At 43.5% G+C, this 115,343-nt stretch carries 78 protein-coding genes; 53 read left to right on the forward strand and 25 right to left on the reverse strand.

Annotation, left to right across the window (positions count from 1 at the left end; all coding sequences use genetic code 11):
* The first annotated feature begins 274 nt into the window (after positions 1–274).
* From LZF95_RS00005 to LZF95_RS00040, 8 genes are all read left to right on the forward strand, one after another.
* The gene (locus tag LZF95_RS00005; RefSeq protein WP_233752854.1) at positions 275–1,300 is read left to right on the forward strand and encodes a S41 family peptidase; all 1,026 of its coding nucleotides are present in this window, start codon (positions 275–277) and stop codon (positions 1,298–1,300) included.
* A gap of 226 nt (positions 1,301–1,526) precedes the next feature.
* A complete protein-coding gene (locus tag LZF95_RS00010) occupies positions 1,527–1,886 on the forward strand; it encodes a cupin domain-containing protein (RefSeq protein ID WP_233752855.1) in 360 nt (119 codons plus the stop codon).
* Positions 1,887–2,911: 1,025 nt separating this feature from the next.
* Positions 2,912–4,483, forward strand: coding sequence for an SIR2 family protein (locus tag LZF95_RS00015; protein WP_233752856.1), 1,572 nt, complete (start codon positions 2,912–2,914; stop codon positions 4,481–4,483).
* Between the two features lie 45 nt (positions 4,484–4,528).
* Positions 4,529–6,403: an ATP-dependent endonuclease gene (locus LZF95_RS00020; RefSeq protein WP_233752857.1), complete on the forward strand. Its 1,875-nt coding sequence runs from the start codon at positions 4,529–4,531 to the stop codon at positions 6,401–6,403.
* A gap of 285 nt (positions 6,404–6,688) precedes the next feature.
* Positions 6,689–7,582 carry a hypothetical protein gene (locus LZF95_RS00025; protein WP_233752858.1) on the forward strand — a complete coding sequence of 298 codons (894 nt, stop codon included), beginning with the start codon at positions 6,689–6,691 and terminating at the stop codon, positions 7,580–7,582.
* Positions 7,583–8,017: 435 nt separating this feature from the next.
* The gene (locus LZF95_RS00030; RefSeq protein ID WP_233752862.1) at positions 8,018–10,021 is read left to right on the forward strand and encodes an ATP-binding protein; all 2,004 of its coding nucleotides are present in this window, start codon (positions 8,018–8,020) and stop codon (positions 10,019–10,021) included.
* Between the two features lie 161 nt (positions 10,022–10,182).
* Positions 10,183–11,493, forward strand: coding sequence for an SIR2 family protein (locus tag LZF95_RS00035; protein ID WP_233752864.1), 1,311 nt, complete (start codon positions 10,183–10,185; stop codon positions 11,491–11,493).
* Complete coding sequence (locus LZF95_RS00040) at positions 11,486–13,561, forward strand: ATP-binding protein (RefSeq protein WP_233752865.1); 2,076 nt, start codon at positions 11,486–11,488, stop codon at positions 13,559–13,561. The genes LZF95_RS00035 and LZF95_RS00040 overlap by 8 nt, the downstream gene beginning before the upstream one ends.
* Positions 13,562–13,665: 104 nt before the next feature.
* Here the strand turns inward: LZF95_RS00040 and LZF95_RS00045 are convergent, their stop codons facing one another.
* Positions 13,666–14,067 (reverse strand): hypothetical protein, encoded by a 402-nt coding sequence (locus LZF95_RS00045; RefSeq protein ID WP_233752866.1) that lies wholly within the window; start codon positions 14,065–14,067, stop codon positions 13,666–13,668.
* Between the two features lie 341 nt (positions 14,068–14,408).
* Between LZF95_RS00045 and LZF95_RS00050 the strand changes: the two genes are divergently transcribed.
* The 4 genes from LZF95_RS00050 to LZF95_RS00065 all read left to right on the forward strand — a co-directional run bounded on the left by LZF95_RS00050 (position 14,409) and on the right by LZF95_RS00065 (position 21,423).
* Positions 14,409–14,615 carry a hypothetical protein gene (locus LZF95_RS00050; protein WP_233752868.1) on the forward strand — a complete coding sequence of 69 codons (207 nt, stop codon included), beginning with the start codon at positions 14,409–14,411 and terminating at the stop codon, positions 14,613–14,615.
* A 447-nt stretch (positions 14,616–15,062) separates the two neighbouring features.
* Positions 15,063–16,793, forward strand: coding sequence for a hypothetical protein (locus tag LZF95_RS00055; RefSeq protein ID WP_233752869.1), 1,731 nt, complete (start codon positions 15,063–15,065; stop codon positions 16,791–16,793).
* Entirely contained in the window at positions 16,790–19,981 is a 3,192-nt protein-coding gene (locus LZF95_RS00060; RefSeq protein ID WP_233752870.1) for a SusC/RagA family TonB-linked outer membrane protein, read from the forward strand. The genes LZF95_RS00055 and LZF95_RS00060 overlap by 4 nt, the downstream gene beginning before the upstream one ends.
* Positions 19,982–20,100: 119 nt before the next feature.
* Entirely contained in the window at positions 20,101–21,423 is a 1,323-nt protein-coding gene (locus tag LZF95_RS00065) for a RagB/SusD family nutrient uptake outer membrane protein (protein WP_233752871.1), read from the forward strand.
* A gap of 51 nt (positions 21,424–21,474) precedes the next feature.
* On the opposite strand, the gene LZF95_RS00070 is transcribed toward LZF95_RS00065, so the two are convergent.
* Positions 21,475–21,747, reverse strand: a complete 273-nt coding sequence (locus LZF95_RS00070) for a hypothetical protein (protein WP_233752872.1) — start codon at positions 21,745–21,747, stop codon at positions 21,475–21,477.
* A 424-nt stretch (positions 21,748–22,171) separates the two neighbouring features.
* Here LZF95_RS00070 and LZF95_RS00075 point away from each other — a divergent pair, with 424 nt between their 5' ends.
* Entirely contained in the window at positions 22,172–22,771 is a 600-nt protein-coding gene (locus LZF95_RS00075) for a hypothetical protein (protein ID WP_233752873.1), read from the forward strand.
* Between the two features lie 113 nt (positions 22,772–22,884).
* Positions 22,885–23,013, forward strand: a complete 129-nt coding sequence (locus tag LZF95_RS27530) for a hypothetical protein (RefSeq protein ID WP_262912202.1) — start codon at positions 22,885–22,887, stop codon at positions 23,011–23,013.
* A gap of 1,079 nt (positions 23,014–24,092) precedes the next feature.
* Here LZF95_RS27530 and LZF95_RS00080 read toward each other — a convergent pair.
* Positions 24,093–24,320, reverse strand: a complete 228-nt coding sequence (locus LZF95_RS00080; protein WP_233752874.1) for a hypothetical protein — start codon at positions 24,318–24,320, stop codon at positions 24,093–24,095.
* Positions 24,321–24,542: 222 nt separating this feature from the next.
* Between LZF95_RS00080 and LZF95_RS00085 the strand changes: the two genes are divergently transcribed.
* The 6 genes from LZF95_RS00085 to LZF95_RS00110 all read left to right on the forward strand — a co-directional run bounded on the left by LZF95_RS00085 (position 24,543) and on the right by LZF95_RS00110 (position 35,162).
* The gene (locus LZF95_RS00085; RefSeq protein WP_233752875.1) at positions 24,543–24,779 is read left to right on the forward strand and encodes a hypothetical protein; all 237 of its coding nucleotides are present in this window, start codon (positions 24,543–24,545) and stop codon (positions 24,777–24,779) included.
* Between the two features lie 238 nt (positions 24,780–25,017).
* Complete coding sequence (locus LZF95_RS00090; RefSeq protein ID WP_233752876.1) at positions 25,018–25,368, forward strand: hypothetical protein; 351 nt, start codon at positions 25,018–25,020, stop codon at positions 25,366–25,368.
* Positions 25,369–26,106: 738 nt separating this feature from the next.
* On the forward strand, positions 26,107–29,736 hold the full coding sequence (locus LZF95_RS00095; RefSeq protein WP_233752877.1) for an amidohydrolase family protein: 3,630 nt from the start codon (positions 26,107–26,109) through the stop codon (positions 29,734–29,736).
* 210 nt (positions 29,737–29,946) lie between these two features.
* Positions 29,947–30,141, forward strand: a complete 195-nt coding sequence (locus LZF95_RS00100) for a hypothetical protein (protein WP_233752878.1) — start codon at positions 29,947–29,949, stop codon at positions 30,139–30,141.
* Between the two features lie 422 nt (positions 30,142–30,563).
* On the forward strand, positions 30,564–33,734 hold the full coding sequence (locus LZF95_RS00105; RefSeq protein WP_233752879.1) for a TonB-dependent receptor: 3,171 nt from the start codon (positions 30,564–30,566) through the stop codon (positions 33,732–33,734).
* A gap of 60 nt (positions 33,735–33,794) precedes the next feature.
* Complete coding sequence (locus LZF95_RS00110) at positions 33,795–35,162, forward strand: alkaline phosphatase family protein (RefSeq protein ID WP_233752880.1); 1,368 nt, start codon at positions 33,795–33,797, stop codon at positions 35,160–35,162.
* 114 nt (positions 35,163–35,276) lie between these two features.
* Here LZF95_RS00110 and LZF95_RS00115 read toward each other — a convergent pair whose 3' ends face one another.
* On the reverse strand, positions 35,277–35,900 hold the full coding sequence (locus tag LZF95_RS00115; RefSeq protein WP_233752881.1) for a Crp/Fnr family transcriptional regulator: 624 nt from the start codon (positions 35,898–35,900) through the stop codon (positions 35,277–35,279).
* A gap of 159 nt (positions 35,901–36,059) precedes the next feature.
* Between LZF95_RS00115 and LZF95_RS00120 the strand changes: the two genes are divergently transcribed.
* The 7 genes from LZF95_RS00120 (at position 36,060) to LZF95_RS00145 (ending at position 46,935) form a co-directional block, all read left to right on the forward strand.
* Entirely contained in the window at positions 36,060–36,407 is a 348-nt protein-coding gene (locus tag LZF95_RS00120) for a hypothetical protein (RefSeq protein ID WP_233752882.1), read from the forward strand.
* Between the two features lie 71 nt (positions 36,408–36,478).
* Complete coding sequence (locus LZF95_RS00125) at positions 36,479–38,842, forward strand: ABC transporter permease (RefSeq protein WP_233752883.1); 2,364 nt, start codon at positions 36,479–36,481, stop codon at positions 38,840–38,842.
* 315 nt (positions 38,843–39,157) lie between these two features.
* Positions 39,158–39,598 (forward strand): IS200/IS605 family transposase, encoded by a 441-nt coding sequence (tnpA, locus tag LZF95_RS00130; protein ID WP_233752884.1) that lies wholly within the window; start codon positions 39,158–39,160, stop codon positions 39,596–39,598.
* A 158-nt stretch (positions 39,599–39,756) separates the two neighbouring features.
* Complete coding sequence (locus LZF95_RS27535; protein ID WP_262912203.1) at positions 39,757–39,891, forward strand: hypothetical protein; 135 nt, start codon at positions 39,757–39,759, stop codon at positions 39,889–39,891.
* Between the two features lie 455 nt (positions 39,892–40,346).
* Positions 40,347–41,561 (forward strand): exo-beta-N-acetylmuramidase NamZ domain-containing protein, encoded by a 1,215-nt coding sequence (locus LZF95_RS00135; protein ID WP_233752885.1) that lies wholly within the window; start codon positions 40,347–40,349, stop codon positions 41,559–41,561.
* 291 nt (positions 41,562–41,852) lie between these two features.
* The gene (locus tag LZF95_RS00140; RefSeq protein ID WP_233752886.1) at positions 41,853–44,213 is read left to right on the forward strand and encodes an ABC transporter permease; all 2,361 of its coding nucleotides are present in this window, start codon (positions 41,853–41,855) and stop codon (positions 44,211–44,213) included.
* 295 nt (positions 44,214–44,508) lie between these two features.
* Positions 44,509–46,935 (forward strand): ABC transporter permease, encoded by a 2,427-nt coding sequence (locus LZF95_RS00145; protein WP_233752887.1) that lies wholly within the window; start codon positions 44,509–44,511, stop codon positions 46,933–46,935.
* A 535-nt stretch (positions 46,936–47,470) separates the two neighbouring features.
* On the opposite strand, the gene LZF95_RS27540 is transcribed toward LZF95_RS00145, so the two are convergent.
* The 5 genes from LZF95_RS27540 to LZF95_RS00170 all read right to left on the reverse strand — a co-directional run bounded on the left by LZF95_RS27540 (position 47,471) and on the right by LZF95_RS00170 (position 52,582).
* Positions 47,471–48,082: a collagen-like protein gene (locus LZF95_RS27540; protein WP_262912204.1), complete on the reverse strand. Its 612-nt coding sequence runs from the start codon at positions 48,080–48,082 to the stop codon at positions 47,471–47,473.
* A 131-nt stretch (positions 48,083–48,213) separates the two neighbouring features.
* Positions 48,214–49,146, reverse strand: a complete 933-nt coding sequence (locus tag LZF95_RS00155; RefSeq protein WP_233752888.1) for a helix-turn-helix domain-containing protein — start codon at positions 49,144–49,146, stop codon at positions 48,214–48,216.
* A 621-nt stretch (positions 49,147–49,767) separates the two neighbouring features.
* Positions 49,768–50,400, reverse strand: coding sequence for a DUF2911 domain-containing protein (locus LZF95_RS00160; protein ID WP_233752889.1), 633 nt, complete (start codon positions 50,398–50,400; stop codon positions 49,768–49,770).
* Positions 50,401–50,469: 69 nt separating this feature from the next.
* The gene (locus LZF95_RS00165; RefSeq protein WP_233752890.1) at positions 50,470–51,615 is read right to left on the reverse strand and encodes a geranylgeranyl reductase family protein; all 1,146 of its coding nucleotides are present in this window, start codon (positions 51,613–51,615) and stop codon (positions 50,470–50,472) included.
* 127 nt (positions 51,616–51,742) lie between these two features.
* Positions 51,743–52,582, reverse strand: coding sequence for a sugar phosphate isomerase/epimerase (locus tag LZF95_RS00170; protein ID WP_233752891.1), 840 nt, complete (start codon positions 52,580–52,582; stop codon positions 51,743–51,745).
* Positions 52,583–52,669: 87 nt separating this feature from the next.
* On the opposite strand from LZF95_RS00170, the gene LZF95_RS00175 reads away from it, so the two are divergent.
* From LZF95_RS00175 to LZF95_RS00185, 3 genes are all read left to right on the forward strand, one after another.
* Positions 52,670–53,713 (forward strand): 6-bladed beta-propeller, encoded by a 1,044-nt coding sequence (locus LZF95_RS00175; RefSeq protein ID WP_233752892.1) that lies wholly within the window; start codon positions 52,670–52,672, stop codon positions 53,711–53,713.
* 68 nt (positions 53,714–53,781) lie between these two features.
* Positions 53,782–54,147, forward strand: a complete 366-nt coding sequence (locus LZF95_RS00180; protein ID WP_233752893.1) for a VOC family protein — start codon at positions 53,782–53,784, stop codon at positions 54,145–54,147.
* A 99-nt stretch (positions 54,148–54,246) separates the two neighbouring features.
* Positions 54,247–55,563, forward strand: coding sequence for a sensor histidine kinase KdpD (locus LZF95_RS00185; protein WP_233752894.1), 1,317 nt, complete (start codon positions 54,247–54,249; stop codon positions 55,561–55,563).
* A 279-nt stretch (positions 55,564–55,842) separates the two neighbouring features.
* Here the strand turns inward: LZF95_RS00185 and LZF95_RS00190 are convergent, their stop codons facing one another.
* The 6 genes from LZF95_RS00190 to LZF95_RS00215 are packed head-to-tail and all read right to left on the reverse strand — an operon-like array spanning position 55,843 to position 63,084.
* Positions 55,843–56,403, reverse strand: a complete 561-nt coding sequence (locus LZF95_RS00190) for an LUD domain-containing protein (protein ID WP_233752895.1) — start codon at positions 56,401–56,403, stop codon at positions 55,843–55,845.
* Positions 56,400–57,758 (reverse strand): lactate utilization protein B, encoded by a 1,359-nt coding sequence (locus LZF95_RS00195; protein ID WP_233752896.1) that lies wholly within the window; start codon positions 57,756–57,758, stop codon positions 56,400–56,402. Before LZF95_RS00195 ends, LZF95_RS00190 begins: the two co-directional genes overlap by 4 nt.
* Positions 57,755–58,513, reverse strand: a complete 759-nt coding sequence (locus tag LZF95_RS00200; RefSeq protein WP_233752897.1) for a (Fe-S)-binding protein — start codon at positions 58,511–58,513, stop codon at positions 57,755–57,757. Before LZF95_RS00200 ends, LZF95_RS00195 begins: the two co-directional genes overlap by 4 nt.
* A gap of 21 nt (positions 58,514–58,534) precedes the next feature.
* On the reverse strand, positions 58,535–59,860 hold the full coding sequence (locus LZF95_RS00205; RefSeq protein ID WP_233752898.1) for an FGGY-family carbohydrate kinase: 1,326 nt from the start codon (positions 59,858–59,860) through the stop codon (positions 58,535–58,537).
* 10 nt (positions 59,861–59,870) lie between these two features.
* Positions 59,871–60,905 (reverse strand): GntR family transcriptional regulator, encoded by a 1,035-nt coding sequence (locus LZF95_RS00210; protein ID WP_233752899.1) that lies wholly within the window; start codon positions 60,903–60,905, stop codon positions 59,871–59,873.
* Positions 60,906–60,963: 58 nt separating this feature from the next.
* Complete coding sequence (locus LZF95_RS00215; RefSeq protein ID WP_233752900.1) at positions 60,964–63,084, reverse strand: bifunctional aldolase/short-chain dehydrogenase; 2,121 nt, start codon at positions 63,082–63,084, stop codon at positions 60,964–60,966.
* Between the two features lie 629 nt (positions 63,085–63,713).
* Between LZF95_RS00215 and LZF95_RS00220 the strand changes: the two genes are divergently transcribed.
* From LZF95_RS00220 to LZF95_RS00245, 6 genes are all read left to right on the forward strand, one after another.
* The gene (locus LZF95_RS00220; protein WP_233752901.1) at positions 63,714–64,988 is read left to right on the forward strand and encodes a TIM barrel protein; all 1,275 of its coding nucleotides are present in this window, start codon (positions 63,714–63,716) and stop codon (positions 64,986–64,988) included.
* A 27-nt stretch (positions 64,989–65,015) separates the two neighbouring features.
* Positions 65,016–66,494, forward strand: coding sequence for an arylsulfatase (locus LZF95_RS00225; protein ID WP_233752902.1), 1,479 nt, complete (start codon positions 65,016–65,018; stop codon positions 66,492–66,494).
* Positions 66,495–66,707: 213 nt separating this feature from the next.
* A complete protein-coding gene (locus LZF95_RS00230; RefSeq protein ID WP_233752903.1) occupies positions 66,708–67,730 on the forward strand; it encodes an SMP-30/gluconolactonase/LRE family protein in 1,023 nt (340 codons plus the stop codon).
* Positions 67,731–67,832: 102 nt separating this feature from the next.
* Entirely contained in the window at positions 67,833–68,195 is a 363-nt protein-coding gene (locus tag LZF95_RS00235; protein WP_233752904.1) for a transmembrane 220 family protein, read from the forward strand.
* 68 nt (positions 68,196–68,263) lie between these two features.
* A complete protein-coding gene (locus LZF95_RS00240; protein WP_233752905.1) occupies positions 68,264–69,013 on the forward strand; it encodes an NIPSNAP family protein in 750 nt (249 codons plus the stop codon).
* Between the two features lie 110 nt (positions 69,014–69,123).
* Positions 69,124–69,477, forward strand: a complete 354-nt coding sequence (locus LZF95_RS00245) for a hypothetical protein (RefSeq protein ID WP_233752906.1) — start codon at positions 69,124–69,126, stop codon at positions 69,475–69,477.
* A 497-nt stretch (positions 69,478–69,974) separates the two neighbouring features.
* On the opposite strand, the gene LZF95_RS00250 is transcribed toward LZF95_RS00245, so the two are convergent.
* The 7 genes from LZF95_RS00250 to LZF95_RS00280 all read right to left on the reverse strand — a co-directional run bounded on the left by LZF95_RS00250 (position 69,975) and on the right by LZF95_RS00280 (position 81,251).
* A complete protein-coding gene (locus LZF95_RS00250) occupies positions 69,975–73,415 on the reverse strand; it encodes a ThuA domain-containing protein (RefSeq protein ID WP_233752907.1) in 3,441 nt (1,146 codons plus the stop codon).
* Positions 73,416–73,541: 126 nt separating this feature from the next.
* Positions 73,542–74,687, reverse strand: a complete 1,146-nt coding sequence (gene galK / locus LZF95_RS00255) for a galactokinase (protein WP_233752908.1) — start codon at positions 74,685–74,687, stop codon at positions 73,542–73,544.
* 213 nt (positions 74,688–74,900) lie between these two features.
* Positions 74,901–75,923, reverse strand: a complete 1,023-nt coding sequence (locus LZF95_RS00260; RefSeq protein WP_233752909.1) for a LacI family DNA-binding transcriptional regulator — start codon at positions 75,921–75,923, stop codon at positions 74,901–74,903.
* A gap of 70 nt (positions 75,924–75,993) precedes the next feature.
* Positions 75,994–76,977: a M28 family peptidase gene (locus tag LZF95_RS00265; RefSeq protein WP_233752910.1), complete on the reverse strand. Its 984-nt coding sequence runs from the start codon at positions 76,975–76,977 to the stop codon at positions 75,994–75,996.
* Entirely contained in the window at positions 76,967–78,457 is a 1,491-nt protein-coding gene (gene cysS, locus LZF95_RS00270) for a cysteine--tRNA ligase (RefSeq protein ID WP_233752911.1), read from the reverse strand. Before cysS ends, LZF95_RS00265 begins: the two co-directional genes overlap by 11 nt.
* 615 nt (positions 78,458–79,072) lie before the next feature.
* Entirely contained in the window at positions 79,073–80,599 is a 1,527-nt protein-coding gene (gene purH / locus LZF95_RS00275; RefSeq protein WP_233752912.1) for a bifunctional phosphoribosylaminoimidazolecarboxamide formyltransferase/IMP cyclohydrolase, read from the reverse strand.
* 337 nt (positions 80,600–80,936) lie between these two features.
* Complete coding sequence (locus LZF95_RS00280) at positions 80,937–81,251, reverse strand: hypothetical protein (protein ID WP_233752913.1); 315 nt, start codon at positions 81,249–81,251, stop codon at positions 80,937–80,939.
* An 82-nt stretch (positions 81,252–81,333) separates the two neighbouring features.
* Between LZF95_RS00280 and LZF95_RS00285 the strand changes: the two genes are divergently transcribed.
* A complete protein-coding gene (locus LZF95_RS00285) occupies positions 81,334–81,876 on the forward strand; it encodes a hypothetical protein (RefSeq protein WP_233752914.1) in 543 nt (180 codons plus the stop codon).
* 198 nt (positions 81,877–82,074) lie between these two features.
* On the opposite strand, the gene LZF95_RS00290 is transcribed toward LZF95_RS00285, so the two are convergent.
* On the reverse strand, positions 82,075–83,286 hold the full coding sequence (locus tag LZF95_RS00290; RefSeq protein WP_233752915.1) for a glycoside hydrolase family 18 protein: 1,212 nt from the start codon (positions 83,284–83,286) through the stop codon (positions 82,075–82,077).
* Between the two features lie 826 nt (positions 83,287–84,112).
* On the opposite strand from LZF95_RS00290, the gene LZF95_RS00295 reads away from it, so the two are divergent.
* The 3 genes from LZF95_RS00295 to LZF95_RS00305 are packed head-to-tail and all read left to right on the forward strand — an operon-like array spanning position 84,113 to position 89,848.
* Entirely contained in the window at positions 84,113–87,298 is a 3,186-nt protein-coding gene (locus tag LZF95_RS00295; RefSeq protein ID WP_233752916.1) for a TonB-dependent receptor, read from the forward strand.
* Positions 87,299–87,310: 12 nt separating this feature from the next.
* Positions 87,311–89,158, forward strand: coding sequence for a RagB/SusD family nutrient uptake outer membrane protein (locus tag LZF95_RS00300; protein ID WP_233752917.1), 1,848 nt, complete (start codon positions 87,311–87,313; stop codon positions 89,156–89,158).
* A 12-nt stretch (positions 89,159–89,170) separates the two neighbouring features.
* Entirely contained in the window at positions 89,171–89,848 is a 678-nt protein-coding gene (locus LZF95_RS00305; RefSeq protein ID WP_233752918.1) for a DUF3823 domain-containing protein, read from the forward strand.
* 276 nt (positions 89,849–90,124) lie between these two features.
* On the opposite strand, the gene LZF95_RS00310 is transcribed toward LZF95_RS00305, so the two are convergent.
* Entirely contained in the window at positions 90,125–92,065 is a 1,941-nt protein-coding gene (locus tag LZF95_RS00310) for a tetratricopeptide repeat-containing sensor histidine kinase (RefSeq protein ID WP_233752919.1), read from the reverse strand.
* A gap of 334 nt (positions 92,066–92,399) precedes the next feature.
* Here LZF95_RS00310 and LZF95_RS00315 point away from each other — a divergent pair, with 334 nt between their 5' ends.
* The 3 genes from LZF95_RS00315 to LZF95_RS00325 all read left to right on the forward strand — a co-directional run bounded on the left by LZF95_RS00315 (position 92,400) and on the right by LZF95_RS00325 (position 97,356).
* Positions 92,400–93,089, forward strand: a complete 690-nt coding sequence (locus LZF95_RS00315; RefSeq protein ID WP_233752920.1) for a head GIN domain-containing protein — start codon at positions 92,400–92,402, stop codon at positions 93,087–93,089.
* A gap of 235 nt (positions 93,090–93,324) precedes the next feature.
* Complete coding sequence (locus tag LZF95_RS00320) at positions 93,325–95,751, forward strand: ABC transporter permease (protein WP_233752921.1); 2,427 nt, start codon at positions 93,325–93,327, stop codon at positions 95,749–95,751.
* 909 nt (positions 95,752–96,660) lie between these two features.
* Positions 96,661–97,356, forward strand: a complete 696-nt coding sequence (locus tag LZF95_RS00325) for a head GIN domain-containing protein (RefSeq protein WP_233752922.1) — start codon at positions 96,661–96,663, stop codon at positions 97,354–97,356.
* 339 nt (positions 97,357–97,695) lie between these two features.
* On the opposite strand, the gene LZF95_RS00330 is transcribed toward LZF95_RS00325, so the two are convergent.
* Positions 97,696–98,682, reverse strand: coding sequence for a bestrophin family protein (locus tag LZF95_RS00330; RefSeq protein WP_233752923.1), 987 nt, complete (start codon positions 98,680–98,682; stop codon positions 97,696–97,698).
* A gap of 260 nt (positions 98,683–98,942) precedes the next feature.
* On the opposite strand from LZF95_RS00330, the gene LZF95_RS00335 reads away from it, so the two are divergent.
* From LZF95_RS00335 to LZF95_RS00380, 10 genes are all read left to right on the forward strand, one after another.
* Positions 98,943–100,274: a cytochrome ubiquinol oxidase subunit I gene (locus tag LZF95_RS00335; RefSeq protein WP_233752924.1), complete on the forward strand. Its 1,332-nt coding sequence runs from the start codon at positions 98,943–98,945 to the stop codon at positions 100,272–100,274.
* A 9-nt stretch (positions 100,275–100,283) separates the two neighbouring features.
* Positions 100,284–101,294 carry a cytochrome d ubiquinol oxidase subunit II gene (locus LZF95_RS00340; protein WP_262912206.1) on the forward strand — a complete coding sequence of 337 codons (1,011 nt, stop codon included), beginning with the start codon at positions 100,284–100,286 and terminating at the stop codon, positions 101,292–101,294.
* A gap of 328 nt (positions 101,295–101,622) precedes the next feature.
* A complete protein-coding gene (locus LZF95_RS00345; protein WP_233752926.1) occupies positions 101,623–102,513 on the forward strand; it encodes a Spi family protease inhibitor in 891 nt (296 codons plus the stop codon).
* Entirely contained in the window at positions 102,510–102,881 is a 372-nt protein-coding gene (locus tag LZF95_RS00350) for a C10 family peptidase (RefSeq protein WP_233752927.1), read from the forward strand. Before LZF95_RS00345 ends, LZF95_RS00350 begins: the two co-directional genes overlap by 4 nt.
* The gene (locus LZF95_RS00355; RefSeq protein ID WP_233752928.1) at positions 102,878–103,876 is read left to right on the forward strand and encodes a membrane lipoprotein lipid attachment site-containing protein; all 999 of its coding nucleotides are present in this window, start codon (positions 102,878–102,880) and stop codon (positions 103,874–103,876) included. Before LZF95_RS00350 ends, LZF95_RS00355 begins: the two co-directional genes overlap by 4 nt.
* An 890-nt stretch (positions 103,877–104,766) precedes the next feature.
* Entirely contained in the window at positions 104,767–105,645 is an 879-nt protein-coding gene (locus tag LZF95_RS00360) for a BF3164 family lipoprotein (RefSeq protein WP_233752929.1), read from the forward strand.
* 230 nt (positions 105,646–105,875) lie between these two features.
* Positions 105,876–106,802 (forward strand): DUF4097 domain-containing protein, encoded by a 927-nt coding sequence (locus LZF95_RS00365; protein WP_233752930.1) that lies wholly within the window; start codon positions 105,876–105,878, stop codon positions 106,800–106,802.
* A 401-nt stretch (positions 106,803–107,203) separates the two neighbouring features.
* Positions 107,204–109,618: an ABC transporter permease gene (locus tag LZF95_RS00370; protein WP_233752931.1), complete on the forward strand. Its 2,415-nt coding sequence runs from the start codon at positions 107,204–107,206 to the stop codon at positions 109,616–109,618.
* A gap of 286 nt (positions 109,619–109,904) precedes the next feature.
* Positions 109,905–112,274 (forward strand): ABC transporter permease, encoded by a 2,370-nt coding sequence (locus LZF95_RS00375; RefSeq protein WP_233752932.1) that lies wholly within the window; start codon positions 109,905–109,907, stop codon positions 112,272–112,274.
* 330 nt (positions 112,275–112,604) lie between these two features.
* Entirely contained in the window at positions 112,605–115,016 is a 2,412-nt protein-coding gene (locus LZF95_RS00380; protein ID WP_233752933.1) for an ABC transporter permease, read from the forward strand.
* The last annotated feature ends 327 nt before the right edge of the window (positions 115,017–115,343 follow it).

Here is a 115,343-nt window from a genome sequence, read left to right on the forward strand (position 1 = left end):
TGCTACATTAGAACAGGCAGTCTGGATGAGGTTTTCCTTTTTTTTTCATGATTGATAAGAGTTAATAAATGATCTAAAAAGTTACCTCTTTCTGGCTGCTCTTGAAACTACCGCAGGTTTAGTGCAACACCGGCTATAGTTCACTGCTACGTATTTTTACTTTCGGAAAAACTACGCATCCGTGAATGGTTGGTGTTTATTTATTAACTTTATTGCTTAACCAACGCAGCAAACCATAGCCGAGGAACGTTATATGCAATAAAAACAAACAAATATGATCAATCTCAAACCTGCATTTTTAATTGTTTTCTCTTTTCTATGGGCTTTCCAAAATCTGGAATTAGTCGCACAAACGGAAGAACTGAAATTGAGCAAAGAAGAAATCTCGATTACGGTTGATTCTATCAATAGTAAACTTCGTAGCAATTATGTATTTCCAGAAGTTGCCGACAAAATGTTACAAATACTTAAAAAAAAATTGAAAGATGGCAAGTACAATTCCTTAACTGATCCCACTGAACTTACTCGTCAACTTACCAGTGATCTTCAGTCAATTAGTAAAGATAAACACTTGATTGTTGTTTTCAATCCTTCGGTAATCGCACGTGAACTGTCATTAACAGATGAAGACAGGGCAAATGAAGAAGCCGAATGGGTCAAAGAGTTGCAGGAACACTTAAAAGGCGACAATTATGGATTTAGGGAAATCAAAATTATGGAAGGCAATGTTGGATATATTAACCTAAGAGAATTTGTAGACCCAAAATATGGTGGCGAAACATTATCAACTGCAATGCATTTTTTAAGCAATACAAATGCAATTATTGTTGATCTCCGTGAAAATGATGGAGGTTCACCTTGGATGGTGCAGTTGCTTGCAAGCTACTTCTTTTCTTCCGAACCTGTACACCTATCTGATCACTACAATCGTCCAAAAAACGAACTAACCCAATCCTGGACATTACCCTACGTGCCAGGGATTCGTAGACCTGATGTGGATTTATACATCCTGACCAGCAACAAGACTTTTTCAGCAGCCGAGGCGTTCAGTTACCTACTAAAGTGCCTTAATCGTGCTACTATCATAGGAGAATCTACTGCTGGTGGAGCACATCTCACTGGATCAGTTATAGCAACTGACAAATTCTATGTCAGGATACCACAAGGCAGACCGACAAGTCCAGTGACAAATGGAAACTGGGAAGGAACTGGTGTAACCCCACACATTATAGTTAATGCTGAACAGGCATTGGAAATTGCTCATGCAAAGGCACGTGAAAAACTTGACGGTGATAAATAAAGCGTATAACATCAGCTAAGAAAGCATGGGGTGAACAGTGTTTTCCGCAAGGTTTGTTCTCCGTAGCAACTTTTCGTTTCGGTTGACAGGTAATCGCTCCGAAATACCCCACGCTTCTTAGCTGCGGCACGTTGAGCGTTATTTTCGAAAACCAAACAGTAACTGACATACAACCAAACGGATAAGAAAGTAAATACTCAATTTTGGCAAACTTAAAGACAACAAAATGGAAAAAGTAAACCTTGGACAGAAATTTCAACTTTTTACTGAACATTGGTCGCCCAAAATAGTAGGCGAACTCAATGGACAGCACGTAAAACTTGCCAAACTCAAAGGCGAGTTTGTTTGGCACAAACACGACCACGAAGACGAACTCTTTTTTGTCGTAAAGGGGCATTTCAAAATGGAGTATAGAGATAGAACAGTAATTGTAAATGAAAATGAATTTTTGATAGTGCCAAAAGGTGTAGAACACAAACCCGTAGCAGACAAAGAAGTATGGGTTATGCTTTTTGAACCTGCAACAACTTTGAACACAGGCGACACAGAAAACGAATTGACAAAACACATATTGGACAGAATATAAAAACAAACGTATAGTGAGTAGGTAAAGGGGAGTCTCACCCCTAAACCTCTCACAGAACTCCCGATAGCTATCGGGATGAACCTCTGGATTACGGCTCTTATTATGCAGTCGGTTAATAGTCCATTATGTTAAACTAATTTGTGCCGGAGTCCGCAGTGATAGAAAAGGTTTGGATAAGAGACATTAACTGTCTATGCCATTTTACTGTTTTAGCGGACATTTTCGACAATCGCTAACTATAATCCCACGGCTGAGATACCTAAACCTCTGAGTCCGATAAATCAACTGATAGTATTTGCCAGATAGGAAAAAGACCCAAACCAATCGACCACATTGCAGATCCAGAACAGGATCCAATGCTCCTCTTTCTGTTTTTATCTGCAAAATGGCACAGAAAGATGCAGGTAATTCTGCTGACCAACCAGAAAAGACCGCAATTTCTTCACATTTCCCGCAATTTCCCCAAAAAATACCCTGTATAGGGTATGTGCTGGTATCATTTTTTTCCTTTTCTTGCCATTGTTCTTTATCGCCTGAGGCTCTCAAGTACCGAGACCGACAGGGTCCGGGAACTACGCCAACTTTTATAGCACCTATCCGGGCTTAAATCCGGAGAATTTCCCAAGCCAGTGGAAGCACTAGCTTGAAAGATACAATCTCACAATCGCCTCCTCTTTAAGGAGGAGGTAGGGAGGAGGTAGAACACCCATCTGGGCTTAAATCCGGAAACCCACTTAATTCTGAAGCAGATAGTAAAATGATAGCAGAGTCGATCATCCCGATGCGAAGCGTATCGGGAAGGATAGGAGGAGGTAGAGAAACCAATTGCAAAGTGATAAGAATATCAAGGTGGAATTACAAATCCCACCCAGTTACTACGATAATCCGACTACGCCCAGGTGGGGTGTTGGCCTGTCAGACTTTGTGCTTAACCGAAAGTTTTGTGCTTCAAAATCAATTTTCCATTTACTAACCGTTAGCTGTAATTGCATAGAACCTCGGAAATCAAATTTTAGTTAGAATTTATGTTTATAGAAAATTTTACGAAACACATTTCGGCGTTTTCAACGTCACCTTTTCTTTTTATTGGCTCTGGTTTTTCTAGACGCTATTTAGGTTTACCTACTTGGGAACTGTTATTAATGGAGTTATGTGAAGATCTGAAATTGAACAAACCTTACAATTATTATAAATCTAATGCGGATTCAAAACTGCCTAAAATAGCAACTATTATTGGAGAAGAATTTAATGATGTCTGGTGGAGCAGCTCAGACTATGGAGAAAGCAGAGATGCATTTGAAGCATTGGCGACCACCAAGTTTTCACCCCTCAAATATGAAGTTGCAAAAAAGATAGATTCAAAAACAGACTTGATTAAAGACGAATTACTTGAACGAGAATTAAAACTCCTGAAGAAAACAAACATTGATGGAGTTATAACAACTAATTGGGATCAATTATTGGAGAGAACGTTTGCTGACTTCAACAAGTTTGTAGGCCAAGAAGAGCTAATTTTTTCCGAACTGTACTCAATTGGAGAAATCTACAAAATTCATGGATGCGCTTCAAAGCCAAACTCTTTAGTTATAACAGATGAAGATTATCATAACTATGAAGAAAGGAACGAATACTTAGCAGCTAAACTGTTGACAATATTTATTGAAAATCCAATAGTCTTTATCGGTTACAGCCTAGATGATAAAAATATTCAGTCTATTTTAAAATCTATTATTAAATGCTTAACCAAAGAGAAAATTGGTAAACTTAAAGATAGATTAATTTTCTGTCAATGGAGCTCTGAACCTGTGGAACCATCAATTATAGATAGTACATTGCTTATTTCTGAAACAGTAATACCAATTAAACTTGTCACTTTACATGACTTCATCGATCTTTTTACCATCCTAGCAAACAACAAGCGAAAACTGCCAATCAAAATCTTACGCCAAATGAAAGGTATGGTGTATGATTTTGTAAAATCAAATACATCAAAGTCAAAGATTTATGTTACTGACAATCTGGAAGATCTCGAAAATTTTCATGACGCTGAATTTGTATATGGGGTTGGATTAAAGGATAAATTTGCTGCAGTAGGTATTAAAGGAATAGAATTAAAAGACGTTCTTTCAGATGCAATCGTCAGTAGAAACTGGGATCCTGTCCAAATTTCGCAATTGTGTCTTCCATTTCTACTTGGGAAGTATATACCTTATTTTAAACATTTACGCAATGCAGGATTTCTAAATGAAAATGATCTCATAGACGAAAATATTGATGTTGTAGAGTTTTCACCTAATTTTATTAAAAAGGTTAATGAGGTTACTCGTGAGAGCTTTTTACCAGCTGCAAGCTATATTCGAAAGAGAGATGAGATTAATAAATTGTATTCTTCATTTAATGAGCTTAAAGAAGATGCAAATCCTTTGCATATACTAATGTATACCCCCCTCTTAAGTGAAGAAAAGATAAATACTGACGATTTGTGTACATATTTGGAAGAAAATATTGATTTGCTAGAAAACAGCTCTTTAGGAACTCATTTCAGAAAATTGATTTGCTTATACGATTTCCTGTTATATAAGAGCAACCACAGCTAATATTACGAACTGATGTTATAGGCAATACAAAAAGACCGACACAATATGAAAATAGAAGTAATAGATACATTTAAATCAGTAGGGCAATTTACTTGGGATAATATACCTTCCTTATCAATTATCACTGGACTTAATGGTGCAGGGAAATCACAATTGTTGGAATTAATTAGGACTAAGCCTGACATCGTTCAAACAGACGACAATATTATTTATAAACCTGAAGACATTACTTTTTGGAATTCAGATGGTGGGAGATTTCCCAATTCGAATAGTTTCCAGATCTATGATTTAGTTGCTTTTGCCGCAACATTAAGAGATTATGCTGATCCGTTAAAAAAAATATTACAAGAGAATGCTAGAAATAGTCTTCAATTTAAAGGTCAAGATCAACAAATGCAGCAAGCCTTTTCAAGGCTCAATATAAATGTGAAGGGAAGGGAAGACGAATTAATAAAAGCCATTGAAATACGCTCAGGAAAAGCTTTTGTTAATATGGGGTTTGAAGAAGTTATGTATCATTTTCCAGAGCATTTATTTCTTGATTCAGATAACATAAGCAATGACAGAATTGAAACTCTCTTTTATATGTATCATTTCAGAAAATCTATGGATATAAAGTTTGGAAATGATGTTGCTGACTATCAAACACCGCCATGGGAACTTTTAAATCAAGTTTTTGAAATATCAAATTTACCTTTCGAAATTGACAATCCTACGCATATTCCGATTGACTTTGATGTAAAGAACTTAAATACCTATATTAAGCCAGAGCCAAAATATGCGTATTCAATAAAATTAAAGCATAAATTACTAAATAAAACTATTGATTTTAAGGATATATCTAGCGGCGAAAAAACAATTATGTCGTTAGCATTCTTGCATTATTATGCACAAAATAAAAAATCATATAAAAAATTACTGCTCCTAGACGAACCTGACGCTCATTTACACCCATCACTTACAAAACAATTTCTTGAAGTGGTAAACAAGTTTTTAATCAAACAGTATGGAGCTAAGGTTATTATGACAACACATTCTCCCTCAACAATAGGATTATGCGATGAAGAATCTATTTTCATAATGAGTAAAGATCCGACAAAAATTGAAAAACAAACACGTTCAAATTCAATCAATTATCTAACGAGTGGCGTCCCTACATTAAGTTCAATCGTCGACAATAGGAGATATGTGTTAGTCGAGGATAAGGACGATGTTAGTTTTTATACAAGATTATATAACTTATTCAGTAAAGAAATTAGTAGCGAAATTTCATTAGTGTTTATTCCTGTAAGCGCTAAAAAACTTAACAAATCAGGCGGTTGCACTGTAGTTAGAGAATGGACTAGAAAATTGAGAGTAGAGGGTGAGATGAATTTAGCAAAAGGAATAATAGATAGAGATAAAAGCAATTCTCCGACAGACGGTATTTCTGTTTTAAAGCGATATAGCATTGAAAACTACTTTTTAGACCCATTAATTATTGCTGGTTATCTTATTCATAATGGAATGGTTTCAAAAATTGATTCTATTGAATTCCCAAATAAGAACTGTAATAGGATAGAAGCCCTTGACGATGCAGACCTACAAAAAGTAGCTGATCATGTTATTGACAAAGTTCAAACAAATTTCACTGCAACCGTTGATAGTTTAAATACTGGACGGGCCTCAGACAACGTCATTTCAGATAATGTATTATCAGCAAATGAATTAACCCGAGTTACAGTTGAACTGAAAAATGGGAAATGTTTAAATTATCCTAAGTGGTTAATTGACAGAAGAGGACACGATTTAGAGGATATATTTAGAACACTATTTTCAAATGGCAAGGCATTTGGGATTGTACCCTTACTTGATATAATAGAAAGACTACCAGATTATTTTGCAAAGGACTTTATAACAACACTAAATGACACACTATAAAAAATTCCATACTACTAAAAACAAGGTTTTCGTTGCGTTCGTACCTCGAAAAATGAAGTCTCTGCTGTAAGAAGCATTTGGGATGCTTTTTTTCATTCCTCTCACTCATCTTGTTTGAGCATTGGAGATTGCTTCAACCTAAAGTACTTTTAGTACTAAGCGATTTATAAACATGAAGAGCTCCCGCAGTGGCGGGACAGGCTGTGCGAGGTGAGAGTCTCACGCACGGTTCTGTGGGAAGGTGAGGATGCAATTCCCTTGCCTAATCTGATTAGCAGCCATTATATGACCTACCACAACGACATAACAGTCGAAGAAGATTTTGACGATATGGAAGACATAAATTTTTCAGAGTTAAGCACTCTTGACTTAACGACAATTGACGAAAATGTTTCTTACAACATATTTGAAGACAATTTTCCTCAATGTACTATAACTCGACTTGGCGACAAATTACTTATTAGAATAGAGGAACACATTTATACAAAATATTGGTTTCATAAATATCACGCTTCTGTTTTTGCGACTGCAATGATGAAAGCTATAAAAAGACTTCGACTTGAAGGCGTCCCATTCTCTGACGAAGAACTTGACGAGGACGATGAAGTGCATGTTTTTATTAGATGGACACTGACCGAACCTTCAATCATTAGCAGTAAGACTTTATCAGAGAACATAAATCTTGCGTTTGACAGCGTTTTTGAACGTGCTAACTCAATGCTTGAAAATTCAGACAGCGTTTTAATACTTGGTAAAGACACAGGCGAAGGACTTGACTTACTAAAGCATATTCAAACACACCTTGATAATTTAGGCTTCTACACATACATAATAAAAGAGCAACCAGACATCATCGGCGAAAGTGTGATGCAAAAGGTTTTACGTTTTGGACTTTCATCAAGGTTTGTAATAATTGAAAACAGCGAACCGACTGGACACCTGTATGAATTTCCACACATCACAAAATTTGCAGAGTTGACTTCAATCGTCTTACAAAGACAAGGCGAAGGTTCAACTTGGATGTTTGAAGACCTTTACCATAGACTGCGAAACATCAAAAAGTTTGAATACACTAATGATACATTGGAAGAACAAATAAATATCGGAATCGAGTGGGCAAACACTTATTTGGGGAGCTTTAGCAAATTCCAAAAAGATAGATTGCCGTGGTTTAAATGAATAAAAATAACTAACAGCTTCGCGTTCGTTGCGCATGTAACACGAATAATGAAAGCGAAGCTGCTTGTAACCTGAGAGGTTCTTATGGCGATTGAGTCAGGTTTTGAATCGCTATGAAATAAATGACCAATTGCTAATTGGATAGAATATTAGGGTCGAATTGCAAATTCCACCCAGTCATCATGACGATTTGTCTACTCCGAGGGGTAAAAGATCTTAAAGTGATAATTGACAGATGGATAGGTGTGGAATAATTGTATTAAAATATTCTTTGACAGATCATGACAATGATAAGCTATAAATTTGGTGACCTTACACGGCATACTGATCTTTACTATTATTTAAATGTAGACCTATTGAAATTAAATTGATAATTATGAATCACTGCTCTATCTTGTATTTATGAAAAGGAAGTTTACCGTCAATTCGAGATTATTGAAAGAGGTTATTCCTAACCAGATAACCACATTCTCCGCTTTTACAGAGCTGATTAACAATTCCCTTCAAGCAAAAGCAAAAAATATCTGGATTGATTTGGATTACACAAAAGAAGAAGAAGTTTATCCACACTTTGCAAAAACTATATCTATTAAGGATGACGGTATTGGAGTTCATAGTAAAGAGCTTGAATTTAAAACGTTAGATATTGCTACTGGGAACAAAAAAGGAGGCAAGGGAATTGGAAGGTTCTGTGCTTTCCAAATCGGTAAAAGGTTTTTGATTGAAACGGTTGGGTTTGACCAAGTGGATAAAAATTTTAGTTTCTCAAGAATACCCTTATCTGTTGATAGTATCACAAAATTTAGTAGGCTTGGGGAGATCGAATTTGATACTCATGAGGAAATTTTGAATGGGGATAATCATAAAACATCGTATAAAGTAGTTATAGATGATTTGTATGATCGGGAGCACTCTGAAAAAAATAAAAGGCTTACACAGCAATTCCTTCCTTCCAAGTTAGGAGAAGCAATTTTTGAAAGATATCCCCTGCATGTATTTAATTCGAAAGTAACTTTTATTTTGAATGGTAAAAGGCTCGAAAAAGAGGATTTTATCATTGGTTCTCCAGAAAAAATTCTTAAGACATACTTGAATGAAAAAGGGGAGTCAATTAAAGTTTTTTTTAATTTTTTGAGAGTAAAATCAGTGGAAGATATCAGAGTGTTTTTGACAGTTAAAAATGCAGGAATTGATACCGTAGCTAATAGTTTTAAATTTGATGCAACCTGGCTAAGCCCAAAAATAGGCGGCTGGTATATTTATGTAGATTCAAATGTTCTTACTTCTGATAATTACAGGAATGTTGATTTGGATGGATTAGACAGTGAGCTTTCTAATTTTAAATCATTTATAAAGGATTCTCTTAATGAATTTTTTAAGGAAAAGAATAAAGAATTCGACAACTTTACGGACAAACTTCAGAATGACGACTATTATCCTTATAAAATAAAAGAAGCATCATCTAAATCAAAGGAAATGCTTTTTAATAAGCTAGCTTACCTAGTTGAGGATAAATATCATATTCTTAACAATCAGGAAAAACTGCGCGAAATTATTTATCCTCTAATTGACAGGACGATTTCGAATGGAGAATTAGAAGATATCCTTAAAGAGGTTCTTCATCTTGATAGCAAGATGATTACAAAATTTAGTGCACTTCTTAAGAAAACTAACCTGGGTGATGTAATAGAGTTTTCCGAAAAAGTTGCTGCCAAACAGCAAGAGCTCGAGTTTTTGGAGAAAATAGTGTATTCTGAAATAAGTTCATGTATTAAAGAACGCAAACAATTGCATAAGTATTTGGAGAAGATGCTGTGGATTTTCGGAGAGCAATATTTAGAAGCCACTAGATTATTGTCTGATAAGGGTTTGGAAAATAACCTGAAAGAACTTCGTGATAGATTCATGAAATATAAAGCATCGGAAGATGAGGATAATGTATCGAGAGTTGATAATAAAAAAATTCGTTCAATAACTGACTTGTTTCTTTACAGTGAAAGAGTGCTTGATGAGTCTAAGAGAGAAGTTTTGATTGTAGAATTAAAAGCTCCTAAGGTTAAAATCAGTAATAAAGAACTAGATCAGGTTAAACGTTATGCCCAAGAAATTGAGGAATCAAGTGGAATCCCAAGTTCTATAAAATTTAAAATAATTCTTGTTAGTTCTGATATTAATAGAAGAGCATTAAGTGAAATTAAAGGCTTTCAAGCCAATTCCAAAAGTGAAGATCCATACTTGTATTGGAAAAACGAAGCTGGATATGTTGAGATTCATGTTCTAAAATGGTCGGACATTCTTGAAAAGACAAAGCGAAAGCTTAATTATTTGTCCAGTATATTAAAAACCAAAGATGTAGATGTTCAGCAAAAGTCAAAGGATGATTTTGCTGATATCGAAGTAATTAAGGTAAGATCTTCCTTAAAAAAAATAGCATCTTAATAAGTATGATCCATGCCCTTAAGTTAGTGGAAAACATGGTTTTATTTGGATTAAATTACAAACCTAGCCCAGAGCTACGAGAGATTTGATTACGCAGGTCGGTGGTTGATTAATGGTAGAACAAGAGTTAGTTTATAAGAGCAAACAAAAATAAAATTTACATGGAAGAGTCTACTTCTTGGATTGGAAAAAACATTGTAAAACTTAGAGAATACAAAGTTCCAACTGAAATTGAAGAACCAGATGAAATAAAATTTAGAGATCAAATTGAGCCTTGGTTAACCGCTCTTTGTCAAAGTGAACATTTATCCTTGCTCACAGGAGCAGGAATATCCTCAGCCGTCCACTTTTTGGCAAAAGGTTCGGCTGGCGCAGGTATGTCAGAGCTTAACCTCTCAGTTTACAAGGAAGAGATATCAAAAAAATCTAAAGAATCGTCAGAGAAAGCAGGAAGAGGAGCCGAGCCTAATATTGAAGATCAAATCCGTACTATCAATGATCTAATAAAAGGTCTTGATGTTTACCTTTGCAATGCATCAGAAGAAGAGAATGAAGATTTTTTTGCCAGTTTCAATACTCTCAAGAAAGAACTAGAAACTGGAATTAAAGAATTCGCTAATAACGTATTGTCTGCGGAATACAACATTGTAACATCCTCGAATGAGGAACCTGCAGAATATCTGATGAACTTCCTTTTAAGCTTTGCCAGCAGAATTGCTACCCGAGAGCGACTTAATCTTTTTACTATCAATTATGATAGAGTATTGGAGTTTGGAGCTGAATTGGCAGGACTTCACTTGGTAGATCGGTTTGTTGGTAGTATTTCTCCGATTTTCCGTTCCTCAAGACTTAATATAGATTTACACTATAACCCACCTGGTATTAGAGGTGAACCGAGATACCTCGAAGGGGTAGTAAATTTCACCAAACTTCATGGGTCATTGGATTGGTCTGAAAGAGAAGGTATCGTTAAGAGATTTGCTTTACCGTACGGTGCAAAGGATATAACCTTATATAACAATGACGGTGGTAGTTTAATGATTTACCCAAACTCTTCAAAAGATCGAGAAACATCAGAATACCCTTATGTTGAACTGTTTCGTGATTTTGCTGGCTCGGTAATAAGACCAAACTCAACCATCGTAACTTATGGCTACAGCTTTGGGGATGATCATATTAATCGTGTTTTAATGGATATGCTTACGATTCCATCAACACATTTGGTTATTATTGCTTATGATGATGCTGGAGACCGAGTTCAAAACTTTTACAAAAAGGCAAAACGACCTGTACAAATTACATTGCTTTTAGGAAATCACTTTGGTAATCTAAAAACTCTGGTAGATCATTACTTACCAAAACCGGCTATTGACAGAACCACATACAAAATGGCTGATTTACTAAAAGCCAGAGGGGCGGCTTCTAAACCTGCTGAAGCAAAACCCGAGGAAAAACCTGAAGACCATGAGTAGAACACCTGTAGAAAATCATGCTGACTTACGAATTGGAGTGGTAGAATTCATTGCACCAGATGAAATTAAGATTCAACTTGATATTGAGGCACCTGACGGAATTGCTGCAAATGCTGGAGTTCCGAGAGAGTTTCCTCGAATAAATAGTTATGTATTGATTCCCAATGAGGGTGGTCACATTGTTTGTCAAGTTGAGTGGATCAATATTGAACGTTCCCCATTTCCTAAGAGAAAAGGCTATCAAGACTATGGTTTAATTGATTTACCATTCCCTATACGTAAAATGAAGGTGGCTCCTTTGGGTATTTTGAAGATGACTTCGGGTGAGAAATTTAGATTTCAGCGAGGAGTTCATTCATTTCCAAGCATTGGTTCACCGGTGCTGATTCCAACAGATTTACAACTCATGTCAATTGTTGAATCTGGATCAAACAGGAGAGTGTATATTGGTAACAGCCCACTTACTGCGAACGCTCAGGTTAAAATTGATCCTGATCGGTTATTTGGAAGACATCTTGCAGTGTTAGGAAACACAGGAAGTGGTAAATCCTGCACTGTTGCAGGTTTGATGCAATGGTCTTTAGAAGCAACTGAGCAAGGAGAGAATGCAAATGCTAGATTTATTATTCTTGACCCAAACGGTGAATATACAAAAGTTTTTGGTGCTAACGCAAAAGTTCTAAAAGTAGGTGGGGAAGATGAGGATAGTTTAGAAGTACCTCTCTGGCTTTGGAATAGTGAAGAGTGGCGTGCATTTACACAAGCAAAGTCTGGTGCTCAACTACCACTCTTGAAACGCGCATTAAGGTCTATGAGAAATGGAGAGCTTGAGTTTCAATCTGACCAAAATTTGAAAGCAAAGAAGTTTGTCGGTATAATGCTTCAATCTACTGTGGCCAGTGAGAATAAAGGAGAGCCATTTCAGGGATTTCCACATAACAAGAATTTCACGGAAAGACTGATCATCTGGAAAAGGTCATTGGAATCTTTCAACTTAGAGACTGATCCTTTGGGATCTTTGATGGAGCGGATTGAAGTACTTATTGAAGGTCACAAAGCTGAACAAAGCAATGGCTGGGTTAACTATTCTGAATATACGGTAGAGGAAATTGAAATTCTAATAGAAGAAACAAGGGAAACCTATGTTGGCCTTGGTGGTGGTGATAGCGAGCTTTTTCCTAAAAATGAAGATCTCCCGATTCCCTTTAGTGGAGATGTTTTTCTAAGCTATTTAGAAGCACTGGCTCAAGAAACAGGTAATGAACAGTACTTGGAATTCCTAATCGCCAGAATTAGAACACTCATTGGTGATTCTCGGATGGATTCCATAATTGGAGACAAAACAGAAAAAGAACTTGATAAATGGTTAGAGAAATATTTAGGAAAAAGCGAAAAAACTTCTGTTACAATAATCGATCTTTCCTTAGTGCCGTCCGAAATAGTTCATATTACCACTTCAGTAATATCAAGAATAGTTTTTGAAGCACTTCAACGGTATAGAAAGTTAAATAATAAAGTGCTTCCGTCCGTGCTTGTAATGGAGGAGGCTCATTCTTTTATTACCCGTTACAATGATAATACTGAAGGAAACAGCTCAGCGATTTGTACAAAGGCATTTGAAAAAATTGCTCGTGAAGGAAGAAAATTTGGACTTGGTCTTGTTCTTTCTTCTCAACGACCTTCTGAATTATCTCCAACTGTTTTGTCTCAATGTAATTCCTATATCTTACATCGTATCAGTAATGATCGAGACCAGGAATTAGTTGGAAGATTATTGCCAGATACTTTTCGAGGTTTACTTAGAGAGCTTCCTTCATTACCTTCTCAAAAGGCAATACTTCTTGGATGGGCTTCAGAATTACCAATTTTAATGAAAGTTCGAGATTTACCATTTGAACAACGTCCTCAATCAGATGACCCTGATTTTTGGGATGTATGGATTCGGAAAAACAGTAAGGGTGAAGTTGTGGAACGTAAAGTTGATTGGAAAAGGATTGCAAATGATTGGCAAGAAAATGACGCCGAGCGAGAAATAGACGACGAATTAGAAGACTTTGACCTTTTATAATATGAAATTCACCGAATCCCAACTCGAACAGGCATTTATCTCTCTTCTGCAAGCAAGCGCACGGATATTTCCATGTGAGTGGTGAGGAGATTCTAAGAGGGGATTTAGGTCTTTTGTCGTTTTCGGTTGTATTCAAGAATCTCTTCTTCAGTAAGAGGTTCAGTTTTGGTAATTACTGGAATTTTTTTGTTAATGCCATCATTATCTTTTTCCCATATTTTTTCTACTGTGATACGGACTAAATCATCTTTAAAAAAACCTTTAGGGGGTAAAAAGTCTTTTACATTGCACTTCAAGGCTTCGGCCGCAAGGTTTATTTGCCTGATGTTGTATTTAGCAGGCAAAGATGGATTTTCTATATTTCCAACTAATTTATCCGAGAATCCCATATCAACTGAAAGGGCACTTTGACCAATTTTTAAAAGTTCCCTTCTTTCGCGGATTTTCTTTGTCACATACAAATCAAGGGCGGACACAACACGTATTATTTTCTCATTTTCTTTCATTTATCAATGAAAGTTTAAATTGAGTCTATATCCACCTACTTATAATTAGGTTAGTTCAAATATTTTTATTATTATTGACTTAAATATTATGAGTTCGGTGGCAAAAGCTACCATTTGATTAATTTTGCGAATCTTCAAATAGCATTCGCACTTGTTTGTCTGAAACTGAAACCTAGGAAATTTCAAGTACACGAGACAATAAGTGAGGGTTGCTCACGCCATTGGCGTGGGCTCACTTATTCGTGTACGAGGTCTTCCTAGGTACCTAGTTTCGATATGTTGAGTCCCACGCCTCTTTTTTGGCAGGGTCTCAACTTGGACATAGCTATAACCCAAGTATCATGGAGCAGACCTTGATTTTTTCTGGATTGAGTAGCTTCCCGGGAGTAATATTCTGGAAGATGGATCTGTCTGAGCTTTTTTACATTGGGTCACATTGTTCATTACCTATCCCGATAGCTATCGGAACCTATTACATCCTTCCAGAGGTACAGGGCATTATCGCTTCAGATCGCCTGTATCCCCTGAAGCCCAAGAATCCGATTTGAGGGATTCATTTTTAAGACCGTGAAAGGGGAGGTGCACATCCCTGAGCAGATCGGTTACTGCATACGCACGTCAGCAAGCTCAGAATAGCCAGTAGAGCTGACACATTTCTTAGTATTCATTATTGCTGGTTGCTCGGTTGGAGCAAGGTGGAAAAACTATGTCTTGTAGGAAGTATCAAGTAGCAAGAGGGTAGAGGTTAGAGGCAAGAAGCTAGAGCCAAGAGGCAAGAAGCTAGAGTCAAGAGTCATGAATCAAGCGTTCGTGATAGTGCTTTCAGCTTTGAGCTCTCGCACTTCCCTTCTGAACACTGAGACTGCCTACTGCGACTGAGATTTCTCCTCGTACCTCGTCGAAATGACCTGAAGACTGCGACTGCCTACTGACCACTTTCTTCCGTCTTCCGCCTGCCCGCCGTGGCGGGTCTTCCAGCTTAAAAATCTAAAAGCATGAAAAAAAACATACTCATCTGCTTAGTGGGACTGCTATGTCTTCCCACAAGCACACTACTGGCACAAGTTGCTGATTCACCCGGGGCGGATTTTCTTCATAGGTCACGCCCCACCGTCCCGCATGGATTGCGGGACACCCATCGGGGCGGGGAGACTCGCTCCGATACTCTCCCGGATGATGTTAGTTTGGTTGATCACTCCGGACAAGGGCAGGAGAGCGAAGGCTCTTCTGCCCAATCGGAGGGATTGCTCTACCTGGAAATAGCCTCCCCCAATCTACCGGATACGCTTTGGCTTACCTACTGGGAGCACATGCTCAGTGACGATCCCGAGGTTACTCCCGGAATAACTCTGCCACTGATCGGGCAGAAAGGAACTTTCTTCGAGGGAAGTGCGGTCACCAAGGTTTTCTTATGGGAGCTGTCACAGGATGTGGAACACGGCTATTTATCGATAGCCAATGGTAAGGAAGAATTGGCAAAACATTGGAGTTTCTCCGCCGGAGACCGGGTCAGGATTAGGGTTGACCTGAATCGTGGCAATATCCTGTTCGGAGGCCCATCCGCCGATTTCTACCGTACCCAATACCTGCTGGACCAGGCTTTCAGCGAAGAGCAATTCAATTCAGATCCCATCCTGATCGCAAGCCGGAGCGAAGGGCTCTTTGCCGATTCCGCCTCCAGTGCAGCTTACCGCAAAGCACACAGCCAGCCGGAAGATCTTCATGTACGGATAAAGGTGCTCGTGCCCAAAGAAAACGGCTGGGATCACCTGGCAGCTTATCTGAAAACCCCTGCACTCGAGCATCCCGCTTGGAAGGTGCTGAACTCCCAAAGACAATTACTATCAGCTGAGGAATACGCTGTATTGGAAGCCAGAATAACCGGTGAGGTCCTCACTACTGCGGACAAAAGGGCGGAAATGATCGCTGAGCTACTGAGCAAGGAGAGTGAAAAGGGAGACGACTTTCTTGCTTGGGCATCTGGGCTTGAGTTACATGATACCAGCACTTCCCATCCCCGCCTGATCCAAGGTCTGACACGACTGGAAGTGATAAGGGCTAAGCTCACAGGGGAAAACGTGATGGATAATTTCCTTTCCTATTCACCACACATCCGGGATGAGCTTATCGGGTATTATCTGCTCAGCAACCACAACAGGCTCAATGAACAACAGGCACAGCTCTTTCGGTGGGGGATCAGCCGGGTCGAAACTCCGTGGATCAGGGAAAAGCTGGAAAGCCTCAGGGAGATCAAGTCAGGTCTGTTTGTTTCAGACGGATTGGTGGACCCACAGGGTGTTGCTGTGGATTTGACGGACTTTGAAGGAAAGACAATTTTGATCCATTACTGGATATCCGGCTGCAAGTTCTGCATAGATGACTACAGGGCAATACTACGGCCTTTGGAAGACTTGTTGGAGAATAATCCCGACATCCTCCTGGTCACCATCAATGCGGACTCGGGAAGGGATTCCTGGGTGAAAAGCCTGTCCACCGGAGACTATACCTCAGACCGCTTTCTAAACCTGAAAGCTGAAAGAGGAGGCCCGGTACTCTCCAGGTATTCCATCCATTCCTTTCCCCAGAAAATGATCATCGGACCCGAATCCAATGTCCGGATGCAATCCCTTGACCGGATAGCGCCGGAAAAACTTGAGGTCATTCTCGACAGCATTCAGTCAGCATCCCCACTTTCCCATCTCTCCACCAAGACCTTACTACCATGAAATATATACTGATCACTTTGTTTGCCTGGGTTCTTTTGAGCGTACAGGCACATGCAATGCAGCAGGAAAATGCCAGTCTCACCGGTACCGTAGTTGGTCCCGATAGGCTTTCACTTCCCGGAGCTATGGTTTATTTGGTAGGTACAGACTACCGTACCATCACTGATGAAAATGGTGCGTTCACGCTGAATGCGCCTCAGGGGGACTACGAGCTCTCGGTGTCCTACATCGGTATGGAATCCATACGGGTGGAGATTAGCCTTCCCCGGGCTGAAGTATTGGAGCTACTATTAAAACACTCCGAGACCGAACTCAATACCGTGGAAATCGTGTCCACCGGCTATCAGGAACTTCCCAAGGAACGTTCGACAGGATCCTTCGCCCACCTGGACAGCCAGTTGGTACAGCGAAGGGTAAGTACTTCGGTACTGGACCGATTGGAAGACGTGACGCCCGGGCTGGTGTTTAACCGCGGCATTCATGCCACCAACGAGCCCATCACGATCCGGGGCAGGAGCACGATCAACGCGGATACCTCACCGCTGATCATCGTGGATAATTTCCCCTATGACGGACCGTTGGAAAACATCAACCCCAATGATGTAGCCTCCATCACCGTACTGAAGGACGCCGCTGCAGCCTCCATCTGGGGCGCAAGGGCCGGGAATGGGGTGATCGTAATCACTACGGTAAGGGGGCAGACCGATCAGCCCATGAAGGTCAGTCTCAACTCCAATGTGACGCTTACCGAGCACCGGGATCTGTACTATGCGCCCAATATGAACATTTCTGATTTTATAGGAATAGAGGAGCAGCTGTTTCACGCAAACTTCTACAGAACCCAGGAAAATAATGCAAACAAGCCCCAGCTTTCTCCGGTGGTGGAAACGCTGATTGCGCTGAGGGATGGGCAAATTACCCAACAGCAAGCTGATGAATCTATGGCCTTGTATAGGCAGTCGGATGTCAGAAGAGATATAAGAGACTATTACTTACAGCCTGGGATCAACCAGCAATATGCGCTTGCAGTTACCGGGGGAAGTGCAAAGCATGCGTATCAGGTATCGCTGGGCTATGACCAGATCCGTCCGGATGTGGTGGGTAACAGCAGTAACCGCTGGACGCTCGCCATGGGTGATCGCTGGAAGACAGCGGGAGATCGGTTGGAAGTCGGGCTCTCGGTAAACCTTGCCAATCAAAACACCCGTACAGGCACAGTGCTTCCGAATGCCTATGACTATGACCGGCTTGTGGATGAAAATGGAAACCCTCTTGCCATAGCCAGATCATACAGCACCAGGTACATTGCTTCAGTAGAAGATAGTGGGTTATTGGATTGGAGCTATGTGCCGCTAAAGGAAATCGGTAAACTTGACCATGGTAGCCAGTCCTATGATTTGAGAGTGAGTCCTTCGCTCCAATATTCAATCACCCCTGACCTGAAGGTGGGCATCTTCTATCAGTATTGGAAAAACGTAAGGAATTCCAGAAACAGGGATCCTTTGGAGCTCTTTGTGACCCGCGACCGCATCAATAAGGTAGTCCAGGTGGATGGGGATGAGTATATCTTTCCTGTTCCTATTGGGGATATCATGGATGTGTCGCAATCCGATACCTATTCCCATACCTTCCGCCCCCAACTGACTTATGCGAAAGAATGGCAGGGGAAGCATTTTCTAAACGGGATTGCAGGACTGGAGGTGAGGGATCTTCAGGGACTGGATTGGTCCAGCCGATACTATGGATACCGTGATGATATGGGACTGAGTGTTCCCGTGGATATGGTGAATAGATATCCCTATTTCTTTAATCCCGGCGTGCAGGGGAACATTCCTTCCGGGGATTCCCATGGGGGCAAAGTAGATCGCTTTGTGTCTTATTATGCCAATCTGGGCTATGATCTGAAGCATCGGTATTTTCTTACCCTGAGCGCCAGAAAGGATCAGGCCAATATTTTCGGTGTAGATGCCAATATGCGGGGAGTTCCGCTTTGGTCCATGGGAGCAGGATGGATTATTTCTGAGGAGAAATTTGCACAGCATCCCAAAATGCCCTTTATAAAACTCAGGGCAACGTATGGGTTCAGTGGAAATGTGGATAAACGACTGTCTTCTGAAGTCACCGCCTCTTACGTGAGCTTTGTTCCAGGAGGTGTTTTGCCACAGTTAACCATTGCTGCCATCGGCAACCCGCCGAATCCGGAACTGAGTTGGGAGAAAATCAGGACGACGAATCTGGCATTGGATGTAGAAACCCAAAATGGATTTTTGGCGGCGTCATTTGAATATTATTTCAAAGATTCTAAGGATCTATTAGGGGAGTATTCAGTTACTGCTGCTACCGGTTTGAGAAGTTATACGGGGAATTTTGCAGAAAGCCAGGTGCGTGGTGCAGACCTTACCTTGTCTTTCAGATGGTTCAGAAGGGATTTTTCCTGGACTTCCAACTTTATCTACAGTGGATTAAAAGAAAAAGTAACAGATTTTGAGAAGTTGCCGACCGTCAATAACCTGCTGAGCATTGCCAATACAGGGATGCCGTATCCAAAAGTGGGTCGTCCCTTGTACGGAATATATTCCTACGAGTGGGCCGGTTTGGATCCTGCTACCGGTGATCCCAGAGGCTTTGTGGACGGAGAGCCTAGCAGCGATTATTTGGCGATTACACGGGAAGCTACCATCGATAATCTGCAGTATCACGGTCCAGCGAGGCCTACTGGATTTGGTGCCATCAGAAATGATTTTTCATACAAAGGCTTCTCCTTATCCATCAACGTTTCCTATCGTTTTGGATATTATTACAGGAGAAACTCAATCAATTATTATACGCTTCTGCGGGGAACGATGGGGCATGGTGATTTCGATAGGAGATGGCAGCAACCGGGAGATGAGACCTGGACCCAGATTCCTTCCTTGCCGGAAACGGCGGATACGCGAAGGAACAACTTCTACAGTAACTCAGGGGCTTTGGTGGCAAAAGGAGACCATATCCGGCTAAATGATGTGCGTTTTTCCTACAGCATAAGCCAGGCTAAGTTCTCGGCCATGCCATTCAAGTCAGCGGAAATCTATGCCTACGCCAATAATCTGGGGATTATCTGGAAAGCTTCAAAGGATGACTTTGATCCCGACTTCAGGACTTCCAGGCCCCTGAGATCCATTGCCATGGGGATACGGTTGGACTTCTAAAATTTAAACGGGGAAAAGAAGATGACTCTTCTCCGCATGGGTAGCGGGTATATTCTGCCTTATCCAGAGAGGTAATGCCTGCTGCCCATTTTTCCTTCACTTTCTAAACACTAATCAAAATGAAAAAATACATCATAAGATTTCTCAATGGAGTTCTTCTCCTAAGCTTGGTTTCCTGTCAGGACTACCTCGAAGAGAAGCCTTTGAAAGATATCCTAGTACCATCTACGCCGGAAGATGTCCGCGCGCTACTGGATAATTACCCGAGATTAAATTTTAACTCTTTGGCAACGTTCCTGATTTCGGACGATTGGGAAATATCTTCTCAAAAATGGAATACCATGAACCCTTGGGAGCAAAATGCCTACTTATGGCAGAAAGAAGTATTCGAGCCTACTCAGCGATCTGTGGATTATAATGCTATCCATATGAAGATTTTCTATTCCCATATTTGTATGGATATTTTGGCTAAGCAAGAAAATCATTCGAGTCCAGAGTTTTCTTATCTGAAAGGAGAAGCGTTGGCATTAAGGGGAAGAGCGCTCTTTGAGTTGGCTGAGCTGTTTTTGCCTAGCCCCAAAAGTGACTTGAAAGATCAGATCAAGATACCTGTAAATTTGGAATCGGATATCAATGCGACTTTGGCAAGACTAGGGATTTTAGAGGTACTGGGCATGGTAAAGCAGGATTTGGAAATGGCATTTACACTTCTTCCAGAGAAACAGCTCTACAAAACAAGGCCTGACAAAGCCACCGTAAAAGCCTATCTTGCTAGGGTATATTTGTATGAGGAAAATTGGGAAGAGACATCTAGCGCAGCTGCTTATGTAGTAGAGCACAGCGAGGAATTGTTGGACTATAAAGCCTTGGATGCCTCATTGGCATATCCCTTTATGTTATTCAATAAGGAGACTGTATTTTACAGCGTAACGAGTAGTTATTCGGTGACGGCAAGTCCCGAATCCTTTATCAATCCAGAGCTCTATCAATTATACGAGGAAAATGATAGGCGAAAGAATTTGTTTTTTAGGCTGGATAACGGAGGGAATCCATTGTACAAAGGCTCGCTGACAGGAAATTTGGAGCTTTTTACCGGGATAAGCCTACCGGAAATGTATCTGACAGCTGCTGAAGGTACCATCAGAACAGGTAATGTGGAAAATGGGTTAGCCTATCTGAACCAATTATGCGCTAATAGGTATGAAGATTTTGTGGAGTGGGAAGACCTAGGTGCGGAAGAAGCTTTGGAAGTGGTATTACTTGAGCGAAGAAAAGAGCAGGTATTCAGGGGGACGCGATGGTTGGATATGAAGAGGTTTTGGTATTTAAGCCAGGAGTTGAAAAATGAACGTGAGATACATGGCGAGCTATATTCCCTGACATCCGAAGAACAGTTTATATGGCAGGTGCCACCATACGAAATCGAATTGGAGGGAAGATAAAAAAAGAACCCGGGCTCAGGAAACCCGGGTTCTTACCAATTTGCAATCAATTTATTCCTCAATAGGAGTAAGACTGATATTTACGAATTTTCGATCTTCCTGGTTAGGGAGAGGACTTCCTTCAATGGCGTCAAAAAGACAATTTTGCTCTTCTTGACTATCACACTGGTAACTGCCTGGAGGAGTGTCTTCATCCACTAGGTACCAGTAGGTGCCATCAGTTCCGTACATAGGATCTTCCTCTTTTGGAGAAGTAAAAGCAACTGCCGCAAAGGCAGCTACTATAAAGGTTAGTAGGGGCAATTTGCCCTCTAGATTCTTCATATAGTATCCTGTTTTTTAACACATCAAAAACAGGTGAAACCGTTTAGTGTCTCCGGCGCAAGGCCACTGGCTGCTTACCGGAAGTGGTTAAAGCGCCTACTCTGTTCAGGGTTTTCGGCATCGCCCTTTTTTATCCGTCCAGATGCGGCTGTATTCCCTTTCTGACAGCCTGGGGAATGACGGATGTACAGCCCCGGAATACTCCATGTAACTGATCAAAGTACTCCGGAGATGATGGATTGAACTTACTGTACTGATCTAAAAAATGCAAATCACTGAGCCTGATCCGGTTATCTAACTACCTGTTTTGTTAACGAGGGTTATGAAAATAAGGATTAGACGCTTATCTTATTGGTAGTTAAATAAATGTAGTACTGAGGATTTTGCAGGAGCTTCCGGCAGATTCCATTGATGCGGAGTAGATATGGTTTGTGACACGAAAATTAAATTAGGCATAATAAACTATGCCAAACCACATGGGATATATGAAGAAAAGCTGTTTGCCCCACTGTTTGAGCTGTGTACCACCGTCACGTTTAGAAGAGGGGAACAAGTGAAGTTTATCAAAGAGGATGTATTATGCCTGATTTATTCAGGAGCTGTCCTGGGCAGACTGGAGATGGGGGACGGACATGTGGAGCAACATCTGCTGCGGAATGATCAGATTTTTTATACCGGCAATAAACTGGAGGGCATGCGGGAGCGGGTAGAATCCTCCTGGCAAGCCATACTGCCCTGCGAAGTGATTTATATCCCCCTTGCCGTTATCCAGCGTATGGCCCGCTCCGAACCCGGGTACTGGCAAGGACTGATGCGGCACATTATAGCCAGCGATATGGCCCAGAGCCAGCTCTACCATGAGGTACACCGTCAGCCCACCCTGGTAGATAAGCTGGATGTGCTGCTCAGGCATGATGAAAGGCTGCTGGATATCAAGCAGGTGTATCTGGCATCCTATCTGCTCGTCACGGCTCCTTCCTTCAGCCGGGTCCTGAAAGAGTGGGACCGAAGAAACCTGCCTTAGGAAGAACGCCGGGATCTGTTTTTTTTGGCGCTGTGTCCCAGATGGTAGGAGCCGCAGTAAGGGCAGCGGTAGGTTTCCAGCAAGTATGAATCTGTGATGCTGTTCCTGATCTGATGGCGCTGGTTGTAGTCCAGGACATACCAGGCGATTTCCGGGGAGGGAAATCTTATCTTGCCCAGGCACATCGCGCGGATATGGAGAAGGGAAGGGGAGGATATGACCAGCGGCTTGTTCATGTGTAACGCATTGGGCATAAGTTACGGATAATGGGGCAGCCATGCTAGTTTGGTTATCAAAATGGGGATTAGATAACCATATCCTTTTTTTGTTAATTGTTAGACGTTAAGTTGTTAACTGTTTAGTCTACCTGCTGTTCGAGATTACTAGTTGGCGCAAGTCTCATGACTTGTGCCTACGTCAATGCAGTCTTCAGACTGCAGTGGTTAAATAACCTTACAATCACTGCAAGGCAGTCAGGAGACTGCAGTATTTTAAGTCCAAGTCTGAAGACTTGAACCAGACTAAGATGACGCAAGGTCTCTCCGCAAGCTTCAGTGCCAATGAGATTAGATAACTGATTAGGTTGACTGTTGAGGTTTAGGTCTAGAATTGGTATCCTCGGTCTGTGTCTCCACAGACCGAAATGTTAGTGGTCTGTGGAGACACGGACCAAGGTGAGGGGACTGGGACTGGTAAGTAGATGATTTCCGAAATAATGCCGTAGGCATGAACGATCTTTTAGCCAGCCATTTCAATGGCTGGAAATAAAGTGTTGAAGAATCTCCATAAATGCCGTAGGCATGACCGATATTTATTAATGTCAATCCTGTTATAGATTGGATTTTCCGCTATGAACATCATGTATGGTGCTGAATAGCTATCGTGCGTCCCTCTGGGACTCTTTGAATGTATATTTCCATCAAAAAGTCCAGCCATTGAAATGGCTGGCAATAATATGAATCGTCCTTACAGGACTTAGTTGGCGCAAGTCATACTGAACGAATGCAGGTTCCTCCGCAAACTTCAGTGCCAATGACGCAACCATACCTCATTAATTCCCTCCTGCTTTAGCTGGAGGTCAATACCCACCGGCAGATGTTTTCCGGCTTTAGCCACATCATACTGTGCTGTTCGAAATTTGCAATCCGCGACTCCTAGCCGTAGGATTTCTAATCCGACAATTCACAGACTCTAATGACCTCCTCGGGACAAGCCTTGGTCTTATCACTATACCTCATGTCCGAGGCAATGGCCTTTTGGTCTTTTTTGACCTAGGGTTACGCCCTTCGTCCCTCAGGTCTCCAGCCTAGGCTATTACAAGTCAACCTGTTGGGGTTCTCCTAATTTTCCAATTTATCAATCCGCCCCGGCGGACTAGTTCTTCAAATCTTCCAATCATAATCCTCATCTTTCTCAATTCATTTCTGCCTACTGTGACTGGATACTGTGACTCCCATCTCATTCCCCACACCGTCACTCCAATAAATCCTCTTTTCCATCCTCCTGCATTAGCTCCCGTTTCCAGATGATAATCCTGCGCAGGAGGCAATGGCCTTTTTGACTTTTTTTTACGCCGGGTTAAAACCCGCCGCTATAAAATCTGCCATGCCTACGGCATTGATCCGTTTCCACAGAATTTTGAAGCCCAGGGTAAGGAGGTACGACGCAACCCTGGGCTACCCACAAGGCCTACCTACGGCAGGCTTGCTAGCTACAAACCCTTACATATAGAAGTATACTAGGAATTTGTTTTAGAAGTCAAAGTAGTACTGTGAAGCAAGCCAAGATAATTAATCAATTAGCAGATTATTATGTTCTTAGGGCGGGGAGGGATGACGCAGCAGCGAGCCAGGCGGCAGGCTTGCGGGTAGAAGCTTTGCTGGCGTCTTGGCCTTTTGGTTCTTTTGGGCTAAGCCAAAAGAACGGGAGAGAAAGAACCTCAACACTATCGATACGGGCTAATAGTGAAATTGAAGCTAGGTTTGCCAGTTTCAATTTCTCCGTATAGACTTAGTGCTACTCCTCGGACCGCACCCTCTTTTCCAAAAAAAAAACTGCTCCGAGGACAATTGGATTGAACATTCTTTACCCCGGGTTTCGCCCGCTCACTTCGTATCGCTCGCTTACCCGGGGCTATTAAGAGTTTTACCCCTTCAGGGTAACTTTTTATTCAAAATATCCAGTGCAATCCGTCCGTGAGGACACGGACTTCGGCGGGAAATGTTTTTAAGATGCTGCTATGAGTAGTGGTAACCAGTAAAAACAGGATTATTAGTCAAATAGCAGATGGCTCTGTTTTTAGGGCGGGGAGGGATGACGCAGCAGCAGTCTTGTCCACCGCAGGAGGAAGCCAGGCGGCTGGCCTGCGGGGAGAAGCTTTGCTGGCGTCTTGGCCTTTTGCCTGCCCGACGTGGCGGGGTTCTTTTGGGCTAAGCCAAAAGAACAAGAAAAAATACTTGCCCTTGGCTATTCAGGCAAATAGTGAAATTGAAGCCAAACTCTCAATTTCTCCTTTTGGATCTTGGTGCTACTCCTCAGACCACACCTTCTTTTCCAAAAAATCCCCCTGCTCCGAGGACAATTGGATTGACCAATAGTCACCCCGGGTTTCGCCCGCTCACTTCGTATCGCTCGCTTACCCGGGGCTATTAAGAGTTTTACCCTTTCAGGGTAACTTTCCATTCAAACTCTAGTTGGCGCAAGTCTTACTACCGACCAGGCCTACCTACGGCAGGCTTTTCCCATGGAAAATGCAGTCTGCTTATTGCCCTGCCCACTGCGACTGGAAACTGTGACTGCCCACTACACCAGCTCCCTAGATCCCCGCATGATACTTGGGGTTTTGTTTACATTTTCACCTTCCACCTTCCACCATTCACCTTTGACCTACCAGCCTTACAGAAACAGCTTCGGTCCCCCCGCAGTGCCGCTTAACAATTAACAATTAACAATTAACCCTTAACAATTAACCCTTAACCCTTAACATTTAACATTTAACCCAACCACAGAGATTTCTCCCTCCGCAGGCTACGGTCGAAATGACCCCTTCGACCTTTCACCTTCCACCTTCCAGCCATGCTGAGCCTGCTTCGGTCCCCCCGCAGTGCCGCTTAACAATTAACAATTAACAATTAACCCTTAACCCTTAACCCTTAACCCAACCACAGAGATTTCTCCCTCCGCAGGCTACGGTCGAAATGACCTCTTCCACCATTCACCATTCACCATTCACAATTAACCTTCACTGGTCGAAACGGACTGCTTGATAAATAGAGGTCGGTTTATGATGGGATTTTGGAGAATTTGCCTTAGCTTAAATCACCAAAAATCACATTATGCGAAAACTTACCCAACCTGCAGTGTTGGTTGCTCTGGGTGCCATGGTCAGCTTTGCTGCAATGGTGCCGGACCGGCCAAAAGCGTCATTTCCCGGGAATCAAAACTACTTGATCCAGGCAGACAGCACCAAAAGAGATTCCATTGACACGCCAAAATTCAAGGAATTACCGCTAAAGGCGGAAAGAGAAATCAAGTTCAGCACCAAGCAGGGAACCTGGATGAGCGTGGATGTCAGTCCGGATGGGAAAACCTTGGCGTTTGATCTGCTTGGAGACATCTACACCATCCCCATAGAAGGAGGAAAAGCAACCCCGCTGACTATGGGCATGGCCTATGAAACACATCCCCGCTTTTCCCCGGATGGGGAGAAAATCCTCTTTACTTCTGACAGGGCAGGCAGTGATAACCTTTGGTACATCGATTTGATCAAAAAGGATACGGTACAGGTGACCAAAGACAAAAACGGGGATGTCCCGGGAGCGGACTGGACCCCTGATTCGGAATACCTGGTGGTCAGCAAAGGAAGAAGAATCACCAAGCTTTGGATGTATCACAAAAACGGTGGAGGCGGGATACAGCTCAATGAAAACCCGGCCAACATCAAAACCATCGATCCTTTTGTGAGTCCGGACGGTAAGAAGGTGTACTTTTCCCAGCGGAGTGGATCCTGGAATTACAATGCCCTCTTGCCCCAGTATCAGATCGGTACCTACGATTTTGACAAAGGGGAAATGAATACCATCACTTCCCGGTATGGATCAGCGTTCACTCCCACATTAAGTGATGATGGCAAATGGATGGTGTATGGCAGCCGATGGGAAGAGAAAACCGGGCTGGTGTTAAGAAATATGGAAAGCGGTGAGGAAAAATGGCTCGCTTATCCGGTGCAGCGGGATGAACAGGAATCCATTGCCCCCCAGGGTGTCTTGCCTGCTATGTCTTTTACTCCAGACAGCAAAAACGTCATTGCCTCCTATGGCGGGAAAATCTGGAAAATTGCGGTTGATGGAGGAGCTCCGGCTGAAATCCCTTTTGAAGTCGATGTCAAACTGGCGATGGGGCCCCGGTTGTATTTCAATTATGAAATCAAAGATACTGCTGCCGCACGGGCGACTCAGATCCGGGACCCCGTTCCTTCTCCGGATGGTAAGAAACTGGCATTTACAGCCCTGAATAGGCTATACGTGATGGACTATCCCGATGGAGAACCGACCCGTGTGACCGGCAATGAGTTCACCGAAGCCATGCCGGCCTGGAGCCCTGACGGCACGCAGTTGGTATTTGTAGCATGGAATGACACAGATGGCGGTCAGTTATTCAAAGCTTCGCTGGGAAATAGAATAGCTGTGTCCCAATTGAGCACAGAAAAAGCACTTTACATGCAGCCTGCCTGGGCTCCTAACGGCAGGATCGCCGTATTCAAAGCTTCCAATCAGGTCATGAAAGATGCGGAAGGTCCCGGGATCAATGGTTCCGAGGCGGAGTTGGTCTGGATCCCTGCCAGCGGTGGGGAATTCAGGAAAATTATGGAGGCCGGAAACCACGGAAATGTCCATTTTACCAACGATACTACACGGGTATTCCTGAATGGTGCCGGGGGAACGCTACTGAGTGTCCGTTGGGACGGAAAGGATAAAAAGGAATATGCCAAAATCACCGGAATCACCCCGTTTGGGTCGGTGGTCGAATCACACGATAACCATGACCACACTACAAACCCCGAAGAAGCTACCGATATTAGGTATGTCATGGGGCTTCCTGTTTCCAATGCGGATGCGGTAAATTATTGCATGCTTCCGGAAGGTGCCAATGCGCAGGAACCTGAAATGAAACCCAGTAGTGCCAGCACCATTTTGATGGCACCGGAGGGTAATCTTGCGCTGGCACAGGTGAATAATAACGTTTATGTAGTCACTATACCAACAGTCGGAAAAGCGCCCGTCATCAATGTGGGTGACCCGGGGTCCAGCAATTTCCCTTCCCGACAGCTCACGGAAATCGGGGGAGAGTGGCCAGCTTGGGAAGCCAATGGGCGAAAGGTGCACTGGTCTCTTGGAAATGGGCATTGGGTCTATGATATAGACCGGGCAGAATTTATGGAAGATTCAGTCAAAACTGCCAAAAGAGCCAAATCCTTAGCGGAAGCCGATTCCGTTGCGGCATTGAAAGCATTGGGGCCTGAAGCTGTCAAAGCAGCTGATTCGGTGGCCAAAGCGAAAAAAGAAGCACTGGCAGAACTGCTGAAAAATGACAAGGAAAAAGCCAAAGCTGACAGCATCTCCAAAGCAGAACAAAAAGAGAAGGAGAACTATAAGCCGTCAGAAAAGCAAGTTTCTGTTTATTATGCCAAGGACATTCCGCAGGGCACGGTGCTGCTGACAAATGCCAGAATAGTCACCATGAAAGGCAATGAGGTCATCGAAAATGGGGATATTCTGATCGAAAACAACCGGATCAAGGCTGTGGGAGCCACAGGATCGCTCGATGCAGGCAAAGCCAAAGTCATGGACATGTCCGGTAAGACCATCACACCGGGATTCGTAGATACGCACGCCCATATGTGGCCGACCTGGGGTCTTCATAAAAATTCTGTCTGGATTTACGCCGCAAACTTGGCCTACGGAGTCACCACCACGCGTGATCCACAGACTGCCACGACGGATGTGCTGACCTATGGGGATATGGTCGATGCGGGGATGGTTCCGGGACCAAGGGTTTACAGTACAGGCCCGGGGGTAGGGTATTGGATGTATAATATGAAATCGCTGGATCAGACTAAAAATGTGCTGAAGCAGTACAGTAAATATTTCAATACACAATACATCAAAATGTACTTGGTCGGGAACAGGCAGCATAGACAATGGGTGATCATGGCTGCCAAAGAGCAGCAATTGATGCCGACTACGGAAGGGGGATTGGACTTCAAGCTGAATATGACGCAGTTGATCGACGGCTATCCGGGACATGAGCATGCTATTCCGATCCATCCACTCTATCAGGATGTAACGCAAACCATTGCCGAGAGTAAAATGGCAGTTACGCCTACACTATTGGTGGCTTATGGAGGGCCTTGGGCTGAAAACTATTATTATACGACAGAAAGCCCCCTCCATGATCCTAAACTAAACCGCTTTACCCCATACGAGGAGCTCAATGCCAAAGCAAGAAGAAGGGCCGGAGGCCTGGGAGGTTGGTTTGCTCCTGAGGACCATGTGTTTATGAAGCATGCGGAAGGAGTCAAATCGATTGTGGAGCAAGGGGGATTGGCAGGAATAGGATCCCATGGACAGCTGCAGGGATTGGGCTATCATTGGGAACTTTGGTCAGTAGCCAGCGGCGGCATGGAAGCTCATGATGCCCTTAAGATAGCCACCATCTCAGGTGCCGAAGCATTGGGATTGGATAAGGAGTTGGGAAGTATAGAAGTAGGAAAGCTGGCGGATTTGGTCATCATGGAAAGCAATCCGTTGGAGAATATCCGAAATTCCAACAGCATCACGCATGTGATGAAAAACGGAAGGATATACGATGGAAACAGTCTTGATGAAGTTTATCCTACACCCAGGAAAATGGATGTTACGCCATGGACGAAGGTGGCTCCGATATTGAATACCAGTTTAAAGTAAGCTGCCGATATAATCCCCCGGAAAGCTCTGGGGGATTATATTTTTAGTTTAAATTATGCTGGTCTGTCTTCCTGTCGAATACTATAGTATAGCGGATTTTTGAAGTGGGGCAGAGGGATCTCCTTTGAAAAGCATTTCACCTTAATGCATTCGATGTAGGTTGGTTTTCCGGTAGATGTAGGTTGAATGAGTTGAACAAAGCCTAAAATTATGGAAACCCTAGTTGGCGCAAGTCTTACTGACCAGCCTTCCGGTCAGGCAGGCTTGTGCCTATATCAATGCAGTCTTCAGACTGCCACTGCCCTGACAGCCTTACAAAACCCGAAGCTCCGCTATCTATTCCGCTGTTGGTATTTAATCCTGAGAGCGGAGCAATTCGGGAACGAAGTGATTCGGGAAGCGTAGCGATATCGGGAGGCGACTTGGCCTTTTGGTAATTTTTTTACGCAGGGTTAAAGGCCGCCGCTCCGCCACGGCGGACGAGTCATATAATCTGCCATGCCTGCCTACGGCATTGCTCCGTTCCCATAGAATTTTGGAGACAAATCAATCTAAATTCTCCCCGCACAACCCTTAACCCTTAACCCTTAACCCTTAACCCTTAACATTTAACATTTAACCCTTAACATTTAACCCTTAACATTTACCCCCTCACCCGGCACCCAACCCCTCTTAACCTTTAGCTGCTAGCATCTCTGTGATCCAATATTAGCTCAATATTTCCTGCTTTATTTTTATGTTACCGCTTGTCCGGATGTTAAATATTAACATTTCATGCAGGGGCTGAAATCTAGTTTTGGATAAAATTAAACCATTATCCAAACACTATGAGTTCAAAAAGTTTTACCTGTTTATCAGCAGGAATAGTTCTCCTGCTCCTGATTTTGGGACTCAGCACCCAAGGTTATTCCCAGGCTACCAATGCGTCAATATCGGGAAAAGTAACCGATACAGATGGAGAGCCCCTGATTGGGGCCGCGCTTTTAATTAAAAACGAACTGACGGGATTCACCTCCTCTGCAGTGACCAACCTGACCGGAAACTATATCGTAAACCAACTGCCACTGGGTACGGACTACTCAGTGACATGTACCTATTTGGGATTTGGCTCCAAAGTATTCACAGGATATGCGCTCAGCCAGGGAGAGCAGATCAGACTCGATATAGAGCTGAGTGAAGAAGCACAATCCCTGAATGAAGTGAGTGTAGTGGCAAATTCTCTAAGCAATAGCATCAATCGATTTGGAAGCTCCACCGCCGTGACGGCCAAGGACATGGCGACTTTGCCTGTGAACGGAAGAAATTTCAACTCTCTGGTGGATTTGTCGCCGGTTTCCAATGGGAGTAATCTTCTGGGGCAGCTGTATTCCTCTACCAACTACACCATTGATGGAATGACCAACAGAAGCCCGCTTTCCAGTGGATCCACCAATCGTGGCCCATTCTCTATTTCCATGGAGGCCATCAGGGAATTTGAAGTGGTGACCAATGATTATGACGTCACCAATGGTCGAAGTGGGGGTGGTATCATCAGCGCTGTGACCAAGACGGGTACAAACACGGTACAGGGATCTGCTTTTCTCTTCAACAGGGCCGATTGGCTTGCAAGCAAGTACGATACCCGTGGAAACAAAAGAGAAGACGAGTTCTCAATCCAACAGTATGGTTTTACCTTGGGAGGCCCTATCATCAAGGACAAGCTTCATTTTTTCCTTGCCTACGATGGTCAGCGGGATGCACGTCCGCTATACATTGCCGACATCCGGACTGCTGAGGATGAGAATCGTTACAATCTCTCCCAGGAATCGCTGGACAGGTATCTTCAGATAGCGCGTGACGAATATGGCGTGACGGACTCCCCGCAAACCGGAAGTTTCAATAAAAAAAGATATTCACACACGGCATTTGCCAGGTTGGATTACCAAATCAACAAAACCAACTTGCTCACTATCCGGAACAATTTTTCCCGGGATCTGAACAGCCAGGGAGTCTCAGACAACAGTTCCATCAACTTGTATGAAGTCTATGGGGACCACCTTTCTACGGCAAATAGTCTGATGGCTTCCCTGAGAACGGAAATAAATGACCGGATGACAAATGAGCTGAAACTACAATACCTATATACTTTGGACGATGGCAGACCCAATGAACAGCTGCCAAGTAGCAATATACCAAGGGCAATAGTGCAGCGGGTGGAATCAGTAGTTGACGGAAGCAATGTGAATACCACGATTCAGCTTGGAGGGCAGCGCTATCTTCCTGAGCGTTTTGAATCTAATGTATATCAGCTTGTCAACAACCTATACTTCAACAAAGGGAAGACAAACTATACATTTGGAGCGGACTTGCTTCTGAATAACCTCAACTCGCTGGCTACAAGTGAATTTAATGGAAGATTCTATTTCACGGGGCTGGATGCGTTTGAAAATCAGCAGCCCTACAGGTATGCCCGTGAGGTAGCGACTGAAGATCCCACTGTGGAGCAAAGCATCTTTGGTGGTGGAGTTTATGCCCAGGCTGAAACGGATCTGGGAAGGGGGATGAACCTGATCGTCGGCTTGAGAGGTGATTACACTACCTACAAAAACAGTCCAGCTTTCAATCAGACTGTGTTTGACGAGCTGGGGCTAAGAACTGATGTCAAAACCGGAGGATTTCAGATCCAGCCAAGATTCCAGTTTACCTGGGACATCAATGAAAAACAACAGGATATCCTAAGATTTGGAGCAGGTGTCTTCGGTTCGGCACTGAACAACTACTCGGATGTCAACAACCTACAGTTTGACGGTACTAAGATCTTTGCAGTGGATATTACAGGAGAAAATGTCCCAACGCCTGATTTTGTATCATACCGAAACGATCCTACCACAGCCCCGGGGGTGGATTTGCTAAATCAGCCCGGGATCACCACTGTGACCACCATCAATATGAACAGCGAAGACCTAAAGGTCCCGACGGTTTATAAGGGCAACGTAATGTACAATAGGGTTTTCAACAACAGATTGCGCTTAGGGGTGAATTTCATCGCATCTATTGCCCGCAATAACTACATGTATGTGGATAGAAACATGGTGGACCAGCCGTACTTCCGACTTGAAGAGGAAGGCAACCGGGGGGTATATGTGCCTGCCGAAACTATCAGTACGTCAAACGGTAATGCTGACTGGACTAAGGGAAGAAAAACAGAACAGATTGGACGGGTGTTGGAACTGAACAGCGAGGGGAAAAACAATACCTATACGGTAGTGGTGGATGGTACCTATCGCTATTTCAAAGATGGGCAGATCACGGCGAGTTATACTTGGAATGACAGTAAGGACAATACCTCCTATAATGGTAATGTGGCAAACAGTGCTACCCTTAGTCAGATGGTGGTAGATGACCCTAGGGACTTATCGACAATGAGCTATTCCAATGGTCAGTATAGAACCAAGATCGTTGTGTATGGTACACTGCCTACTTTCAAAGGATTTACGGTGGGTGTCCGCTATTCCGGCATCGGCGGGACACGTTATTCCCTGCGCGTAAACGGAAACGTCAACGGTGATTTTGTCAATTCCAATGACCTTGCTTTTGTGTTTGACCCATCTACTTCGGGATTATCGGAGACTATAGTGGAGGGAATGAATAACGTATTGGCCAATCCTGATAATTTGGCGAAGGATTATATCCGGGAAAGCCTCGGAAAAGTAGCCGTGAGAAATGGAGGGGAAAATGGATACTTCGGTAATTGGGATCTGCGTGCTGCCAAGAAAGTTTACTTTTCGGGAGAGCGAAAGTCAGGGGTGGAACTTGGTCTGGACATTTTCAATGTCGCCAACCTGTTGAACAAAGAATGGGGAACCACCGAAACTTTGGGCAACCAAAACTTACTGACCATTAGGAATTTTGACCCGGAAAAGAAAGCATATGTATATGAAGTCAATCCCAATGTAGGAGTGACCACTCCCGGAGGAACTCCTTTCCAAATGCAGATTTCAGGCAAAATCTTTTTCTAAATCACCCAACAGCCCGCCTTCCCCCAAGGCTAGCGGGCTATTTCTACAAAATCAGAAAATATGAATAAATCAACTTTATCAAAAAGGATAGAATTCCCACTTATCCTCTTGCTCGTCCTAGCTTGTCAGTTACTGGCCACAGCCCAAACTTCAAAGCCTGCGGAGCATGTGGTGCTTATATCGATTGATGGCTTCAGACCGGATTTCTATTTAGAAGAAAAATGGCCTGCACCAAACTTGAAAACCATGGCTGAAGAAGGTGCCAGATCACTGGGGGTCACAGGGGTTTTTCCTTCAGTGACCTACCCTTCACATACTACGGTGATTACAGGTCATACACCGGCCAGGCATGGTATATATTACAATGCTCCCTTCGAACCTGAGGGCCAGACCGGGAGATGGTATTGGGAGCACGAACTGATTCAGGTGCCTACGCTATGGGATGCGGTTCGTAAGGATGGAATGAGCAGTGCAAGTTTTCTTTGGCCGGTTTCGGTCAATGCACCGATTGATTACAATATCCCGGAATATTGGAGCTTAGAAGGGTATGGGCGGATAGAACCCATGCGTGAGATGGAGACGCCAAAAGGATTGATGGCTGAAATGGAACTCAATGTACTTGGAAAATTAAATGAAAAAACCTTCAACGGTGACTACCTGAACCGTGAAGACCGCATCGGTGATATGGCAGGTTATGTATTGGAGACGTACAAGCCCAATCTGATCACCTTGCACTTAATCGCCACGGATCATTTTCAGCATAGCGAGGGGAGGGATGGGCCTATGGTCTATAAGTCTATTGCGGCCACGGATAGGGCAATAGGCAAAATTATGGAAGCGGCAGAAAGGGCAGGGATATTGGACAAAACCACCTTTATCGTCACAGGGGACCACGGTTTTGTGAATATTCACAGCTCATTAAGTCCAAACATCTGGTTGGTCGATGCCGGACTGATGGAAGATAAAGGAGATAGGGGAGAGTGGAAGGCGGCGTTTCACACCAGCGGAGCTTCGGCTTTTCTGCATTTGAAGGACGAAGGGGATCAGGAAACAGCAGCTAAAGTGCGTCAGCTACTTGCTGACCTGCCTGATAACATAAAAAAGCTCTTTAGGGTAGTAGATAGAGAAGGGTTGGACAAAATCGGTGCAGACCCAAATGCCGTTCTGGCATTGGCGCCTATTCAGGGGATTTCGTTTTCAGGTGCTACAAGCGGAGATGTGCTGAAAGCGGCCAAGGGAGGAACGCACGGCTACTTCCCGGATTTCGATGAAATAGAGACAGGATTTATCGCCTGGGGATCAGGAATCCGGGAGAATGTGGAAATACAGGAAATGGGGTTGGTAGATGTAGCAGCGGTGGTGAAATACCTATTGAATCTATCTATAGAATTACCTGAGAGTACGCTTTATCCGGGAATTAAAAAGTAACATGCCCAAAATAATGGGCGGTGGCATGGAGAATCTAGGGTATGCCCACTTTCTTCATGCCATTTTCCTGATTGTGCTGAGAAGCGGAACAATGGGGTTTTGGGGCACAAAAGCTTATGCTAAAATCTCCTCCTTTAGAACTCTGCTCACTGTCTGTCGGGTAAGACCGGTGAGATCTGCAATATCCTGGAGAGTTATGATTTTCTGCAGATTGATCAATCTGCCGGAGGCATCTTCAAGATGGTTTTGGAAATCAAACAAAATTCTCCTGACTTTGGCTGCTGCATCGAGACTTCTTACGGCACACAATCTATCTTCTGCCCTGCTCCACCTTTTTACTACCTGTATATTAAACCACTCCGAAATTTCCGGTTCAAATACAGTGATTCGTTTAAAGAACTCACTGTCGTATTCACGGACAATCACAGAGGAAAGGGATTTGGCAAATTCAGAAAACTGCCCATTCAAGTATCTAAGGTTTCCAAAAAACTCACCGGGTCTGAGAATATCATAACAAACTTCCATTCCCATAGGTGAATAGGTGCCTATTTTCACCACTCCTTTGATTATCTCATAGATCGGGGTGATCCGTTGAGGTGGCTGGTATAGCAGCTCTCCCTTTTCAAATTCCACAGTGTTCACATAATTCCCTATAGCTTCGGGATTGTGGACACTTAAGAAATTATAAGGGCTAAATTCCATTTTTGCTATTTTAAGCCCTAATTTACTTGATGACATGGTATTGGAATTCGCCATCAGAAAAAGTTAATAAAAGGATAATACTTTAAGCTGCTTACTGATGGATTTGGGACTTTCCACCTCATGCATCAACCATCATTTCCAATCGGTGATCCAGGGCAGGAGGTCATCACATTGTTTCCTTTCAACCTGGGGTGAATGCCCCTGCCAAGAGAATCGGACGTGCCTACGGCATTGGGATTAAGTGAAGTTCCTGCACAAAACAGGCTAGATTCAGCAGGGCCTACCTACGGCAGGCTTTTTTTCTATGGGATTTTGGGTTTCTCGCTTCTGATTTTTTTTCGTCCGCAGGCGACCAAAATCCACGAATGTCGGACAAAAAGGATTCAGGTAAATCCTCATTTTCATTCATTGAAGGCTTTTTTTACCTCTTGGCATTTTCTGTGCAACTCGTTGCTGTCCAGATGCATCTTTATAGATAGAATCAAGAGTCTGGAGCCAAGAACTATGACACGAGAATCTAGAACCAAGACCCGAGAATCCTAAAAATGAATGATTGACTCTAACCTTCCAATCCGCCACGGCGGACAAGTACTTCAAATTTCCAATCAGAAGCCATGATCAAAAACTACTTTAAAATCGCATTGAGAGGTTTTGCAAAGCATAAACTCACCTTTTTTATCAATCTATTTGGGCTGTCGCTCGGGCTTTGGGCGGCCATTCTCATTGGACTATGGGTGACTTCGGAGATGAACGTCAATAAGGACTTGCCTCAGGTGGACCGGGTTTATCAGATGATGGAGCATCAGTCCTATGGAGCGGATATTTTCACTACCAATTCCACGCCCGGCGTATTGGCAGAAAGCATGAAGGAAACTCTGGCGGATGTGGAATATGCCTCCACATATACCTGGTTGCAGAATTTGCTGTTTGTTCAAGGAGACAAGCGGATCAAGCTGGAAGGCCTATATGCCATGCCTGATTTGCTGAAAATCTATGACTACGGTGTGGTGGAGGGAGATCTCAATTCCATGCTCACTGAAAAAAATCACGTGGTCTTGACTGAAAGCGGGGCCATTTCCCTATTTGGAAGAACAGATGTGGTGGGTGAGGATGTGCAGATAAAAGGGGGGACTGCTATGGAAAATTTTATCGTTCAAGGAGTAGTGCGGGACTTTCCATCCAGTAGCTCCATGAAGTTCAACTTTGTGCTGCCTTATGCTGTCTTTTTTGAGGAGAATGATTGGTTGGAAGACTGGGGGAATAATGGTCCAAGAACTGTAGTGCGACTACGGGACGGGGTAGATGGAGAGAAGTTTTCTGCCAGTATGGAGAACTATATCAAGGATAGAAATGAATATTCAAACGTTCGGTTGTTCGCTTATCCTTATGGGGATTATTACCTGCATGGCAGCTGGAAAGACGGTCAGCTGGTAGAAGGAAGGATCAAAAACGTCAAGCTTTTTGCTATGATCGGCCTCTTCGTGCTGATCATCGCCTGCATTAATTTCATGAATCTCAGTACTGCCAAATCCCAAAAAAGAGCAAAGGAAGTGGGTGTGAGGAAAGTGGCCGGAGCGGATAAGGGATCCCTGGTCATGCAGTTTATGAGCGAGTCCTTATTGATCACTTTTTTCTCGGCGATTTTAGCGTTGCTTTTGGTAGAGGCTACTTTGCCTTTATTCAACAACCTGACAGGAAAAGAGATGTACGTGCCTTATGCATCAGGTCTTTTCTGGCTAGAACTTATTGGTATTATCCTTTTCACGGGGATTGTGGCGGGAAGTTATCCTGCATTTTACCTCTCGGCTACCAAAGTTGTTTCGGTATTCAGATCATTTACCAAAGCAGGCAGAGGAGTGGTGATGGCCAGAAAAGGCCTGGTGTTGTTCCAGTTTATTTTGGCGACCATTCTGATCGTTTCCACCGTGGTGGTGTATCAGCAGATCAGTTTTGCGATGAACCAGGATTTGGGATATTCCAAGGACCAGCTGATCCAGATTCCTTTGGAAGGAAAGCTGCTGGAGAGTTTTGATGTCTTTAAGGCCGAACTGGAAAAGAATGAAAACATAGAGTCCGTCAGCAGATCTTCCTTTGGGTTTTTGGGTAGAAACTCCAATACAGGGGGAGTTTCCTGGGAAGGGAAAGACCCTGAGAATTCAGCCCTATTCGAAATCATCCGGGTGGATTATGAATTTCTAAAAACGGCCGGTTTGGAGTTGATGAAAGGACGGGATTTCGATCGAGTCAATGGGGCAGATTCCACTTCGGGAGCGATCTTAAACCAGACGGCCTATGAGCTGATGCAAAAAGATCACGAAGGTTCCGAATTTTTCAGATTGTGGGATGAAGAGCGAGCGATTACCGGAATCGTGAAGGATTTTCATTTCGAGAGCTTTCGTCAAAATGTAGCTCCGGCCATTTTTCTACTTGACCCGGGAAACACCTGGCAGGGCTATGTGAAAGTCAATACGGCAGCTATTCAGGAAACGGTTGCCTTTATAGAAACAGTAGGGAAAAACCTAAATCCTGAATTCCCTTTTGAGTACAGCTTTATGGATGAGAATTATGCGCGTCTCTATCAGGAGGATGTGAGACTGCGTGACTTGGCGCAGTATTTCAGTATTCTCACCATCATCATTTCCTGCTTGGGTCTGCTGGGCTTGTCAGCCCATATTGCCGAGCAAAAAACCAAGGAAATCGGGATCCGAAAAGTATTGGGAGCTTCCACCTTATCAATTCTTCAGGTAATCAACAGGGAGTTTATCCTCATTGTATTGCTTTCCATTGTCATAGGTTCTGGGCTAGCATTCTGGGTGATGCAGGATTGGCTGAATGGCTATCAATACAAGATCGATTTTGAGTGGTGGTTTATCCCCCTTGCTGCTGCTGTGATCATGGGAGTTGCGCTGTTGACGGTGACCGTGCAGTCCTTGAAAGCCGCCAATTCCAACCCTGTGAAGGCGATTAAGGGCGAGTAGGTTATTGCGGGTTTCGGTTAGCGTCATTGCGAACGACGCAGGAGTGTGGCAATCTTCACCTCGGTCAGTGTCTCGCAGATCGAACTATTAAGTGGTCAGTGGAGACACAGACCACGGCGGCTCAGCACGGGGACGCTGAAGTATTGGATTATATTCTCATTAATGCCATAGGCATGACCGATCTTTTAGCCAGCCATTTCAATGGCTGGTGAATAAGCATTGAGGGTTTTATGAAAATGCCGTAGGCATGACCGATATTGATTAAATTAGTTTGAATAATTAATATGATCTATTATGCCAAATACCTATTCAAGGATGTATTGTCAAGTCGTTTTTGCGGTCAAGTACAGAAAAGCAGTTATTCAGGATGTCTTTAAAAGCGAGTTATATGGAGTGATAGGAAATCTTATCAATGAGACAGGTGCAAAGACTTTAATCGTTAACGGTCATTTTGACCATGTTCATTGTCTGTTCCAGTTCTACCCGAAACAAGCGGTGTCTGAAATAATGAAAAGTGCCAAATCCAAATCCTCCAAGTGGTTAAATGAATCAAAGCTTCTTGAACATAGGTTTGAATGGCAAGTTGCTTTTGGTTCCTTTACCTATAGTGAAAGGGAGATTCCGAATATTTTTGAGTATGTTCAAAACCAGGAAATTCATCATCAAAAAATGACCTTTAGAGAGGAATACCTCATTATGCTAAAGGCTCATAATGTTGATTTTTCACCGGAATACCTTTTTAAAGAGTTGGAATAGATATCGTCCGTCCCTACGGGACTTTGCCAGCTCACATTGTTATCAATTTCCCCAGAGGTTAAAACCTCTGGCAAGAAGATGGGGCGTCCCTCTGGGACTGGTAAGATTTTCCATCATAAACATGGTCAGTGTCTCCCAGACCGAAAAATTAATGGTCTGTGGAGACACAGACCACGGCGGCTCAGCACGGGGACGCTGAAGTATTGGATTATATTCTCATTAATGCCATAGGCATGACCGATCTTTTAGCCAGCCATTTCAATGGCTGGTGGATAAGAATGAGGGTTTTATGAAAATGCCGTAGGCATGACCGATATTTATTAATGTCAATCCTGTTATAGATTGAATTTTCCGCTATGAACATCATGTATAGTGCTGAATAAATATCGTCCGTCCCTAGGGGACTCTTCGAATGTATATTTCCATCAAAAAGTCCAGCTATTGAAATTGCTGGCAAGAATATGAATCGTCCCGCCGGGACTCATTAATTTGATTGTCTTTATTTCTAATCTATGGGGTGGAATGTCTGGGTCTAGAATTGGTCACCTCGGTCAGTGTCTCCCAGACCGAAATGTTAGTGGTCAGTGGAGACACAGGCCACGGTGGACAGGCATAGCTTACGGCGAAGGAAACCGTCATCGGTACACGAGGAACGAGGCGTGGCAATCTCATCGTTAGTATTTGAGATTGCTTCGTTCCTCCCAATGATGTATTTTTAAAAAACTTGAAACTTACCAACCCAGCCCCTATGCATTCCATATTACTTTTTGCACTCAGCATACTCCTTTGCTTTTGCACCACAAATCTTCCCGCAAACCAAACGGAAGAACCTCTGCAAGAAATAAAAACGGGTGCGGAGCAAACTGATTTATACTTACCGCTTTTGAAAGATAAACGAGTAGCCGTACTGGCCAACCAAACATCTATTATCGGCAAAACGCATCTGGTGGACAGTCTGCAGAAGTTGGGGATTAACATCGTCAAAGTCTTTGGGCCGGAACATGGCTTTCGTGGAGATGCCAGTGCCGGTGCCACCGTGAGTGATGCCATAGATAAGCAAACAGGCATTCCCATCATATCACTTTATGGCAAGAAGAATAAGCCGACTGCGGCCGATTTGGCGGATGTGGATATTTTGATTTATGATCTACAGGATGTAGGTGTTCGTTTTTACACCAATATCAACGCCTTGGCCCGCTTGATGGAGGCTTGCCAAGCAAACGGCAAACCCTTGTTGATCCTGGACAGACCCAATCCCAATGGGTATCTGATTGATGGCCCGGTGCTGGATATGAAGTATAAATCAGGTATTGGGATGTTTCCGATTCCCATGGCTCATGGGCTTACCGTTGGTGAGTTTGCGATGATGGCCAATGGTGAAGGCTGGCTGGCAAACAAAGTCAAGGCAGATATCCAAGTAATTCCCGTAGCCAATTATTCGCATGACATGCCCTATGTTTTGCCTGTGGCTCCATCCCCAAATCTGAATACCCCACAGTCGGTCTTGCTTTACCCAAGCTTGTGCATGTTTGAAGGGGTTTACATAAACCATGGCAGAGGAACCTATTTTCCATTTACCGTATTGGGGAGTCCGGCTTACAAGGGTATTTATGATTTCAGCTTTACTCCAGCGGGTATCAAAGGAATGGCCGAAACCCCAATTTTCATGGACGAAGTATGTTATGGAATAGATTTGCGTGAGTACGATACCGAGCTATTGAGAAAGAGCGGACAAATAAATTTTGATTGGATACGCGAACTTTATAAAGCCAGCCCGGAAAAGGAAAAGTTTTTTGAGTCTAAGTTTAGCAACCAGATGAACAGCATAGAAATCCAGATAGGTCGAGGCGATTTCAGGCAGCAAATCATTGATGATGTGCCTATGGAAACCATCAGAGCTGGGTGGGAGCCTGAGCTTTCTGCGTATAAGGAAATGCGGTTGAAGTATTTGCTTTATCCATAAAGGGAATTCGACCGCAAGCGGACAAAAACGTCCGATGGATTTTTGAGATTTTTAATTTTTTATTCCTAATGTGCTGTTATCGGTGTTTTTGACTGGCATGGAAGTGGAATTGAACAGGTCGTCATTGCGAACGACGAAGGAGTGAAGCAATCTTCACCTCGGTCTGTGAAGACACAGGCCACGGTGGCAGATTACGAATAGATTGCTTCCCCGACACATCGGGGCAGGCTGTTCCTCGCAATGAGGAATAACACGAATAGAGAGTATTTCAATTTTTAAATCAGTAGAATAATGTGGAAAAACTATTTGAAAATCGCCTGGAGAAACATCACCAGAAGTAAGGGATATGCATTTATCAATATCGCTGGACTGGGTATAGGCATGGCTGCCTCTATATTGATTCTTGTTTGGGTTCAATTTGAGATGTCTGTGGATCGCTTTCACGAGAATTCAGATCGAGTCTATGCAAACTGGAGAACTGCTGGAATGCAGGGTGAATTATTCACATGGGATTATACGCCTGCACCTTATGCGCCTGCCATGAAAGAGCAGTTTCCCGAAGTGGAAGAGGTGGCTCGGATCACAGAGTGGGATGAGCAACTCTTAACGGTGGGAGAGAATAATTTTTACGAAGAAACCACCTTTACCGACCCGGGTTTTTTTAAGATGTTTAGTTTCGAAGCATTGGAAGGTGATCCGGCAGCTGCGTTGACTGAGCCAGGCAATATTGTGCTGACAGAGTCTGTGGCCAAAAAACTCTTTGGGGATGCTCCGGCTATGGGTAAAACCCTCACAGTGGAAAAGCAAATGGACTTTGAAGTCAAGGCCATTATAAAGGATTTGCCCAAAAACACAGACTTCCCTTTTACGGCATTTTTACCTTTTAAAAAGCTTGAGGCTTTGGGCTGGGCTGGAGACTTCTGGGGGAATAATTCTTACCGGACCTTTACCATGCTGGCCCAGGGTACGGGGCTTACTTCATTTAATGAGAAGTTTAAAGACTTCACTGCGAAAAATTCGGAAATGGATGAGGTTTCCGATTTCCTGTTTCCGATCCGTGATCTGCACCTGTATTCGAAGTTTGAAAACGGGAAGTCTGTCGGTGGCAAAATTGAAATGATCCGTATGTTTGGGATTGTCTCCATTATAGTCTTGCTCATCGCTGCCATCAATTTCGTAAATCTGAGCACAGCTCAAAGTGACAGGAGAGCTAAAGAAGTAGGGGTGAGGAAGATTTCCGGAGCAGGCAAGGGAATGCTGATCGGGCAGTTTTTGGCCGAATCCGTGTTGATAGCTCTGGCGGCGTATTTATTGGCCATTTTTATCGTCTCCCTGTCTTTTTCAGGATTTAAAGATTTGGTCGGACAGGAATTGGAAAGCCCGTTCACCCAGCCTTTTTTCTGGGGGATTTCTGTGGTTTATGTTTTTGTGACAGGAATATTGGCCGGAAGCTATCCCGCATTTTTATTGAGTTCCTATAAGCCTACGGTTGTTTTCAAGTCCAAAATGAATTCAACAAGAAGTTTTGGATTGAAACCCCGGGAAGTCCTGGTGGTCTTTCAGTTTGCCGTGGTAGTCATATTGATTTCGAGTGTATGGATTGTGCGGGACCAGACTACATTTGTCCAAAACAGGGACTTGGGTATAGATAAGGATAATCTGATTTTCCATACTGTCACTAAAAACATGAGGGAGAATAAAGCTGCACTTCGCAATGAATTGCTCGCGCTTCCAGAAGTGGCTGAAGTGAGTTATACTTTCTCTCCATTGACGAATATCCATTCTGATACCGACGGCATGGAATGGCAGGGCAAAGATCCTGAATTCAAGCCAAATATTAGTCGGATGGGAGCCGATGCAAACTTGGTAGAAACTGCAGGGATGGAGTTGATCGCCGGAAGGGATATTGATATTTACACGTATGCCAGTGATAGTCTTTCGGCACTGGTCAATGAAAAAGCCGCAAAAATCATGGGGTTTGAAGATCCTATAGGTCAGGTGATTAAGGACGATTCGTATGAGTTTACCATAGTAGGGGTGGTCAAGGATTTTATTATGGAATCGCCTTTTGATGAGGTGGTCCCTATTATGGTGATGGGGCCAAAACGGAACCTGAACTTCATTCATATCCGATTTGCGGAGGGTGGAGACTACAGGAATTCTTTGGCCAGTGTAGAGAAGGTTTTTGATAAGTTTAATCCCGATTCCCCTTTTGAGTATAAGTTTGTGGATCAGGAACATGCCCGAAAGTTCAACTCTCAGGAGCGCACGGCCAAGCTCACTTCGCTCTTTACAGGTTTGGCTGTGGTGATATCCTGTATGGGGCTTTTCGGCTTGGCTACTTTCATCGCAGAGCGAAGAAAAAAGGAGATATCCGTACGCAAAGTAATGGGGGCTTCTGTGAGCAGCGTGGTAGGTTTGATCTCTTCAGAATTTACCAAATTGGTATTCATTTCCGTGATCATCGGCATCCCGGTAACTTGGTATTTTATGAACGACTGGCTGGAGACATTTGCCTACAGGATCAGTATCGATTGGACTGTGTTCATATGGACCGGTGGGGTTACTCTTTTGATAGCCCTGTTGACCGTGAGTTCTCAGGCGATCAAAGCTGCCTTGGTAAATCCTGCGGAGACGCTGAAAAGTGAATGATAGATGCATCGACTACGCTCAGCTCAAGTTTCGGATTTACGTCATTGCGAGCGACGAAGGAGTAAAACAATCTTCACCTCGGTCTGTGTCACAGACCGAAATATTAAGTGGTCTGTGAAGACACAGACCACGGTGGCAGATTTCGGTTAGTGTCATTGTGAACGACGAAGGAGTGCGGCAATCTGTTTTGTGGGATCACGATGGGATTCCTTCGTTCGTTTCTCACTCGCAATGACGTGGATGAATCTTCCAATCTTCCAATCGTTCAATTTTGAAATCTTTCAATAGCTAAAAAATGTGGAAAAACTACCTTAAAATCGGCTGGAGAGTCCTGAAGAAAAACAGACTCTATACTGTTCTGAATGTTTTGGGACTGACCATGGGTATTTCTGGGTTTCTGATGATTATGCTTTTTATTCAGGATGAGGTGAATTACGACCGCTTCTATCCCAGTTCGGGGTCAGTTTTCAGAATCACCTCCCACTGGGGAGATTATAGCACCGCTAGCTACGCCACCGCACCACCTGCATTAGGGCCTAGAATCCAATCGGATATCCCAGAAGTGGAAGCAGTGACCCGGCTATTGAAATGGAATGATTTCACGATCCAGCCGGGTTCGGGCCAAAACAAGGATCAGGTATTCCGGGAAGAGAGTGTTTTTTATGCTGAACCAAATTTCTTTGAGGTATTCGACCTCAATATATTGGCAGGAAACAAGGGGAAAGCACTGGCAGACTCCAGAAATGTGGTGATTACCGAGGAGCTGGGACATAAATACTTCGGGGATCTTTCGCCTTACGAAATGCTGGGCAAGACCCTAATGATAGGTAGCAATAATCCTGATCCTAGGAACGTCGCAGCTGTGGTGGAGGATTTGCCGGGTCAGACGCATTTTCATTTCGATATGCTGGTGTATGAGCCAGGCATGAACGCGGAGATTTTTGAAATGGAAAGCTGGTCTTGGGCTATACTTTATACCTATGCGAAATTTCCATCGGATAAGCAGGATGTGGTCGCTGCAAAGCTCGACCAAGTCGTCACCGACTATGCTATCCCTATGCTGGACGGAGGAGACGAAAATGCGGATTACAATCTTCAAATCATGCCTGTGCAGGATATTCACCTGAATTCCCATTTGCTTCGCGAGCTGGAGGCAAACGGCTACCAGAGCTACATTTATATTTTCTCCTTCGTGGCGGCATTTGTCCTGTTGTTGGCATGTATCAATTTTATGAATTTGGCTACTGCCAAAGCTGGACTGAGATCCATGGAAGTGGGTGTCCGTAAGGTAATGGGATCCCATAAATCCCAGTTGATCTACCAATTCCTTACTGAAGCATTTCTTTTGGTACTGATCAGTATTATTGTTTCAACAGTATTGGTGACACTTTGCAATGGGCTTTTCAACCAATTGACGGGAAAAGAACTTCAGTTTGAGCTGTGGAAGAATCCTATGGTCATTTGGATGGTCCCATCTCTGGTGATCATACTTACACTGCTTTCCGGATTTTACCCGGCTTTTTATCTTTCCTCTTTCAAGCCCCTTCAGATCATCAAGCGGCAGTTGACATTTGGGAATAACAGGAATGGTTTAAGAAATGGGCTGGTGGTGTTTCAGTTTGCAACTTCACTTACCCTGATCATTTGCACGCTTCTCGTCCAGCGGCAGATGAGTTTCATACAGAATTCAGATCCCGGATATGAGCGGGACCAGGTGGTGATCATCCATAATGACGGGGAAATCCAAAATTCCCAGCGAGAGGACTTCAAAGGCAATTTTGTCGCTAGTTCGCATGTGGAAAATCTTAGCTTCTCCACGGGAATCCCTATGTCTGGGCAGTTCCAGATGCGTTCTTTTAACCTACCAACGAATGATCTGCAGCAGGGGATGAACTGGTATGAGGCAGATGCATCCTATCTGGATACCTATCAGTTTAAATTGACCGAAGGAAGGAATTTTGCAGAGACTGCGGGAGCCGATAGGAATAAAATCATCATCAATCAAACTGCGGGCAGACAACTTGGGATTTTGGATGACCCTATCGGACAGTTGGTGATCAAGAACCAAGGTGAGAATGATGAAGCTACACTCGAAGTGATTGGCCTGGTGGAGGACTTTAATTTTGAATCCTTTCGAAATGAAATCAAGCCGCTGGTGATCGAATACCTGCACGATTACTACTTGAGGGATTACATTTCGGTAAAAATCCAAGGAGGAAATATTACCGCTGGAGTCGCTGAACTGGAAACCGCCTGGAAGAAGTTTGAGCCAAGGGTGCCGATGAATTATAGTTTCCTCGATGAGGACTTCAACCGGGTTTACCGATCCGAATTGAAAATGGCAAACCTGCTTCAGGTCTTGACTGGGATATCTATCTTGATTGCCTGCCTAGGACTGTTCGGATTGACCGCCTATACCACGGAAAGGCGCTTCAAAGAAATAGGAATCCGTAAAGTCTTTGGTGCGACCCTACCTGAGATTTTCCTGATGCTGTCCCTTTCTTATTTCAAATTGATTTTGATTTCCATGCTGATTGCGGTTCCATTGGCCATGATGTTTATGAATCGATGGCTGGAGGAATTTGCCTACAAGACAGGGATTGAGATCTGGGTGATAGGAGTTGCTGTGGTGGTTTGTTTTACACTTGCTCTGGGAACGATTTTTTTCCAAACCTATAAGAGTATCAGGGCAAATCCGGTGAAGTCGCTGAAGAGTGAATAGTATGTGATAGTAATTTGTATGCAGTCTCAGTAAATGAGAACCAAGAACCAAGAACCAAGAGCCAAGAACCAAGAACCAAGATCCTAGATCCTAGAGCAAAGAAGCAAGAATTGGAATCTTAAGGATTTTTGATTTCGGAAGTAGGATTTGCGTCATTGCGGGACTTAACATTTGGTTGTCAACCGCACAAAATCGGAATGACGTTGTAGTGTCATCTCGATCCGCCTCGGCGGAGGAGAGATCTCAAGCGATGCTACATTCATCACAATTCCCAAACACGTCATTGATAGGCTTAACATTGAAGAAAATGCACATGAATCTCGGTGCGATCAGAAGTAAAAAGACATAGAATCAAAAGAAGAGAGCCCTGCCGGAAGTATTTTTCGAAAAATGGTTGGGAGTATGCGACATTTAGTAGAAAAAACGGCAGGGTACTCTCTTTTGCTGAATCCCCATCATCAGGGTGGGGTAAATCTCTCTCGTTTTTCTTTATCTGTTCTATGGAATGTTTGAGAGTCAATTAATCCGTAGTAGTTCAAGGTTCTAACCCAAGGTATTCCATGACGGCGTGATAATTTTCCAGATCTACCCGTCCGTTTAGGATTGTGGAAGCCTCCGCGAAAACCACCTTGATTTTTCTATAGGTTACTTCAGTCCCATACGCCGACCCATCGGCCTTTACCGTTCGTATTCCGAGTGTATAAGCACTCGGAGAGACGGTGGACTGGTAGATGAAGTATCGGGTGTGATAGGTTCCGCCAGGTCCCATGCCCGGCATTTGGTACCAGGCGGTTTGGGCTTCTGAAGCAGGATTGTAGTAGATAAGGATCAGGCTTTTGTCCACGCTCTCTCTTTCTATAGCAAGTACTAGGTTAAGAGAGTTGGTAAAAGTCTGCTCTCCAAATTCATACAAAAGGACGTTTGCGTTTCCGTCTTCACCGGGCGGTCCCTGTGATCCTACTGGGCCTTGTGGCCCAGTAGCCCCAGCTGGTCCTTGCGGTCCTGTCTCCCCTTGTGAACCCGAGGGACCGGGCGGGCCTTGTTCGCCTTGGATACCTTGAGGACCCTCAGCTCCTACTGGCCCTTCGCAAGCTATAATGGTTGTACATAAAAGGATGATGGCCCAAGAGAATAGTCTTGTTTTCATGATAAAATAGTTTTGGCTCTGGGACTTTTAATTTTAAGAAAGAGCCCAGAGTAATTTGACAAAAGAATTTCAGCCCTAAAGTTCAGTTTAGGCGATCAGGTTTTTATACGGAATAGTTGAAATTCAATAAATTAAAAGGAGGAGTTGTGTTTTCGGTAGGTAGATGGTGTGACGCCCGTATGCTTTTTGAAGGCGGAATAAAAAGTAGAAGGGGAATTGAAACCGGATTCGTAACCAATCCCCTCGACGGTATAGTCGCTAAAGTCGGGGTGTGACAGCGATTGCATGGCTTCAGTTATCCTGTAGCGGTTGATCAGATCGCAAAAGCTGTAACCACTGAGGTGATTGACCATCTGAGAAAGATAATTGGCACTGATACTAAGTTGTTCTGCGGCTTTTCCCAGGCTGAGATAGGGATCTCTATAGATTTTTTCATTTTCCAGCAGTCGTAGAAGTTGCAGATAGTATGCGTTGTCATTGGTGAAGCTAAGCTTGTATCCCCGGTTGAGGTGTGAGAGTTTTTTGGCGGTAAGTTGCGCAATCAGGTCAAACAAAAACAAATGAAGAGGTGTAAAGAAGTGCTTTTTGGAGTGTTCGGTATCCAAAACACCGATTACTTTTCCTTCCAGGACAATAGGGACGGTAAGTTCAGAGCCTCTTTGAAGATCATCCAAAATATAACGGTCATCCTGAGTGACGTCATCCACGATCTCCGCGGTGCCTGTCTTTGCTACGTTTCCGACGATACCCTCTCCTAGGGAAATGGTTATGGGGTTCAGGATCTTTCTTTGCCCTTGGTCTTTGTGACCGTAGGCGGCTCGTTGTTTGAGAAGCATACTTTTCTCATCAAGGAGATAAATGACACAATCTTCAAGTTCCAGCTGAGCAATACAATTGGCGGTGATGTCCCAAAGCACATCATTGACGGTGTTTTTGTCGAAAAGTGAAGTGGCGAAGTAGCTAAGTATGGCCAGCACTGGATCTCGCTCTGACAAGACCCGTGTCAAATCTTGATCAGTGAAAATCCCCGCCAACCCTTTCAGTCTAAAATCAATTTCTTCCATTGTCGCATCACTGTGAAAATTGACTTGCTGATGAATATAGTAGATTTACTGGAAATCAACAAGTTCTGTTGTTTTAGTTCTTTTTTTTAGTTTCCAGCCTTTAGGGATAATTGGCTGTCCTTCGGAAGTCAGAAACTAATAGTAGGACTTGCTGAAAAAAGTCAGTAACATTATTGGGGTTGAATATAGATAGAACCAGTGTGCTTGAATAGATGATTATCTGAGACCAACCCTTTTTTTATGGCATCACACACGGTGAAAACCCGAAGGGTTGCAACTATCCATAACCCTCGGCAAAGCCGGGGGTAGGCAGGTAACAACAAACTTTACAGCCCCGGCGGGGCGCAACTAGCTTCTGTTTCAAAAAGTGCCTCTTAAAAGTATCGCCCTTTCAGGGCTATCCAACTGATTTGTTTCCAGTACCCTGCACTTCGTACAGGGTACTGGATAGTTTGGCTCCTTCGGAGCTGCTTAGGAATTAGCTGGTACATTTTCTTTCAGATAGCTTAACCCTTGAAGGGGATGTCCCCATTAAGATTGTTAAAGGCGATTTCCCCGTATATTAAACACGCAAGCCCGGATCATCTCCGGGCTTGCGTTCTGATTGGGGAGGAATTAGGATTAAAACACTCCTTTGAACTGCTGCATTTTCTGATCCACTTGGGTATCTACCATGAAAGTCAGCATCACATCGGCCCACATGAAGGTAACTGAAGCTACTTTGTTGTCCTCGGCAGAAATGAAATATGCCAATCGTTCAAATGTCTCAGGAGCGGCAATAGGAGCTACCTTGATCGCCAATGCATCATCTTTTGCCAAAGCTGCTTCATCCACCTTACCGTCTTTCATGTAAGCATAGATTGCGTTTGCCTTACTGTTCAGGTGAATGGTCCAATCACCGGATTCCTGTGGGGTGATGAACAGGGAATATTTTCCGGCGGCTAAATTTTTACCTGCTATACTGACTGGCGTACTGAATTCTATAATCGTTGGATTGTTCGCACCAGCTCTCCAGGTAGTCCCATATTTTTCTAATTCACCAAATACTTTCCTTCCCTTAACGGCAGGAGAGGAGTAGTCAATGCTGATTTTGGTGAAGCCCACCACTTGGGAGATAGATGCTGCAGGGCTTGGCGCCGGAGTCTGTAGCTGTGCAAAAGAAAGTGTTGACACTGAGAAAAAGAGAACTAGTGCAAAAGCCTTCAAAAAGAGTTTGTTGTGTCGCATGTTGTTGAAATTGGATTTATGTATCATGAGTTTAAAGATGTTGCGCAAAAGTCAAGAAAGATACTTATTCAAAAGTAGATAGTCGTTATACTCAGCCTACTTTAATGGATTTTTGATTTCCGTTAGTTTGCTTTTGATGGTTTTCATCAGATTCTTCGGATAGCTACGATCACCTACATAGAGGTCAGTCATAAGGGACATGGCAAAGTCACCATATCGCCTAAGTAGCATATTTCGGATTATTCTGTAGCTGTAAAACCATTTGGCAGCTGTCTGGGAGGTGTTGATTTCTGGCAACAAGTCCAGTTCTAGCTTGTGCTGGTAGATAGTCCCGGCTTGGTCTGGAACCAAACCTGATTCTATAATAGCTTCGGCTGCCAACTTTCCGCTCCATAGTGAATTGGAGATCCCTTCAGCAGTGATAGGATCGGCAAATCCTGCGGCGTCACCGATCAACAATACGTTTTTCCGGTAAAAACCATCAGTTCGCGGTGTAATAGGGATCTGAAAACCATGTGCTATTTCGCTCAAAACCTCCTTGATTTCCAGCTTTTCCAGGTATTTTTTATAGTAAGCTTTGAGGTCTATTTTCTTTCTACGCGTAGATGCTATTCCTAAGGAAAGGTGATTTTTTTTGGGGAAACTCCAGGCATAGCCATGTGGAATGCTATCCATGTCGAATCGTACTTCTTTGGAGAGCCGCTCAAAATCTTCAGGGGATACTTCCACCTCGTATTCCAAAGCCGGTATTAGCTTTCTTGTTTCCTCCCATCCAGCTAATTTTGCTGTTGGGCTTAGTGCTCCATCTGCTGCAATAATAAAGTTTGCCTGAATGTCTCCTTGACTGGTGTGTAAGGTGGGGGTTTTTCCGAAAGTGATTCCAGTCAACTTATGATCCTGCTTTAGTTGAACGCCAAGTTCTTTCGCTTTTTCAATCAGAAGATTATCAAATTTATCTCGCATCACCATGCTGATCACCGGAACATCTCGTGTGCTGCTTAGTGGGATCTTTTCTCCTTCGAAGTATAGTTTGATATCAAAAAACTCACGGTCCACCACGGAGGAAATGTCAAAAGGCAACTTGCGTCTTCCTCTGAAAACCAACCCTCCTCCGCAGGTCTTATATCTCGGCAGAATCTCTTTTTCCAAGATCACTACAGAAATGCCTTTTTCCGCCAAATAATAGGCAGCCATGGCGCCTGCTGGCCCACTGCCTATTACTGCTACCTCATAATGATTCATGCGTGCAATAGAAATCAATGTAATTACTCAGCGTAAAGAAAATGCAAAATTAAATGAATGCTTCACATTTGCTGAAAATATCTCATCTTGCCATTGCCTAGGAGAAGAGAGTCGGAATAAGGTTTTCCTAATTCTTCTCCAGTTCCTTTTTGATAAACGCTACACTTAAGGGAATCTGGGTGACGGATCTGGAGCTTTCATCCTCTATAGTCAAGAATTCTGTCCCTTGTTTTTTGGCCTCTTTGATGATTCCTGCTATGTCTATATCCCCGGTGCCGAGCACCACGTTGGTCTCCACATCCCCGCGTCCGTCCTTAGACCCGGGAGTTCCTTTCTTCCGGTCTTTTAAATGCAGCATAGGGAACTTTCCAGGATGTTTTTTCATGATGGCCAATGGATCACCTCCTCCCATTTTTACCCAGAACACATCCATGTTGAAACCAAAGTTTTTGGCGTTTTCGAGCATATAATCAAACCTTGCTTTTTTGCGGTCTTTGGCAAACTCGTAGCCGTGTGGGTGATATAAAAATGTGATTCCTTCCTTTTTCAATTCTTCACCCACTGCGTTGAAAAGCGCGGTGGCGATTTTAATCTCCTCCATGGATATAGATCCTTCAGCATGCGGAATCCAATAGCAGGTAGCATATTTTGCCCCATATTTTTTGGCCTGGTCTATTATAGGCTGTAGATCCTTGGTGAGTTGGTTATAATCAGCGCCGACCCCTATGATACGGAGATTATTGTCGGTGAGAAGTTTTGCATACTCATCATCTGACATCCCGTATCCCCCACCTCCTTCCAGTGCTGAAATCCCCCATTCTGAAATCAGCTCATGGTATTTGACAGGATCAACTTTCATTTCATTTCTTAACGAATATAGTTGAAGGGCTATCTCCTGGGACTGAGCCTGCAGCGCAAATCCCACTATGAAGCCTGTAAAAACTAAATATTTGTAAATGTTTTTCATGATTTGGTTATCTTAGGTTCGACCTAAAATATGGATTATTATCCAGTTTTCGATGGTAATCATTAATTTCAACCTCACCCATGTCCTATGAATTCTGACCGAAGAAAATTTATCCAAAATACCTCCCTGCTAGGACTTGCCATTTCTGTTGCCCCTACTTTTTCTTTTGCCCAATATCGGGATAAAGTAATAGGCCATGGAGAATTCCAATACCAGGTGGATCAAAAGTGGGGCATGCTGGATCCTTCCAAAGTGCCTGTGAATAATTGTCATGAGATGGTGATGGATCGTAAGCTAAGGATGATCATGGTCACTGATGAACCTAAAAACAATATAATCATCTACGATCAATCCGGCAGATTGCTGACATCATGGACCTTGGGAATGGATCGCGCGCATGGGTTGACACTAGTGGATGAGGGGGATGCGGAGTACCTCTGGATCTCTGACAATGCCGGAAGGGTAGTGAAAACCACCCTGGACGGGGCTATAGTGGCGGAGATTTCCGCTCCTGTGAAAGAGGGGATTTATACAGAGAAAATGGCCTATGTGCCCACAGAAACTACTGTAGCCCCAAACGGAGATCTGTACGTGGCAGATGGCTATGGCTCCCAGTTTTTTCTGCAGTATGATAAGGAGGGGAATTTCATCAGGAAATTTGGCGGAGCGGGGTCGGATGACGCACAATTCAGCACGGCCCATGGCATCACGGTAGATCAGCGAGGTGGCAAGGCCCCCACTTTGCTCTGCACCTCCAGAGGCCACAATTCTTTCAAGAGGTTCACTATGGAAGGGGAATACCTGGAGACTGTTTTTTTGCCCGGTGCATTTGTGTGCCGTCCGGTGGTCAAGGGTGACAATCTTTATGCGGGAGTCTGCTGGTCCAGGCTTCGCTACTTGGAACAAACACCTGATTCCGGTTTTGTGACTATTTTGGATAAAGACAACAGGGTGGTTTCCAATCCTGGAGGTACCGCTCCCGAGTACAGAAATGGAGAACTGCAGCTCATGCTTCAATCGGAGGCTGTTTTTAAGCATTGCCATGATGTGTGTATAGATCAGGATGAGAATATCTATGTCTGCCAGTGGAACGCCGGGAAAACTTATCCCATAAAGCTTACAAGAGTTTGATCTTTTAGTACTGATTTTCTGAATGTATCGTTAAATTTGTAATTGTAGTAATTTAAAATGTAATTGATATGACGGAAATTTCGGTAGGCTGGTTTGAGATTCCTGTTACAGACATGGATCGTGCAATAGTTTTTTATCAAAAAATTTTCGATTGCAAGCTTCAGAAAATTGATTTGGGAGAATTCCAGCTGTCCAGGTTCCCAGGAGATGGAGGGGGGAGCTTGGTGTATCATAAGGATTTTTATCAGCCTAGTGATTTGGCAGGTCCCTTGATCTATTTTTCTTCCGATGACGTATCTATCGGGCTGGCAAAAGTAGAAGCGGCTGGTGGGACAGTTCAGATTCCTAAAAAGATGATTTCACCGGAATTCGGTTATATGGGTGTGTTTTTGGATTCTGAAGGAAACCGTATTGCCCTTCATTCAAAGGAGTAGTGCCCCGAGATGTAACAGCTGGATTTTTGCCTTTGTTATGCGTCCTCAGAATAAGTTGGGAGGCATTGATGTTTTGATTTTCAATTTAGTGTTTTTTTTATGCGGCTTAAAAAAGGATTATTGATTTCTGAGGAGAACGTGACTGATCTGGACTATATCCAGAGAAAGATCGTAATGACTATCTCCTTGTTAACATTTGCATTGTTGCTGTTGCTGGGGATTTCGGATGTTTTTCTGGGAATGTCTCCTGTGATAGTTTGGATCAAAATAGGCATAGCGTTTCCTTTTTTAGCCACCTACTTTTTGATTTCAAGGTATGGGAGAGCCCAAATGGCGCTGAACATTTTGCTGTTTCTGGCCCATGTAGTGATAATGTTTAATTTTTTGTACAACGACGGCAGTAATGGCCCCACTATTTATGCGTTTTTTTTAGTATTGGTAGTCTCCGCATTGCTTATCCGGGGCTGGGCTAAAGTGGCCTGGTTTATTGGTTCCTTTGCCATGTTTTTCTTATTGTTTTACGGAGAGGTACGAGGATTTCTTATTGTGGAGCATTATTATGAAGGAGCTGAAAGTCAATTTACAGACCATGCAGTCACTATTTTATGGATCAGCTTATTTGTTTTTACAGTACTGCATTTTTTCATTCGAAGTTACCAGAATCAAAACAAGGTTCTGAATGAGATAAAGCAGCGGCAGGAGCAAACCCTGGAAGAGGTAAAAACCCTAAATGATCAAAAAAACAGATTGATAGCCATACTTTCCCACGATCTGAAAAATCCGATTGGCATGCTTCATATGACACTGGGTATGCTAGATAAAGGATTTTTTGAGCAGGGGGAAATGGAGCAGATTTTTGGGGATCTGAAAAATCAGAGTTTTCATCTAAACAAGGTTTTGAACAATACGCTCAGCTGGGTGATGACAGAGCTGGGAGATAGCCCCAATGAAGTGCATGAGACCAGCGTGGAGGAACTGACAATGGAAATCCAAGATATGATGATGGTGCAGGCGATGGAAAAAAACCAGAAAATCGAGGTTTCGCTATCAGGTAAGGATATCACGATCCCACTGGAGAGCAATGAAGTGAAAATCATTCTGAAAAACCTGCTTGATAACGCCATCAAATTCGCACCTCTAAATTCAAAAATCAACCTGGATCTTACCATAGATAGGAATAGAATCAGCTGGGCGGTTTCCAATGAAGGAACGGTTATTTCTCCTTCAGATCAAAATGATCTATTCTTGTTTCGGGCCAGGACATCCTATGGTACCAAAAGAGAAAAGGGGACTGGGATAGGGCTGCCCCTATGTAAAAGGATAGCGGATAAAATTTCCTATGAGCTGGACTATCGCTTGACTCCGGATCAGAAGAATTGTTTTATACTCAGCAAAAATTTAACCCGGATGCATTAGGTTTTGTCATGAGGACACTAATTGCATGAGAATCATACTGTGTGGATAGTGGATCTGCCGCAGCGGATATGCTGAACTCGAAAACAGCAATGCAATGGCTGATTTTGAAGCAATTAATAGCTCTAAAATCTCGATTTTGAGATTTTCTCAGCATGGATAAAGGCCTATTTCCCTCAATAAGCTTGCTCTTGCTTAAAAACCCTACGCATGAAAATAAGGGTTAATCATTCAAAATGACAGCTTTTGATTTATTACTGGCGTTTTTCAGCATGCCCTAAGCTATAGTATCACTACTCTTAAGCTCATGGCACCATGTGCGCCTACCACCAGGGATTGCTCTATATCGGCAGTCTTGGAAGGGCCGGCTATGAATACACCAAAGCCAGATTTGGAATCCACGATCTGCTTGTAGGCTTCATGCATATTCCCCACTATTTTTTCTTTCTTGATCACGATGACCAAATGTGCCGTGATGAACGGTAGGGCTCTTAAGGCTAAGTTGCTATCGTCCAGCCAGATGGCCGCATTCTCGGCAGAGGCAACCTGCCCTTCTACTATAGCCAGATCCAGATCAGCAAAATCTGCAGCATGCTCAGGCACCTGGCAATTGGAGAACCTCTCAAAAGAGGGGCAAGAACTATATACTTTTGAAAAACCTGTTTCATTGATCAGCTGCTCCAGCTCTTCCTCGCTCACGACCATGCCTTTATTCAGGTTCAACGAGGCAGTATAAGTCTCTACGAGATCTGGGGCAACTTCAAATTCAGGGATGTCCGGAAGCGGTTTTTCGTCCAGGTCCAGTCCTTTGATTTCAGCTAATATGGCCGTTTTGCTGCTCATTTTCTGTTCTTTTTGTACCAGTCTTTGAATGATTCCGCTGGCAAGTCCGGCAGATTTCTGCCTTTGCCCCAGGCATTCAGAGGATTGTAAATGATGCTGTCAGGCAATGTCTTGAGCGACGCTCTCATCATTGTCCCCGAAATTTTATAAGCAAGTGGACTTTTGAAGATCCCGTTTGCCAATTTCATGGATAAACCTTTCATAGATGTGCCCTGTGCCTTGGTGATCTCCTGTCTCCACTCGTAGAGTTGTTCGTGAATGTTTATTTTTACCGGACACACATCGGAGCAGCTGCCGCAAAGTGTGGAGGCAAAGGGAAGCGTGCTGTATTTTTTCAGGTCTATACCCGGTGATAATATGGAGCCTATAGGGCCCGGTACCGTGCTGCCGTAGCTGAACCCCCCACTCCGCCTGTAGATAGGGCAGGTGTTCATACAGGCTCCACAGCGTATGCATTTCAGGGAGTTTCTGAATTTTTCCCTAGCCAGTTGCTTGGTCCGTCCATTGTTTACCAAGATCAGATGAAGTTCTTTTCCTGGTGAAGGGCTTCTGAAATGGGAATTGTAATTGGTAATGGACTGCCCGGTGGCAGACCTGGCCAGGAGTCTGAGAAAAACCCCAAGATCTTTTCTGCGCGGGATCAATTTCTCTATTCCCATGCAGGCGATATGTGTGTCGGCAAGATGTACTCCCATGTCGGCGTTGCCTTCGTTGGTGCAGACCACAAATTCACCTGTTTCGGCAACGGCAAAGTTGACTCCGGTAATGGCTACTTTGGCCTGAAGAAACTTTTCACGAAGATGGAGTCGTGCGGCATGTGTCAGATATACAGGATCTATATTCCCTTTTTCGGTGTGGAGTTTCTCGTGAAAAATATCAGAGATGTCCGACTTTTTCAGGTGGATTGCCGGCATCACGATATGACTAGGGGGCTGCTTAAGAAACTGGATAATACGCTCGCCCAGGTCAGTATCTACCACCTCAATCCCTTTGGCTTCCAGAAAGGGGTTCAGGTGACATTCTTCCGTCAGGATAGATTTACTTTTGACGATAGCCTTGCATTGCTTTGAATCCAGGATTTTGCCGATGATCTGATTGTGCTCTTCCGCATTTTGAGCCCAATGCACCTTGATGCCGTTTGCAGTGGCGTTTTTTTCCAGTTCTTCCAGGTAGTAGTCCACCTTGGACAGTGTATGGTCTTTGATCTGGGAGGCCAGCTCCCGGAGTTTTTCCCATTCGGGGATTTGGTGTATGGTAGCATCCCTTTTTTGACGTACTATCCACAGGGTGTCATCATGCCATCTGGCACGCTCCTTATCCTTCAGAAACAGCGTGGCATTCTGCGGGTGGCTCATGTGATGACTTGGTTTAGGATTTCAGCAAAATGCATAAGTTTCACCTTTTCTTTATCTCTGCTCGCAATTCCCTGCATGTGCATAATACAGGACATATCTCCTCCTACAATGATTTCCACACCTTTATCGAGGTGATCCGCAATGCGGTCTTTGCCCATTTGTACGGAGATGGCTTCTTCGCTTACGGCAAAAGTGCCGCCAAACCCACAGCATTCATCTTTTCTGGTCAGTTCCATTATTTCCAATCCCTCCAGGTCTTGCATCAGCTGAAGGGTCTTGTTGAAAGCTGGCTCATTTCTCTCGCTGTCACTGGCAAGTCTGAGTCCCCGCAATCCGTGACATGAGGCATGAAAGCCTATCTTATGCGGGAAACTGCCTTGGATCGAATCCAGCTTTAACACGTCTGTGATAAACTCACTGAGCTCGTAGATGTGTGCCTGTATGTATTCCTGGTTTTTTTGAAGCTTGGCTATTTTCGGACTATGTTCTTTGACGTGCAAAACGCAGCTGCCTGACGGAGCCACTATGTAATCAAACCCGGCGAACTCTCGGATGAATTTTGTAGCAGTGCCTACAGTATCGGCTTCGAAACCCGAATTGGCCATGGGCTGTCCACAGCATGTCTGTCCCAGTGGATAGGTTACTTTGCAGCCCAGTTTTTCCAGCAGTTCCATAGTAGCGATAGCCACATTTGGATAGAACTGATCGATGTAGCACGGGATAAACAGGCCAATACGTGGTGCGTCTTTTTTCATTGGTGCTCTAAATTAAGCCTTCTATTCTATGGATACCAGCATTGCCGCGCCTAAAGCAGATCCATTCGGGAAATCACTGGGAATGATCGTCAGTTCCGGAAGTTTTTTTCGAAGCATCTCCACAAAGATATCGTTGGCATTGAAGCCCCCATCAATGAACAATCTGCCCACAGGAGCATTGTCCACGACAAGCCTGATGGCTGCTGCCTGCAATTCTGTGAGTTCATGGATGAAAGTATAATAGGCTTCATTAAACTCAGCGAATACCTCCCAAGTCGATTCTAAGACATGATCCAAGCCATAATCCTCCGGCTTTAGGTAATGAAAATGAAACCGTTTACTCTTCTTTTCTTTTACCTTCTCAAAAAGAGTGGCGTTGAATTTCAGTTTTTTATAAGTACCCAGTGGCATCTGGTAGTGCTCGTAGAGCTTTTCTATCTGGTATTTATGTTCCTCTCCTATAAAAAGCCTGGATATTTTAATGGGTTCTCCCGTGATGCTCAGAAACTGCAGGCAATCTCTTTTAAGTTCTTTTTTGGTAAGATTGGTTTTATTGGATGGGTTGATGCAGATCGCCCAGGTTCCTGTGGAAAGCAGGGCAAATGGCTCGGTTTCCTGTTTGATGTAGGGGAGAAGTGCCGAGGAGGAATCATGGACTCCTATGCCACAGAGGATGTTTCCAAGTTCAGGTTTGGTCTTCAACAGTGTGTTTCCCGGCACTATAGGCGGGAAAAATCCCCGTATTTCCTCTCTATCCACCCAGGGATGGTAATCATTGGCTTCGTAATCCCAAAGCCCCGTGTGGCATCCTATACTGGTGTAATCAGAGACCATTTCTCCGGTGAAGAGATAACTTAGGTATTGGGGGAAATGAAAGGAATGTTTGATTTTTTTGAACAGCTCTGGTTTGGTGTACTTAATAAAATACAGCTGTAAACCGGAATTGAGCATTGCCAAGGGGGGAGAGGAAGTTGCTCTGCAAAAGGTCATTTTCCCCCCGTTTTCCTCATAAAACCTGCCGAGCAGCTCTTCAGGAAATGGTTTCAGATAATCGTACAAGGGAGTGACTGGATTGCCTCCCGAATCCGTATGTACGAAAGAAGCACCGTGACAGGAGAAATTCAACTTCTTGATCTGAAAATCCGGAGATTCCAGGGCTTCCCTGAAGGTCTTTAGCATCCATTCTTCAAGTGGGGCCAAAGGCTCGCTTGGGAAATCATCCTCATCTGGAATCGGATCGAGACGTACATAGGAGCTGTGTACTTCCGTTAAATTTTCATCAAAAAGAAAGAATTTCTTGTTCGTCTTGCCGATATCAAAAACAGCAGTTACTGGTATTTTACCCATAGCTACGCTATCAAAGCGAATTTCTGATGATCATCTTGAAAGGGTTTTTCAGCGGTATTTTATCCTCATCGCCCAGGATCTGATTGGCAATAGCCTTACCCATTTTTATGAAATCAGTGGAAATAGTGGTGATTCCATCTGCTAGGATTTCCTTCAGTGGGGTTTCATTGTAGGAAATGATACCCACATCCTTTCCTAAGATCAGAGACTGCTCGCGGGACTTTTTGACAATGTTGGCAAGATCAGTTTCTGCCAACACAATAAATGAATCCCCTTCGTAGAGAGGCTCATCATCTATCCCGTCCAAAATTAGGTTGTTGAAATTGTGGAAAAAGCAGAACCTCTTAAATCCGTCTATTATTTCTACCGGATACATGTCACCTTTAGGAAACACCAGAATCAGGCGTGAATACTTCCTCAAGTGGGTGATCCCCGATTCCAAAGCTTCGAGAATGTCCCTCGCAAAATCCTGATACACCCCGGGGAATTCATTTTCATGGTTTTTCACGGCCCGATCTATTATCAGAAGTTTATCTTTAGGGATCTGCTGGATTAGTTCATAGCAGGTTTCAGGGTGGGTGTTCTCATCGAAGAAATGTGGTGCAAGAACATAGTAATTGTAATTCCCCAAGTTCCGCTCCAATAAATTTTCGAAAACTGTTCGGTTATAATGGTGGATTTGAAGATCCACAGTAGCCTGATCTCCCAACGTCTCTAAAATAGAATAGTAGATGATCTTCTTATAGGAGCTGAGTTTATTGAAGATCAGCAATACCTTCACTTTGCTGGTCATATTAGTTGAACTGATGTAGAAGCCTTTGCCCCGCACAGAAGTGATTATCCCTCGGTCACGAAGCTCATTGTAGGCTTTTTCCACTGTGTCCCGGGATAGGAGGAAGTCAAAGCTCGTCTCATTGATAGAGGGTATCCTATCTCCGATTTTGAGCTTGCCGTTTTCTAAGTCATCAAGAATCAGATTGACTATTTGCATATACTTGGGAGTTCTCGAATCTGTGTGGATTCTTTCAGATTTGTCAACTAACATAGTATTTTGGGTTATTGGTGTGGTAATTTGGGGTATTAGAGGTTTATTAATTCATGAGCTATCTTGGGAATGCGGCAGCTAAGCCCCCATCTACATTGAGCATGTTTCCGGTGGTTTTACCCAGTTGGCCGCTTACAAATACAAAAGCCGCGTTTGCGATATCACTGGTCTTTACGCTTTCCTTCAGAAGGGTCCGGTTGGCATAGAATTGGGGCAAGTCTTTCACATCAATACCATAGGCTTTGGCGCGGTTTTCACCCCATCCGCCCTCCCAGATATTGGAATTTTCGATGACTGCATCAGGATTTACCACATTGACTTTGATCTTATCCTCTGCCAGTTCTGCGGCCATTAGTCTGGACATGTGGAGCTGGGCTGCCTTGGCGGTGCCATAAGCGACGTTTTTCGCACCAGCCACTAAGCCGTTTTTACTTGCTATATTCACTATGTCACCCCCATGTCCCTGTAGCTTCATGGTTTTAACTCCCGCTTTGGATACATGGTACTGCCCCATGACCAGGATGTCATTCAGTCTGTCCCAATCCTGGACGGTGTGATCTTCAAAAGATTTACTGATTGAGATCCCTGCATTGTTGACAATAATGTCCACACCGCCAAACTGCAGGCAAGTAGTCTCCAAGGCAGCTTCCAGACTTTGTCCATCAGTCACGTCCAACTTTACCGCAAGGAAAGAGTCACGTCCGTATTTTTTCAGCAGGAAATCACTGGTCTCTTTCAGCCTGTTATCATCGATATCAGAAATAACCACACAGGCACCTTCCTGCATAAATTTCTCCGCTATAGCCAATCCAATTCCGCCTGCACTTCCTGTAACCAACGCTACTTTTCTGGAAAGGGGCTGTTCTTTTGGCATTCTTTGCAGTTTTGCCTCCTCAAGCAGCCAATATTCAATATTGAACGCTTCTTGAAGTGGGAGGGAAACGTATTCGGAAACAGCCTCAGCCCCACGCATCACATTGATGGCGTTAATGTAGAATTCGCTCGCGACACGACTCGTCTGTTTGTTTTTTGCATAGCTGAACATCCCCACACCCGGCCAAATGATGATCACCGGATTGGGATCACGCATAGCAGGGCTATTTGAATGCTTGTGTGTTTCGTAATAGTCCGCATACATCTCTCTGTAGGATTGGAAAGCAGCTTCCAGTTTTTCCTTGAGACTGCCTGGGTCGGAAAGATCGATATCGGCAGGGATATCCATGACCAACGGAGAAATCTTCGTCCTCAAAAAATGGTCAGGGCAGCTTGTTCCCATAGGGGCCAGTTTACCCAGATCATGGCTGTTGATAAACTGTAATACCTCAGGGGCATCTGTGAAGGTGCCTACCATCAGGTTTTCCGACGAAGCCAGACCTCTCAATACCGGTGCAAGTTTAGCAGCCTGGCTTTTTCTCTGATCAGGGGCTAGAGACTGTACTTTCTCCCCTCCGAATACCGGGCGTTTTTTACCGTAGTTCTGTGCTAAAAAACCTGATGCGGTTTCTATTACTTCCAGACTGTTGATATAACATTCGTAGGCGGTATCCCCCCACGTGAACAGTCCATGTCCACCAAGCATAATACCACGGATGCCCGGGTTATCGTCTAAGGCCTGCTTTAACTGAAGGCCTAGATCAAATCCTGGTTTTTGCCACGGGACCCAGGCAATCTGCCCATTCCATAGGTCTTGGGTGATCTTTTCCCCATCTTTGGAAGCGGCTATGGCAATGGCAGCGTCCGGGTGTAGGTGATCTATATGTTTGAATGGTAAAAAAGCATGAAGGGGTGTATCGATGGACGGAGCCTTTGATTTGAGGTCATAGATGCAGTGGTTGAATAATCCTACCATTTCATCTTCAAATTCCAGCCCCCTATATATGCCTTTCAAAGCGCGCAATTTATCCACATAGAGTCCTGCAAGACCTGCTTTGGTCAGTGTTCCTATGTCTCCTCCTGAGCCCTTTACCCACATTATTTCTACTTTCTCGTTGGTAAGAGGATCTGCTTCATACGTTTTGCAACTTGTATTTCCACCTCCATAATTGGTGATTCTAAGGTCGGCTCCAAGTATATTAGAACGGTATATAAGAAGATCGACTTCTTTGCCCTCTAGTTTTGATGCGATGGCATCATCCCAGAGGTAACTTACATGTTTAAAATTTTGTGTCGTTGTGCTCATTGTATTTGGCAGATTGTTCTGAATGTGAATATGGGTGAAAAGAATGCTTCAGGTATCCTGTGCTGTCTTGACTAAGTACGAAAATGTCCTTGTATTTATGGACTTACTGATAAATTCCATAGGGTCAGAATTTGTTTGGTAGTTCTGGTGGTTTTTTGTTTGATAAAGGATTTTCACATGTAGTTGTATTGGCCGTAGGGATTTCCTGCCGTTTTTATTGCTGGTTCCCGAGCGCAATGGAAGCTTTAGGATTTATGGATTAGTAATCTAAAAAGTAATTTTCAGAATACATAGCCAGAGACCACTAGCGTGAATCCACTTGTGAGGATAGACATATAGATTGGATTTCCATGCATTTTGCTTTAATGTCGGGCATCTTGATCAGGAGCGGGCATTTAGCTGATCGAAACCAGAAGTGGAGAGAGTAGTTGGATGTAAAGTGTATGCATTGTAACTTCGTGATTAATAGATTTTTACTTGAACGCGGATCAGTTTTTATGATCTTGCCGAAAGTGGGATTGATCTAATGGGGTTGTTATGGATAAAAAATCCCTGCACCCGGTCTGCCTTGATATATTGTCCACTTTGTAGGCAATTCGAGTATAGTTGTACCAGTAAAAAAACCTTACATGAGAATTTCAGAAGACCAGCTCTCTTTCTTTTCTTCAACAGACTTTCACAGACGCTCCCTGGATCTTTTACGGGAGCAGTTTTCCAGACATGATATAAACTTCGATGGGGTTATCCAAAAACTGCAGGAGTTTCAGATTGCCATACCCAGTGCTGCTTTGGGAGATGGGAGGGCAAAGAGCAATAGGGGAAGAACCGGTGGTAAACCGAGAAATCTCAACGAAAAGCTGGAAGATATCGGTCTTTTACAGCAACTGACCCGAAAGACCAATTCGGTGTCTGTGTATATTCCCTCGGATATGCCGGAGGATTATCAGGAAACCAAGGAATTGGCAGATGATTTAAAACTGGAGTTTGACACCATGAACAGCACGAGCTCCCAAGATCAGAACTTGAAGGAGTATGCCAAACTGGGATCCTTAGGGAATTCCAATAAAGCAGTACGGGACGAGGCGGTGGCCCATAATGAAGAGGTGATCACTATCGGCAAAAAACTTGGTAGTAAGGGACTCACAGTATGGATGGCTGATGGCAGTACCTCACCGGGTCAGTCCAACTTCAGGAGCACACTGGGGTGGACGGAGGAATCACTCAGGGAAATCTATGAACTTATGCCCGCCGATTGGAATATGATGCTGGAGTACAAGCCTTATGCGCCTAACTCTTACCATACCGTAGTGCCAGACTGGGGAACCTCATCCATGCTTGCCAGAAGGCTGGGAGCTAGGGCCAAAGTACTGGTGGATTTAGGACATCATTTGCCCAAGACAAATATAGAGCAAATAGTAGCTACCCTGATGTATCAAAATCTGCTGGCGGGGTTTCACTTCAATGACAGTAAGTACGGAGATGACGACCTCAATCACGGCAGTATCAAGCCTTATCAGCTGTTTTTGATATTTTGCGAGCTCATAGGAGGGGATAAGGATGGGGCGCAGGACTGGGACAGTATCTCTTGGATGATCGATGCCAGCTATAATACCCAAGACCCCCTAGTCGATTTGATCCAGGCACTGGAAGCTATCACTATTGCTTATGCCAAAGCCCTGCTGGTAGATCGTGATAAGCTTCAGGCATGTCAGCGGAATGGAGAAGGTTCCCAAGCCCAGGAAATCCTCCAGATGGCTTATTTGACGGATGTCAGACCTTTGGTATGCGAAGCCAGAGTAAGGGCAGGAGGGGCTGCCGAGCCACTTGAGGCATATAGAATCCTTATGATACGAAACAAATTAGTACACGAAAGGGGAGTGAAATCCTACCATTCGTTTTTTTAAGAGGAGTTAAAAATACTAACTTAGGACATGTTAAGATCAATTGTATCCACTCTTGTCCTACTGGTTTTTTCAGCTTCTGTGATCTTCAGTTGCAACTCACGGGAAGATCAGAGGGAGGATTCTGTCAGTTTAGGAACAAAACCGAATATCATCTTTATCCTCGCCGATGATCTGGGCTATGGGGACTTGGGGTTTTTAGGACAGCAATACATAGAAACTCCCAATATCGATAAACTTGCCAAAGAGGGCATGTTCTTTACCAGTCACTATTCAGGAGCTACAGTATGTGCCCCGTCCCGATCGTCTTTTTTGACTGGGTTGCATACAGGGCATACCCCAGTTCGGGGCAATCTCCAGGTAGGATCCGAAGGACAGTATCCCTTGCCGGATTCCATTGCTTCTATCGGCAGGGTGATGAGACAGATGGGCTATAAGACTGGGGCTTTCGGAAAATGGGGCCTTGGCTTTGCCGGTAATTCTGGTGATCCTATAAAGCATGGATTCGAGCGGTTCTATGGCTATTACAGCCAAAGTATTGCGCATCGATACTACCCTGCCTATCTGTGGGACAATGGAGAAAAGGTGGTTTTGGAGGGGAATGACTGGACAAAAAAGACAGTATATGCCCCGGATCTCATACAGCAAGAAACAATTTCATTTATTGAAGAAAATAAGGAAAATCCTTTCTTCCTCTATATGCCGATCATCATGCCCCATGCAGAACTGGCGGCTCCGGATGATGAGATTTTCCAAAAATATAGGGATAAATTTGGAGAGGAAACGCCACATCCAGCAGGGCCAGGCACGGAATATGGGCCAGATATGAAGCTCTCGGCCTACCAATCCCAGCCATATCCCCATGCTACATTTGCGGCAATGGTGGGACGAATCGACAGGTACGTAGGGGAAATAGTGTCTAAACTAAAGGAATTGGGATTGACCGAAAATACCTTGATCATATTCGCTTCGGACAATGGGGCTCATCAGGAAGGAGGCGCAGACCCAGATTTTTTCAATAGTAATGGCCCCTTTCGGGGGTACAAGCGGGATTTGTATGAGGGCGGGGTGCGCACACCTATGATTGCCTGGTGGCCTGGTACTATTCAAGCAGGTTCTGAAAGTGATCATATCTCAGCTTTCTGGGATTTATTGCCGACTTTCGCTGATGTGGCCGGAGCTGATATTCCTGGGCATATCGACGGTATTTCATTTTTGCCGACACTGCTACAACAAAAAGATCAGAAGGAGCATGGGTTTTTATATTGGGAGTTTCATGAGCAGGGAGGAAAGCAGGCAGTGAGACAAGGGAAATGGAAGGCAGTCAAGCTTCAGGTTTTTGGTGGCGGATCCCCAACTGTTGAATTGTATGATCTGGATGCAGATATAGCAGAGGAGAACAATATCGCCGCGGAGAACCCGGGTAAAGTAAAAGAGCTGGTAGAGTTGATGGGCTCGTCTCATATACCCAATCCAGTTTTCGGGTTGTTGCCTTCAGAAAGGAAATGAGAAAAGGCGAGGAAAAATCCCCGCCTTTTCGTACCCAATCTATTTACTGTAAAACCTTTGAATGATTGAATATAGCAAGACAAAAGAATTTGGGTGTCCTTTCCTGTCCTGCTTTGCTTTGAATTATTTGAGATATTCTGATCTGATTACCAATTATATAAGGATATTTACCCTGTAGCTATAAAACCAAGGATAACCTTATTCGATATACCAATGAAAAAAATCAGCTTTTTATTGCTTATTGTTTCCATTCAGGCATGTACAAATCCAAAAGCCACTACTGAGGAGGAACCAGAGAAAGGCAACTATCAAACAGTGGGGTCTGTAGAGAGAATTACATCCGGGATTGACCTGCTGTTGGCCGAGGGGGCAGAGATAGAGGTGATAGCCTCTGGATTTGAATGGGCCGAAGGCCCATTGTGGTTAAAAGACCTGGATGCATTGATATTTACCGATGTTCCCACCAATAAGGTATGGAAGTGGAGTGAGAAAGACAGCCTTACTTTATTTTTGGAGCCTTCTGGGTACTTTGGCTCAGAGACCAACAAGAAGGAGCCTGGGGCAAATGGATTGGCGCTGGACAAGGATGGGAAACTGATTCTTTGCCAGCATGGGGAAAGACAGATTGCGAGGATGGAGGCTTCCTTAGGGGATCCCAAACCTGAATTCACTGCCCTGGCCTCGGAATATGAAGGAAAAAGGTTCAATAGCCCTAACGATCTGGTGATAAATAAAAAGGAACAGCTGTTTTTCACTGATCCCCCTTATGGTCTGGATGATTGGGATCCGAAGGAACTGGATTTTCAGGGGGTATATAGATTGGATCCTGATGGAGAATTGACCTTACTGATAGATTCACTAAGTAGGCCAAACGGCATAGGGCTGAGTCCTGATGAGAATACTCTTTATGTGGCGCAGTCGGATTTTCAAAAAGCCAGGTATTATGCATTTGAACTGGATGAAAACGGAGAGGTACTTAGCGGAAAGGTCTTACTGGATGCTACCGGGAGCATAGGACGGGAGATGCCCGGATTGCCGGATGGGCTGACCGTACATAGCTCCGGTATATTGTTTGCTTCAGGGCCAGGTGGGATCTGGGTGATCAGTGAACAGGGGGAGCATATGGGGACGATTATGACAGGTCAGGGCACTGCCAACTGCACCTTCAATGCTGATGAATCCTACCTATATATGACTGCTGATGCATACTTGATGCGGATTAAAATGAAAGAATGAGTGCCCTAGTCCTTAATTTTATTTATTGATCAATGTTTGTCTGTTCTTAATTTAAATAGAATTCTTTGTTTTGCGATAGTGTAAATCAACCCTTAAAGTCTTATGAAGCTTAACAAAATATTTTATGGAGTATGGATTTTTATATTCGCTCTTTTTGCTTATTGGCAATTCAATGATCCGGATCCGGAAGTTTGGATAAGTGTCTATGGGGTAGCTATCATCTTTTGTATTCTGGCAACCCGTGGGATCTTCCCTAAAATCCCCTTGACGATCTTGGCCATCTGCTGTGTGATAGGTGCAGTGTATTTCTGGCAGGGGGATGTACCAGGTTGGATTTCCGAAGAGATGGAACAGAGGGACCTAAGCATGAAAACCCAATCTATGGAAGAGTCCAGGGAAACTTTCGGATTATTGATCATACTACTGGTGATGCTTCCTGCGTTGTGGAAGGCATGGAAAAAATAGACCCGGGTTCATGTTTCTCCTAAATTCCGTTTCCATTATCTATATTGCACTCATACCCACATATAACCATGAAAAAGACGTTTTTAAGTTTGATGGCCATGTTTTTTACACTTGGAGCTTTTGCGCAGCAATTACCTAATAGTACTTCTACCTATTTTGAGGTCAGAAAGTACTATGCCAATGAGGGCAAATTACCTGATCTGATCAAGCGGTTTGAGAACCATACCATGGCACTATTTGAGAAAAACGGCATGGAAAATATAGCGTATTTTGTCCCTGTGCAGAATATGGATAATTCCCTGACCTATATTCTCGGCTATCCGGATCAAAAATCCAGGGATCGTATGTGGGATAAATTCGTGAATGATCCCGAATGGCAGAAAGCCAAAAAGGAGTCGGAGGTCAATGGAGGGCTTGTGAAAAGTGTAGATCAGACATTTATGAAGCTGGCACCGGGACTGAATGATACGCCCAAGCCTAGGCCAAGCGGAGTGTTTCAGCTAAGAACCTATACTTGCTTTGATGGCAAGTTGGACAAGCTGATCGCCAGGTTTAAAAACCATACGCAGGATCTGTTTGAAAAGCAGGGGTTGAGAAATTATCCGTACTGGGTAACAGTGGAGAAAGATGGAAGCCAGCCGAAGCTGGTCTATCTGCTGGCAGATAAGGATCAGGCGGCTTTCGAAAGGGATTTTCAGAACTTTCTCAAAGATCCGGCGTGGGTAAAAGCTCGGGATGCATCTGAGGCGGATGGTAAAATCGTGGAGCGGGTAGATGCGGTGTTTTTTACAGGTTTGCCTTTCTCGCCGATGAAGTAAGTCCCAGAAAACCAATCAGTACATTGAGAATAGTACATGGCTCTTTTGTAGCGAATAGGTCGATGTGCCCGTATGGTTATTGATAACTGTTTGCAATAAACCTGATTGTTATGAAAAAGGCACTTTACTCTATTTTGTTTTGTCTGGTATTCAGCTTTGGCTGCAAGGACAATGAAGATCCGGCCACAGCCTGTGGAGTGGGGAAACCTATCGAAAACATTCCTTGGCTTAAACAATTGGCCGAAGAATCCGCTGAAAGCGGACTGGCGGAATTTTCCTATATAGCCCAAGCCAAGTATAGAGGGAAAAGAGTTTTTTACTGGGGCAGTTGTTGTCCCAATTGTAGTTGGGCTTTAGTATTGTTGGATTGCTCAGGGGATAGGATAGAGGGAGAATATACATTTGATGATCTTGATGAACAGAAAGTGATCTGGCAACCTGAAAACTGGCAGTGCTCCTTCTAAAGGTGACATAGAGTGATGCGTAAAGGGGCAATGTAATACTTTGTTCTTAATTTATATATCACCCGTAGCCATCTAGCTCTTACGGCTTTTACAGGAAATATAGGGATTTCCAGCCGTGTAGGATCAATACAGAATTTACCGAACGTGCCGTTGGCACTTTTGGCGAATCCGTTCGGATCCCTAACCCTGAATTTCGCTTTACTGCATTCAGGGCAGTTAGCTGTTGTGCGGTTGGCACAAACACTCAAAATGATCTCTGGCAAAATCATTTCCCTTGCCAAAGGCAAGAACAGTAAATGCCCAGAATGCAATTCTGGGTTAAGGAAGTCGATCTGTTTTCAGAGTGCCAACGGTACGATCAGTAATGTAAAGGTATTTGCGATCAGCCCTGCACATTTGGTGTTTTTATCCTGGAGAAATAAAGTAGGCCTTTTAGGCTGCAAACAAAAAAATCCAACCCCGTTTCTGAGGTTGGATTTTCTGCATTATGACTAGACTTATTTCGCGTTGAACGTTAGTCCAGCAAGGATAAACATTCCTGCTTCACCGCCTTTGATTGTTTTGGTAGTGACATACAACTTATGGATTTTTCCATCAGCCTGACCTGTGACAGGGATAGTTATCTGCTCAAATGAAGGAGCGCCTTCAGGTCCCTTCATAGGGCCTTGCACATATTCTTTGCTTCCAACGATTGTTCCATCAGGGCTGTCCAGTCTGAGTTCGAAGACAAAACCATCAGTAAGCTTGGCAGTAGCTGCTGTGTTCAGGGTAACTGAGGCGATGTCCGTGAGATCAACCTTGGCAATGGCAAATGATGCCGGGTCGGCAGGAACCGTGAGCAGGTTTTGACCACCGTAGTTCATTTTGCTATATCCTCCTTCCAGATCCACTGTACTTGCCAGATCTATGGTATTGCTGGAGAGCAGGTATGCGGTAGATCCTGTCAATGGCTTGATGCCTTCGCCCCCTTTGTCCGTATATGAAGCACTGATCATCAAGACTCCAGTTGGGGTAGGGGTTTTGTCCATGGTTGAGTTGACTGAGCCGGCACTAGGAAGTGTTTTTTGATTGACTCCATCCAAAGAAAGGATGTAGCTGATCAATGCATTCAGTTCTGACTCCGGTAGGTCAGGATTTGCAGGCATTACAGTCTCTCCCCATACTCCTCCTCCGCCGTTTCTGATTTTGTTTTTCAGGTAGTCTATATCCTTTTCAGAATATTTTTTGGCTACGCTGGTATAATCAGGGCCTATGGATGCTTCGGCTTCTTTGTGGCAGGTTTTACAGGTCATGGACGCCACCAGGGATTTCCCTACCATGGCATCTGTCATGATCTTATGTCCCTGGTTTGCTTCTGCCTGATCCAGCCCCTCTAGGTAATCCGCGCTTACGTACAGGTTTTCCAGATCTTCTGAGGCATCTGGGTGGTCTTCATCCTTTACCGTCACCTCGTATGCTACTTCTTTTCCAGGGAAATAGAATGTCTTGTTTCCTTTGATAGCAATGCTCACTTCCGGGGCAATGTTTCCGGAATACACGTGAACTGCAGTTCCTTCGCCTTGCAGTCCGGCAGGGTCTTTTGCTGTGACATTTACTGCATATTCCCCTACAGTATCGAAGGTGTGGGTTAAGGTAGGCTCTTCGGTAGTTTTGGTTTCCCCGTTTCCAAGATCCCAGGTATAAGTCATAGGATCTCCTTCCGGATCTGAAGATTTTGCAGTGAAAGTGGCTGTCAGAGGATTGGCCCCTGAGGTTTTGTCCACGGTAATTTCTGAAACGATAGGGGCTCTGTTGCCGCCGTTGTAATCTATACGGAAAAGCCCGGAATCCTCATTTTTAGAAAACCAGCCATTGCCATATTCCAATCCATAGATATGCCCATCCGGTCCCATTTCCATGTCTATAAGTGCATTGAACTTCGTGTTAGGCATGAAGGGATCCATCTTGTCATAATCTCCGGATTCTGTCATTGTCACTACCTTGATCCAGCCTCTTACCCAGTCGTAGATAAGCAGTTTTCCATCAAAATAATCGGGTAATTTGCTATCTCCTTCGTACATGTCGGAGTAATAAACCGGCCCTGCCATCGCATTTCTGCCACCCGTTCCCATGTCTGGGAAATCCGTTGATTCACCATAAGGATACCAGATGAACGCAGGTTCTGTTGGAGGTAATTTCTCTATGCCGGTGTTGTGTGGGGAATTGTTTCTTGGCCCGTCAATATCATACAACTCTCCTGAAGTACCATTTGAATAGTCGTATTCCCGATAAGGTAAGTTGTCAGCGATCACATACGGCCAGCCAAAGTTCCCTGCTTTCCGTGCCTGATTGATTTCGTCGTAGCCACGTGGGCCACGGGTTTCGGTACTGTCATTACTTGCATCCGGCCCTACTTCTCCCCAATATAGATATCCTGTCTTCTGATCTATCGAGATTCTGTATGGGTTTCTAAGACCTTGCACATAGATTTCCGGCTTTGTTCCTTCTGTGCCTGGTGCATAGAGGTTACCTGCCGGTATTTCATAGGAACCATCTTCGTTGACTTTAATTCTGATGATTTTCCCCCTTAGGTCATTTGAGTTTCCAGAGCTTCTCCTGGCATCGAATTGCTTGTTGCCTTCTCTGGAATCCAATGGCGCATAGCCGCTGGTGATATACTTGCTGTTTGGCTGGTTGAAAGGAGTGGAATTATCGCCAGTGGATAGAAACAGGTTCCCGTCTGCACCAAAGGCAATGGAACCACCAGTATGGCAGCATATCTCTCTCTGGGAATAAAGTTCAAGGATAATCTGCTCTGAGGCCATATCCCAGACTCCGTCCTTAAATTTGAATCTGGAAAGGCGGTTTACTTCTTTGGCTGTAGGGGAGTAGAATACATATACCCAGTTATTCTTAGCGAAGTTTGGGTCTTTTTGCAATCCTAATACCCCTTCTTCGGCATTTACTCCTCTCACGGAAGTTTTCCAATAGACATCAAGTTTCGCTACTTCTGATAGCTCTTCTGTCTGGCTGTTATAATAGAGGATTTCTCCTCTTCTCTGAGCCACCAAGATATCCAGATTAGGAAGTACCGTCAGTTCTGTAGGTTCTGTGAAGTCACCTAAGGCCAGCATGGTCTTTGAGAACCTGTTCTCTTCAGGTACCTTTTTGCTCCTGGCTTTAGAATAGTTCAGTTCTTTGTTTCCCCCTATAGCATAGTTGATTCCAGCCAATAGATGCTTTAGGAATAGCTCCTCGGTAAAGGATGCATTGGTGTGGCCACCTCCGGTATAGAAAGCACGCCCGCCATCGTAGTCATGGTACCAGGCGATCGGGTGCTCACCCATATCCATTCCACCCTGATATGATTCCTCATCCAGGTTTAGCAAAACGTTTACCTCAGGATTCAATTTCTTATATGAATACCATTCGTCGGTTCTTTCCCATGGGGTTGGCAAAAAAGATGTAGCATCATTGCCTGCATCAACCACATTGATTTTGCCTGCCTGTACGTTAGGGTGGGGATCGTTGATGCCTGGATGATCAGCAAAGTAACCACCGACCATACGGCCATACCAGCCCCAGTGATATTCGGTGTCTGCTGCTGCGTGAATACCTACAAAGCCTCCTCCGGCTTGGATGTATCGCTCAAATTCAGCTTCCTGAACATGGTCCAGTACATCACCTGTGGTGCTGAGAAATATTACCGCGGCATATTGGGACAGGTTTTTTTCGTTGAAGCTGCTGCTTTGAGTAGTGGTGTCCACCTCAAAGTTATTTTCAGAGCCTAGTTTTTGTATTGCGGCTATTCCATTGGGTATGGATTCATGGTAAAATCCCGCTGTTTTGCTGAACACAAGTACTTTTGGTTTTCCGGAGCGGGAATTACAGCTCCAGAAACCTACACAAGCAATGAGTCCAATCAGCAACAGGCTTCTTAGGTTTTTTGGGAAATTCATAGGTTTTAAGATTTTGGGAAAATAGGCTTTAAGTTCTATCCAGAATTGGATCTACAAAATGGGGTATTTTTTTGATAAAATCCGCATAAATTGTCTTTTTGAAACAATAGGTGTTTGAATGGTGGGTTATTCGAGTATTCTAGCTCCTTCTGAGAGGGATACAGGAATGAAATCTGCCTCAATATCGAAATTTTCCTTGTATGCTGAATATAGTTGGTCCTGGAAATTTTGAACTCTGGAGTTGGCCACCAGATTGATCGTGCAGCCTCCAAAGCCTCCACCCATCATCCTGGATCCGATCACTCCGGGCAAATCCCAGGATTTCTCAGCCAGAAAATCCAGTTCGGCACAGCTGACTTCAAAGTCTTTACTGAGGCTGAGGTGGGATTCCTTCAGCAGTGTTCCAAATACGTTCAGATCTCCGGCGTGCAGGGCATTAGAAGCTAGGGTCACGCGGTCTATCTCGGAGATGACATGTTTTGCTTTTGGGAATAGCTCGGCAGGTAATAGTTTTTTCACTTTTTCCAGATCCTTCACCGGAATATCCCTCAGTGAGGTCGCCTCAGGATAGATTTTCCGCAATATCCTCACACTTTCTTCACAGGCTTCCCTACGCTGGTTATAGGCAGAGTCTGCGAGGTTATGTTTTACTTTGGAGTTTACAAGTAAGAGGGAGTGCTCCCCGAAATCAGCCTCTACTTCAAAATGGGTATTGGTACGGCAATCCAGCAATAAGGCACGGTCTTTTACCCCAAATGCTGAGGCATAGGGATCCATTATACCGCATTTCACTCCGGCAAAAAGATGTTCTGATTTCTGGGCGTAGAGCACGATTGACTTTTTCGTGATAGTCAATTTAAACACCTCAGAAAGGCCTGTTCCTATAGCTATTGAGAGTGCGGCGGAAGATGACAAACCCGACGCGGGAATATTCCCTCCGAAGGCAAGATCAAATCCCTCCAACTTATAACCAGCCTGCTGGAACTGGGAAGCTACCCCCATAATATAGTTTGCCCAGTGATTTTTTTTAGGAGAAAAGGAGTGGATATCAAACACAAACTCTTCCTCAAAGTCAACAGAAAAAAGCCGACAGGTAGATAGCCCGTTTTTCTGTATGCCCACCCAAATTCCCTGCTCTACGGCTGCCGGGAATACTAATCCCTCCTGATAATCGGTGTGTTCCCCGATCAAATTAATCCGCCCAGGTGCGAAAGCGACTATAGGTTGGTTGCCAAATAATTTGGTAAAGGATTGGGTGATTTTGTCTTTCATTTGTCTATAATTGTTATTCAGCGGCCACACCTGCCTGTCTGTAGGGGAAATCTCACACGATGAATAGCCATCTCTCTCTATGTCGCTTCCGACATGCCTGCCTGTTTATTGTTGTGTTTCTATAGTTATAGCTCTGCTGTGACTGATATTCTGGATTTCCAGCGGACTGATCATCTCTCAGTGCGAAGGATGTGCTTTGCTGGATTTGATAAATCAGATCGATTTTGTCGATTTGCGAGGCAGCAAAGTGGTCTCTAAGACAATAGATATGGGATCGTCCGAAGCTTGTCCCTCCAATTGGTCAAGAAGGTGGGTCGCTGCAAGTTTTCCCATTTCATAGCCAGGCTGGGCTACTGTAGTGAGCGGTGGCTCCACCACTGCTGAAGCCGGATTGTTGGTGAAACCTGCAAGAGCCATGTCCTCTGGTACTTTGATTCCAAGAGATTTCCAGACAGCCAATAAATCCAGGGCAACAGGGTCTATCATGCAAAATACGGCATCAGGTCTATTCTCCATCTCTGTGATTTCCTTTGCTATCCTGATATTGCCCTGCTCGGTGAGATCGCTTATTTTTATCAATTCCGCCTCAGGTGCTATACCGAATTCACCTAATGCATGAAGATACCCTTCTTTTCTTTTTTTGCTGATATATAGGTCCTCCGGGCCTGAGACGTACATTATCCGCTTGCAGCCAGTCTCCAACATATGCTTGGTGACCTGATAGGCGCCGCCTTCATCATTGAAAGTGACTCTGGACACAGGAATATCCTCGTTTACCCTGTCAAACAGCAAGAAAGGGATCTCTCTGTTATAAAGATCCAATAAGTGCTCATATTTGTTCGTTTCACGGCTTAAGGAGATCAGCAGACCGTCCACCTGCGAGGCGACCAAGGTTCTGATATTCGTTTTTTCCAATTCCAGTGTCTCGTTGGACTGGCAGATCATTACATTATATCCTCGCTTGTTTGCATAGTCCTGGATTCCCGAGATACAGGAGGCAAAAAAATGTGAGGTGATCTCCGGGACAATTACTCCCAGGGTATTGGTTCGGCTGATCCTAAGGCTCTGGGCCAATAGATTAGGCTGATAATTCATTTCCTTAGCCATCTCCACTATTCTTTTCTTAGTGTCAGGATGCAGCTCTGGTGAATCTTTCAATGCCCTGGAAATTGTCGATACTGAAACCCCCAATTTCTTGGCTATTTCCTTCATCGTAACCTGATGTCCTTTTTTCATTTGGCTAAATCAATTAACTGTCACTTAAAACCCTCCTGATAGGACGATTCTAATATGGGAAGATAAGCTTTTACTCTTGGTAAACCGTAAATAAAACGGTTTCTCCTACAGCTTGCAAAGTTCGGCGGTCTATGATGTCCATATTATCAGCGTGTTTGTGATGATATTGGCCAAAGCCATAGTCCGGGGAAAACTCGATGATGTCTATCATCGGGATTTTTGCATATTCATTTACAAAAAGATGATCATCCATGATTTCGGGTGAATCTTTGTAGATGAAAAAATCTCCCTGTCCGATTTGGGCAGCATTGTCCCAGACTTTCTTCAAGATGCCCGAGGCGTATTTCCGGGAATAACCTTCTCTATGAAATCTTGCCCCTTTGGCCCCTACCAGATCGACCAAAATCCCGTAGTAGGCGGAATAGTTAGGCTTGTGCTTATTCTGGGACCAGTGCTGCGAGCCTAGACACCACCAGAAGTCCTGTTCCCGGTTTCTTGTTTGGGAGCCTTCTGGCTCCCCATCATCTTCCCCGTCAAATAAGATGATATCTATGCCCACGTCAGGTTTGAGCTCCTGGGTGCCTATCACCCGTGCGATCTCCAAAAGGACACCCACTCCGCTGCCTCCGTCATTCGCGCCGTCTATGGGTTCATCGATTCGCTCAGTATCCTTGTCGGCTATTCTGCGGGTATCATAGTGTGCGGCCAAGAGTATTCTTTTGCTTGCCTCAGGATTGTAGGAGGCAATGATATTACTCAGGTTCCAGGTAAGTCCATCGTATGTTTTTGCCTCGAAATCCTGCGTTTCTACCGCAAATCCATAGCTTTCAAACTTTGATATAAGCCAGTTTTTCGTTGCTTTATGTGCCTCGGTTCCCGGTACCCTGGGGCCAAAATCCACCTGTTTCTGCACAAACGCGTAAGCCGAATCAGGGCTGAAAGCTGGATAAGGTTTTATGGTTTTTTGTACTGTTTGTGTCTCGTTGGATTCTTCAGATCCTCCACATGCCCAGACGAATGCCAACAGGGCAATAATCCATATTCTATTCTTCATATGCCCAGTCGATTTTGTCTTTCATATCTTTTACGACGAAACCCAATGCTTTTAATCCTGCCCTGATCTCGTCCACTTTTGAATACTCCCTGGCGGTTTTTGCCTCAGAATACAGTTGCAGCAGTAAATTTAACATCTCATTTTGAGTATCTGACTTTTCCTCGATCAAACCTAAAATATCCGAGACAAATATGCCGAATGTCTCAATCAATTTATGGAAAATGGCCTCACCAAAGACGGAAGGGGGTAATTGCCCCGTGTACATGGAATTGATTTTCTTCAGCAAGTTGAATACATGGCCGATAGCCTGCGCCGTGTTGAAGTCATCGTCCATAGCCCTGTAAGCATTGGCGATGATCTGTTCCACCTGCTTGATTTGCTCTTCGTCCTGTGCTGCATCATTTGCCTCGAACTTCAATAACTTGGAAATTCTCAGACCATTGATCAGTTTTTTATATCCTTTCTGCGCCGCTTGAAGTGCTTCATTGGAAAAATCCAGTGTAGAGCGGTAATGTGCCGTAAGGATGAAATACCGGATCGTCATTGGACTGTAGGCCTGATCCAGAAGTTTATGGTCTCCTGTGAAAAGCTCTTGCAAGTTGATGAAATTACCCAGTGACTTCCCCATCTTCTGCCCGTTGATGGTGATCATATTATTGTGCATCCAGTATTTGGCCGGATCCTGATGGTTGCATGCGTTTCCCTGAGCGATTTCGCATTCGTGATGGGGGAAAAGTAGATCCATTCCACCTCCGTGTATATCAAATTGCTTGCCCAGATACTTGGCACTCATGGCTGTACATTCCAGATGCCAGCCAGGAAATCCAACTCCCCACGGGGAATCCCACTTCATCAAATGTTCCGGTGAAGCGTTTTTCCAAAGTGCAAAATCTACCGGATTTCGCTTTTCATCCTGTCCGTCCAGCGAACGGCTTCCGCTCATCAGATTTTCCAAATCTCTACCCGAAAGCTTTCCGTAGTTACTGGTTTCGTTGTATTTCAACACATCGAAATAGACAGAGCCGTTGACTTCATACCCCAAACCTTCCTTCAAGATGGCTTCTACCAAAGCAATCTGCTCAGGAATATGACCTGTGGCGCGTGGTTCTATGCTCGGTTTCCACGTATTCAAGAGTGCCATGTCTCTATGGTAGCTGTCCGTATATTGCTGGGCCACTTCCATTGGTTCCAGCTGTTCCAGCTTGGCTTTTTTGGCGATTTTATCCTCTCCTTCATCGGCATCTCCTTGCAGGTGTCCCACATCGGTGATGTTGCGTACATAGCGGACTTTATAGCCTAAGTGCGTCAGGTATCGGTTTACCGTGTCGAAAGTGATGGCCGGTCGTGCATGGCCCAGGTGGGCATCTCCGTACACTGTGGGGCCACAGACATACATGCCTACGAAAGGCGGGTTTATGGGTTGAAATTCCTCTTTCTGGCGGGAAAGTGTATTGTAAAGTTTGAGATTATGCGATTTCATAGAATGTATGAAGTACTGGGTACAAGGTACCAAGTACGGAATAAATCCGGTTTTGATTCAGATTGCAAAATAGGGGATTCGGACGGGGAAATGAAAGGGAATAATAATATCCTTAGAGTTGTTTGTTCGCCTAAGGGGAAGCTTTCATTTTGAAGAGCCCAGTTGATTGAATAGATTGGGACGGAAGTGCTATTGCTTCACCTTTTTTCTATCTGGATTTTGACGATTGCCCCAGAACGAAATGATTTCTATTTGATGATCGCTTACTTCATAAAAAATAAGATAAAATTTGAAAGGAATAACCCTGGTGAAGTCAACCTGCCTAATTGCTCATTTTCAACGAGTGTGTCAACTGATTTTTCGATCTCATCAAGTAATTTCAAGCTGTAAATTGACAAATTTGAACTTCTAGCATTAATTAAAAAAGCATACGTGCAGTTAAGCGAATACATATAGATAAAAAGACCTTCGAAAACTTATGTTCCGAAGGTCTTGAATCTTATCCTTTGAGGTTTAAGAAACCTCGAAGGATTTATTTTTTATGCGAGCGAAACCTTCGAGGAGATTTCTCCTTCGTAACTCAGTCAAAATGACGCCTCAAAGGTTGCTACTTTCTTAATGCTTAAAGTGTCTCACACCTGTCATCACCATAGCGATGCCGTTAGCGTCGCAATAATCTATGCTTAGCTGATCTTTGATAGATCCTCCCGGCTGTACTACCGCTGTGATCCCTGCCTTGTGGGCGATCTCCACGCAGTCCGGAAATGGGAAGAATGCATCTGAAGCCATTACAGCTCCGTTCAAGTCAAATCCAAATGCCTTTGCTTTTTCGATCGCCTGTAGCAAGGCATCCACACGGGAAGTCTGGCCTACACCGCTGGAGAATAACTGGCTCTCATTGGAGAGGATAATGGTGTTTGACTTGGTATGTTTGCAGATTTTTGCCGCGAAGACCAACGCGTCTTTTTCGGCTTCAGTTGGAGCTTTTTTAGTTGCTACGGTGAAGTCAGCTTTTGTTTCTGTAGCCAAGTCTTTGTCTTGCTCTATCACACCGTTCAGCAAGGTCTTGATCATCTTGGTGCCTGGAAGACCCATTTTTTGCTTAAGTAAAATCCTGTTTTTCTTGCCTTTCAATACTTCCAAAGCATCTTCTGTGAAATCCGGTGCGATCAACACTTCAAAAAACAAGGAATGCATTTCCTCAGCAGCTTCTTTATCTACAGTTTGGTTGGTGACCAAAACACCACCGAAAGCAGATGTTGTATCAGCCTCGAAGGCTTTTTGATACGCCTCTTTTACTGTAGAAGCCAAAGCCACTCCGCAGGCATTGGTATGTTTCAGGATTGCAAAAGCTGTTTCGCCTTTGAATTCCGCGATCAGGTTCACAGCGGCATCCACATCTACCAGGTTATTGTAGGAAAGTTCTTTTCCGTTCAACTGGTCAAAAAGATCATCCATATTTCCGTAGAAATGGGCATTTTGGTGCGGGTTTTCTCCGTAGCGAAGTGCCTTGGCTTTGGTCTCAGAAACTTTCAGTGCAGGAATGTTTTCTTCTCTATTGAAGTAGTTGAAAATATGCGTGTCGTAGTTGGAGGACACTTGAAATGCCTGAGCTGCAAAATAACGGCGATCCGCAAGCGTGGTAGCCCCATCTTGGGCACTTAGCCTTCCTTCCAGTTCAGTGTATTGGTCTTTGGATGCGATGATGGTCACGTCTTTGAAATTCTTGGCCGCTGCACGGATCAAAGAAATTCCTCCGATATCGATTTTCTCAATAATATCAGCTTCAGAAGCTCCGGAAGCCACAGTCTCTTCAAATGGGTACAAGTCCACGATCACCAGATCGATTGCCGGAATATCGTATTCTCCTGCTTGAGAGACATCTCCTTCGTTGTCTCTTCTGAAGAGGATGCCTCCAAAAATTTTTGGATGAAGTGTTTTTACCCGGCCTCCGAAGATAGAAGGGTAGCTGGTCAACTCTTCCACTGGGATTACTTCTGCCCCTTGCCCTTCGATAAATTTCTGGGTGCCACCTGTTGAGTAGATTTTCACACCATGTTTTTTCAGAAGGGCGATGATAGGTTCGAGGTTGTCTTTATAATAGACAGAGATCAGGGCAGATTGAATTTTTTTTGTAGCCATTGGGCAATGGATTTGTTTGATTTCTTTAAGGAAAGCTTAGTCCGCTCCAGCGGAATGCAAAGGTAGGAAAAAAGGTCGAAAAGGGGGAAGCTTCCAAAAATGAGAATTTGAACGGAATTTACAGGATCAAGACAACCCAAAGTGAGGAGTTTGTCGCCGGAAAACCTTCCTAAAATCTCTATGCTGCTTTATATAATATATATGGTTAGGGCACGCTGGTTACTCCAGTGGGGAATATCCCAAACACTTTGCGCATCAAGGAAAATTATACCTGCGTTTTGAGCTGCCCTATCAATGATGTAATGACAATAGAAATGTGCCATTGGGTCAACAAAGACTATGAAGGTGGAGTACTGGCTAAGTTCATGTTGAGTGCCAGTAATCTTCCACGGGATGTAGGGAGCACATTGTTTGACTTTATGGATACGAATCCTACTTGGGATCGGGTTGCAGAGCCTACGGGAATCTCCGCAAAGGTGAACAGGGCATCACGAAAGAATACCAAGTTGAGATCAAAGGCAGAGGGTCCGCTAATTTCAAGCTGAGGGATATTAATACCCGCTTCAAAATCAAACCTCGGTGAGGCAAGTGGTAAGTTTACCGATGTGCCATTTTCGGCCTTGAAATTGTAACAGGATTTTTTCAAATCCATCGAGACAGATTGGAAAAGCTATTAAATTGCAATGAAATTAAATTTATTATGAAATTTTGAATACTTAACTAAATTTTACACTATGAAAAAGACAATTTTTGTGATTTTGGCCGTTTTTGCGGCGACTGTTGCTTATGCGCAACAACCCTTTCAAGAAGGGACTACTATGGCGAATCTCGGCATAGGAGTAGGCACCAATCTGGGCGGTCTTGGCAATGCCCGACCGGCAATCAGTATTGCTGTGGATCATGGTTTTTGGGATGTGGGTGGTCCCGGAGTGATCAGTTTGGGAGGCTATCTGGGTAATACGGGCTATAGGTACAACGGAATGGGCTATACTTCCAAGTGGAATTATATGGTGATAGGTGTACGGGGAGCGTATCATTACAACGGATTTTCCTCTGTGCCTGAATTGGATCTTTATGGAGGTCTCATGCTGGCCTACAATATTGTCAACTATTCCTATGATGGGAGTGGAACCCCGGTTGCGAACAGCTATGGAAGTGGTCTAGGATTGACGGGCTTTGTAGGGGCGCGCTACTTCTTTACAGATAATTTTGGCGCATTTGCCGAACTTGGCTATGGAGTATCTGCTTTAAATGTAGGCGTGACATTCAAGTTTTAACTTAGTGGTCCTGCTGGGAAATTCGAAATATTTATCACAGCGGAAAAATATACTAGGTGTTGCAATATTGAGAGGCAGGGGGTCAAAAGAGCCCCCTGCCTCTAAATTGTTGGAATCAAATATCAATTCGGATAAATTTTTTAACCTAGGTCAGTTAGGAAGTTGAAATGTGAGGGTGAAAAGTGCTAGAATAACTACCTATTTCTTTTGTGAAGATTTATAGATAGCATGCAGTAAACTGCCATCTTCCTTGGTATCATTGCCCAATTCCCAGAACATAATGCCTCCCAGGCCTTTTTCCATCGTGTACCTGGTTTTCAGTGCTACTGAGACCGTATCGTCGTAGGATACGAAAAGACTATCCGTGGCATTATACATATAAGGTGCTTTGGCCTGCTCATCCCAGTAGCGTCGGTATCTTCCGTCCGATTCATACTTATCCCGGATCTGGCTGTAAGCCATCCAGCCTATGTGTAGGCCGTTACTCAGCTGATAAAGTCCGTTGTTAGCCGGAGGGACTCCCTTCCAGACTCTGCCATAGAAGGCACTTCCTATTACGATCTGTTTAGGATTTACTCCTTCCTGAATCAAAAAATCGACAATTTTTTCCGCAGAGCGTGGATCTGGGTCTAGGTTTTCTCCACTTTTATATAAACTGTCCAAATGGAGCTGGAAGGGAGTTCCCAGTATATCCGTACCCTTCACATCACCCAGTGGCGTATGATGTCCTGTATATATAGATACCCCTGATACTTGGTCATAGGTCATCACATTGGTATAGTCTGCATATTTCATTACCTCATTTAATTCTATGAAATCATAGTAACGTTTCCATCCGGCAGAAGCAAAGGTTAAAATTTTCGGAGAATCAAATTTGTTCAACATCTCCCGTAGTCCTTTCATCAGTGCGGTAAAGTTCTTGGTGTCTTCCGGACGTGCCATGGTGCCCGCCCCTGATATACCTGGGTATTCCCAGTCCATGTCCATTCCATCAAGCCCGTATTTGTTGATGAACGCCGAAGCGCTTTTGATGAATCTTGACCGACTTTCTTCAGTGAGCGCCATATCTGAGAATCCGTCAGCTCCCCATCCACCACATGCGATCATGACCTTCAGATTGGGATTTCTGTCTTTTTGCCTGACAAGTGCCTCTAGCTTAGGCCCTGCTGTGGCTTCGTCTCTGAATTTCATCTCTCCTCCGATCACATGGGTGAAAGAGTAAATGATATGGGTCAGTTGCTCCACAGGGATACTCTCAGGCTGGTAATCCCGCTCAGCTACATAATAAGCCATGATGACAGGGGCAGGGGCAGTGATCGTTGATGCTTTGCCAGATTGCTCGGCACTTGGAGAAGTACAGCTCAGAAGCAGAATCAACAGGAAATAATATGAAGAGTGGATAGTTTTCAAGATATAGGGTGGTTGGATACTTGTGTGAATAATTTTAATAAGTCTAAGTTACTTGATTTAAAATATCTTCAAATATACCTTGATGATTTTAATTTCCTCAGTTTTGGCTTTGGGTAAATCTATAGCGCTACTCTTGTTGAGGTTCCAGCTTTGAGGTGAAAAAAAGGATGTGCGACTTTTGCACAGGGATCCGTATATCGGTAATCAATGAATGGGTTTTTGCTGTTTTGTTTCCTAACAGAGCGTACTGTTTTTGATGGGTATAGCTTAACAGTTTCTTTAAAAATACTTTGGAAAAGACGATTTGGTCAAGAAACAGTATTTATTCGATTTAATACAGTTTGTTTTTACAATACTAAAGGATGAATTTTATAGTGTTGCTGTTTTAGTGAATAACTATACCAAAAGTCTGTGCGATAAGTTTGAAATAACTATATAAATAGGTTTATTATTCTTTCGAAATGACTATCTTCTGTTTGGGAATAGTAAAATGGCATACCTGTATCGTACTTGTTGTATTGTAAGTTACAGATTATAAATTAACAAAACCCGATGAGCCAATGAATTACAAAGACCTCTTCTATCTCGTCCGAGATCCGTCACCTTGCTGAAATATAATACAAGCAGGAATGTATCGGTTAGGATTATGTGAATAATCTACTGACATACAATGTGATGTAAAATTTACAGCTTTTGAATAGCTTGGGATTTATTTGTCTAAAATAGATCTCCTGAAATGCTATTGTCTATATGGTACTTACATAATTTATGTAGGGTGGAACACTATTGTGTATAATATAAATTTTCAATCAAACCCATAATAAGTATGAAATGTAATTCTTTACAAAAGAATGCCTTTATAATCTGCATGGTGTTTTCCTTGAATTTTTCTTTTTTATCTGTCTCTTTTGCACGTACTGATAGTCATGTGTCTGAGAGTATAGAGAAGCGGGAAATAGAGGTGACAGGCACTGTGTTGGATGCTGAAGGTTTACCCTTACCGGGGGTTTCCGTGATTGTCAAAGGTTCGACAACCGGAGTAGCAACGGATCTGGATGGCAGGTACTCGCTGTCGGTACCTGGTCCGGAAAGTGTCTTGGTGTTTTCCTTTATAGGATTCAACACCCAGGAAATTGTAGTAGGCAACCAAACCAGCATCAACATTACCTTGACCGAAAACCTGGCCAACTTGGATGAGGTACTTGTAGTGGGATATGGGGTGCAAAAAAGAGGGACTGTTACAGGTGCGGTAGGGGAGATCAAGTCGGATGATCTGATCAGGACACCGGCGGTAACTACATCTGGGGCCCTGGTAGGTAAAATCCAAGGAGTGACCGCCAGACAGACAGATGCGCGTCCAGGAGGGACCACTACCTTGCAGATCAGAAATATGGGCACGCCCTTATTTGTGATTGATGGGATACCTTCTGATGCGGCTCAGTTCAACAACCTAGGGCAGTCTGATATAGAAAGCATCAGTGTTCTGAAGGATGGTTCTGCAGCTATTTACGGTATGCGGGCTTCCAATGGGGTGGTGTTGGTGACTACCAAGAAAGGTAAGGCCAACCAAAAACCTGAAATCAATATTTCCGGATACTATGGATTACAGGACTTTACACGTTATCCCCGTCCGGCAAATGCTTTTCAGCATGTGCGCGCCAACGCAGAATCAGAAGTGAATATGGGGGGATCACCGACTATTTCTCCTGAAGACTTAGGGAGATGGGAACAAGGCACAGAAAAGGGCTTTCAGAGCTTTGATTATTATGATTTTATCATGAAGCCCAATGTTCCACAGGCTTCCATCAATGCCAGTGCAGTAGGTGGGTCGGAAAATACCAAATACTTCTTTTCCCTTTCTCACTTGGATCAGGATGCCTTGATTGAGGATTATCTTTTCCAGCGAACCAATTTCCAGTCGAATATTGACATGACGCTGGCCCATGGCCTGACCGTGGGGACCCAGCTCAGCGGCCGTTTGGAAAACAGAGAGCAAGTAGGGGTACCTGGATTGGATGATTACTTCAATCCCTTCCTGAGTATTTTTACCATGTGGCCTACCGAGCGGCCTTATGCCAATGATAATCCGAATTATGTGAACGGGGATGTACACAACATTAACGTAAACCCAGCCACTTATACTAAGGAAATCACTGGGTATATTGATGAAGTTCATAGATCAATCAAAGCTAATTTCTATGCTCAATATGAATTTGATTTTGGGCTCTCCATGAAAGGAACCTATTCCTACAACTTCACCAATTTCGATTTTGATGGATTTGAATATACCTATGACGGGTATATCTATAATGAGGACACAGGAGAATATGAGACCCGACCCGAATGGGGAAATCAAAACCCATGGAGAGAAAGAAGGAAGCGTAATACAATAGATGAGGTGGCCCAGTTTCAGATAAATTATGGGAAAAACTGGGGAGATCATTACGTATCGGCAATAGCTGCCTATGAGCGATGGAGCAATAATTACCATCACATGGTGGTACATACAGTACCTCCTAATAATTATATCCCGATCATGTCCTTTGCAGACCAGGATCTATTGATAGATGAAATCTATCAGGAAGCTAGAGAAGGATATCTCGCAAAAATCAATTACAACTATAAGGAGAAATACCTACTGGAGGTTTTTGGGAGATACGACGGGACTTTCTTATTTGATGAAGAGAACAGGTATGGGTTTTTCCCGGGAGTTTCCGCTGGATGGCAAATCTCTGAAGAGGGTTTCATGGAAGGTGTAAAAGGTAAGGTGCTAAGTGGACTAAAGCTGAGAGGATCCTACGGACAAACAGGCAGCGATAGATTTATTGGCAACAATGAATTTATAGTTGCTCCATTTAGCTATTTTTCGGGATATAATTTCATCCCTACAGGTGGAGGAAGCGCCATTCTAGATGGTTCCTTCGTACCGGGTGTTGATCCGCGAGGTCTCCCAGTCACTAATCTATCCTGGATAGTGAATACCAACATCAACTTTGGCGTGGATTCTTATTTCTTTAATAATAAGCTGTTTATACAAGGGGATATTTTTGAGCGAAGAAGAACCGGGCTTCCTGTCGGTAGATATGATGTACTCCTGCCAACGGAAGTAGGATATACTTTGCCTTCAGAAAATCTGGAATCAGATGCGCATAGAGGGATAGAGGGTATTATTACCTATTCGGGACAAGCTGGTGCGGTAAATTTTACACTAAGTGCCAATGGTACAATTTCCAGACTGAAAACGATAGAAAGATATAAGCCTAGATTTGGTAATTCCTGGAATGAGTATAGAAATGACCAAGAAGGTCGTTGGGCCAATATCAACTGGGGGTACCAAGTTGACGGAAGGTTTGAAAGCCAGGAGCAAATCGATAATTATCCGGTAAATATAGATGGGCAGGGCAATAGAAATCTGCTTCCTGGAGATTTCATTTACAAGGATGTGAATGGTGACGGAGTCATTAATGGGATGGATGAAAGACCGATAGGATATGCTCAGGGAGCCAACCCATATATGAGCTTTGGCTTCAACGGCTCGGCAAACTATAAGGGGTTTGATCTGTATTTCAGCTTTGCAGGAGCATCCATGCAGACCTTTACAAGAGATTGGGAGCTGAGATATCCTTTCCAGAACAATGGTACATCTCCTGATTTCATGTTTGAAGACAGGTGGCACCGGGAAGATCTGTATAATGCTGATAGTGATTGGGTTCCTGGTACTTATCCTGCGATCAGAAGAGCAGGAGCTGATCACCTTTACCGCCACAATACTTTCTGGCTGACTAATGTGAAGTACATGAGATTGCGGAACCTGGAACTTGGATACAGATTGCAGCCTACCGTATTGGACAAAATCGGGGTATCCTCCTTGCGGGTGTATGCCTCAGGCACCAATCTTTTTTCGATCGACAATGTAAAGGAATTCGGGATAGATCCTGAAATCGGATCTGCCAATGGATTGGTTTATCCTCAGCAGCGCTTGATCACTTTTGGTTTTAATATCACCCTATAAATGAATACTGGTATGAAAATATTCAAAAAATATGTCTTAGGGTTGACACTATTAACTGTGCTTTCAACCTCCTGCGACCCCGACTACCTGGAGTTGCAGCCGCCAAATATCCTGCTTGATGATCAGGTATGGAATGATACCAAACTGATAACCGGAGTACTTTCCAATTATTACGATAGACTCCCCGCACATACCAGTCTGACTGGAGGATGGGCTGACTTTGCTGCCTACGATGAAGCGATGTGGTCAGGATACTCTGGCAACGATGGGCTTAATAACATTGTCACTTATAATTTTAACAGGTGGCAATTGTGGGATTATGGGCTGATTAGAGACATCAATTTATCCATCAATAAATTGAATACCGTGTCGGAACTTAATGAGAATCAAAAGACACAGTTTCTAAGTGAGCTTCGATTCATCCGTGCCTATGTGTATTTCGAGCATGTGAAGCGTATGGGTGGTGTCCCGATCATTACCGAAGAATTGATCTATGATTTTTCAGGTGATCCGACTTACCTGCAGTATCCTAGAAACACGGAAGCTGAGGTGTATGATTTTGTAATCTCTGAAATGGAGGAAGTCATGCCATCTTTAGGAAACGAAAGCAGCAACACCCGTGCTAATCGCTTTACAGCGCTGGCAGTGGTAAGTAGAGCCGCTCTCTATGCAGGATCACTTGCCAAGTATAATGGAGCTATGAGCTCTCCGATACAATTACCCGGAGGTGAAGTAGGAATAGATCCAGCCAGGGCAAATGATTATTATACCAAATCTCTCCAGGCTTCCAGAACTATTCTGGAAGAGGGAGGATACGATTTGTATAAGTCTAATCCTGATTTAGGTGAAAATTTCTATGAAGCAGTAATTACCAAAACAGGAAACCCGGAAGTGATCTGGGCTCAGGATTTCCTTCTAGCTGCTGATAAGCGACACGGGTTTACTTATGACAATATAGCCAGGTCTGTACGTGAGGACAACTTAGGCTCTTCAGCGATTACGCCAGGTCTTAATCTTGTGGAGGATTTCCAATACTTAGATGGAAGCTCCGGGGAACTTAAGACCCGTACTCCAGACGGTTCGGATTATATCTATTACGATGAGGTAGATGACATCTTTGAGAATAAAGATGCCCGACTATACGGTACAGTGATCTATCCGGGAGCTTCGTTTAGAGGACAGGAGATTTTTATGCAAGCAGGTGTAATGGTCTGGAATGGGAGCAGTTATGATCAGATCGAATCAGATAATCTTGCTACAGAATATACAGATGGAGGAGTTCTGGTGGCACCGGGTGGGCCGCATCGCTCTATTCAGGAAGTATCTAATACCGGCTTTTATCTTAGAAAGTATGTGGATAATGCTGTAGGAGCCAGTACAAGGGGAATCCGGAGTGAAGTTTGGTGGGTGAGATTCAGATTAGGAGAAATCTACCTGAATGCTGCAGAAGCTGCTTTTGAATTAGGAGAAGCCGATGCTGTGGATTACATCAATGCTCTTAGAGAAAGAGCAGGCTTTGGGGCAAATAGCCTTAGCAGCTTGACCATGGAGGATATCATGCAAGAGCGCAGAGTAGAGCTTGCTTTTGAGGACCATGTAGTATGGGATTACAAAAGATGGAGAATTGCCCATGAGAAATGGTCTGGTAATCCAAACAATCCGGAAAGCATGATTTACAGCCTTTATCCTTACAGGGTAGTACGACCAGGCGATCCTCGGGATGGCAAGTATGTATTTGTCCGGTCTGTTGCTTCCAGATTCCGCGCACCGAGATTCTTCCAGTTGGGAAATTATTATTCCCTGATTGGCCAGAATATCATAGACGCCAATCCAAAAATTGTAAGAAACCCATTCCATTAAACCGGAGAAGCTATGAAATTGAACTATTTAAAATCTTATTTGATCCTGCTGATCGGCCTTGTGGCCGCCAGTTGTGAACTTGATAATTTCGAAGAACCGAAATCCACTCTTGAGGGTAGGGTAGTGTATAATGGTGAAGCGCTAGGGCTGAGAAGCCAGGGGGTGGAGCTGGAGCTTTGGCAGCATGGCTACGACCTTTTCCAAAAGATCCCCGTGTATGTGGCCCAGGATGGCACCTTCTCGGCAGTCCTTTTTGATGGAGACTATAAAATGACCCTGATTCGTGGAAACGGACCTTGGATGGACAGAACGGATTCCATTGACGTGCAGGTGAGAGGCTCCCAGATGATAGATGTGGAAGTGCAGCCTTATTATGTGGTGAGCAATCCCAGCGTGAGTGTGAACGGAAACAATTTATCTGTGACTTTCACTATCAACGGAATCAATACCAACCGTAATCTGGAATTTGCGGCGATCTATATGGGGCGAACCAGTCTTACTGATGCAGTGCGGAATGAAGGGGATTTTATAATTCCAGCAGGCGAAATAGAACTGGGAAGTACCGTGACCGTGGAAGTTCCAATCCCTGCCGCGCTTGCCGGACGTAATGAAATCTTCGTGAGGATTGGGGCAAAAACCGTTGGGATTCCTGAGTTGCTTTACACTCAGGTAGAAGGAAAAACATTGTAAATCTTTAGCATAGGGGATACAATGTGGGCCGGTCGCCGTAAGGCGGCTGGCTTTTTTTAATAGTATCAGTTTCCCGCTGATATTCGCAGAAAAGGTCGCAGATGTTCGCGGATTTTACAATTTTACTTCGTTTCTGAATTTGCGGGCTCTAGAGTATGCTTGAAAGGTTGCCGGTTTCCCGCAGATTTACACAGAAAAGGGCGCAGACCTGACTGCCGTTTGGTAGGTGTTCGAGGATTAAGACAGTCCTCTTCATGTAGATTTTCAATGGACTGATTACGCAAAGGCAATCTTGAAGCTAGTGCTGTTTCCTTCCTCGCTACTCACAGTGATAGTGGCTCCGATACTGTCTGCAAAATCTTTGCACAGCATCAATCCTATTCCGGTTCCTTGCTCGCCATGGGTGCCGGTAGTTGAGTATTGTTTTTTATTGAACAAACTGGCAATTTGAGTCGAGTTCATGCCTACCCCACTATCCTCGATCAGGATTGCCTTTGAATCATCAGGATCTAGGGTTACTGAGATTTGCCCACCTGAAGAAGTGAACTTGATGGAATTGGAAAGGATGTTTCTAATGATAAAGTTTAACCTGTCTCTATCCGTGATAATAATAAACCCGGTTGGGATATTATTCTCTAAAATAAGATGTTTCTGCTCAAGCTGTCTGATTAAGAGGTGTTGGTTTTCAGCAATAAGCTCTGACAGGTTGACTTCAGAAAACTTTACCTCATCTGAACTCATCTGTGTACGGGCCCAGGTAAGTAAGTTGGAAAGTAGGCTAGAGGCTGATTGCGCATCAATGGCAATAGTGGATAAAATATAGTCTAACTCATTTTTGCTCAGATCACCTGAGTGCCAAAGATCCAATGAGGCATTGAGAGAAGAGAATGGGGTGCGCAGGTCGTGTGAAATAATGGAGAACAGCTTGTCGCGGAAGTCGTTTGCTGCTTTTAATTTAAGATTTGTGCTGTTAAGCTCCTCTGATTGCTCATGTATCTGCTGGTATTGCGATTGAACTTTATCATTTATCGCTTTCAGCTCTTTATGTGCGGCATGTAATTTCAGATTGGTCTTCCTCTGGTACCAGACAAGTGCGACTAGCAACGCGGCGACCACAACTGAGATGATCAGCAGCTCATTTTTTCTTGTGAGTGCCAATGCCGCAAGTTCCTGCTCTTTGATCAACTTCTGATTTTCCAGCTCTTTTTTTTCACTTTCATATTGGATTTCTAGTTCTGCCCGGATTTTCTGTCTGGAATCATTGAAAATCGAATCAGTGCTGGATTCATTTATACGCTGATATTCGTAGGCTTTTTCGAAATCCTTATTCAGGGCAGACAAGTGAGCCATTTTACTGGCAGCTATACTTATCCGATAGTTTGACTTGGTTTCCAGTGCCAATTCATACGCCTCAGTGGCATATTCCAATGCCTGAGCTAGGGAATTATTATCTCTGTGGTAATCAGAAAGAGTTGACAGGGAAGAGAGTTTTCCTTCAATATTGTTCGTTTCTTCTGCGATTTCCAATGCTTCGGTGAGGAATTGGATTCCTTTCGATTTCTCCCCAGACTCATAGTGCAGTTCTCCAAGTTGGAGAAGGGTATTGGTGAGGCTGCGTGTATCGTTCAGCTTTTCTTTTATCGCCTTGGAATTTTCCAGATATTGCTTAGCACTTGCAAAATCCTCTTTTTCCTTATAAGACAGCCACCTGTCTAAAAAATAGCTGCCCAGATTGTTATATAGCAAGCTCATGGCCCGCTCATGCTTGATCAACTGCGCCAATGCCAAGGATTTTTCGTACTGAAGAACAGCTTTTTCCAGCTCTTGAAGGCGATAGTAGATATTGCCAAGGTTCATCGTAGTCTCTATCAGTCCCACCGTATCCCGTATAGACTCCCGGATATCCAGAGCCTCGAGGTGGGTGCTGAGCGCATTTTCATACTCCGCCTTAATCAGATAGGAAACGCCCAGGATGTTCAGTGAATTTGCTTCAATTTTTCGAAAACCGTTTTTTTTGGCAAGTAAGCTGGCTTCTTTACCATAAAGTATGGCCGTGTCCTGATCGAACGTATAGTAGAGCTTACTCAGACTAAGGAGACTTGTGGCTTTGATAGAATCATTATCAGTCTGGGCTACAATCATCTTCAGGCTATCTGTCTGCGAATGCTGGACAGGCACTACGAGAGGTAAAATCCAAACCAGAAAGTGAGGAATCATAAATAGATTTTAGAGGGCAACTATCCTTAAAGGATAGAAAGGATGATTTGGTAAAGATGCATTTGCTCGTCTAAAAATCAAATGCCCAGAATGCAAATTGTTTTATAGGGAAAATGCTAGTGTTTATTCCAAAGACTTCAGCGATTGCTTTTTTCAGGGGGCAAACATTTAGCTTTGTTAGGTGATAAAAACGTCCGTCTTCGCACAAAATCATATTGCTTCGGACAGGGGACTAAAAGCAAAAAACTGTTAAATATGCTTTAAAAGCATTTTTTGGCCTTGGCATAATCTCTGAAAAAGGTCTGGTCTAATTTGTACTTAAAATCAATCTGTCATGAACTTCTCTAAACTTGCCTCACTTGTTCTCCTGCTTTTTTTGATGGGCACTACGGCGCAGGCACAATCAGAAACCAGAACACCTGGAGCCTTCACGGGTGTGGAATCCAGCGGAAGCTGGAATGTATATATCACCATAGGTTCCAAAGACGAAGTAAGGCTGGAATCAAATGGCTTTGACCTTAACAAAGTAATCACAGAAGTAAATAAAGGTAAGCTGGAAATTAAGCTGGAAAAGGGTAACTATAGAAATGTGAATTTTGACGCGTACGTGACAGTACGGGAACTTGAAAATATCGGCTCAGGCGGCTCTGGTAATATGACGGTAGAGTCCAATATCAATGCTGACAAACTCAACATCGGTCAATCCGGAAGTGGAGATGTAAAGCTAAAAAGTATTAATGTGGGACATCTGAATGTGGGGATGAGTGGTTCAGGCAATATGTATATAGAAGGTGGAAACGCGGATACTGCCAATATAGGACAGTCGGGGTCAGGCGATTTCAATGGACTGGAAGTAATGGCCAATACTGTGAAAATCGGCAAGTCTGGCTCAGGGAACACCTCTATCGGAGCAAACGAAAAACTAACGGTTGGTTCTTCTGGGTCCGGCAATGTGTATTATAAAGGCAATCCGGACAATAAGAAAATAGCAAGCTCAGGTTCTAGCAAGGTGATTAAGAGGTAGCTGGTAGTAAGTAGCGAGTATCAAGTATCAAGAACCAAGAGCCGAGCGCCAAGAACCAAGAGGCTAGAAAGAAGACGTATAGAAAAAAATAGCATGGGGGAAGTAAAAGTATTAAGAGAAAAGACTTCGACTCCGCTCAGTCTCACACAATTTACAATAGACGCCTTATCAACTTTAGGGCCTTAAAACTTTACGACCTTCCAGCTCTAAATTAATCTTTCAACGCAAACAAGTCATGCTCAGAAACTACCTTAAAATACTGATCCGAAACACAAAGAAAAACCCACTATACATGTTTATCAATGTGTTTGGACTGGCAGTGGGGATGGCTGTGAGTATCCTGATTTTTCTTTTTGTCCAGCACGAATTGAGCTATGATACTTATCATGCCAAATCTGAGCGGATTTATAGAGTGTCCAGAAGCTGGACCAATGCCAACGGGGAGATTAGCTTGCATTTAGGTCATTTGGCTCCTCCTTTTGGCCCGCTGATCAAGTCGGATTTTGAAGATCAGGTAGAGGAAGTAGTCCGTTTTTTTAATGCGGGGCTTTTGATCAAATCGGATGAAAATTCCTTTGTGGAGGATGAGTTTTTCTTTGCTGATCCCGAAGTGTTTGAGGTCTTTTCCTGGAAGATGCTGGAGGGCGATCCTATTGCAAGCCTGAAAGATTCTGACGGGGTGTTGATCTCTGAGGATATGGCCATAAAATATTTTGGGGACACCAAGGCGATGGGGAAGGAATTGCTGGCAGAGGTTGACGGAATGGAAATGACTTTTCAGGTACGTGGGGTTTTTGAGAACATTCCTGACAACTCGCATATGCATCCGGATTTTATCGCGTCCATGAATCCCGTGGTCCAGTTTTACGGAGGCTTGGAGCCTTTTATGAAAAACTTTGGCTCCAATAATTTTTCCACCTATGTACTTCTAAAGGAAGGATATGATTATAAGGGGTTGGAAGCCCTCTTCCCTTCTATGATTGACCGCAATATGGGAGAAGCACAGGCAGGTATCCCCATGTCCAAAACCACGGCCTTGACCCTGTGGCCACTGGAGGACATCCATCTATACTCCAATCTGGATTCCGAGATCGAGGCCAATGGGAACATCGATTATGTCTATGTTTATCTGGCTGTTGCGTTGTTTATCCTGTTGATTGCCTGTATCAATTTCATGAATCTGTCCACCGCGCGATCCTCCATGCGCTCTATGGAAGTAGGTTTGCGCAAAGTAATGGGAGCGGACAAAAGTCGTCTGATCCGGCAATTCATGGGAGAGTCTTTTATGATGACGATTATCTCCATGGTATTTGCTCTTGTATTGGTTTATCTCTTTTTACCAATATTTTCCAATTTCACGGACAAGGAGCTTAGTCTGAACTTTATCCGAAATCCGGAATTCATAGTTGGAATAGCTGGTCTTATTGTCTTTGTAGGGCTGATCTCAGGCAGTTACCCAGCTCTGTTTCTTTCAGGTTTTTCTCCTGCCAAAGTTCTCAAGGGTGCCTTTAAAGCCGGTAAAGGACATGAACAATTCCGCTCCATATTGGTGGTTGGGCAGTTTGCTGTCTCTGTTGTGTTGATCGTCGCTGTTCTGGTGGTGATACGGCAGTTGGATTTTATGCAAAACAAGGATTTGGGATTTGAAAAGGAGGATATTGTAGTTCTTCCTTCCAGTCCGGCAATTGAGCAGAATTACCAGATTATCAAAGACAGATTAGAAAGGCAGCAGGGGATACAAGCGGTCAGCATTTCCAGCAGGGTGCCATCAGCAAGGCTTTTGGATTCTCAGGGAGGCACTGCGGAGGTTGATGGAGAAATGAGCCAGATAGACGTGCGTATTGCGGATATTCATGTTAGCCATAATTTTCTGGATACTTACCGGATCCCGGTTGTGTCGGGAAGGAATTTTGATTTCAATCTGGCAAGTGATTCTACGGAGGCTTTTATTTTGAATGAAGTTGCCGTTCAGGAAATAGGCTGGTCCAGTCCGGAAGAGGCTGTAGGTAAGAAATTCCACTATGGTGGTCGGCGAGGGTTTGTGACGGGGGTGATGAAAAATTTCCATTTTGAATCCCTGCACCAGCCTATCGTGCCCATCGTATTTATGATATCCCAAGACAGGAATAACCGGGTCAGCGTTAAAATAGATGCCGAAAACAAAGAGCAGGTTTTGGCCTATCTGAAAGAGGAATGGGCGGCATTGAGACCTGATTTTCCGTTTGAACCGCTGTATGTAGATGAGGGCTTCAATAGGCAATATGAAGCCGAACAGCGGGTCAAAGTAATCTTTACCTTCTTCTCCGGGTTGGCGGTAATTATTTCCATACTTGGCTTATTAGGCCTTACCACCTTCGCCACCCAGCAGCGTACACGCGAAATCGGTATCAGAAAAGTAATGGGAGCAGAAACCATGAATATCCTGATTTTGCTGGGTAAGGATTTTCTAAAATTGGTTTTGATCGGATTTCTGATCGCTATTCCAATATCCTGGTTTGGGATGTCCAGCTGGCTGGAAGATTTTGCATATAAAATAGGAATCAGCTGGACGGTGTTTTTGTGGGCAGGTCTGATAGCGGGCGCAATCGCCGCGGCTACTGTGATGTCCCAGTCATTAAAAGCTGCCTGGGCTGATCCGGTGAGGAGTATTAAGAGCGAGTGATTTTATAGTAGCAAGTATCTAGTATCAAGATATCAGAGTCAAGCTTGCCTGCCGAAGGTAGGAGTCAAGATTTTAGAATCAAGAGCCAAGAACCAAGTGTTAAAGACAAGTGCCATAGTTGTCGGGAGTACTCCCCAGTTTCCGTTCGTGTGACACGAACGGTGGCGAAGTGATCGAGTGATGTTTTGGTATCTAGTAGCAAGTATCAAGATGCTAGAGTCAAGAGTCAAGAGCCAAGAATCAAGAGCCAAGAATCAAGATTTTAGAACAAAGAATCAAGAGTCAAAATCTAAGTTTCTAATGATATGTCATAATTGTATGGAACAATCCACAACCAGTAGTGAAATGGATTCAAAGGGCTGAAGGCCCGAATTATCAAAGCCCAGCCTACCGGGCTGGGTTCACTAGGAGAAGTACAAGCGAAGCTCTGAAAGAGGGGTAGAGTAATTATCATAAAATATCCTTACCATAAAGTTGGAGGGAGACCGCAGCTACAGTCCACGGATGCCGTTCGTGTGACACGAACGGGGGCGAAGTGATTAGTAGCAAGTATCTAGTAGCAAGATTTTAGAACCAGGAGTCAAGAACCAAGAGTTAAAGAGAAGTACTATAGTTGTCGGGAGTACTCCGCAGTTAACAGTCTTCAATCCACAGATGCCGTTCGTGTCACACGAACGGTGGCACAGAATCAAGAATCAAGTATTAAAAAAAGCCGAAATTTAGGTGTTAGTGCAACTCTGAGAAGAAAATTTGCATCTATTATTATGAGAGAGCGATTTATGGTTTGTTTAGAACTTAAACTTAGCACTTTACAACCTCTCAACTTTACAACCTTCAGAACTCGGTAATTTTCCAATCTACCACAGCGGACAAGTATTTAAAATTTTACAATCTTTCAATTTCAATACCATGAAAATCTATTCAAAAATCTTAGCATTTGCACTTACCACAATGGTGATGGCATCTTGTGTGCAGGCACAACAGACAGAAACCCGGACTCCGGGTCACTTTACCAAAGTACATTCCGGAGGCAGCTGGGAAGTGATTCTCACTGAAGGAAGCAAAGAGGAAGTAAGGATAGAAGCCAGAGGTGTGGATTTGGACAAAGTCAGAACTGAGATTGATGGAGACGTATTAAGTGTGGGATTGGTTAAGGGGAACTATAACAATGTCAAACTTAAGTTTTACATCACGTATAAGGAGCTGGATGGGATCAGATGTTCCGGGTCAGGGACTATGGAAGTGACATCTCCGGTAAGTTCGGAAAAGTTTTCTGCCGGACTCTCAGGTTCTGGAGATATACTTATGGACAAGCTGGAAGCTGAGGAATTGTCAGTTTCTATATCAGGCTCAGCTGATCTGAAAATCCAGGGCGGATCTGTGGAGCGAGCGGAAATCAAGCAGTCTGGCTCCGGGGATTTTCATGGAGAAAGACTTGCCATAGGTGACTTAGTGGTCAGTAAGTCAGGTTCTGGAGATACACATGTAGGAGATTTAGGAAAGGTGTCCCTAAGCGCTTCGGGATCTGGTGATGTGACTTACACCGGATCTCCCACCTTAGGTGATATCAAGACTTCTGGATCCAGCAGTTTAAGAAAGAGATAAAAAGTCAATACCATTTGGATAGTCCCCCACGCGAAAGTTTGGGGGATTTTTTACGCACAGGATTTTTACCACAGGGCTCGCGGAGGTTTACACGGAGACCACAATTTTCAGTGTATGATTCTTTGATTTGGAGGTGAATTTAGTTGAGAGAAACACCCTTAGATTTCTTAATGAATCTTGGATTTTTTAGCTATAAAAAGGAGAGAGGATTTGTATTAGAAGTTTCGTCCTAGATCTTCACCACCCTAGCTTTTGGGACACTTCGGTGACTAGTCTTCTCATTTCATTTAGGATTTTTTGCACCTTACCACCATATAACCTTACCACTTTAGAATTCAGTTACATCAAAAAGCCATTATCTGTCTGATATGGCGGCGGAATACCTTTTTCGTCCAGCATTTCCAACAAATCTATCTCTATAGCTCTCGCAATGGAAGAAATGGGCACATCATTGTATCCTCCTTCAAAGGGATTCTCAGAATAGTCTCCGATTCTATCCACCACAAAAAACACCCAGATGATTATTGCAGAAAAAGGAATGGTGAGCCAATAGTGCAAAGCCGAGGAATGGGCAAAAATATCGAGCAGACCAAAAGGGATCAACGCGCAGAAAATGTAAGTGATCCACAGTCCGGTAGATGCATATTGCCTGGGGAATGGAAAATTTTTGATCCGCTCACTCATCCCCTGGTCAGCGTAGAGATTGCCTAACAGTTCATGAAGCCTGACCTGTTTGAAATCGCTGATATATCCCTGTTCATGAAGGAAACCGATCTCCTCGCTTTGTTTTTTGAGCAGCTGTGAAGGAATATTGCTATAGTTCTTGATCGTCTCCAGCTCTGCCTCATCCAGATACTTTGCGATTTCAACATAGACGCCATCGTTATATTCTTTGATGAAATTTGGAATGAAGTTCAGCTTGTTTACCGGCAGATTATGTTCCCAGCTTTTCTCTTTTCTCATCACATGCTTTAGAGCCAAAAGCCAAGCCAGATGGCGAAGGATGATTTTTCGCTTTTCAGAATAGGGCATATCCTTACCGGGCAAACTCAGGATACCTGTAGCAAAAGTTCTACTGTCATTCACGATCGCTCCCCATATTTTCCTTGCCTCCCAACTACGGTCGTAGGAAGAGTTGTTTTTAAAACCTAAGAAAAACGCCACCGCGATACCTATGACCGAAATAGGCTCCCATGGCAAGGAGAAAGGAATCTTTGTGATCTCGTAGAGGACGATGACTATGGTGGAATACAGCAATCCGTAAATAAGGGAGTACTTGGACCAGCGCAAGGTCATCCAGAAACTATAATACCTTTTTATATACATGAAGATCTGTTTTTGATTTAATTTTTAAAAAGTTACCAATTTTATCTGATTGAGATCAATAGAGGGATTATACATAACTCACTAATTGTGAGGTTAAGTGCTGAAATACCTTAGAAATTCAAAGAATTATGGGCTATTTTTATCCTAAATTATCCTCATCACTGATGAACTAATCTAGCCTAAACCACGTCAGTCTTTAGAGAAGTTTAATCGTCATATAGTAAGGCTTAGGCCAGAAATGACTAACCGCTTAGATTAATATGGATGATCTTTTAGCCGCCAGATCCCAAATGGCCCTTTCGCTGGGGTTTCACATTATTTTTGCCTGTATAGGGATGGTGATGCCCTTTTTTATGGCAACTTCCCATTTCAAATTCCTAAAGACAAAGGATCCCGTTTACAGAGATCTGACCAAGGCCTGGAGTAAAGGAGTGGCGATTTTTTTTGCCACAGGTGCCGTATCGGGAACCATGCTTTCTTTTGAATTGGGTTTGCTATGGCCAGAGTTTATGCTTCATGCAGGGCCTATTTTCGGAATGCCGTTTTCTTTGGAAGGAACGGCATTTTTTATTGAAGCCATCGCCCTTGGCTTTTTCCTGTATGGTTGGGGCAAATTCAATCCCTGGTTTCACTGGTTTACCGGTGTAGTCGTGGGCATAAGTGGATTGGCCTCTGGGATATTGGTAGTGGCTGCCAATGGTTGGATGAACAGTCCAAGTGGTTTTGATTATGTGGACGGGAAGTTCCTGAATATTGACCCAATCGCAGCCATGTTCAACGATGCCTGGTTCACCCAGGCCCTGCACATGACGCTGGCGGCTTTTGTGGCTACTGGGTTTGCTGTGGCTGGCATCCACGCTTATTTATTAATGAAAGGAGAGAACAAAGCATTTCATATAAAGGCATTTAAAATTGCCATAATTTTCGGCTCTGTGGCGGCCATTCTCCAGCCTATTTCTGGAGATATTTCCGCAAAGGATATCGCAGTAAGGCAGCCAGCAAAATTGGCTGCTATGGAAGCGCATTACCATACGGAAGAAGGTGCGGATTTGATCATTGGTGGGATTCCTGATGAGGAAGCCAAGGAGGTGAATTATGCGATTCGTATTCCCGGAGCCCTGAGCTTTCTGGCACATGGGGATTTTAATGCTGAGGTGGCTGGCTTGGATCAGTTTCCCGAGGAGCATCATCCTCCCGTCATGGTTACTCATTTTGCCTTTCAGATTATGGTAGGATTGGGAATGATTCTGGTCGGCCTAGGTTTGCTCTATCTTTTCTCCAGCTGGAAGAAGGAAAGCTGGCAGGCACAATCCTGGTTTCTTTGGCTTTTTGCTTTGGCGACTCCCTTAGGGTTTATTGCCCTGGAAGCTGGATGGACAGTGACTGAGGTGGGAAGGCAGCCTTGGATTATCTATGAAATTATGCTCACCAAAGATGCGGTGACGCCCATGCCAGGAATCCAATATTCCTTCTACATCTTTACTGCGATCTATCTTTCCCTGACCGCTATAGTTGGGTTTTTGCTGGTGCGGCAGATCAAGGCGGTTTCCCAAAAGCCATCCTTGGAACCCAGTACATCCACCGACTCTTAATCTGATCCTATGTTGTACGTTGTCATCATATTTCTTTGTTTGTCCCTGGTTATGTACGTCATCCTGGGAGGGGCTGACTTCGGGGCTGGAATATTGGAAATATTCACTCCTTCATCCATGCGGGATAAATTCCGGGACACTACGTACAAAACCATTGGGCCGATCTGGGAGGCAAATCACATGTGGCTGATTATTACCATAGTCATCCTTTTTGTAGGCTTTCCACCGATCTATACCATGCTTTCTGTGCATTTGCATATTCCCTTGGCGCTGATGCTGATCGGGATTATCGGTAGGGGCACTGCCTTTGTTTTCCGGCATTATGATGCCTATCAGGATGAAATGCAGAAGGTTTACAATCTCATTTTTACCTATTCCAGTTTTATCACTCCTTTGTTTCTGGGCTTGACCTTTGGAGCCGCGGTGGGTGGGGAGATTGATCCTGAGGCCAGGACTTTTTATGGGGCATATATTCATCCTTGGTTTAATCTTTTTAGCCTGTCGGTTGGACTGTTCACGGTAGCTATCTGCGGATTTTTGGCAGCGGTATTCTTGGTAGGTGAGGCAAGAAAGGCGGAGGTAAGAAGCCTTATTATAAAGAAGGCAAGGCTTTTCATGATATTGACTGTAGTGATAGGAGGCTTGGTGTTTATTTCCTCTATCATCGAGGATGTTCCTTTGGTAGATTTGATTCTGACCGAGTGGATCACCATTGGGGTATTGTTGCTGTCCACTGCCGCATTGATTTTATTGTGGTTGAAGTTGGGCAGGGGAAACCGGAAACTGGATCGATTCCTAGGAGGCTTTGTGGTTTCAGGGATATTGTTGGCCTTTGGGTATCATTATTATCCGGATATTATTATCGTGAAATCCGGTGAAAACCTATCGCTGTTTAATTCAGCCGCACCTGAGAACTCCATTTCCACCCTTGCTTGGGCACTGATGATCGGAAGTGTTTTTATATTACCGGCATTGTATTATTTACTGTATAGTTTTCAGAAGCCTAAATTGATGGAATAGAATATTAATATATTATGAATGGCATTTACAGGACGATGGTAAACTTTGTAAAAGAATCTCATTTTTTCTACCATCCCAAAATACTTAGGGCTTGCTGAGAAACTGCTTGCATGAAAATGGGCTAATCATTCAATATGAAGGGGGTTAAGCTAGTACTGGTGTTTTTCAGCAGGCCCTACGTAAACAATACCACTTTTAGGGAATATTTGCTGAGTGGAGCTATTAATTAGCAGTCAGAAGGACAATGGGATATGATAAATTTGTTGAACTTATTTTTTTTTCTTATTTTAAAGAAATAATTAGTAATAGCCCAAACCAATTTTTACAAATGAAAACAAGAATTTTCAAATTGAGTATTTTGTTTCTGATTTTCCAATCATGCGCTCAGGTTGATATCCCGGATGAAGTTAATATTGCTGAGTCATTGAATAAATTGGTTGACGATCGATTCACTGTTTCAAAAGATTTTGCTAATGAAATTGGAGTTAAATTTTGGAGATCTAATGAAAATCTAAATTCGAAGCAAGGGATTCGAAAAGTTAGAAGTATTGAAGCGATAAAAGGTTCCGATTTAGAGATTGATGATTTTTTTGTAATCAACTATGAAGACGATAAGGGCTTTGCATTGATTTCAGCCGATCTCAGAGCTGTTCCTGTTATTGCTTATTCGGAAAAAGGGAGTCTGAGCGGCATTGAAATGAATTCCGTTAATGGATTAAAGATTTGGTTTGAGGAAGCTAAATCGGAAATGAAAAGAATTCGATTAGAAGTAAATGAAATTCATCCTATAGTTAAAGAACAGTGGGTAAAGTATGCTTCAACTTCTGAAATCTCTTCGCAAATAAATGGAAGAACCCAAAACACCAATTGTGAAGAATGGTACACTATTGGGCAATACATGTGTCAATACTCCAATTCCTCCTCGGGCCCACTATTCAGTAATTCCATATCATGGGGACAATCAGGTATAACTAACTGGCATGCTCCTTCAAATTCATCATGCACTTGCCAGAGAAGTCCGATTGGCTGCGGTCCCGTAGCAATTGCGCAAACTCTCTATTGGTTTCAGACAGGACCATATAGCTATTCGGGTATGCCCCAGTATTCTAATTATAGCTGCACCCCTGTCACATCGTCAGATTATAGTTTAGCTTCTTTGATGATAGATATTAAGGATGAAGCAAACACGCTTTTGAATTTTTTGGCTGTAATGGTATGACCTTGCCTACCGCTATACCAAATGCGCTAGAGGGAATGGGGCTGTCCAATGGTGGTTCAATTTCAAATTTTAATCCAGCAAACCTGAAACTTGAGCTGTCCCAATCCTACCCGGCAATATTTTATGGCCATGACAATATTCTTAGCGAATGGCATATTTGGAATTGTGATGGTTACAATGAGAACACTTACAGCTCATATAATTGCGACACACATAGATGTGATATTATGATATATACGCATTATTATATGAATTGGGGTTGGAATGGAGGTGCCAATGGCTGGTATGCTGCGGGAGTATATACACCTTCTGGCAGTTCCAATAATTATAGTTCAGGGTTAAAAATGATTTCAGGAATAAGGCCATGAAAAAGATAATATACCTCTTTCTTATAACTTTTGCGCTTTCAGCCTGCTTTGGCTCCAAAAACAATTTTCCAAACGGGGAATTTCCTGAGGAAGTCCAAAATTTTGAACTGCTAAATACACCTTATGATGAAATGAATATGGATTCTGATGTATTGTACCATTCCGTAGCTTTCACTTTTTCGACTAATCAAACTAGCGCAGGAGATCAATTTGATCTAGAAGTCAGTACGTTGGATATAATTTGGGACACTGAGACAGGCAGTTTGAACTTCTCTGTGTCCGAAGGTGAAAACAATAGGAAAAAAGCTATATCCAAGGCAAGTAATTCTTTATGTGATGAACGAGGGCCTTACTCATTTTATGATGAGTCAGGAGAGCTGGTAATGCTTTATTCTGGAAGATGTGATGAAAAAACTGAAATTAAACTTGTCAGAGAGATAGCCGAAGGTTCTAATTCTACTTTTAGTGAACCTGAATCTATTCAATTTTTGTCGGAAAGCCGTTCCGAAATGTATCCCTCATTTATGGGTGGGGATTTTCAAAAATCACTGAAAATTGAAGAGGGAAGAAGTCCCAAAAATGTAATCTTTTCTGCTGATATGGGAGATGGATATGATATTTATCAGATTGAGATTCCAGATGGGATTTCAATTCTTGAATTTTTAAGATCAGAGGAGTTTCCAGAAGCTTCGAAATTGAATCTTAATTCTGATTTCAATGATCACTTTCCGTTCGTATATAAAAATATTCTCCTATTCGCATCAGATCGTAGTGGCGGATTTGGAGGATATGACCTCTATTACTCCATTTTTCAAAATGGAACTTGGACAGATCCGGTAAATCTAGGCGATCAAATTAATAGCGCTCAGGATGAATATAGGCCTATTCTAGAGTCTTTTATAGATTACAAAAATGACATGTTACTATTTTCATCAAACAGACCCGGAGGTAAGGGTGGATTTGACATTTATTATGTTGGCTATAATTTCCCCTGAGCCAGAAGAAAATGAAGTTAAAAAATCTGATTTTCAAATGATACTGGGATTCAGCCGCACCTGAGAACTCCATTTCCACCCTTGCTTGGGCACTGATGATCGGAAGTGTTTTTATACTTCCCGCACTTTTCTATTTATTGTATAGTTTTCAGAGGAGAATATAGGTTGAAAGTTAGTTCTAAAACTTCCATGATCATGAAGGTTCAGCAATATTTTATGCCGTTTGGCACATTGGTCATCTGAAGGTTGAAATGGGATGGATCAGGGTGCTGAAACTGTTGATCTTTCCTACTCATTATATTGGAAATGGACTAGTTTAAAATTTAAATTCCTGATTTACAGATGTTTGAAATTTATCCAGAAAAAAATCTAACTAGTTATTTGGTCTTATATATATATATATTGATATCATCAAAAATATTGATGGCCATGTTCATTTTTGATTGTACTGTAACGTATGCAGTATGGTGTGTAACTTAAAATAATTATATTATGTTAGCAAAAATTAAACTATTTGTAGCTGTTTTCTCACTTGCGCTCATGGGGTCTCTAATGTTGGGGAACGTAACGAGTGCTGTAGCCTCTACGTATTGTCCAAACGGATGTGTACAAGGTGACGAAGGGTGTTTCTGTCATATCTATCATGAAAATTTTTCTGAATACGACTGGGGCGATGATTCGGATGCTTAATGGATTGATAGCCGCCTTACTTTTTGTTAAGGCGGCTTTAGTATTTTATATTTTAACAAATGAGACTTATCTATAGCTTTTTGTTGTCAGCACTATTTTTATATGGCTGTCAAGACGAAAAAATTAAAAAATTCAAAGTTAGCAGTGCAGAAGTTATTGAAGTTAGTTCAAAAATTACTGACCTAGAAACGGGGATAATTATGGCAAACCCGTCCCTAACCATAACAGGGAATTATCTGATTGTTTCAGACTTTAAGCCAAGTGCTGATAGGGGTATTTACCTGTTTGATAAAAATAGCTTAGCCTATTTGGGCAGTACAGGTATTATGGGAGAAGGCCCTGGGCAAATAACCCAATATGGATTAGTTGCTGCTACCTCAAGCGGGAAAGAATTTTGGATGCCGGATTTCCCAAAATTAAAAATGTTCAAGTTTAATATCGATTCGGTGCTGATGAACGAGAACTATCTGCCTACGGTATCAAATCCTTTTGCCTATGACTTTTTTCTGTCACGATTTAAATTTATCTCCGATAGTGTTGCATACGGGACAGGACTGGAAGTACTCAGCCCCAGTACCTTTCGGGCTAGTCTGGGCAGGTGGAATATTAATACTGGGAAAATTGAGAAGTTTGGCGACGAGCATCCAAAGTTGATCGGCGAAAGGACAAATGCGTTTTTTGATTATTCCTACAAGCATAATATCATGGCACTTTCACATATCAACCACGACATTCTGACCATATATAATGCTGATGGAACAATCAAATACCATATCCTAGGTGAAAAGGAGTTTGATAACGAAAATCGAAAATTGAAGTTTTTTGGAGAGGTACATATTGGAGACAAGTATATATTTACCTCATACTTGGGAAGTGAGGGGTTTGAGCTGGTTGAAAATCAAGGGCCTAAGAGTGTATCAAAAAGTAAGATATTGACGTTTGACCTGGAGGGAAATTTATTGAAAGTGATTGAAACAGGGCATGAAATCCGATATTTTGGTGTGGATGACGAGAATAAACGGATACTGTGTTATTTTTTGGACAGGGAAGTTCCTATAGGATATTTTTATTATGAGTAACACCAAAAATACAATGTGACTAGAATCATTCTCAGAGACATTTTATTACTGCATTTGCATCTTCTTAATTCAAAGGGTTTGAGTATTTTGCCCGACAGCGGACAAAACTGTCCGTGTAAATCAGGCACTTACCTCATAAATTGCCTTTCCTTGCGTAATTAGCCTTCTTTTTCATGGCATAAAAGTGGAATTAGGGTGAATTCCTATTGATCCACTTTAATCCAACAGTTATGAAAAAGTTACTAGTATCCGCAGTTCTGGCCCTTGCGGTTTTTTCATCTGATCTCTTTGCCGCAGCAGCCTTTCGCGCCGATCCCTACCTTACTAAGGAGTTCACACTCACAGGTGCAGGCAATCTCAAAGTAGAAACATCAGGTGCGTCAGTTGCTGTCACAGGCGCAAGTGGAAATCAAGTGATCGTAGCTATGTACGTAAAGCTGAATGGCAAGCAAGTGGAGCTGGAAGATGCTGAAGTGGAGCGGGAACTGGACAACTATAACCTGGACATCAGCCAGAGTGGAAATACGGTCTCTGTGATCGTGAAAAAGAGAAACAACAGCGGTCGAAGCAAATTGAATCTTTCATTTAAGATTCAAGTGCCCACAGAAATGTCTTCCAAATTCCAATCCTCCGGCGGATCAATAGCTATCGATGGGCTACATGGTAGTCAGGAAGTTCACACGAGTGGAGGGAGCATACAGGTAGTGAACAGCAGAGGAGAGGTGAAAACCCGCAGCTCCGGAGGTTCATTCAGAGTGGAGAATTTCGAAGGCAATATCGATGTGCAAACCAGCGGAGGATCCATCAAAGTGAATCAACTTTTGGGAGATTTGAATGTAAATACTTCAGGCGGCAGTGTGAATTTGTCAGAGATCAATGGCAGTATTTCCGCAAGTACCAGTGGAGGATCTATCCGTGCGCAACTATCCAATGTGGAAAAACAACTGACCATGAAGAGCAGTGGAGGAAGCATCACGGCGGTAGTTCCAGATGGGTTGGGGTTGGATCTCGATCTGAGTGGAGGAAGGGTGAATTCCAAGCTTTCCAATTTCAGCGGAGAGGTGAAAAAGGATAGGATTCTGGGTAAAATCAACGGAGGTGGAGTTCCTGTGACTATGCAGAGTTCAGGGGGAAGCATCAATCTGGAGTTTAATTGAGTAGCTAGATGCTAGTATCAAGTACAGAGTATCTAGACATAAGAATTCAGAATCTAGAATCAAGAGACTAGAATCAAGATTAGTTTGGAGCGTCATTGAGAACGACGAAGTAGTGCGGCAATCTGTTTATTGAAGCCGCAAGATTTAAGTATCAAGACCGGAGACGGAAGCGTTGGCCGACTCCCCCTTGGACTTCGAAATTCATCTTGAAAAAGGTTTTTCATTAAAGGGGGCAGGGGGATTTTATATGAACCATGAATTTAGAGTCAGGACATTAGAAATTATAAATATGGAGAAATGACTTCCCAACCTTAAAACCTTAAAACCTTACCACCTGCCAACTTCTAAACACCTAATCTTCCAATCCGCCATGGCGGACAAGTCTTTAAAATCTTCTAATCATGTGGAAAAACTACCTAAAAATCGCCTATAGAAATCTTCTCAAAAAAAAGGTCTATTCCTTTATCAATATCATTGGTTTGGGGATTGGGATGGCTTGTTGTGTGCTCATTTTTATGTTTGTGCAGGATGAGCTTTCTTATGATACCTACCATGAAAAGGGAGATAGGATTTTTAGAGTCATTCACGGGGCAGCTCAGGAAAATGTAGAACCTGATCTTTCCACTTTTTGGGTTTGGGGGAATGCGCCTATCGGACCTGCGTTGCAGCTGGATTTTCCGGAGATCGAAAAGGTAGTTCAGTTTTCAGGAAGGGCGGATATCCTTTTTACCGTAGGTGAGGAGACACAGCAGGAAGATGGCGTGTTTTTTATGGATTCCACGGTTTTTGATGTCTTTAGCTGGGAGCTTTTGGAAGGAGATCCCAAGACGGCTCTAGTAGCTCCATTTAGTGTGGTCTTAACCGAGTCAACTGCCAGAAAATACTTTGGAAATGAGGAGGCTCTGGGAAAAACAATGAAGGGAAGCGAAGCAGCGGGAAGATCAAATCCCGGTGATTATACCGTGACCGGAATTATGAAAGACCTTCCTTCCAATTCTCATTTTAAGTTCAATACCCTATTGTCCCTAAGCACTTTCAAGCAGTCCAGACCTGATGTTTTTGATGCCTGGGGATATGTGGATACTTACACTTATTTTTTGGTGAATGATCAGTTTGATAAGGCGAATTTTGATGCAAGGGTTCCGGATTTTATTGAGCGAAGAAATGGTGATAACGGATACGGCTATACAATCGCGATTGAACCACTCAAAAATGTGTACTTGAGAACTGATGCCCTTCGTCAACCTGGTGACACAGGTTCACTTTCAAATATTTATGTGTTCTCCATCATTGGTCTCTTTATTCTGGCTATTGCGATGATCAATTTTATGAACCTTTCCACTGCCCGGTCTATGGAGCGGGCCAAGGAAGTCGGTATCCGTAAATCTATTGGGGCAGATCGCCGAAGTTTGATATTTCAGTTTTTGGGAGAATCACTGATTATCGTGGTATTGGCAGCCGTAGTTGGTATTATTTTGACGACCATCGCAATGCCTTTGATGAACGATATGACCGGAAAGGTATTTGAAATCAGCCGAATAGTCAACTGGCAGACAATTCCTGCTTTTCTCGTGATCATGCTTGTGATCGGACTGTTGGCAGGTTCATACCCCGCCCTGGTTTTGTCGGGTTTCCGACCGGTGATGATACTGAAAGGAATCAATAAATCAGACGCCAGAGGGGTTAATTTCCGAAAAGGACTGGTGGTATTTCAATTCAGCTTATCTATCGCCCTGATTGCCGGGACAATAATTGTCTATACTCAAATGAGTCACTTGCTGGACAAGGACATGGGTTTTGATAAGGAGCACATGGTGGTAGTGGATTACAATTATGATGAGCAGGTGAATAATGTCTCTTCGTCCTTGGAAAGTGAGTTGGAGAAAAACCCGGCTATTCTTTCAGTGGCATTTTCACGGAGTGTTCCGGGAAGTCATTTTCCAAATGCCTATACGACTTTGGAAACTCTTGATGGGGAGATGGTCGGACAGGCACAGCCAGTATTTCAGGTAGGATTGGATTTCATCGATCATTATGGTCTGGAGTTGGTGGCAGGAAGATCGTATTCCAGAGACTATCCCTCAGATTCCACATCGGCTTTGGTTATCAATGAAGCCGCTGCGAGGCAGTATGGTTATTCCAATCCCGCGGATATAATAGGGAAAAAATTTGACCAGTGGGGAAGGGCGGGGGAAGTGATTGGAGTGGTAAAGGATTTTAATTATATCTCTTTGCATAATACCGTTGAGGCTTTGACTTTGCCTTTTGAAGCCTATGCAAGTAGGTATATGAGCTTGAAAGTGACCGGTGAAGACTTGCCTGCCACGCTTTCTCAGATTGAAGGAGTTTGGAAGCAGTTGGCTCCCCATAGGCCATTTATCTACAGTTTTCTTGACGAGGATTTCAATAAGCAATACGAATCAGATTTCAGGTTCAGGCAGATCTTTACCGCTTTCTCCGTACTGGCGATTTTGATCGCCTGTCTTGGGCTATTGGGACTTGCTACCTACACCGCAGAGCAGCGAACCAAGGAAATCGGAATCCGAAAGGTATTGGGTGCAAACATCGGAAGCATTGTAGGCTTGCTGTCCAAAGATTTCATCAAGCTAGTATTGATTGCTATTGTCATTGCCACTCCGCTTGCATGGTATGCCATGAATAAATGGTTGGAAGGCTTTGCCTATCAGGTTTCTATACATTGGTGGATCTTCCTTGTATCGGGTGTATTGGCGGTAATCGTAGCCTTGGTGACGATCAGTTTTCAGTCTGTGAAAGCAGCGCTGATGAATCCGGTGAATAGCTTGAAGAGTGAGTGAAGGAAGGTGTGATGAAGTATCAAGAAGCAGTGTCCGGGACAAGAGAAGGATATCTGCCCCTTAGAAAACACGATAACCTGACAAACCACCACTTCCAACCTATGACTTGCTACACACCTTCGCGTGGACTTGTTCGACCGTACACGGACAAACCTGTCCGCAGATCTCTCTGCATAATGGCCGAATAGCTGTTTTTGAGAGAATTGAGCCGTATAATACTGGCATAAAAGTGGAAATTCGACACTAAAACGTTTTCATTTCACACTGCAAATTTTCCCCAGAAATTATGCTAAAACATCAACTTATTCTTATCTATAGAAATCTCCGAAAAGACAAAAGTACTTTTCTGATCAATCTCATCGGGCTTTCCACCGGCCTTGCAAGTGTCCTGATGATCTTTCTTTGGGTCAATGATGAACTGCAGATTGACAAAGGATATGCTACAGATTCACAACTCTATCAAGTGTTGGAAAATGTGGATCAGGCTGGTGGAATGATCACCCGGGAAACCACCGCTGGACCTACTGCACAGGGATTGAAAGATGACTTTCCTGAAGTGGAATATGCAGTGACCACATTTTCCAACAATATCAACAGTAGTATCCTGTCAGTAGAGGATCAGGATATAGCCGCCAGAAAGCTATATGCCAGTGCTGATTTTTTTAAGCTTTTCCCCTACAAAATCACCCAGGGCAATAAGGAAGAAATTAAGTCAGACCCCAACACCATCGTCATTTCAGAAAGTTTAGCTGTCAAACTTTTTGGTTCTTCAGAGAATGCAGTGGGCAAAATGGTAGAGTGGGACCATGAAAAGAATCTGGCTGTTGCCGGAGTATTTGAAGACGTACCGTCCACCGCATCCATGAAGTTTGATTTTGTGATGTCCTTTGAGGATTTCTGGACTGAAAACGAATGGGTACAAAGTTGGGGAAATACTGCCCCAACCACTTTTGTGCTGTTAAGGGAAGGAACTAATGTGGATGAATTTAATGCCAAGATCAAGGATTATGTAAAAACCAAGACTGAGGGAAATGTCACGCACAGATCTCAATTTGTGGCCAAATACTCAGACAGGTACTTACATGGTACATACGAAAATGGAATACAATCAGGCGGCAGAATATCCTATGTGAAGCTGTTTTCCATTATTGCCATTTTCATTTTGGTGATTGCGTGCATCAACTTCATGAACCTTTCCACTGCCAAAGCTTCCAAACGCATCAAAGAGGTGGGAATAAAAAAGGCTGTAGGTGCAAGACGGGGAGAATTGATAGTTCAATACCTGGGAGAATCCACCATGATGGCGTTTCTGTCGCTTTTGTTGGGATTGTTATTGGTTGTTTTGCTTTTGCCCCAATTCAACAGTATTACAGAGAAGCAACTTTCCCTTGATTTCAGCCCTGTGCTGATGACAGCAATCCTTGCCATAGTATTGGTCACCGGTCTCATCGCGGGAAGTTACCCGGCACTACATCTTTCTGGTTTTAGCCCTTCTACGGTTTTGAAGGGGAAAATCAGCAGTGTTGCAGGAGAGTTGTGGATCAGGAAGGGATTGGTCGTATTTCAGTTTGCGCTTTCAGTGATTCTAATTGTCTCAGTCTGGGTGGTGTACTTGCAAATAGAATATATACAGACTGAGAATCTGGGTTATGAAAAAGATAATGTGCTACTGATCAATAAGATAGGGGAACTGGGGGATACCGATAAAATGGAAGCCTTTATTTCTGAGCTTAAGGCTGTCCCCGGAGTAGTGGCTGCTACCAGTTCCGGTCATGATATGACAGGGCATAATGGAGGTACTTACGGGATTCAGTGGCCGGGCAAAGACCCGAATGACAAGACGGAGTTTGAGCGTATGGCGGTCAATTATGGTATGATTGAGATGATGGGGATTCAGATGAAAGAAGGAAGGGTTTTTTCCGATGAGTTCGGAACAGAGTCAGAGAAAATCATTTTCAATGAAGCGGCAATTGAATTTATGGGAATTGAAGACCCGATAGGGAAGGTGATCAATTTATGGGGGGAGGATAAGGAGATCATTGGCGTGACTGAAGATTTCCATTTTGACTCGTTTCATGAAGTGGTCAAGCCCCTGTTTTTCTACTATAATCCCGGGGCAACCAATTTGGTGGCAGCTAAAATCAATGCGGGTGATGAAATAGAAACTATCAAAAATATCGAAGCGCTACATAGCAAATTCAATCCCGGATTTTCGCTGGGCTATCGCTTTTTGGATGAGGATTATCAGGCACTTTATGTAGCGGAGAAGCGCGTGGCTACTTTGTCAAAGTATTTTGCAACGATAGCCATATTGATCTCCTGTTTGGGACTGTTTGGCCTGGCTACATTCACTGTGGAAAGAAGGGCAAAGGAAATAGGGATCAGAAAAGTACTGGGGGCAAGTGAACTAAAAATCGTCAGCATATTATCAGGGGATTTCACCAAAATGGTTATGGTGGCAATTTTGATTGCCTTGCCGCTGAGCTTCTTTATAGCTCAGGAATGGCTGGCAAGTTTTGCTTTTAAAATAGGCCTGAAATGGTGGTTTTTCATTGGAGCAGGAGCATTGACTATGCTGATTGCCTTACTTACGGTTAGTTTCCACTCGATCAAAGCCGCACTGATGAATCCGGTGAATAGCTTGAAGAGTGAGTGAAGATTAGTATTAAGTAGCAAGATATAAGTATCAAGAAGCTAGAACTAAGAGTCAAGACCGTAGAAGGGAGCATTGGCCGACTCCTCCTTGAACTTCGAAATTCATCTTGAAAAAGGTTTTTCATTAAAGGGGGCAGGGGGATTTAATAAGTATCAAGAGGCAATATATAAGAATCAAGATAGTAGAATCAAGAGACAAGAAACATGAGCCAAGATTTAAGAAATAAGGAGAAATGGGTTTCCAACCTCAAAACCTTGACACTTTACAACTTCATAACCTTTCAATCCGTCATGGCGGGCAAGTAAATTCAATATTCCAATTAGTCTATATATGTGGAAAAACTACCTGAAAATCGCATTTCGTAGCCTTGTCAAAAACAAGCTTCATACAGCTATCAATGTTTCCGGATTGGCTCTGGGGATTGCCAGTGTTTTTCTTATGACTTCTTATGTGGTCTATGAGCTTGGATATGATAGGTATTATGAGGAGCACGAGAACCTGTACCGTATCTCATGGGAAGATACCAACCCGCAAACCCGCACACCTCATCCAATGGCCCAGGCCATGGTAAATGACTTTCCCGAAGTGGAAAACGCCGTTAGTCTCTCTCCGCTTTGGGGTGCAGGATTGACACGGAGGATCTTTTCTGTCCGTAATCTTGAAAAGGGCTTACGGTTTGACGAAACCAACGTATTGGCTGTCGATTCCACTTTTTTTGATGTGTTTCGCATTCCAATTGTGCAGGGCGACGCAGAAAATGCGCTGAAAAGTATCAATGGACTATTGATATCCGAATCCACGGCTAAGAAATATTTTGGCGAGGAAGATCCAATCGGCAAATTTCTCGCCGTAAACGCTGATACAGTATTACTGGAAGTTATGGCTGTTTTCAAAGATGTGCCTGATCAGAGCCATTTCCACTTCGATCTGTTGGTTTCCTATGTCCGTGAAAAGTCCTTCGATCCTGATAATGATTATTATACATGGAATGATTTCGGCCACTTTAATTATGTCAGATTAAAGGAAAATTCAGATGCGAAAGTATTGGAGGGTAAGTTGATGAACTGGGCTAAAAATCATATGGATCATGTGCCTGAGGAAGTGTTTCAATCCTTGATAACCAGTAATTTAGGTTTTAAGTTGCAGCCTGTTTCCGATATTCATCTCCACTCAAATCTTCGCTGGGAACTTGAAGCGAATGGCAATATCGAATATGTATATATCATGGTAGCTGCGGCATTGCTTACACTGTTGGTTTCTTGCATCAACTTTATGAATCTCATGACCGCAAAGTCTGCCGAGCGGGCAAAAGAAATAGGAGTGAGAAAAACCCTTGGTGTATTACGTAGTCAACTTTCCCTTCAGTTCATGAGTGAATCGTTAATTTTAACCCTTATCTCGGTAGTTTTTGCCGTTCTTATCATTGAATTAAGTCTCCCTCTTTACAATTCAGTGACGGGACAATCAGCTACATTGGACTATATGGAAGCTTTTCCGGTTTTAGGAGGTCTTATTATAATCATTGGCATAGGTGCGGCTATATTTCCATCACTCTATCTTTCATCTGCGAAACCCTACGATATTCTAAAAGGGAAATATCAACAATCGACCAACGTGAAAAGCTTGCAAAAAGGGTTGATCGTATTTCAGTTTGCCATTTCGATGGTACTGATCTCAGGAGCGATAGTCATTTTTAATCAACTCGACTATATTCGGAATAAAAATTTGGGGTTTAATACAGAGGAAGTGCTTGTTATACCATTGAAAGAAAAGTCTGTCTCAGGGCGAATGGAAGCATTGAAGTCCGAATTACTGAAAATAGAAGGGGTTAATTCTGTTTCTGCGAGTTCAAACTTACCAGGAGGACAGTATAACCAACATACTATTTTTGCGGCGGATGATCCTGAGAATCGTCTGAATAGTTCGAATGCGTTCGTAGATTACGATTTTATGAAAACCCTAAACATAGAGTTGGTGGATGGCCGTTTTTTTCTGCCCGAAAATAGGGCCGATACGGAGGCTTCATTTGTACTTAATGAAATGGCTGTACGGCAGCTCAATCTTTCAGAAGCCGTGGGAAGCGAGATCTGGTGGATGGCTTTTGGAAATGAAATAAAAGGGAAAGTAATTGGTGTAATGAAGGACTTTCATTTTCAATCACTGCACAGTCCTGTCCAACCGCTGTTTTTTGTACTGTATCCTTCATATAATCATCTGATAATCAGTGTTGATAATGATAACTTTGAAGATAAAATCGCCAACATCAAACAAGTCTATTCGGAATTTGATGATTCTTTCGATTTTGAATATGCGTTTTTGGATGACCAACTTAATCAACAATATAAAGCAGAAAGCCGCACCGGTCTTATTTTCGGATCATTTACAGGCATTGCTATCGCCATAGCCTGCTTCGGGTTGTTTGGAATGGCCATGATCACGTTTAATCAGCGTACGAAAGAAGTAAGTGTCAGGAAAGTTCTTGGTGCTTCTATCGCTCAGCTTACTGTGTTATTAATTGGAGACTTTACTCGGTTGATATTAATTGCCGCTGTTGTTGCCACTCCGTTAGCGTGGTTTATAATGGAATGGTGGCTGGGTAATTTTACCTATCAAGTGGGTATTCATCCTGCAGTTTTCCTCTTTTCGGGATTGATTCTGGTCTTTATTGCATGGATTGCTCTAAGCTATTTTACTTTCAAGACAATTCGTGTTAATCCTACAGAAACCCTGAAAAATGAATGATACTAAAAGTTTATATTCAATAGTGAACCCATTGCCAGTGATTGGAAGGAAAAACATGAAAAGTGAGTGATGAGAGTATTTGGTATCAAGACATAAGTATCTAGATGATAGAACCAAGAACCAAGAACCAAGAGCCAAGAACCAAGAGCCAAGAACCAAGATCTAAGAATCAAGATCTAGGCAACTCCCCATTATGTCGGGATTTGGTTCGTATAAGGATTTTCATCAAGGGGGGCTAGGGGGATTTTATAAGTATCAAGACGCAAGACATAAGTATCAAGACGATAGAACCAAGAACCAAGAGCCAAGAAGGGAGAGACAGAGTTC

It is taken from the genome of Algoriphagus sp. AGSA1 (assembly GCF_021390545.1).
Classification (GTDB): domain Bacteria; phylum Bacteroidota; class Bacteroidia; order Cytophagales; family Cyclobacteriaceae; genus Algoriphagus.

Excerpts from the sequence above, each read along its gene's own strand:
- LZF95_RS00185 (WP_233752894.1), top strand. The coding sequence starts at position 54,247 with ATGCGGCTTAAAAAAGGATTATTGATTTCTGAGGAGAACGTGACTGAT.
- LZF95_RS00115 (WP_233752881.1), bottom strand. The coding sequence starts at position 35,900 with ATGTCATCAAGTAAATTAGGGCTTAAAATAGCAAAAATGGAATTTAGC.
- LZF95_RS00345 (WP_233752926.1), top strand. The coding sequence starts at position 101,623 with ATGAAAACAAGAATTTTCAAATTGAGTATTTTGTTTCTGATTTTCCAA.
- LZF95_RS00120 (WP_233752882.1), top strand. The coding sequence starts at position 36,060 with ATGCCCCTGCCAAGAGAATCGGACGTGCCTACGGCATTGGGATTAAGT.
- LZF95_RS27540 (WP_262912204.1), bottom strand. The coding sequence starts at position 48,082 with ATGAAAACAAGACTATTCTCTTGGGCCATCATCCTTTTATGTACAACC.
- LZF95_RS00025 (WP_233752858.1), top strand. The coding sequence starts at position 6,689 with ATGACCTACCACAACGACATAACAGTCGAAGAAGATTTTGACGATATG.
- LZF95_RS00300 (WP_233752917.1), top strand. The coding sequence starts at position 87,311 with ATGAAAATATTCAAAAAATATGTCTTAGGGTTGACACTATTAACTGTG.
- LZF95_RS00210 (WP_233752899.1), bottom strand. The coding sequence starts at position 60,905 with ATGTTAGTTGACAAATCTGAAAGAATCCACACAGATTCGAGAACTCCC.
- LZF95_RS00050 (WP_233752868.1), top strand. The coding sequence starts at position 14,409 with ATGGAGCAGACCTTGATTTTTTCTGGATTGAGTAGCTTCCCGGGAGTA.
- LZF95_RS00190 (WP_233752895.1), bottom strand. The coding sequence starts at position 56,403 with ATGAGCAGCAAAACGGCCATATTAGCTGAAATCAAAGGACTGGACCTG.
- LZF95_RS00260 (WP_233752909.1), bottom strand. The coding sequence starts at position 75,923 with ATGAAAAAAGGACATCAGGTTACGATGAAGGAAATAGCCAAGAAATTG.
- LZF95_RS00330 (WP_233752923.1), bottom strand. The coding sequence starts at position 98,682 with ATGTATATAAAAAGGTATTATAGTTTCTGGATGACCTTGCGCTGGTCC.
- LZF95_RS00175 (WP_233752892.1), top strand. The coding sequence starts at position 52,670 with ATGAATTCTGACCGAAGAAAATTTATCCAAAATACCTCCCTGCTAGGA.
- LZF95_RS00015 (WP_233752856.1), top strand. The coding sequence starts at position 2,912 with ATGTTTATAGAAAATTTTACGAAACACATTTCGGCGTTTTCAACGTCA.
- LZF95_RS00315 (WP_233752920.1), top strand. The coding sequence starts at position 92,400 with ATGAACTTCTCTAAACTTGCCTCACTTGTTCTCCTGCTTTTTTTGATG.
- LZF95_RS00365 (WP_233752930.1), top strand. The coding sequence starts at position 105,876 with ATGAAAAAGTTACTAGTATCCGCAGTTCTGGCCCTTGCGGTTTTTTCA.
- LZF95_RS00325 (WP_233752922.1), top strand. The coding sequence starts at position 96,661 with ATGAAAATCTATTCAAAAATCTTAGCATTTGCACTTACCACAATGGTG.
- LZF95_RS00160 (WP_233752889.1), bottom strand. The coding sequence starts at position 50,400 with ATGATACATAAATCCAATTTCAACAACATGCGACACAACAAACTCTTT.
- cysS (WP_233752911.1), bottom strand. The coding sequence starts at position 78,457 with ATGAAATCGCATAATCTCAAACTTTACAATACACTTTCCCGCCAGAAA.
- LZF95_RS00205 (WP_233752898.1), bottom strand. The coding sequence starts at position 59,860 with ATGGGTAAAATACCAGTAACTGCTGTTTTTGATATCGGCAAGACGAAC.
- LZF95_RS00280 (WP_233752913.1), bottom strand. The coding sequence starts at position 81,251 with ATGGATTTGAAAAAATCCTGTTACAATTTCAAGGCCGAAAATGGCACA.
- galK (WP_233752908.1), bottom strand. The coding sequence starts at position 74,687 with ATGAAAGACAAAATCACCCAATCCTTTACCAAATTATTTGGCAACCAA.
- purH (WP_233752912.1), bottom strand. The coding sequence starts at position 80,599 with ATGGCTACAAAAAAAATTCAATCTGCCCTGATCTCTGTCTATTATAAA.
- LZF95_RS00060 (WP_233752870.1), top strand. The coding sequence starts at position 16,790 with ATGAAATATATACTGATCACTTTGTTTGCCTGGGTTCTTTTGAGCGTA.
- LZF95_RS00035 (WP_233752864.1), top strand. The coding sequence starts at position 10,183 with ATGGAAGAGTCTACTTCTTGGATTGGAAAAAACATTGTAAAACTTAGA.
- LZF95_RS00240 (WP_233752905.1), top strand. The coding sequence starts at position 68,264 with ATGAAAAAGACGTTTTTAAGTTTGATGGCCATGTTTTTTACACTTGGA.
- LZF95_RS00135 (WP_233752885.1), top strand. The coding sequence starts at position 40,347 with ATGCATTCCATATTACTTTTTGCACTCAGCATACTCCTTTGCTTTTGC.
- LZF95_RS00045 (WP_233752866.1), bottom strand. The coding sequence starts at position 14,067 with ATGAAAGAAAATGAGAAAATAATACGTGTTGTGTCCGCCCTTGATTTG.
- LZF95_RS00320 (WP_233752921.1), top strand. The coding sequence starts at position 93,325 with ATGCTCAGAAACTACCTTAAAATACTGATCCGAAACACAAAGAAAAAC.
- LZF95_RS00110 (WP_233752880.1), top strand. The coding sequence starts at position 33,795 with ATGAATAAATCAACTTTATCAAAAAGGATAGAATTCCCACTTATCCTC.
- LZF95_RS00215 (WP_233752900.1), bottom strand. The coding sequence starts at position 63,084 with ATGAGCACAACGACACAAAATTTTAAACATGTAAGTTACCTCTGGGAT.
- LZF95_RS00040 (WP_233752865.1), top strand. The coding sequence starts at position 11,486 with ATGAGTAGAACACCTGTAGAAAATCATGCTGACTTACGAATTGGAGTG.
- LZF95_RS00235 (WP_233752904.1), top strand. The coding sequence starts at position 67,833 with ATGAAGCTTAACAAAATATTTTATGGAGTATGGATTTTTATATTCGCT.
- LZF95_RS00105 (WP_233752879.1), top strand. The coding sequence starts at position 30,564 with ATGAGTTCAAAAAGTTTTACCTGTTTATCAGCAGGAATAGTTCTCCTG.
- LZF95_RS00195 (WP_233752896.1), bottom strand. The coding sequence starts at position 57,758 with ATGAGCCACCCGCAGAATGCCACGCTGTTTCTGAAGGATAAGGAGCGT.
- LZF95_RS00070 (WP_233752872.1), bottom strand. The coding sequence starts at position 21,747 with ATGAAGAATCTAGAGGGCAAATTGCCCCTACTAACCTTTATAGTAGCT.
- LZF95_RS00220 (WP_233752901.1), top strand. The coding sequence starts at position 63,714 with ATGAGAATTTCAGAAGACCAGCTCTCTTTCTTTTCTTCAACAGACTTT.
- LZF95_RS00350 (WP_233752927.1), top strand. The coding sequence starts at position 102,510 with ATGACCTTGCCTACCGCTATACCAAATGCGCTAGAGGGAATGGGGCTG.
- LZF95_RS00170 (WP_233752891.1), bottom strand. The coding sequence starts at position 52,582 with ATGAAAAACATTTACAAATATTTAGTTTTTACAGGCTTCATAGTGGGA.
- LZF95_RS00340 (WP_262912206.1), top strand. The coding sequence starts at position 100,284 with ATGTTGTACGTTGTCATCATATTTCTTTGTTTGTCCCTGGTTATGTAC.
- LZF95_RS00265 (WP_233752910.1), bottom strand. The coding sequence starts at position 76,977 with ATGAAGAATAGAATATGGATTATTGCCCTGTTGGCATTCGTCTGGGCA.
- LZF95_RS00360 (WP_233752929.1), top strand. The coding sequence starts at position 104,767 with ATGGCAAACCCGTCCCTAACCATAACAGGGAATTATCTGATTGTTTCA.
- LZF95_RS00225 (WP_233752902.1), top strand. The coding sequence starts at position 65,016 with ATGTTAAGATCAATTGTATCCACTCTTGTCCTACTGGTTTTTTCAGCT.
- LZF95_RS00065 (WP_233752871.1), top strand. The coding sequence starts at position 20,101 with ATGAAAAAATACATCATAAGATTTCTCAATGGAGTTCTTCTCCTAAGC.
- LZF95_RS00095 (WP_233752877.1), top strand. The coding sequence starts at position 26,107 with ATGCGAAAACTTACCCAACCTGCAGTGTTGGTTGCTCTGGGTGCCATG.
- LZF95_RS00075 (WP_233752873.1), top strand. The coding sequence starts at position 22,172 with ATGGTTTGTGACACGAAAATTAAATTAGGCATAATAAACTATGCCAAA.
- LZF95_RS00245 (WP_233752906.1), top strand. The coding sequence starts at position 69,124 with ATGAAAAAGGCACTTTACTCTATTTTGTTTTGTCTGGTATTCAGCTTT.
- LZF95_RS00055 (WP_233752869.1), top strand. The coding sequence starts at position 15,063 with ATGAAAAAAAACATACTCATCTGCTTAGTGGGACTGCTATGTCTTCCC.
- LZF95_RS00375 (WP_233752932.1), top strand. The coding sequence starts at position 109,905 with ATGCTAAAACATCAACTTATTCTTATCTATAGAAATCTCCGAAAAGAC.
- LZF95_RS00180 (WP_233752893.1), top strand. The coding sequence starts at position 53,782 with ATGACGGAAATTTCGGTAGGCTGGTTTGAGATTCCTGTTACAGACATG.
- LZF95_RS00230 (WP_233752903.1), top strand. The coding sequence starts at position 66,708 with ATGAAAAAAATCAGCTTTTTATTGCTTATTGTTTCCATTCAGGCATGT.
- LZF95_RS00250 (WP_233752907.1), bottom strand. The coding sequence starts at position 73,415 with ATGAATTTCCCAAAAAACCTAAGAAGCCTGTTGCTGATTGGACTCATT.
- LZF95_RS00305 (WP_233752918.1), top strand. The coding sequence starts at position 89,171 with ATGAAATTGAACTATTTAAAATCTTATTTGATCCTGCTGATCGGCCTT.
- LZF95_RS00165 (WP_233752890.1), bottom strand. The coding sequence starts at position 51,615 with ATGAATCATTATGAGGTAGCAGTAATAGGCAGTGGGCCAGCAGGCGCC.
- LZF95_RS00020 (WP_233752857.1), top strand. The coding sequence starts at position 4,529 with ATGAAAATAGAAGTAATAGATACATTTAAATCAGTAGGGCAATTTACT.
- LZF95_RS00010 (WP_233752855.1), top strand. The coding sequence starts at position 1,527 with ATGGAAAAAGTAAACCTTGGACAGAAATTTCAACTTTTTACTGAACAT.
- LZF95_RS27530 (WP_262912202.1), top strand. The coding sequence starts at position 22,885 with ATGGCGCTGGTTGTAGTCCAGGACATACCAGGCGATTTCCGGGGAGGG.
- LZF95_RS00155 (WP_233752888.1), bottom strand. The coding sequence starts at position 49,146 with ATGGAAGAAATTGATTTTAGACTGAAAGGGTTGGCGGGGATTTTCACT.
- LZF95_RS00295 (WP_233752916.1), top strand. The coding sequence starts at position 84,113 with ATGAAATGTAATTCTTTACAAAAGAATGCCTTTATAATCTGCATGGTG.
- LZF95_RS00355 (WP_233752928.1), top strand. The coding sequence starts at position 102,878 with ATGAAAAAGATAATATACCTCTTTCTTATAACTTTTGCGCTTTCAGCC.
- LZF95_RS00380 (WP_233752933.1), top strand. The coding sequence starts at position 112,605 with ATGTGGAAAAACTACCTGAAAATCGCATTTCGTAGCCTTGTCAAAAAC.
- LZF95_RS00335 (WP_233752924.1), top strand. The coding sequence starts at position 98,943 with ATGGATGATCTTTTAGCCGCCAGATCCCAAATGGCCCTTTCGCTGGGG.
- LZF95_RS00310 (WP_233752919.1), bottom strand. The coding sequence starts at position 92,065 with ATGATTCCTCACTTTCTGGTTTGGATTTTACCTCTCGTAGTGCCTGTC.
- LZF95_RS00285 (WP_233752914.1), top strand. The coding sequence starts at position 81,334 with ATGAAAAAGACAATTTTTGTGATTTTGGCCGTTTTTGCGGCGACTGTT.
- LZF95_RS00125 (WP_233752883.1), top strand. The coding sequence starts at position 36,479 with ATGATCAAAAACTACTTTAAAATCGCATTGAGAGGTTTTGCAAAGCAT.
- LZF95_RS00370 (WP_233752931.1), top strand. The coding sequence starts at position 107,204 with ATGTGGAAAAACTACCTAAAAATCGCCTATAGAAATCTTCTCAAAAAA.
- LZF95_RS00005 (WP_233752854.1), top strand. The coding sequence starts at position 275 with ATGATCAATCTCAAACCTGCATTTTTAATTGTTTTCTCTTTTCTATGG.
- LZF95_RS00100 (WP_233752878.1), top strand. The coding sequence starts at position 29,947 with ATGGAAACCCTAGTTGGCGCAAGTCTTACTGACCAGCCTTCCGGTCAG.
- LZF95_RS00140 (WP_233752886.1), top strand. The coding sequence starts at position 41,853 with ATGTGGAAAAACTATTTGAAAATCGCCTGGAGAAACATCACCAGAAGT.
- LZF95_RS00145 (WP_233752887.1), top strand. The coding sequence starts at position 44,509 with ATGTGGAAAAACTACCTTAAAATCGGCTGGAGAGTCCTGAAGAAAAAC.
- LZF95_RS00200 (WP_233752897.1), bottom strand. The coding sequence starts at position 58,513 with ATGAAAAAAGACGCACCACGTATTGGCCTGTTTATCCCGTGCTACATC.
- tnpA (WP_233752884.1), top strand. The coding sequence starts at position 39,158 with ATGTATTGTCAAGTCGTTTTTGCGGTCAAGTACAGAAAAGCAGTTATT.